Raw genomic sequence first — 115,343 nt, forward strand, 5'->3', positions numbered from 1 at the left:
TAAGTGTATTGTGTCCATTTTAGAGAAAGTTAAAAGTTATTTATATCCTAGATTTGGCCAACAAAATCCCTCAAATCTAAAAAACATATGTTATTTAATTTAACGAGGATTTTTCATTTCCTCAGGTGTCACTGGTATAGCATCTTCAGGTACTTTTGTAGCTAGGTATACATAAAATGCTATCTCAACCATATAAAAACACAAACCAATTACAATTAAATATTTAATTTTTAATTTATATTTAAAAAATATGATTAGAACCAAGTAAGAGCACAAAAGCGCTAGAATTAATTCAAATAGTAATTGGATCATAGCTTACACTCCGTTTTAATCATTGGATTATTAATTAATCTTTGGTAGTTTTGTCGCACTCTCTGCGCCCAATCTTGACAATTATTTTTAGAATTACCTAATCCAGCCGTGCCAAACAAACTATAAGTACCTGTTTCAGTTTGATCTGCGGCTTTCCTCATTACACAATCATTATAATGCTGACGATTCGGAGTTCTTATATATGTTTTTAATAGCCTTGGAGGATCCGACTGAATCCTCGAACTTGCCATGTAACCTATATTTGATGGAAATTTTCCGTCTTCAAAAAATAATTGTTCGTGCGCATAAGCAATATTCAGCTTTTCGTCCCATTTAAAAGGCAAAGTACTACGTGCAGCACTACTTCCATCAAGTGGTCTATATTCAAAATATGCTAAACCTGAAAAATCAACATTAGAGATTGGATTATTTTCTACATAAGCATAAGTATTTAACCCACCAGCTAACCCAATCGGATCACTCTGCGTATAACGACCTATACTCGCATCATAATAACGATTCCAATTATACCAAAGTGCACTTTCAGCATCATAGTATTGACCTGGAAAACCTAAGTTAAAGTCTCCAATACTACTTTGCACTACAGCACTATCATAACTACTCGTTTGAGCTTTCCAAACGACTGCTTGATTTGCACTAGTAATCGCTTCAGGACGGCCTAAGTGGTCATTATGAATGTAATACAGTTGATTATTAGCCACTAAACCAATTGGCTGATCACCCAACCAAATATAGATTTTAGCTAAGCTACCATTTTGTGATGCAGATAAAGGACTTTCAGCGAGTATTCGACCATCATAAGCATATACATAATTGATTGTTCCTCCACTGCCTGATTTACGGCTACGAAGTTTAAAAACATCATAATCATAAGTTGTTGTTGCACTTCCTGTTTTGACAGTCTTTAGAAGGTTAAATGCATCATATGTATAATCGACGTTACCACCATAACCAGTTTTTTTCGTTAGGTTACCTAAGGCGTCATAAGTAAAACTTTTCGCTTCAGCACCAGTCGTACTATTTAATCGGCTTCCTTGACCAGGTACATAATTAGTCACAGCATTAGTGTTACCTGTACGACTCGTACGATTGTAGTTAGTATCATGCTGCCAGCTTTCTTTATACTGAATTGAAGAGGCAAGATTTAATCGTCCAAGGGCATCATAAGTAAAACTTGTTGTTTTATTGCTATCTAGACCATTATTAATTTGAGTTATCCAATTGTTAGCATTATAACTATGGCTTAAATTTTGTATTCCAGAAGCGAGTATACCTGTTAGTCGGTAATCTTGATCGTAACTGATTTGTCTTGATAAGCCATTACCATAGGTCCAATTTTTGACTCCACCATAAGGTTCATAAGTTATATTGCTAATAATCGTTTGAGTAGATGCATCTGTTTTAAATTTAACTGCACTAACTCTATTGAGTCCGTCATATTCATAGATGACTTTATTGTTATCATTTTCTCGACTCTCACCAATCATGTTACCTAAGGCATCATAACTCCAATAAGTAGAATAAGTTACACCATTAATATTTTTAACTTGTACTGAGATTTGACCATCTTTTGTGTATCCGTAACCTGTGCTAGTGATTCCATCTGCTGTTCCACATAAACGACCAACACCATTAGTACAATTATCATAAACCCAAGTTTGAACTTGATTCCCTGATTGTGCTTTGATTCTACGATTTAAAGCATCATAACTATATGTCGTTACGACATTATTCGCACGAGTTAAACTAGTTAAATTACCATTTATATCATATTGATATTTCGTAAATCCTGTATCTAGACTGTTCGTCGACAATAGTTGACCAAGACCATCATATGTATATGTTGTTGTATTCCCTTTGGTGTCTTTAACACTTGTTAATTGTCCAACACTATCATAACTATAGATAACACTCGAACCATCAATAAGATTTTCATTCGTGATATTTCCTTGTGAATCATAAGTATATGTTGTTATTTTTCCTAAAGAGTCTGTTTCCTTAATGGCATTCCCATTAGCATCATATTCATAGCGTTGATTTTGACCATTATTTCCTAAATCGGCTGTTGCCCATCCGAGTTGATTATGCTGATTATTCTTAGAGTAGCGAACAGAACTACCATCTTTAAACGTAGTACTGAGCAACTCACCCAAATTTGAGTAGGTAAATTCTTGGCTACTTAATACCTGACTACCAATACCATGAGTAATCCTAGCAATAGTACCATTATCATTATAATAAATGGATTCACGCATTCCGTTAGATTCAGTTTGAACTAAGCCAAAGGCCCCATATTTATAAATTTTTGTACGAATTTGACTAATTCCTAGCGTTTCTTTCTTAGCCGTTATCCGACCTAGCGCATCATATTCAAAGTCAGTTATAAATCCATTTGGATCTATAACTCTACTCATTAAACCTAATTGATTATAGTCACTGAATTGTGTTGTTTGACCTAGGGGAGTTGTAATACTCAACAAATTACCAATAGTATCCCATTGACGTACTGTAACGCCCCCATTTACATTTTCAGTCATACTTTTAAGCATACCGTTATTATGGAATGTATATGTATAGCTTGTGATTGAGCAAGTTGTAGTTCCTGTTTTACTACATTGTTTAATACTTTTAATCCGACTTTTAGCAATATCAGTGGCAGTATAGTAATCATAAGTAATTTCACTGATTGGTTTATCTATGCTATTTCCAAACATTGTTGTTTTTATCAGACGATTAGGATTATTTGCCCAATCATATTTTGTGATTCGTGCCTGACTACGATCACCACCTTTAATACCAGTGGTTTCCTGAGTAATACGACCATAATTATCACGTTCGTACTCTATTGTTACTCCATTCCAATCTGTTTCCGAAGAAACTTGGTTTTTGGCATTATAAGTCGTTTGCATATTACTATTAGGACAATTATTAATACCACTTCGCTCAATTTTAATTAACTTGTCTTTTTTATTATCCTTATAAATATACTTAAACATTGCACCCAGAGGGTTTGTCACTAAAGTATAGTCATTGCCATATTCTAATTTATCATTTTCTGTACCATCAGCACGACCGCTTTGAATCGCCTTATCGCCATTGAAATAATAAGTATTATAACGTTTTCCGTTTATTGAAATACCACTAATAATCTGTTCTCCAGCACCATTTTCTGCATAGTGGTAAGTTTTTGTACCTAATCCTGCTGGATAGGTTACGCCTGTTAACCGGTTTTTATTATCATAGCTATAAAAGTATTCACTACCTGCTGGATCAATCACTTTAGTAATTTGATTACCAGACCAAATGAGCTGAATTGTTTTGCCATTCGTGTGGGTGATCTTAGTAACTTTTTCACCAGAATATGTAAGTGTCCAACCTATACCCTGCGTATTCATTTTACTGATTAATGAACCAGAATGTCCCTTGTCTCCTTTATAATGATAGACTTCAACTTCGCCATTAGACCATCTTACAGTCCACAATTGTTTTTTTGTATCTATTCGCGCACTTGAAAAATAATCTATACTTCTATTGGTACCATCAGGTAAGCTAACATAAGGAATATCAGCAGGAATGAATTTATAATCAAAACTATGCAGCCACTTTCCACCCCATGGGGTAAAATCTGCATTACGCGGCATACTAGAGTCATAATAACGAGTAAAAGTTAATGGCATATCACCATTACCTAAAAAATCTAATTCTTGTTGTACTTTTTTACCGCTTGAAATAATAACTGGGTTTTCAGTTGAACAATCCTGTGTATCAGATCCACCATTAGGCTTAACTCCCTGCCTTGATGATAAACCAGAAACTCCAGCAGAAGGGTATTGCATTGGAACATAAAAGCTGCCTTGAGTAACGACACTTACTTGTGATTTTCTCGCTTGTACAACTATTGTTGGTAATGAGGTGACAGGTTTTAGTAATACCATACAAGTATTTTTTATTCTAAGCCAATCTGTACAATCTGTATTTCCGCTTGAAGTACCTGTTGACATATCCCATTCACCCCAACACTTTCTATCAGCCTCTTCACACTCTGCATGACTAACGGCATAAGATTGCAAAGGGAGAGCAAGTCCAACATAAGCAATTAAAACGACACCAAAATTTTTGAAGTTTATCTTCATAAGTATTATGTATTAATAAAGTAATAAGTTACATAATTATACATGCAAATAAAAATCATTATCAATTGAAATTAATTCTTAAAATCATCTTTAAAATAGACTTGCTAAAAAAAATTGCATATCTTCACTTGAATTACATAGTTTCCTAAGTAGACTCAAATCAAGAATCACCTGTTTTAATTACTCCCACCTTGGAATGCCATCAAACGTAGTAATCTTTACAAAACCTAAAGCCTTTCACTACTAGCAATGCAGAGACAACACACCCTCTACGATGATCAGTCTTGTATTGCGCCTTGCCAAAACTCCGCATCTTAGGAACCCCTCCTCTCAGATACTGATTCTCCTTTTCAGGAATGACCAAATACATAGCTGCATTGATGGCATTTTAAACTTGTTGAGGATTGGATCGATGAATCATACCAATACCCAATTTACCCTTCTGTAGAAATTTCGCCTTGTATTCAGGCGAGTTAGAGGTAAAGTAGTAGCCTTGGTTAGCCGTGATCTCACTCCAACACTGCCCTACCTGTATAGCCATACCAAAGTCTTTTGGGTGTTTATGCCCATCATAATAAAGCAGAAGTACAACTTTTCCCTCTGCTTTAAAGTCTTTACCCATCTACAAATATTGAATCAAACTATCACATAAAAAGTAAAAAAATGCTGATCAGATCTGAGCTAGTACAATTAAATATAAGGCATTTTTTTAATTTACAGCCCTCACACTTCCCTGTAATCCTTTTTGTATATCCTGTATAAATCCATTTTTCTGATTAGATTTAGGGCGAACTTTGGTTTTCGAATCAGGCTGTAATGTCATAGCTTCAGAATTTTCATCTGTATAAAACTCTTCCACCAAGTCCAAGCCCTCTTCAGAATTTACCTCAAACCTTGCATTACCATAACCTTGTCTAGCCGTCTGATCTAAAGCATGCTGATTAAAACCACTCTGCTTACTTTGCTGATTTATATCCTTTGCCACTTGAATGGCTTGTTGAAGGTTGACTCCATCACGTAGCGTTAAATCCATGTAATACACAGGTGTACGATAGCTTTGTGTAGTAGACTTGCCTCGAAGTGTAAGTTGTAGTGGCAAACACGAAAGTAAGCCATTGGAGGCTGCATGGTAATAACAAAGCCTCGCAGCCAAGGTGCGAATACTATTAAAGCCGGTGGTTCTAAAAATAAACGTACCGAGTTCATCCGATTCATCAAGGTTCACATGTAATCTCCCAAAAGGCTTACATTTCCCTCCTTGTGCCAATGGGCATAAATCTGGTGATGGGCATGGGTGTTGTTCAATGCCTTGGCTGGTTTGTCTTTGACAGAATTCACCATTTCCAACACAAACAGGTCGTCCTGTTTGCCGATCAAATAAAGTATATTCAGCTCTAAGGTTAAGTTCGGGATCATTAAAAATCATTCGTACTGGAATGGTTCGAAGTTTTTGATTAGGTGCTTTCGCTCGAAGCTGCTCATCAAGTGGATGTTTAATCCAGCCATCTTTGCCTTGGATTTGACTGGTAATGGTAAATTGATCATCCTTTTCAGGTAGTCGTTTACCATTCTTTTCGACGACTTTACCAATACTGATGCGTCCAAGTATCGGTGGGGTAATGGCTAGACCTTTAATCATGGTGGTTTGCTCTTTTGTTTAAATAAGTTTCTGGATTTCGTTAAAATGAAATAGGCATAAAAAAAATCCCATGCGCTCAGGCATAGGATTTTTAGTAAGTCTGGTTTAATGTTAAGTGGTTGGATATTTTGCTTAGGCTAATCGGTATAAATATTGAAACGCCGTGAGCCTTGTTTGCTTTGTGGAAATTGATTGAGATACTCAGGATGCTTTTTCAGTAAAGCCTTACTGTCTAAGCTGATCGAGTCCTTGGACTTTTTCCAAGTAACAGAACCTATTTTAAAGGTTGCACGTTCAGCCTGTTGCATTTTGGCTTGCAGTTGATGTTTGAGTAGATCAAATTGCTCCTGATGTTTTTCAATTTGATGGCGTGCTTGAATCAATTGTTCAAATTGTTGATTGGCCTGTTCATCTTGGGTTAAATCTGTGGTTGTCAGTGGTACATGCTCAGGGTAAAGCAGTTGTAAGGCTTTGGCTGCTGATTCGCTGGCATCTGCATCAGGTGGGGTATCTTTTTCCACGCACTCCCAAAACTGTCTTTCGGCATGGATGATGTGCTGAATCACCGATTCAGAACGAATCACTTTAAAGATTCGAGTTTCATGTCCACAAATCAGTACACAGATATGCGCTGCTTTCTTACCTGTGACTGCCAATTGATGTTGCACTTGGCATAAGACATATAGAGGTACGCCATCTCGCCATAGCTTGGCACCGTGTTCCCCTGCGGTTTTACATTCAAGTATCTGTACATCTGCATCACCCACCACCGAGTAGTCTAAGTTGGCTAACATAAAGTGTTTATCAGGTTCAGGGTGTTGTAATACCGCATTGACTCGACGTACTTTATAGTTGGTATGCATGCTGTAGTATTCAGCGACCAAAGGTTCTAGACGTTTGCCCCAATAGAGCGGTGCATGCCCTTCACTTTCATCCTCAATATTTTGTTGAATACGACCTGTTTTAATCATCCACAGTTCGAGCATCGACATATAAGGATTCAGTCCACAAGCTGCGGCACAATCACTACTGCCAATGCCTTGTTTACGCACTTCGAGCCATTCGGCTTGTGACATGGTTTTGGTTTCAGCTAGGCGTTTGGGTTGCTTTTTTTGTCTTAAAGGTAATGAATAAGCTTTTGATCCTATTACCGAACCTATGGGGGGTTGGGATAAATTTGCGCTATGTTGTCTCAAGATGTATTCCTCTAACTTCTAGTTTGAAAGACATAAAAAAATCCCATGCTTTTTGGCATGGGATTAGAATTGAAATCAGTATGTTTAAACGGCATTTAGTCGATACGATAACTCAGCTTAATTTCGTCAAACGTTGCAAGACGGATAAAGTCAGTATGGTAGATATGCCCATATCCATCTAAGACCAGATATTGAGGGTGTGGTATTTCATCCACTGTCCTCATCTGCACATCCTGAATGGGGTAAATTAAAACCACTAAATCCCCAATCTTAAATTTGTACTCAAGACTGTCATCTGTCATCAAATTCTCTGCGTGATGGCGATATTGTCTAAATAAAATCTCGATATCTGTTTTAAGTAATCATCCTTAAGGCTTGTTCCAGTCCACGTTGTTTTAAGCCTGCACCTGCACCAAACCATGCTGAATCAAGTCGATGATCTTGGCTCATGGCTCGACGTTCATGGTCAGCGAATTCTGTGATACTGCATAACAGACCATAGGCAGTATCTTTAGCTGAGGATAGTTCTGCCCCTCGTCCATGCCCATTAAACATGGTCATGACTTTAGACATGGCTCGTCCATTCGGTTCTGTTTTATTGGCGTCTGCGCTATTGGCAACTTGCCTGTAATATTGAATAAAACGGTCATCTTGTTCAGCGATACTCAGACTAGTGTTATTAAACACGGCATCGAAATAGGCAGCAGCTTCTTGCTGGGTGACTTTACGTTGACTCAACTGTTTCATTTGATACATGTGTTCATCCCATGCCCGTACAGAAATACCCAATTGTTGTTTGATCTTGTCTGCATCAAACTTGGTGCTGTGAGGGACTTTGACCACACCTCGATTTGCATCTTGACCTTTTAGTGCAATGGCTAAGGTGTTATTACACACCACACGGATGGAAGTAAATTGTGCTGTCGTGGCGAGCGTGCCATCACAAGCCGTGGCTAACAGAATATAGCCATTGCTGACATCTTTGCCTTTGAGTGCAGTACTTTGTCCTGTTCTCGCCAATGCCCAGAATTTCTTACCACCTTTGAGTATCCCTGCGGTTTCCAGTTCAAAGCCTGATTGCTCTGTGAGGTCACGATAGAATTCTAAAATTTGTTTAGGCTGGACTTCTTGATAACGCTGACTGACCACTGATAAAGGTGCATGGGTATCTGAGCGATATAGAACCCGTTGCTCATCATGAGGAAGGATAAGATTTTGTCCTTTATGATTTTCAGCCATATAACTGACATTGGAGCTTTCAATCTGCCAATCCATACCAGCTTGTTTAGCCCAGACTTCAATCGATTGATTTGGGCTGAGTTGATTACCCAGACCATGCCAAGGGGTTTGACCCACATAAGCCATTTGTTCAAGTTGATGTGCCATAAGAATTTTCCTTCTTATTGAGTGAATAATGAATTGAATCAATTCAGTGTGAATATTTCAGAGTGAGATTGTTGTTGGCTGTTAGATTCATTCAGTGTGTTGAATTTCGAAGTGTTCCTGACATTGTTCACACTGGTAATGTAGGGTGATCAAATTGTCTTGCTGTTGGATGTAAAGTAAAAACATCCCTCCAGCGGCTAAACCAATAAAACCACCAACAAAGGGATTAATCCCCAGCCGTTTAGAGATTTGCATACCTACCGTTGCCAGTGACATTGGTGAGCACGATGAGAACGTGAACTTAGTTTTGGATTGTGATTGTTGACTTTGCCTGAGTAATTGCACATGCGGTGAATGGCAATAGGGGCATTGCTGCATGGTGTTTTTTCCTGGATTCATGAAGAAATAGATATAAAAAAACCACGAGCATCAGCGCGTGGTTTTTAAGGTTGATTTGATTTAGATTTAAACGTGTATAGCTTATCGATTGACTTTAGGTACAGCCAAACCAGATGGACTTCTACATGGTCGGATACTCTGGATATATTGCCCATCCCCAGTATCTTTAAAGAATCCATGTTGAGATTGGATTTCTAAACATTGCCCTTTTTTATAGGGCTTGATCTGTTTGGTAACGGCTGCTGAAAGTGCATAACGATTAAGGATCACTTCCCCCTTGGTGGTTGGAAAAATCACTGCTTCCTCACCAAATCCCAGATTTTTTTTTAAGGTGATCTGTTCTGTCTTTGCCATCACTGTTGTTGAAATCAATAAACTAAATAAAGTACAGCTGATAATTTTCAGATTTTTCATGGTGATATTCCTGTTTTAATAGGGTATAAAAATGATTGAAATTTAATTTCTAAAAAACTAAATTGTTTAAAAACAAGGTTTATAGCCTTCGCTTAACACTTGATTGTTGCTTTGGTTCCAACTCACCACATACCAGGTACATTGATAGCGATCTGAGTCCCATGCAGCACGATAAGTAATGCTGTTGCCCTGCTGACTCCAACCTTCAACACGCTTAGCCAGCTGATCTGGGCTAGATCGTCCCCAAACATCCATGAGATGTGATGCTAACATCTGATCAATACTTGGAACGGTTGCCTTGAGATCAGGTGGTGCAGTTTTGATCGGCTTTAAACCATACTTTGCAGCATTTGAACTTAATGTTTTTCCTTCATGGTATTCAGAATCGATTTGCATGCTTAAATGCTCTGTTGCTGAGTTTTGTGAGGATTTCGCCTCTTCAACCACTGCTAAAGCACCAGCAATGTCATCTTCACTTGGGCCTAAATGCTCTGTTTGTGTTGTATCTTCAGGTAAAGCTTTATCAACTGATTCAGATGAAGCTCGGGTCACATCAGCAGTTTGAGTTTTTTGGGCTTTGGTTTGTTCTACAGCCAACTGTGCTAACTGTAGCTCTGCTTTACGTTGTAGATGCTGGTTCAATAGATAAGCACCGATGATTACTAAAACCAAAACTACGCCGATGATTTTCCAGTAGGGTTTTGGTGCAGGGATTTGATTTGTATTTGTCATTGTTATGCTTCTTGGTGAGTTTTAAGAAAATAGCCATTCTAAAAAAGTAAAAGGCCAGACGAAGGCTCTGCCCAAAAGGTAGGCTTTGGAATAACCAGCAGGTAAAGTCCATATCAATTTGAACCAGTAGCCCAACATAATCAGCAGATAAGTGATCAATAGATTTCTCATCTTTAGCCCCTCCTAGTTCAATTCAGACATGCAGGCTAAACCTGCTTCTTGTACTTGATCTTCCCAATCTTCAGGAAATTGCATCGGGTTCTTGATCTGCTTAAGTCGATCTTCTCCGTAGTGTTTCTCTACATTGTTATAGCTACATGAACAGAAACTACGATTGCCACCAAAGTTACGGCAACCATCCTTAAATTCTGATTCAAATGTACTACTACAGGCAGTCAGCAAAACACTGGCTGACAATGAAAAAATGAGTTTTAATTTCATTCTATCCTCTCATACATACTTATGTTTTTAATGCCCACACTTAGAGCGTTATGGCTTCACTGAGGTAATGTGTATTTGAAATTTCTTTATTTGAGATTGGATTTAAATCAATCATTTTTTTAATAATGCACAGATGTGACTTATTCTGGGCAGTACCCAAGTCCATGATTTATATTGATCGTCATCAAGTTTTTAGAAAAATCAGCGAAAGAGAGCTATGTGCTGTAATCAAGCACAGGCATAGATCGAGAAGATAAAAAGAAATTTATAATAGAATTAGTACGCATGGCGCACTCCTGTATGAAAAAGAAGTTCTGCCACAATCACTGCTAAATAATGGTGGCAGGACGAAAAGGGGTTAGCAGACTGGACATACAGACCCAGCACACCCGAAGGTGTCCCCTTCTCGCCCTACCGCAACGTGAGGGGGACGAGTGGGTTTCACACAAATTTCCCCCTCAGAAGGAGCAAATCTGATGTGCTGTATGAAAAACGGTCTGCTAAAACCGACTGGCAATGTAGGCCAGCAAGCAAAGGATAATCAGCCCTGTAAAGGGTGTCAATACGTTTACATATAGATAGGTTATTCTACATGCCACAATACAAGTGAAGATCAACAGTAAACAGTTTTAAATACGCCTAGTTTTAGAATCTTGAAATGAGTGAATGCAATTTATTAATATAGGCTCAATTTATTAAAAAATTTAGGAAGCAACCTGTGATAGAGCAATTTGATTTTATTTCAATAAAAAAGAAAGCCAATGTTCATTTTAATGGCGCATCGATCAGCCATGCTATTGTTTTAAAAGATGGAACTAAAAAAACTTTAGGCGTTATTCTTCCATCCGAGGATCCCCTAACTTTTAAGACTCATCTAGGTGAACGTATTGAAATTCATCTCTGGAGAATGTAGTGTGCAAATTGGTCATGCTCCTGCCCTAAGAATCTATAAGTCTGGTGAATAGTTTCAAATCCCAGTCCAGAGTCAATTCAAGATTAAAACCAGATTAGAGGCTAAACCGCGAAATGATGCTCTTGCTGGTATTTGTGCAGCAAATGCACACGTTAGTTCTAAAGGTAATCTAAATGACGGTGCTAAAATTGTTAGCACTTTAGATAAATCAAACGTTCCAGTATACTTAAACTGTTCTTCAGACAAAATTTCGAAAGTTGATGGTGCGCTCGGTGAATTCTGGTTACAACTACTGCCGCTAAAGTAATAGAATCAATATTTACATTACTTTTTGTGATGTTTTATTTGCAATTGCGATGCCACTAGTCAGAGCATTTAGAACAAATATTGAAGATTTCAAGATAGATGGTGCGATTGTATTCATATGCATGTCCTAGAAATTGATCTGCTTTCTGCAAACTCAATGCCATAATTATTATTCAACACTAATCAAATACTTATATTATTTTAGTCTAACAATAGTTACTCTGATTTTAACAAATTTTCACCCAAATGCTCTTATAGCAACTTAAAAAACTGTTAAAGAACTCTATGACATTGGTATTCTGCTATAAGAGAATCTACATACAGATTTGCTGTAAGTTAAAGTCAGCGATGAACTTGAAATGATGATCATAGCTTCGCTTATTTAATTACAAGCTAATGGCTTACCTCAAAGCCTATATGACTTTCATCAACACCGCTTTATTGGAATGTATTTACCTAATCTTAAGAGGATTCAATCTTTGGATTTAAAAACTTGTGAAAACTTCAAACAATAATCTCTTTTTTTTATAGTATTTAGTCATTCAAGGCAACAAGTAAAAACTAGTCTAAATGAATTAAATATTACGTTGCCACATAAAATTATAATAGTTATAGAAATACATTTTTATTTATAATATCCATCAAATATTTCTAAAATGAAATATTTTTACAAAATATATATTTGTAAACTCTGTATGTTTTTTGTCTATACAACATAAATAATCTCCTCAAAGGCAATAATTAAAGTAATAATAAATTAATTAAATTATTCAAAGGTAAAAGAATGAATGATTATTTAGCATTAAAAAAAGCGTGGATTATTTCACCCAAAGCACTCATCCAAAATATACACCATGAGAAAAATGATCTAACACATCCAAACTACAGTTTATTTTTGGATATTGATGGCACACTGGCTGATTTCACTTCAGATCCAAGCCAAACAACTTTGAATCAAAGAAATTTTAATATTATTCAAAAACTTGTCAACAATTCTATAATTATCAGTATTGTTACGGGTAGGTCTTTAGATCAAGCAAAAACCTTTTTTCCAAATTTAGCCTTAAATATTGCAGGAACCCATGGTCTGGAAATGCAATTAAAAAATATCGATACGCATATTTCTATGCCCCATACTCATTATAATCCAGAAGATTTAAATCAAATTAAACATGAGATTAATCAACTTTGCTTATCTCAACCCCATATTCGAATAGAACATAAACCTTATTCTATTGCGCTACATTATAGAGAACACCCTCAATATAAAAACCAAGCGTTGCATTTTTTAGAACAAGTGCAAGCGAAAAATTTAAATTTTAAAATTATTCAGGGTAAGTACGTATTTGAATTAATTCCTATACAGGCCAATAAAGGAAATGCAATTCAAAGAATAATCCAACAATATAAACTAGAAAATAGTATTGCATTATTTATTGGCGACGATTTTACTGATGAAGCAGGTTTTGAAGTCATTAATCAGGTTGGTGGTATCAGTATCAAGGTTGGTGCAGGCGATACCCAAGCTAGATTTAGATTAGAAAATACAATGGCTGTGACCGATTTTCTCGAATTATTTGCTCAACATATCCAACAAGAAAAGATTAAATCTTCGGTAAAACTCTTGGAGAATACTCATGTCTAGATTAATTGTTTTATCAAATCGTGTCAGCTTACCCGATCCCTCGAATAACTCAGCAGGTGGTCTAGCAGTGGCTGTGCAAGATGCACTACATGATATTGGTGGAATATGGCTGGGGTGGAATGGGCAACAAATTGACAATCATAAGTCAGTAAAGTTTGAACATATACAGCAAGATAATATTGAATTTATTACCTGCCCACTACAGCAGAGTCAATACCAACAATATTACTGTGGCTTTGCCAATAACACCTTATGGCCTGCCATGCATGAGCGTACCGATTTAATTGAGTTTAAATCCGAAGAATATGCTGCATATCAGCAAGTTAACCAATTTTTTGCCGAAAAGCTGTATGATATAGCTCAACCTGATGATTTGATCTGGGTACATGACTATCATTTTTTCAGCATAGCGCATTATTGCCGAAAACTCGGGATGCGTAACCGTATCGGTTTTTTCTTACATATCCCATTTGCCAGTGCTTCAATATGGGAAAAACTACCTGAGGCTCGCACCTTACTTAAAGATTTAACTCAATATGATGTATTAGGCTTACAGACCCAATTAGACCAACAAAAATGTATGCAGCTTTGCCAGAATAGTTTGAAATTTAGTCGTGTACAAGATGATCTTTTGATTCAACCTGATCAACAAACCCGCATCAAATGCTACCCTATTGGTATTAATCCTGAAGTGATACAGCAGGTAGCACAGCGTCAAAATCAAACCATGAAATCGATATTCGATTTTGAAGAGAATCCTTTGTATAAAACTATTATCGGTGTTGACCGTATTGATTACTCAAAAGGTTTGCTTGAGCGTTTTGGTGCTTTTGAATGTTTTTTACAACAACATCCTGAGTATCATCAGCATATTGTGGATTTACAGGTTGCTGGTCCATCACGCATGGACATCACAACATATCAAGATTTTTATCTATCTTTTATGGACAAAATTAAGCAAATCAATCAAGACTATTCTACCGCTGACTGGACGCCCATTAACTGTACTCAGGATGTGGTAGAGCACGATGAATTAATGCAGATCTATCAATATGCTGACATTTGCTGGGTTAGTTCGTTAAAAGATGGGATGAATTTAGTTGCCAAAGAATATATTGCAGCGCAGGATCCTGATAACCCTGGGGTATTGATTCTTTCTAAATATGCCGGTGCAGCAGAGCAAATGACCGAAGCAGTGCTAGTCGATCCAAATAATGAAAAGCAGATGGTTAAATCCCTCGAAACTGCTTTATTTATGTCGAAAGAAGAACGTATTGAACGTTATCAACAACTGATGCTTGGCATCGAGCAGTTTGATATCAATGACTGGCGCAATGCATTTTTACAAGACTTACAGCAACCTATAGATGAACCAATCTATAGGCACAAGACTGGTATGCCAGCAAGAGCTTCAACGTTTAAGCTCTAATTTACTGCTCTTCATTTTAACGTGCTGCTGTTTAACCTGCTCAGTAATGGCTACGGCTAGTTGCTGTAACCCTATCTGATGTTATTTCATTTGTATCTGAGTATATTTGTTGATTATGCCAATCATTGCCAAGAGCAGTGCGATTAAAATAAATACCAAGCCTAACCCAATCACTTCACTTAAAAAACCTACCAACGCAGGACCGAGTAAAGCACCACTATAAGCAATCGTTGAAACTAAAGATAATGCTGCCGCTTTGGGAATAAAGTTCTGCTCTCCTACCCGAGAAAACATCACAGGTACAATGTTGGAGCTTCCTAAACCTAAACAGCAATATCCGAACAACACCACTGACCAGTGAGGTGCAAATACGATAACCATTAAACCCAGTGCAGCCAAAACAGTACCATATAATACCACCTGCTTGGCACCAAACCATCGTAGCAAAGCATTGCCTGAAAACCGCCCTACTGTCATAGCGATTGCAAAAAAAGTATAGGCAAAACCAGCATAAGTAGGATCTAAGTGGTATTGGTTTACCAGATATATCCCACTCCAGTCCATTGCTGCACCTTCAGATAAAAAGCTGATAAAACATACCAAACCGATCAGAAGCAAAGTTGGATGCATCAATTCTTTTAACTTTAATTTTTCTGGCTTATTTTCTACTGATGTCTCTTCCTCTATATTCTCTATTCGAGTCAAACATTGCGGTATAGCAAAAAATGCAATGCTTAACAATATACAGCTGATACTCAGCGCCGCAAGTAATGGTGTAACGCCTACTGCCAATAAGATACTGACCAATGCTACACCAGTTAAGCCCCCTAAACTACACATGCCGTGAAAACTAGACATTCTATTGCTTAGGCTATTTTTCTCAACAATGACTGCTTGCATATTAATGGCAACGCCCAAGCTTCCTACCATTGTGCCAAACACAAACAATAAAATGGCCATGGATAAAGCAGTATTGCATATACTCAGGAAAGGCAAAATACACAGCATAGCCAATAGCGTAAAACCGATAATCGACTTACAACCCAGCTTTTGGATTAGAGCACCCGTAGCAGGCATAGACAAGAATGAGCCGATACCTGCGCAAAGCAGAAGTAAACCAAAATCTGCATGATTCAGATACAAGCGTTGCTGGGCAAATGGAATTAAAGGCGCCCATGCTGCGGTCGCAAAACCCAAGCTAAAAAAACCAAGCTGAGTTGCTAAAATTTGACTATGGATGGGGTTCGTTCGGTCCCATACAACAGCTTTAAAAATGAACATTTATATGCCACTCACAAAAAATTTAGGCATTTCCTTACAAAACCACAATCCATAGAAAAACCCCTGTCTTTTGCCATGTAGAACTGACAAATGAACAAGGGGTATTTGGCGAAATTATACTCAGATTTTAAATACTGTCATCGTTTATTATTAAGTTTTCTCTAGAAATTTGTAACACAGAAAGCGTTGTTACTATTTTACTTTATCTCACTAATATATATATAATTTTCACTTTAAATTTTAATTTGTAGTATCGCAATCTATAAACACTGCATTGAATTCTTCTGCTCACATTATCAAAGCATAAACTATTTAAATCTTAGATTGAGTGGAACACTCGAAGTTTTCCATTTTTATGAAGACAGTTAAGAAAGATTGATTGATCAATGATATTTAAAGCTCAGCATTTTCTAAGCGACTGAGAAAATAAGACAAACCTTCTGGCGCACGTGCATCTAATCGGCTACTAGTACTCACCCTTACTCGATTTGTCCAAGTAATTTGATAACCGTATTGAATAAATTTATGTACCAATCCAATATCTTCATGGCAGCTGATCGCTTCAAAACCACCCACGTGTAGATAGACTTGCGCACTAAAGCTTAAATTGGCACCATGAATATGCTGATGGTTCATACGATCTTTGTAATGGGTCAAATATTTTTTCTGAGTATTGGGCGACAAATGGCTAAAATCATCGAGTTGCACTACCCCACAAATCACATCAGTCGGTTGATGCTGTATTTGTGCGTATAACCAATCTAAATCTACACAACTATCAGCATCTGTACATGCAATCCAAGTTGCGCCTTGAGCAATTAAATGCCGAATTCCTAAATCACGTGCTTGCCCTACACACTGATAGCTACATGTAATCCAACGTATCTGATTGTTTTGTACAATATCCAAAGATTGATCATTACACTGGTCTAAGACAACCAAAACTTCAACTTGATGATGCTTAATTTGCTCAATTGCTTTCTGAACAGCTTGCAAACATGCCGATAAGTACTGTTCTTCATTATGGGCTGGAATAACGATACCTATTTTCAAATACTTCCCTCCTGTTGTGCTAGTGAAGAAGCTCCGACTGTCCAAAGATCGACAATGAAATCAGGGTCACTCAGCGTTAAATAGTGGTGAAAAGGCAATTGCTTCCTCAAACTGGTATGAACCCTTTGCGCATCAAGCTCAAAGCCTGCTATTTCATGTCGCCAATGGCAACACAAAATTTCTCCATGCGGCGTTAAACTATGCGTTAAATGATGAATTAATTGATGTAATTCTGATGAGGACAAATAATATGCAACCTCACTCATGACAATGAGATCAAAACGTCCAGAAGGATAAGCGTTAGGTATTCTTCTCTGTTCTACCTTAACATGTTTATAGCCTTGCAAACGTTTGTAAGCCAATTGAATTGCATTGTTGGAAGCGTCTATCGCTAAGACTCGATCAGCACGTAGTGCCAAATGTTGGCTTAAATGACCATTGGAACAGCCTATTTCTAAAAGATTTGTGTAGTGTTGGCGCGTCAATAAGGCCAGACAAATTTGCTTTTTTCTGGCTTCGTACCAACGGTGATCATAGCCCCAAGGATCCTCACTTTTTAAATACAATTCTTCAAAAACATCAATATAGTCATTCACAGAGATAAACCTCATAAGGCATGAGCAGGCGCTCAATAATTGCTGGCGGTAAAACAGCATTCTGTCCAGTACTTTCATCGGCTTGTGTTTGAGAATCAAACTGTAAAATGGCTTGACGTTTCTGCAGAATTTGCTCATCAGTCAAGCAATAAGCATAGGCTTGCTGCCATTGGATACGCGGATCCAGAGGGTTTGCCCAATGCCAAGCCCAGATCAAAACTTGCAAACAGGGTAATTGGTGTACTTTTGCGAATGCCTGAACAGTCTTACCAACTGCTTCATGATCTGGATGACCATCATATTTATAGGTGCAAATTAAAAAATCTTCAGGCTGAATGGTCTGATCTAATCCAGACCAAAGTTGATTGATTTGTAAATGAACTTGCCCATCGGTCAAATTCAATCCGATACGTTGGGTGTGTTTAGCGATGGCTAAGGACTCTAGGGCAGCCAAACTTTCTAGTGGACGCAATTGATTTAACTGTTCGGGTGTGTATTTTTTCGATTGAGGATGACTCTGGGTACCATTTGTAACTGCCAATACAATAATGTTGCAATCTAATTGCATAAGCTGTTGCATTAAGCCAGCACAACCCAGTATCTCATCATCAGGATGCGGTGATACTATCACCACCCTTTTGGAGCGAAATTGCTCAAGATCAAGTGGCGGCAATGGCTGTTTTTCAAATGCCTGTAACCATTGACTCTTTTGAGTACCCTCCCCCTGAATCATCCGATCGTCAACGAGAGGATGTCTTAAAGTTCCCATGACATATGCTCCTGTAAACATCGTTCAGCAATTTGCACATCATCAAATGCGGCATGGCTTTGCCGAATAAACACGGGTAAATCAGCCATTAATTGAGCAAAAACACCCTCTTCACAATATGGTCTTGCCCCTAAAGCTTTTCCAGCCAAATCCATGACCGCTTGACAGCATTGCTCGGTTTGCGCACGTAAAATTCGAATCACACATTCATGATTCTCATGAGGCTGTGTGTCTATAAGTTTGGCTGTATATTGAAAAAATGCTTTTGTCACTGCCAACTGCTGAGCCAGCTCACCCATATACATAGACTTAAATGAATTTGGACTATCCTGACAACTTTGTTGTAAAAAATTCATCAAACGTGCAGCAGCTCCATACCAACAAGCCGCTATGCCTGCTGCACCATGCCAGAAACCTGGACGTTGTAAATATTGATCAGGTTGCCCGATAAGCCGAATTAAGCAGTTGTGAAAATGAATTTTCGCTGTTTGGGTCTGTTGCATACCCACTGCTTGCCACTGACTAAAATCTATAGAAATATTAGGCTGATGTAATTGAACCATGCACAACTGAGATTGACCTTGTTGATTTTTATAACTCATTAATGCTCGTTGTACAAAGCCTGCCCCAGAACACCATAACTTAGTCCCAGTACATTGGTTATTTGCCACCTGTAGAGGTGCTGGACCGCCTTCAGCAGCCCATACAGCCCATATCTCTGAAGAACGTATGTTTGTCGAATCGCCTAATTCGTGCAAGATACTAAGTGCATCACAATGTGATTCAAATAGTTTTGCCAGACTTAGATCAATTCCCGCAATTTCAGCAAAACACTGCCAACGTTCATAGGTTTGCCCTTGTGCGGGAAAGGGTAAATTCTCAGCTAAAAGGGTTAATTGGCGAAATACAGATACACGTTGCTGATTTTTATATTCGAAAGTCGCCGAATCAAAATCTGCTAATACCCGTTTCATGGACTTATTTATTTGGACTTGAAGATTCATTTTAATTTAGTTTTTCATAAGCTTTAAAATTTAATCTATCGTTTAAAATTAATATATTAAATTTAAGTTTTGTAATAAAAATATAAAACTGCCAATCAACTCACACTAAATAGATAAAATATCATTTAATTTTGTGTGGTTGTTATTGAATGACATGTGTTAAGTTATTTTAAAAGGATATTCTGTAACTATTATTATAAATTTAAGAATTAATAAAAATACACGGTAATATAAACCCTCTAAATCGTTTTATTTTTAATAAAGAAGAGGCTGAAATGACTACTTTCAATATTCAAGATATTAAAAAGCACGCGAATGTTATTGCATCTTGTGGCACACAAGTCGGTACAGTTGATCATCTCGAAGGCGATAGTCAGGTGAAATTAACTCGTGATGATGATCCGAATGGTCAACATCATTTAATTCCAACATCTTGGATCAGTGATGTAAACGGTGATCAAGTTATCCTGAATAAAAACTCAGAAGAAGTCCGTAATCAGTGGAAAGCTGTATAAATATAAAAGAAAATCATAACCATACTTTATATGATTATGATTTTTCTCCATGAATTCTTTTTAATAAAAATATTAAAATTATACTTTTCAAAATTTATAGTATTTATATTTAGAGTTATAATTTATCTTAATTAGAATCCAATTCATTAATCCACATATGGTTTAACAACTTTTCAAAAAATATCGTTACATAATAAAATTATATTCACTAATTTTTCAATGGGCTAGTATAATTTTTTGACCCAGCTGCTGATACTCATACTTGTCAACAACCAGAAAATGCTATGCCATGTACTGAATTTAATGATTTACCCCCATGAGTGACCTTGCAATCGATGCAATTACCATCAGTGTTGAAAGCATTTGTGCTGCTTGGGTTCGACCATATAGATCACAAATCATGGCACGTCCAAGCATAGGGTCAGTACATGCACCAAAATCCTGAAAAATACGCCGAAACACAATTTGCTCTATAGATTGTGACAACGCACAACCGATTGAACTTATCACCAAAGGTGATCATGCCGATAATTAAAGGAACCTTCCGCCCAATGCGATCACTCATTGGCCCCTCGATCAACTTTGCCAATGCAAACCAGCCAAAAATCCTGTGACTGTTAGCTCAACATTTCCATTTAACTCATGTACCCTTTGAGGCATAGCAGGTAAATAAATATCGGTGGAGAGTGATCTTGACGCTATCAATGCACCCAAAATACCCATAAAAAGCCAGCTTGAAGTGTTCAATAAGGCATCAGGATTTTCATATTGTATGGGAGACAGGCATTTTAGAGACTCGATTGATCATGTTTAAAGGGTAACTTAGTTTGTTGCATGGCTTCGCAAGAGCTGTTGAATAACAAGATTATTTACCGACAAGTCTTGCAACCATTGTGCGATTTCATTTTGGTTTGGTTGGCCAGTTCACCCTCCATCACAAATCTAATTCCACCCCATTCAATACCGCCTCGTAGCTCAATACTTTACATGATTTGGCATCCACGACAGTACTAGTTGAATTGGGTAAGACTTTGTCATATACCATAGCTTAAATTGTTATTGAAAGGCACAATCTTTTACCGTTTAAATCTACTTGGTACCTGCTCAGGGAATTTGTAATATCTTTTTTTAGAACTGCATTTTTTATATAGATACTGAAATGAGGGGCATCATCCCCCTCATGATATATTTGATATTTTGATAATTAAGTAACTCTTTGAGCGATCTTCGACTGAATCCACTCTTGGATCTCTTGAGCGATCCACCCAACTCGATTGGTAGATAAACATATTTGCTTTGGAAAACTTGAATCATAATACCTAGACTTTGGATCTAACAACGAATATATTGTAGCTCGACTGAGCCCTGTAATTTGAATCAATTGTTTAATGTTTAAAATTTGGTTGATTGGGAAATTTGGGGGAGTTATCGCATTCATTAGATTAATTCCTATTCGATATGAAGGCGTGCTTTCTGCACATAGCATGTGCAACCCAATAAAAAATAATGATGCAATTAAAAGAGATACACATCCCTACTCCCATCAAATGGGAGTAGGGAAACTATTTACTCTAAGATGATATTACTTGAAGAATGCCCCTTTCTTACCATGAAAGGTCTTAAAACCAAATGGATAAACACATAGCTTCTCCATTTGCTTACTCGTGCTTGTCACCGATGTTGGCAAGTGATCAAGATTTTCAAGTGGATCATTTGGCTCTACCCAGTTAAAAATCTCATCATTATTCACATCATTAATGATGAATTCACTTGTTCCATGATTTTCTAGCTTGAATTTATTTAAGAGTATTCCCATACGGCTTGTCTCCTCAGACCATAGCTGAGCAATCCATAGCTCATAGTTTATATGTTCAGAATCAAAAGTCTTATGAATCGTCATATAGAAACGGATCATATACCTGTTGAGCTTAGTATTTCGAACAACATCATAGAAAGTGAACATAACCTGACTGTTATACCAAAGCTGTTGCTTAAGCCTTTTCTCGAATGAATGATATGCTTTTGTAAGTTCACCAATGTCGAAAACTAGCTCTGAACCCTCCAGATAACTCAGGTAGAACTTATGATCTATTGCCCCTACACTCAACTCACTTGTCGCACAATAAGCTTCTCGAATAGAATCAATACGCTTCTTATATCGCTCATTCTGTTGGTTCATATGTTCATGAAAGCCCGTAGTTTCAAAGAGATCGCTTAGCTTTCTCAGAATATTTTGGATTAACCATTGTTCATCCTGAGGTTTTGATGGTTGAAAAAAGACATCTGAAAGCTTTGCTTGTACCAGAATATATAAATAAGCTTTATGAAAACAATTTAACCAAAAACTAAATTCATAATCCCTTAAACGTAATTGAAGCAAGAAGTTCCAGTCATTGATGTAAGCCAAGAATATACTTTGCCATGCATGCTGTATCTGCTTTAAATGATCATCATACTTAACTCCTTCAGCAGGTTTGCTAAAGTGGACTTCTCTATAAAACGCATATATGTCATTTTCTAGACGAGGAGCTGTGGTGAAATCTGGTGATTGAAACGTCATTTGAAACGTCCTATAAAAGAAATAAGTTCATAGGACGTACAGTCTGATATTTTTTTACATTTCCTGTATCAACAGATCTTCAAACCAAGCAATATCATTCTGCCTCCCCATAATGACTTGCACAGGGTCTACCGAAGGGAGCACAAATTTTGTCTGATATTCACGTCCATGAGGTTTATAAATCCCCTTAAAAAAGCTTCTACGATTAACTGGTTTTACCAATAGCATTTGTCCATGCTTTTCAGGTTCAACAAGATATTTAGCCACTTTTAAAACATTCATGACCTGCAATGGATGCTCTCGCTTAATCATCCCGACGCCCAGAATTCCTTTAGCCAGATACCTCTCTTTAATTTCCGAAGTATTTGAATGTCTACCATATCCGGCATTATTGGTAATAGACTCCCACTTCTTCGTCACTCTATTTGCGAGATCGCCATCCTGATCTCGCTTAGAACCGTTATACATCAACAGAAGATGTCCATGATAGCCTTTTGTTACACCTTGCTCTAGAGCAAGCCCATATCCCAATAGATGCTTAAAACAGCCATTTTTATCTTTCATAAATCTGATGAGAGAAACAATATGTGCATAGAAATCATTAATGCTAATAGCTGGCATAGAGATTTTCAAATATCCTAGATCAACGCGAACAAGTAAGACCTGATAATGGTCATAGATAATGGTTTTTACTTGTTCTAGGAATGCTTTCTGATTGTCTCTCTCTTGATCTCGAAACTGTCGTATCTCCCCAAGAATTGCAGAACGATACTTCAAAATAGTGTGACTTATCTCCTTAATCTGGACTAAAGAAAGCTGATCCAGATAATCCATTAAAATACTTGCATCTCGTGCATCATCTATCAATTCAACTACATTCTGAAATGCTTGAATCGAGGCACTGTACTGAACCCCATTTTGATCAAATGCTTTAAAGGCTGGAATCAACTGCTCCAGGTAAGTAACAAGTTCTCGATCACTAAGATCAAAGTTTAAACTGAGCTCGATAAAGTGATTTATTGCAGATAAGACTGCTGCTTGATGCGATAAATCAAATGACAACATGAAGAATTTCCTTAGATATGAATATGACATATCTAAGGTGTAATCAGTAATTTATGATTGATTGAGAGTAGTACTATCTTATGGACAGAGATATGACATTCTCAGTTGCTTAGGTCTACTGAGAAATAGAGTGAAGATAAATCTGATACTAGGTATTGATATGATATTATTTACTCATACTACATACCTAATAATCACTAACTTACTAATTGTACTAATATAATTCTAATAAGTACTAATCTAATAATAATATTTACCGACTTCGCCTGAAGACAAAAATTAAAGGCCTGTCATATCTTGCAAGTTGTTACCTTCTCGTAATACTGAAAGATTGATATCAATCAGATTTGCGATAGTTAAGGGGGAAATCCATTTTCTATTTATTTAACCACACCGCTACTATACTGAAATTTGTCATTAGCGATAGAACTTAAAATACCATACTGCTCTAGCTCCTCATCCGAAGGTGTAATTTGTTCAGAGATTATGGATATGAATTCAGCTTCATCAATTTGCAAAGATGATTCAACCTGCACTTTAACTGCTCCATAAAAAAACCGGTCTTCTTTCAATTCAATATCAGGAACGAAGATACAACTGTATCGGGTCTGCTCCATACTTCGAGGTAAAATTCTAAATGGGGGTTTCATCGTGAGGACTCTATATTTCTTATTATCAATCCTTTCTTGCTCCTCAAATCCTCTGGAAAGCTTGAAATAAAGATAGATCTGATTAAAAGCGATTAAGTCCAACATTGACATCAATACCCTATAAAAGGAAGCTTGTCTGCTCTCTTTCATCTGATGCTCTACTAAGTACTTAGCATAACGATCTACGTTAAGTGTCTCATCGAATTTAGTATCAGTAATTTCTTTAAAATAATATTTTTTAGTCGCAAATAATGCCATCAGCCCTTGATGTTGGAGCCTTACTAAAGCCCCTTGCAACAACTGCTTATAAACTGAACCATCATTACCATAGAGCTCACTACAATGCTGCTCAAGATAGCACTGTAGTAAGCCATCTCCCTGATTATAGCTGTAAACCATTTCTTTAAGTTCTTGAACACCTAACTGATCAAATCTAATCAATTTGAGATAGTCTGCATCATGCTCACTTAACTGTTTAACTGCCCTAAAAATAAGGTCATATTCTGCTTTTTGGTATTGAATAAAGGAATCCCGACTTTCAGGTAGAGATTCAAATAAATAACTGATCGGGTCGCACAAGAAGTCTGCGTTTTCTATGTCTAAATTTTCTATTTTTATTTTTTCAGATATATGATGTTTAATATGAGCCAATCGTTTCACTTCAAACTGGTGCTTTTCTGGATATTCGATGATATAAAATCGACCATAAGTAGCCGACTCGCCCCAAAGAGAATGTGATAGGTTCAAGCAATAAATTGGATCTTCAAATGAGATAAATGCATTACGAATACTCCCTTCAGCTCGACTTCTTATAAATCTTGAATCGATTAACTTATACAAATTCTTATACATCGGTTGTTTTTTTAGACCTGTCATTTTATATATTGCGATATTCCCACAGCCCATCACAATGCCAAATTGATTGCTATGTGTTAATAGCGTCAATAGCAATAATGCTGAACTAAAATCAAGGTCACTTTCTTGGTCAGTACTGATCGAAATGGTTTGAATAACTTCCAGCATCTTTTCAATCATGGGATATAAAGCTAACCGTTGCTTTAATCTGTCAATTTTCTTTTTAAGATATTCAGCTGACTTAAGTTCATTAGATTGTAAATTGCCGAAGTAATTATCACTGAGTCTGATATGCCGTACTCTTGCACGCTTGCCCTGTTCTGGATAACTCACAGTGATTAAGTTTTCCTTTTGAAGCTCTTCTAATACCCTTCTTAGCTTTTTATGTTGCACCCCTATTGTGTCAGCTAATTCGAGTAGAGGTAATGAACAGGTCTGTGTTCCAAATGCAAGAATAAAACGCAATAAGACCCAATGCTCATAGGGAGTTAAATCACTATTTTTAATCTGATGTGATCTCAAAAGATGTAACGTATATAGAACTAAGTCAGTTTTGTTCACTGCACTTCCAACCCAAGTATACTCTTAAAAAATATTAACATATTTTAATGATAGGCATGATTGAATACTTATAAATATAATTTTCATTAATTAACGTTTATTTAATATTTATTTAATGTTAATTTATTTTTTTATTAATATAATGAGTAAAAAATGGCCAATAAAGTTATGAATCTTCAGACATGGTTGAATAAAGAAAAGAGTTTAAAAAAACAATTTTTAAATAAAAAAATAGAATTACTTGAAGACATTGCTCCCTATTTCATAGAGAAGGAACAGATATACTATATTTCAGATTCTCCCGCATTTAACCCAGATCCAGAACTACGTGCTGTAATAGAAGACTTCAAAAGTTTATCGATAGTAAATGTAACAATTTCTAAAAGTACATTCGAGAAACTCAAAAAAGACTTCCGCACGTTTAAATTTAATTTAAAAAATAAAAATGAAAATAGAGTTAAAAAGCAGCTTTTTATAGATCAAAAAACGATGACTAGATTCGAACAAGTTATTCAGAATAATAAGTTGGGTACTGTACAAAATGGGCTTAACTTCCTAATGGATGGTTTAAGCTTAAAAATGAGAGAAGCAAAAGAAATTAACCGACAAAGTGCAATAACGATACAGTTTCAAAGTGAACAAATCAATTTTCTTAAACAACTAAATAATCAAAACAAAGAACGAAATAAGATTCTAATCATTCAACACAATAAAAAATTAGAAAATTTCAGTAACTCATTATCTGACTATGTTGCTAAAGACTTCAAAAAGCAATTGAATCAAATTCTAGAAAACATATTGGATCAAAAAGCGTATACAGCTGTAATTGAAAGTGGTGCTATCTCATCCCTTTTAGGCAAATTATCTGGAGAAATTAAAACAAAAATAGACAAAGCAACTTCAATGATAGAAGTTCAGGATCAGGTTAATTAAATTAATTCAAAAAACAGAGAATTAAACTGGAGTCTAAATCTATCCAATCCATTCTAATTCTGCTCTATTCAATCCAGAGTTTTATGTGGGTTACTATGTGGGACAAAAACTTAGGTAAGAAAAAAGCCCTTGTTAATACAAGGGCTTTTTTTAATATTTGGCGGAAGCGGTGACAGTCACATTAAAAATATAATCAATTGATATTAATAAACAAAATATTATATATTTAATTTTTTTACTGCTATTTTTACTTCATTATAATTTCTTTGTATCTATCTATTTCAAAACAAAGACTTGTTTACCTTAGCTGATTAGAGTTCGATACTATTTCTATATCGTATCAATTTTCAAACTCGTAATAATTCCCCTATTACGTGAAGTTTACCTTGAAAAATTTTTGGGACTGTCCAAGTCAAACCATATAAGCTAATGAGGCTTTAAGCGAAGCTCTGTTAATATATGCAAAGAAAGCCGGAATAGAGATTTGATCATCAAAAAGCATTGAATCACTGTATCGGAATTGGTTTGATTTCGTCCATGCTTTCCTTGCGAATAAGCATACTATGAAGTCTTAGTATCAAACCAAATTGAAATATTTCCACGATTTATTAAAGCACGATTATATGAAGAGCAATTAGTTGTACGAAAGAGTTTTGGCGCAGGCTTCTTTATTCGGAAATTATATTGCTAAAGAAGACTTTAAGAATAAGTTTGTTCAATAAAGCTGGTTTAAGTCTGTAATAGTAAAAATTACAGGCCTAGGATAAAGCAATTGTTAAGTTTTGGCTGTGGATACAGATGCATTCGCGTCAGATTAATCCCTTTTTCATACACTCTAAGAAATGTCATTCTTCATAAATTATATACTGTATTAACAATTCAGAATGAGTTACTTTAAAAGTATATAAATGTATTCTGCTGGACCAATGTCATTTGTTATATACTCACTAATGAATACTTATAGTAAAGTTCTAAAGATAGCTTCTAACGTTATAGGCTTAATTTTGTATGAATAATAAATTCTTTAAAACAATATTAATTGTTACTTTATGCTTTACACAATTCACTCTTGCAGAGATTCCTAAAGAATTACTTTATCAGTTGCCTAAAAATATTGATTCAACACAACTCGCAACAATTCAAGGTTTTCAAAAAACGAACACCCCTTTAAGGTTTGTGAATGCACGTATTTATATTAATCAAATCAATGGAAAAGCCACATTAGACTGGTCAAAAGATTGGAATAAAATCTATTCGATTTTACCTACGCAAACAACGATTCGTTTCACTTCTGATGCTCAACATTTATTTTCATCAGGTGTGCTAAGCTTTAATGCTCAATCAGGACAAAAATATCAAATTAAAACAAATCAAGCTGATAAAAATAGTCATAAAGAAGGTATCCAGTTTTGGGTTGAGAATTTAACAACGGGTGAAGTCATAACAGATAAACAATTTACTCACACATCAGTAAATCAACCTCAACAAATTTATGTTCCAGTTATCATTAACAAATAAAAGAGTTTTATATGCGCTTATCTTTAAAAATATTTCTGCTCTCATTCCCTATACTCTTTACTGGTTGTATAAGCACACCTAAAAATACAACGCCGATAGAATACTATACTCAACCAACTACCTCAGAACAGACAGCAACAATAATCGGTGATATGTTTGAGCATAAATATACTGCAGACACAATCGCTTATATTTTTGCTATAGATCAAAAAAAAGTGGAGAACGGGCGTGAAAACCTTAGTAATCCACTTACGATATTTGCAGGCCAACATGACATACAGATTTGGTGTGGACGAGGTGGCTTTAAGTATACCAATTTAATCAAAGCGAATTTTGAAGCAAACAAAGCATATCAAATTGGCTATGAAATGAATCCAAATAAACAAGAGGGTTGTGTATTTTGGATAACTGATTTAACAACAAAAAAATCTATTACTGAATTAATCACAGGTATTAAAGCAGGTGAGTATGCTAATCCAAAAAAACTTAGACCATTAAAAAACTTTATTGAACCTCGTCCAATAGTCAGACAAGGCTATACTGTCCCAATCCGTGTAATTAATAAAATGGGTCATAATTAAAAATTTCTATTGGTTTCCCTTAAATAGGTACTAAGCATTCAACCTACAATCAGTCAGTTTTTCTGCCTAGTACCAAAAAGCACATCTGCTATGAGATCTAATTGTTACGAGTAAACAAATTTCCATCAACCGCTTAACACCACGAGAAAAATCTACTTGTTACATGTTCCCTTTTCTGCCAGTTTCAATTTCTGGATAGCTTTCTGACCTTGGGCATTTTCTACCAATTTCAAACCTGCTCCAGCAACTACAAGACCTGGTCTTAGATATTGTTTAATAAAGTAATTCTCCCCACTCTTTGCTTGAAGCTTAAGGTCATTAGGTGAAAATTCGGATTCTGTAGAAATTATATATTCCTGATCACCATTAACTTCTTCATGGAAGAAAACATTTGGCGCCGTTTCACCAATACAGTTACCATTGATTTTGACATCTTTTTTAAGTGCACCACCAAATCCACCAGTACGGTAAATATATAATCCAGATTTTCCTTGTTCTGGCTGCTTAAATTGTTTAGCAGATGCCGTTAGTTCCTGATTTGCAACGGGTACTGATGCACAACCTGTAAAAAGAAGAGCTGTTGTAATTGCAGTAAATAACGTTTTGTTCATTTTCCGTTCCTTTAAAATTTAATTACAGTTCTGATGAGCATAAAATCAATCTAAAATTTTTCAAACTTAATAAATATCAATAAATTCAAAATCTGTTAACTGATTTAAACTAAAGGCAATAATCTTCCAGTCGTTAATTCATCAAATAAAGTTGGATATTCATCACCACGAACAGTACCTCCTGTAGAATATGAACCTAAACTTTTTCTATATCGAATTAAATACTCAAACAATGTTCCAAATTTTCTTACAGTTTTATTGTTTTGATCCCATTCATAAACAATATCGTTATGATCCTTTGTATACATAAAGAAAATGTTTGTATGCTCATTTTCTCCACATATCTCAAAATACTGCTTTTCAACTAAATCTGATACACCACAATTTTCTAAAAACTTAACTGTTGGATCTGTTTCATTCATTAGTTCTTTTTGCCTAGCAATACCCATTATTAAATGATAATCATATATATAAAAATTATCACCAAATAAAAGCCCGCCTGAACATTTCCCCATTGTCATAAGAAGTTCTTTAAATTGCCCATGTACAGAAATGTTATGCAGCTTTTCAATTTTATTTATTTCTTCTTCCATATACCCTTTAATTCGATCTAAGTGTTCAATAAAGTGGTTTTTTTCTGCTCTTATAGAGGCAAGTCTTGCAACTAAGTCATTCATAATATTTACCTTATGGATTTTGACGGGTAGGGCCATGATTTACTAACATCGAAAAGTTAGGATTTTTCTCAATAAACATATTGACTGTACTCCCACAACCTTGACAAGCACCTACGGATTGTTGAGATGTATTCTGAATATTAAGGACAATACTTGTAGGTCGTTTTGAATTATGTTCCATTAAATATGCCATAATTTTTTTCTCAGCATGATTCCCATTAAATTGATCTCCATTAGGCATATTTGGCAGTACATTTGGATTGTCTTTTCGAATCACTTGATAAACAATATTATTAATGGTCACTTGATCTGGTGCATTACCATGCCAATTATCCCCATTAATAGCTATATAGTTTTTTGTTCCATTACTATCTACAACCTGTGCTGTGGCAATTGATAACCTATCTGGCTTTCCAGATGTGTTTAAATATGGAATACTCCCATTTTGAGCGGCTTCGATTTTATTTTTAGCTAAAATGCTTCTAATTCCATCTAATTGTGTTAATGATCCACCTTTTAAATCCTGTACAGCCAAACGTTGGAGTGCTGCTTTACTTGCTTGTATGCCAAATACAGAAAGGAATTTAGAAGCAACTTTTCCTACGCCCATTCCAATAAAGTTTTGTTCAGTATAATCTGGAACTGCTATTCCTGTTCCGTGCGTTTGAATGTAACTTGTTGTACTTTTCGAAAATTCTTTTAATTCATCTGGAACAGTCACTCTAATACGATTAGATGTAATTAAATCAGGATCAATATAGTAATTTGCCCCTGTCAATTTGGTTGGATCATTAAACTGCTCATTTGTTGATATAAATACTTTTAATGGCTTATTTGTCGAAAAGTCGATAACCTCAGTTTGACCATTTTTTAAAACAATATTTGCATTTTTATATTGCTTAACAATATTTTGTGCTATTTCTAAGTCTTTAAGCTGTTCTTTTAAACTTTGTTTTCCGAAATATTGATTTTTTTCACTGGCAAGCATCCAGCCTTTTCTTGTTTCACTTTCAAAACTCTGCCCTCTTGAATCTACTTCAGAAAAGGACTTGCTTTTGCTATTTTATCTTGTAAAGCAGTCAGTTTATTGATTCCACGTGCAGTCATAACGTATAAACCCAAAAAAAGTGCAGTAAGAGATTATCTTACTGCACTTTTTACTACTTTATAACCGCTCATTGACGTAATGTGTCATAGCTTGCTATATCGCTTTTTCCAACTTTAATCTTATAAGTCAAACACTTATATAGCATTAAACAGTGTCAAAAACTTCAATGTGGCGGAAGCGGTATTCTATAACATATATCCGTGGTGCTGGAATGCTTTCAGACATGTCTCTGACTACTTTAATGTAGCAAAAATGATATTTTTCTATCCAACTTCACATCTCGTTCACAACTATTTATCTAGAGTATTAATTAAGATTCAAACTGGATAATAAACGTGAAAAAACCCAAAAAAATCTTTGCCTCTATGTTAGCACTGATGTGTTTATCAGGATGCAAAAGCATTCCTAGTTATTCCTCAGATTATAGTGCCGCCAGAAATAATATTACGGGTATGACATTGACAGAAACCCAAGCATTAGAGATTGGCACTCGGTTCACCTCTACTTTCAATAATTTAGGTACACCGGAATTCGTAAATAAAGCCAGTTCGCTGTATGCAGAGCAACTTTTTATCAATGACACACTTTCCCAGTTCTCATCACGACAAAATTTAGTAGAGCATTTCAAAGGTATGAATAAGCGTGTTAGCAATGTAAAAGTAAAATTATTGAACACTACCCATCACCAAGATTCTGCATATATACATTGGTATATGGCTTATGAGTTTAAAATTTTTGGTGTGCAAAGAAAAATGGGGTCATATGGCATTAGTGAAATTAAGGTAAATAAAGATAACCAAATTATTTTTCAACAAGACTTTTGGGATCCTGCAAATGGTCTATATCGTCAATTACCTTATGTAGGGGGGGCTTATTCATGGTTATTAGCATTCAAAAAATCATCTTAACTCTTGTGTATATGACTGGTTTATCCGTCAGCACTTCAACAACCCATGCTGCATCTATACAACAATGTGCAACAGCAGCCCTTTTAATCGGGAAAAAATCAGTCGGTCAAGTAAGCTACTTTGCAGAGTCTTGTAAAAAAGCGTGGGATATGCAAAGTATTCAAATGAATTTTACTTATACTCAAGATATTCCAGAATGGGCATTTAAACGTGCAGCCACACATTTTTTAAAGAAAAATATTTCTGATTTTAAAGAGACATCTCCCCTGAACCAAATTACACAGCTTTATAAACCAGTTAAAAATGGCGATTTATACACTTTAAGCTACGTCCATTCATCCCACACATTAACGCTTTTACTGAATCAGAAAACACTAGGTCATCTCCAAAATGATCATGCCAATCAATATTTTAAAATTTGGTTAGGTTCACAGCCTTTTAATGCTAAATTGAAACAACAGCTCTTAAATTAACTAGATAAAGTTATTGTAATGACAAAGCATTTTATCCTTATGGTCGAAGACCATTACGAATTAGCATCTACCCTCTGTGAGTTTTTAGAAGCACATGGTTTTGTAATAGATCATGCCCGTAATTTAGACACAGCTCGAAATTTATTAAAACACAATCCTTATCACATTTTGTTATTGGATATTAATTTACCTGATGGCTCAGGTTACGATCTCTGTCAATGGTTAAGGAAAGAACAAGGCTTAGACATCCCCGTACTAATGCTCACAGCACGTGATACCTTAGATGACAAAATGAAAGGTTTTACTTCAGGTACTGATGATTATTTGGTCAAACCATTCGACTTTAACGAATTGGTTATGCGAGTTCGGGCTTTGATTAAAAGATCAATGGGTGAGGTTTCTAATAGCCAATTACAAATTCACGACCTAATTTTAGATAGTGCACGACAGACTATTAACCGTGCTGGTCAAAATATTGAACTTCCACCAATTCAATTTAAGCTCTTGAAGTTATTGATGAGAAATTCACCTAAAGTCATTACTAAACAAGAAATTGTAATAGAATTATGGGGTGATACAGAGCCTGAAAGTGATGCACTGCGCAGCCATATTTATAATTTACGTAAAATGGTCGATAAGCCTTTTGATCAGAAATTGATTCATACAGTGTCAGGTGTTGGCTTAAAAATTTCGCTTGAACTCGACTCACTTAGTTAAGATAAACCACCACTACCAATCCCGTGGAAGGCATTAAAGCAATATCATTGTGAATAGTTAAATAATATTGACGATCAAACAACTCCACACGCCAACCCAATTGCCTAGACAATTTCTGTACTAATTGTAGTCCAATACCATGCCCTTTGGTTTGTAACTTTAATTGAGGGCAAGATAACTCGTGTACTTTAACGTCATTGGGTAAATTGATGCCTATACCATTATCGGCAATCATGACCTTATTTTTTTGCACAATAATATCAATTTCTGAACCTTGAGAATAATTTAAGGCATTACGTAAAATATTACCAAAAACCATTTTTGTCATAGATGGATACAGTAGTCGTGTCTGTTCATTCGGATCCTGTTGAAGATTAATCTGTATTCCTTTGACCTGACCCACACTTTCTAAATCAACTTGTAATTCATGTAATATATTGAAGATTGATCTATATTCTGGAGTGAGCGTATTTGTGGTATTACGCGCAATTGCCAATAAGGTATCAACCAGTAACTGCATATCTTCAATGGTATTACCCAGACGAATAAAGGCTTTGTTATCACCATAACGGGCTTGGCAAAGCTGAACATTACCTTTTAGAACTGTTAACGGTGTCCGTAGTTCATGACTGACATCACTGCTAAACTCACGTTCACGATTAATAAATTCATTCAAAACCTGATGATATTTCTCTAATGCTTGTTTTAAATATTCTGCTTCCATATTTGCATCAGTACTGATGTCTTTAAAAGGTGATGCTTCTTTGTTCTGATGTTCCCAATCGATGTTTTCTAAAGCATTGGCAAGTCGAGTGATCGGAGAAAAATAACGACGCGCACGCCGATTCCACCACCACAACACACTATAAAGTACAAACAAACTCAGCATTAACGGTGCTAAACCAAACAACCATATCAGTTTATTGACATTACTTTCACCAAAAACCAAAAGAACATGCTGTCCATTACGCTCACCATAGACGGTCATACGTTCTTTACCATCCACAAAATGACGACCAACTCCTGGTTTTAAATGCATGTTTTGAAAGCTAGTAGGGGTCACATTATTCCAGCGATATCCATATAAATTTTTGGTGTCAGGCAAATCTGCATTTGGATTATGCTCTACACGCATCCAATAATGCTCCATTTCCTGTTCAAGCGCAGTTTTCAATAATGTGCCTTTAATCACCCATGCACTACATGCAATACCAATCACAATCGACAAAGCGATCAATCCGATTTGCAACCAGTAATAACGATTAAAGACTTCACCCAAGGGATGAGCACGGTTGCCCTTAAAAAGCCTCAGCATAAATATATCCCTTGTATGACCCACTGAACAACAGATTCAATTTAGATTATACGGCTTTCTTACGAAACAAAAAGTGACCAATGACCCATTCTTGGCCTTGTTCAAAACCAAACAGTTCAGCACAAGCCATAAAGAAGATTCGCCAACGTTGCCACCAAGCAGCTGCATCTTTGCCATAGGTCTTTTCAAATAATGGTTTTAAACGTTGTTGGTTCCGATCCATATTTTTAAGCCAAGCATTGGCCGTTCTTTCATACTGCCTACCTGACCACTGCCAATGCTGTTCTAACTGCAAGTGATCTTGAAAATGTAAGAAAGTTGACGCAGACGGCATCAATCCACCACTAAAAAAGTATTTCGACATCCAATCATATTCATTTTTAATTTCAAATGGATAATGCAAAAAACGATGGCAAAAAATATGACACCACAATAATCCATCAGGTTTGAGCCAAGTATTTATTTTTTCAAATAACTTTTGATAATTACGCACATGCTCAAACATTTCCACCGACACCACGCGATCAAATGAGCCACCTTCAAGTTCTAGCACATTGACATCGCAGGTGATGACCGTCAAATGATTGAACTGTCGTTGTTTGGCTTGTTGTTGAATATAGGCACGTTGCGTTGAAGAGTTCGATACAACAGTTATCTTTGCATTTGGATAATGCTCTGCCATCCATAAACTTAAAGATCCCCAACCACAACCAACTTCTAAAATGTGTTGACCATCTTTTAATTGTGCCCGTTCACAATAACGTGCTAAGGCTAACTCTTCAGCTTCGTCCAAACTCGTTTGAGCATCGCTAAATAAACTCGCACTATATTTTAAGCGTTTACCCAGTACTGCCTGAAAAAACTCAGTGGGAAGCTCATAATGCTGTTGGTTGGCTTTATCAGTTTCAATCGCAATTTCACTGCGCTTTAGCATGTGCAAGACATCCATATAACGCTTGCTGCCCTGTTCAGGATCATAACGACCTTCTTGAATTAAGCGCTTTTTACTTAAGCTCCGTATCGCTGCACGTATCGCCTGATCTGGAACCAATCCACTTTCGACCAGTTTTAAAGACTGCTGAATAATAAAATCCATGTTGTGATCTACTCTTTAGGTTGCCACGGAATAAACATTGACGTTCGTTGTTGATAATCTCGGTAATTTTGACCACGATGACGTAATGCTTGTTGTTCGCTAAACGGAATACCTGTGATGTAATATAAAAATGCCCACATCAGTAATGGATAAATCCATAACAGATAAAGCCCTGCGGCCAAACCTAAAATGGGATAAGCAAACCAATGTAACCATTCAAAAAAATAATTCGGATGCCGTGAATACTTCCATAAACCTTGATCCATGGTTTGACCGCGATGATCTGGGTTCTGTTTAAAATGATACAGCTGTTGATCAGCAGTGCTTTCACCAATGAAAGCCAGTAGCATAATGATTATCGCAAAGATCAGCGCCCAATTCGTCCATTCATTCCACTGTATTGCGGGGGAACTCAGTAAGGACAGCATCGGGTAGGAAAACAAAAGCGCCAGTCCTGCTTGAAACATAAAAAAGCACAAAAAGCCTAAATGTTTAAATTGTCCCATTGCACGACGCATATTGGCATAACGACGGTCTTCTTCTATTTCATGCAAGTAACGGCGTAATAAATGCCAAGTCAGACGTAAGAACCAAATGCTACTAGCAAGCCCAATAAAGATACGTACAGCTAAGGGTGCTGTATTCAGCAAAAATGCTGCAATGATGACATTCAGCGTAATACAGAAACTCCATGCAACATCGACTAAACCTGCACGACTGTTATAGGTCACGATGAGCCAGCATATCAGCATAATCACGACATCAAGTAACAACAACTTGAGTAACATTTTGCTCACTCCTTGGCATATGGATGCTTAAAAGTTAATAAACGTTGGCTTCAAACAACATATGCACATCACTAATCACTCCTTCTTTAAAACCACCCTCGCAATAGCACAAATAAAAATCCCACATCCGAATAAATTTTTCATCAAATCCAAGCGCTAGAACCTGTTCACGGGCAGCTAAAAAGTTTTTCCGCCAAAGATGTAGCGTTTGTGCATAACTTTGCCCAATATCTTCTAAATGTTTTAAACGCAATTTTTGTTCAGATGCAGTTTGAGTTAATACGCTGATGCACGGAATAAAGCTGCCAGGGAAAATATAACGTTTAATATAATCCACAGTTTTTAAGGCTTTTTTATAACGCGCATCTTCAATGGTAATCGCTTGAATCAGTCCTAGCCCTTGCGGCTTCAACAAATTGCGACATTGTTTAAAATAGGTTGATAAATATTGCTCACCTACAGCTTCAATCATTTCAATGGAAACAAGTTTGTCGAATTTACCTTCCAGTAAGCGATAATCTTTTAATTGCACCTCTACCCGATGCGCTAAACCTGCTGCTTGAATCCGGGCTACTGCTTCATCATATTGCGCTTGTGAAATAGTAATCGTGGTCACTTTACAACCATAGTTTTGTGCGGCATAAAGGGCAAAACCGCCCCAACCACTACCAATTTCCACTAAATGATCCATCGGCTTTAGTTGTAATTTTTGACAAATCAATTCTTTTTTATACTCAGAAGCCTGTTCCAAAGTCATTTCAGCATCTTTAAACACAGCACTGGAATACATCATTGATGGATCTAGAAATAATTTAAAGAAATCATTGCTCAGGTCATAATGATCTGCAATATTTTTACGGCTGCCGTCAATTGAATTCCTGCGTTTTTTATACCAAGCTTTTAAAAAAAATTGACTCGCCTGAGCAATAATATTTTGATTTAGCGTATCCAAAAGATCACGATTACGTGCCAAAATTTGAATCATCTCAACCAAATGATCAGTACTCCAATAACCTCGAATATAGCCTTCGGCGGCACCTAAAACGCCATGCTTAAAAATCAAGTCCACCAGTTTTTTATCATGGACATGAACAACCGCAATTAACTCCATATTGTCACCGACAAAACCATTCCACACCCCTTGAAATATAATTTGACCATGACGGAGCTTTAATAAACTTTGTAAAACCAAAGGCAGTGAGTCTTGTTCAGTGGAAATAAGTGCTTTCATGGCATTGTTTTTCCTTTGTCTTTTTTAGGATGTCGATAAAATGGTACTTTTTTCCTCCATAAGCGAAAAGCATTCAGATAAATTCCTGCCATCATTTTGAAAGGTTCAAAGACACTGTAAATAGCATATCGATGTTGCTGTGAAGAAACTGTGATGGGTACTAATAAAAATCGCATAGTCGCATCAAATTGCAGTACATCCTGTTGAAAAAGCTGCATATGAATGACATTTAGCTGGCTAGAAAAACTAAAATTCCACAGGTAATTCATGTCCATTGGCATAAAAGGAGAGACATGAAATGATTTTTTAAACTTGAATTGATAGCTGCTAAACTGCGAATGTTGTACTACTTTGTTACGGCAATCATGCACATATACTTTACGTTCATCCCAAGGTGTATTGGTTATTTCACTTAGAATAAACATGGGCTGTTCATTGGCATCAAAAATAAAATAAAATACCACTGAGTTAAAACGAAAACCTAAAGTCCGTGGTAGCGCTAAAACTCGAATCTGCGTATCTAAAGCCACTAAACTATTGGTTTGTTTTAATAATATTTTTTGAATTTTTTGCCGAATTGAGCCGAGTTCTTCGGTTAAAAAATCATTTGGATCAAGTTTAAGCAGATTCCATCGGTTAGATGACCATAAAAAAGATTGCTGGGTAATCGATAGGATTTGATCTGGATCAAACCATAAATAATTCAGCTGAGCTTCAAATTTATGTGACTTTGGCAAATAGCGTCGATGCCGTATCTGGACAGAAGCTACAGCGAGTTTATTCATCAACATCGCCTACTCCTAAATCACATCAGCCATATGTTTTTCTAATTGCTCTACTACTTGAGCAGCACTGCGTACACCATCCTCATGGAAACCCCAGCCCCAATAAGCACCGCAAAATGATGTTCGATTTTGGCCATTAATATCTGACCAGCGTTGTTGCGCTTCTATGGCTTGGGCATTAAATACAGGATGGCGATAATCACGTTCGACTAAAATTTGCTTTGGATCAATTAGAAAGTTAGGATTCAACGTGGCAAATATTTGTGTTTGACAGGATAAGTTTTGCAGTTTGTTCATCCAATAACTAAACGCATAATGAGCCATAGACTTCGAACTTCCTGTATCAAAATTTGATTGATCTGCAGTAACATGCACATGCCAGCTCGCCCATTGAGATTTACACTTTGGCATAATAGTCAGATCACGATGAACCACCATTTTGTTCTCTTGATAAGAAAAATTAGACAACACCTCTTGCTCATGTGCGGTAGGATCATTTAATAACGTTAGACTGTCATCAGCATGACTAGCAAAAACCACCCAGTCAAATTGCTGTGTATCACATTCTGTTTGCACAATCACTTGATCAGCTAAACGAGACACACCGATTACAGCCAGTTTTTTAAACTCAATATTTACTGACTGCTGCTGGATGGCTTGAACATAACGTGCAGAACCGCCTTTGACGGTTTGCCATTGTGGACGATCTTTAAGCTGTAACATGCGATGATGTTGAAAAAAGCTCACAACGAATTTATAAGGAATTTGTCCCACTTGATCAATTGGACATGACCACAATGCCCCGCACATTGGATATAAATGCTCTTGGCGAAAAGCCTCGGAATAACCGTTTTGATTTAAATAGGCTTCAATACTCAATGCCGTATCATGCTCTTCGACAATGACATCTTTATTTGCGGCATAAAATTTAAAAAGATCAGAGAGCATGGCTCTAAAATTAGAATTTAAAAAGTTTTGTGGCCTACTCAGCAAAGAAATTTTTTTCGACGGATTATATTGTAACCCAGTGACCAGATTGTTGACTGAAAAACTCATATCACTGTTTTGTACTTTTACCCCTAACTCGGTGATCATTTGGCTAAACAATGGATAATTATAATTATTGAATACGATAAAACCGCTATCGATAGCAAGTTTTTGCTCATCAATCATCAAGTCGTGAGTATCAGTATGTCCTCCAAAATAATTATTTTTCTCAAATACAGTTACCTGATGATGTTTTGAAAGTTTCCATGCGGCATACAATCCGGAAACACCTGAACCAATAATCGCAATTTTCATAAAGATTCCCCAGTTTAACTTTTCTTGGTCTTTGTTTTAATAAATATGTTTACTTTACTTGCTGATTGAGCAATTTTACTGACCTCATACACTCGTGCAGGAATTGGCTTTAATTCCCAGACCAAACCGACCCAAGACATAATTTTTAAAACATAGTAGGTGATATCAATTTGCCACCAATAAAAACCTTGGCGTGCGCTCCCCGCATAAAAATGGTGGTTGTTATGCCATCCCTCGCCCAAAGTAATAATGGATAAAAATAAGTTGTTCCGACTTTGATCTTCTGTTTCAAAATCTCGACTTCCATATAAATGCGCCAGAGAGTTAATACATAACGTCGCGTGAATTAATAAAACGGTTGAAACGACGAATCCCCAAACCAACAGCTGTAAACCTGATGTTGCAAGTGATGGATATACAACCGCGAGCCATTCACCTAAAACATAAATTGCTAATGCAGTCAGAAGTACAATGATCAAACTAAAACGATCCAACCAAACTAGTTCAGGATATTTGAGCCAATCTTTAATCACCTCTTTACGTGTGGCAAAATTATAATCATTTAAAAACCACCCCACATGACTGTACCAAAAGCCATGTGTAGACGAGTGTGGATCTTGTGCTGTATCCGTAAATCGATGATGATAACGGTGATGCGCCGCCCACCACAAAGGTCCACGCTGGGCACTCATTGTTCCTATCAATACAAAAATAAATTGAACAGCTCGAGAAGTTTTAAAAGTCTTATGGGATAAATAGCGATGGAAAAATGCAGTAATTGAAAACATCCGAATCAGATAAAACATCAGCATAAAAGCGAGGGCAAACCAGGATATCCCTACATAAAAAACCGCCAGACATGCAAGATGCAGAAGGATAAAAGGAATAATACGCACCCATTGAATTTTTTTACTATCAGGTGAAATGGTCTGTGCCTGAACCGGTTTGGACCAACTGTCTATCCACTGCATAACACGATTCAACATAGACTGATCCTAATTTTCTAATCATCAGATTTTGTATGAAAGAGTTTAATCAATTCGAAATGAAATTTATGTGAAGTAAATAATTTTTTAATGGTACTGACAAGTTAATGGAGCTAGCATCGTCAATTTTTAGACCTTTTATATTCACTTTAATAAGATACCCTATAAGGCTGCGAACAAAGCATCAGGAACAAAAAACAATCAACTTGATATGATAAAATTATTAACTTAGCTGTAGATTCAAAGAATAAAACAAATTTTTAAACTGATGCTGATCATAAAAAAATAAATCAAATTTATGACACTATTCAATAACTAAAACTCGAAGTAACGGCTTGTTTACCTTATTCACAGCACCTTGAGCGCAAGCAACTTTATATTAAAAGAGTCTCGCTACCTACTTACCATCATCAATATTTTTAAATGCTTTAGAGAGCTGACTTAGTGTTTTAACTTGTTTTCCATAGCGGCGGCATGAACGGCAAAGCAATAAATGAATTTGTAAATTGCTCTGCTCTCGAAATTGAAGTGTTCGATCTAATCTTTCAGATAATAACTGGGTGGCTTGGCGACAGGTTAACATGAGCAATCATCCTTCAATAACCATTTATTTTCTAAACATTCACGCAATCTTGTTCGACTTCTATACATGAGCACATTTAAATTAGTCACAGTCAGTCCTAGCTTTTCACAAATTTCATCTGAACTTAGTTCAATCATTTCTCTAAGCATGAAAACTTGTGCATATTTGGCTGGTAAATGATTCAAACAGGCATCAAAAATAATCCAAAAATCTTGTTGCTCCAATATTTCTTCTGGACTGGGCCATACTTGAGGTGCTTCATATTTATTCCAATGCCCAGAAACATCAAATAATGCATCTATACTTTGTTCACTGTCCTCATCATTAAACAATTCACTCATCGTCATTAAACGAGATTTTTGCCGAATTAAATCAAAAATCTTGTTTTTTAAAATCGCAAAAACCCACGTTTTAAAAGCTGCCCGGCCAGTAAAAGAATCAATATGTTGAAATGCGCTCATTAATGCTTCTTGAACAGCATCTTCAGCCTGCTGTAATGATGACAGTTGTAGAATTGCAAACTTCAGCATTTGTTGTCGTAATTCTATTACAAAGTTTGGATTTTGTAGTTGTTGTAATATTTCTTGATTCGCATTTTCAGGCTCTACGCTCATCCATTTTCCTCATCATTTGTATAGGGTAGATCTAACAATTTCAATCGAATTAATAGTACTTTTAACTCATCGATCTGGGTTTGTATCTGAACGCTAGAAAAATCAGGAAACGTCGCTTTTATTAAACTTCTAATATCTTGTTCAACTAACTCTTGTTGATTGAGTTGTTCAATCACCACAGCGAATAAAACAGATAAGCTTTCTACGCAGATATTATCTTGATCATTTCGCCAAACCAATATAACACTAGGCATAGGCTCAACTTCAGCAATGATCGTGCTTGATGACCATTGATAGACTGGATATTGATAAACGAGCACCCATACTTGAGTATTTAACTGCCATTCACTCTGCCGAGTAAGGCGTTTTTTTTCAATTTGAACTGTATCTAAATAAAGTTCAAGCCATTCAAACTGTAATAGCTCAGCTAACCAGGGGTATTCATGTAAGCTGGGATGCTGACAATCTGTCAGATACTCTCTAAATTGTAGGGAAATATCATTATAAAACGGTGATTCACATTGCGCTTGTTGGAAAAACTCAGTTAATAACTTTTGCCACTGTATCGCAGGCAATATTGCACGAGTAATGGGATAGACCAAGTCAATAAAAGAACAAACATTATTAAAAAGTAAATCTCGATAAATCTGCATTCGTTCCGCAGGAAGAGCTTTTGGTAACTCAGATTGAGGAAAGCGAATCCAATTACAAAACTGCTGCTGTGTAGCTTGGAAAGATATTTGCTCTGTTTTCATCACCGCCCTCCTGCTGCTGAATTGTTTTAATTCTCGTCATTTCATCTTGTAACTCTTGCCATGATGGAATATTAAAATCACGCTCAAGTAATGTTGGTTTTACACCACACACTTGATAAGTATATTGTAATAATTGCCAGACAGAATCGCATACTTCAGCACCATGCGTATCAATCAATAGATTTTGTTCAACTTGTTCATGCCCAGCAATATGTATATAACGAATCCGCTCTTTTGGCATTGCTCGAATAAAGGCATACCCATCACTGCCGTGGTTTATACTGTTTACATAGACGTTATTCACATCGAGTAATAACTCGCAGTCTGCCTGCTGAAGCACTTCAGATACAAAATCGGCCTCACTCATTTCAGCATTTGGCATCAAATAGGTTGAGACATTTTCGATCACCAGCCTTTTACCTAAAATATCTTGGACACGTAAAATACGTTCGGCTACATATTTAACTGCCGCCTCAGTCATTGGAATTGGCATCAAGTCGTATAAGTAGCCATGATCATGGGTATAACTTAAATGCTCGGAATAAATCGGGATATGATAATCTTCTAAAAACCCTTTAATTTTTTGAATAAACTCTAAATTGAGTGGATGTGGCCCACCAATGGATAAAGACAGGCCATGACAGATTAAAGGTGCTTTTTCCACACACCGAGCTAATAACTTTGCATGCCGACCACCAAAACCTATCCAATTTTCAGGCGCGATTTCAATAAAGTCTGGCACTTTTTTAGCACTTAGAAACTCATCAATAAAATCCCTTCTTAGCCCAAGCCCTACACCAGCCAAATTAACCATGGTGATACTCCAACTTTGGAAATGATGCCGTCTATGTGATTCACAGCGACATCATTCTTTAACTGATTGACTATTTACTACCACACTTGCCATCAGCAACTTTTTTATCAGCACCACATTTCGCATCCGTTGCTTTCTTCGTTGCACCACATTTACCATCTGCTGCTTTTTTATCAGCACCACATTTTGCTTCAGCCGCTTTTTGTGATTTCGTCATTTTGTTCGATCCACACTTGGCTTCACCACATTTTGCATCACTGGCTTTGTTCGCATGGGTTTCTGTCGCATGCGTTGTTGGGGCTGCTGATACTTGAGTTACACCAGCTACAGATAAAGCTAGCAGTGCTGCAACTGATGTGATTGAGTTGAGTTTGTTCATTGTTCTATTCCTTTAAGATAATTTACCGTGTTGTACTCAGGTACATATAGTTAGACGACTTAAACTGCCATTTATTACAGTCCAAATTAAAAATTGTGTAAGAAACACAGTTATCACCCGACTAATTACTATTCAATCGCAGTCGGTGTGAAATTATCGTGAACAATTTTATTTATGCTTTATCAAAAAAATACCAAATATTTTGTAGTCTCATAAAACATGGTGATGGTATCGCAGCACTTACACTGAGACTTTATTTAGTCCCTATATTCTGGATGGCAGGTACAAACAAACTTGCGCATTTTCAACAAACAGTGGAATGGTTTGGTAATACAGATTGGGGCTTAGGTTTACCATTCTCGATGCTGTTAGCGACCCTTGCTACTTCAGTTGAAATTATAGGAGCAATTCTATTAGCCCTTGGTTTCTTGACCCGCTTTATTAGCATTCCACTCATTATCACCATGCTTGTTGCCATCGTTACAGTACATTTACCAAATGGATGGCAAGCAATTGCTGATCCCAATGCTCCATTTGCTAGTGCTCAAGTCCTCGCTTCAACTGAAAAGTTAGAAAAGGCGCGTCAAATCTTAGAGACGCATGGAAATTATGATTGGTTAACCTCAAGTGGATCATTTGTCATATTAAATAATGGTATTGAATTTGCTGTAACTTATTTAGTCATGCTATTAGCATTAATTGTGCTGGGCGGTGGGCGCTATCTAAGTTTAGATTATTGTGTGAAACGTCTATTTTTAAAAGAAAAAGTTTAAAAATAATTATAGCTAAATAATTAAGGTATCGAATGCTGCCTTAATTTAATTCATTCTAATTCTGCTCTATTCAATTCAAAATTTTATGTGTATTAGAATGTGAAATAAAAGCACTATCAATAAAAAACACTTGTAAAAACAAAGGTTATTTTAACATTTTTAGGAAGCGGTTCGCGTATTATACCTCTATCAAATCGTCTAAACTAATTGAATTTATAATTTGCTAGATTAAAACAATCAATATAAATCACACACCTAAAGACTCCAAATAATCAGCCCATTTTTGTAACCATATTGCACATTCATTTTCATATGTATGTAAATTATATGTCCCCTCTATTCCTTTTTTAGAATGCCCTAATATAGCTTCAGCAATATCTGTCGGACATCCTAGTCTAGACAAGTTAGTTCTCAAAGTCCTTCTTAAATCATGAGGGTTCCAATCTTCCATATCTTCAGGCCATAACTGGTGTGGCTGCAAATTATGATTTGAAGCTCTTTCTGATCCCCTCAACACCCACTTTTTTTCAGTTAAAGTTTTTTGAGCTATAGGCTTCCCAGTTCTAAATGATGGAAATAAATAAAGGCTATTCAAACGTGGAAAAGTTTTTAAGTACTCTACACATTGTTGAGATAGTTGGACAAAACGCTCACTACCATTTTTTGTGCCTTTTAAATGCCAAGTCCCTTTGTCTAAATTAATATCCTTCCACTCCGCTGAACATATCTCACCTGTACGTGCGCCTGTCCAAAGAGCTATATGTAATATAATTTTATGATGTTTTGAAAATCCTGATACAGGTAACCAAACAAGTACCTGTTTAAGTTCGAAATCTGATAATACCCTTGTCCGTTTACTAGAAGTAAGTTTTATTCTCGTTTGCTTTAAACTAGATTTGGCTAGCAAAGCGGGATTAGCAAAACTCTCTGAAAAATAATCTAAACCGATTGCATAATCATAGGCAATAATTAACTCTGACAACACACGCCCTGCTTGTACCTGAGCTCCACGATCAATAATTCTTTTTATAAAATCGACAATATCCTTTCTCATTACACTGTCAGCTTGTCTATGACCTAGAACCGCAACTACATCAGCATATAAGGTACGCCTTGCTTCAATTTGTCCTTTTAAATTACGTACACCTGGTATATTTTTCTTCATCCCTGAGCGTGGATCAGTTACTACCTTGTCTTCAATGACTTCAGTTAAATAAAGATCAACCACGTCTTTTACTGTTAATGCTTTATTAGCCTCGGATTGCTTTTCTTTTTTTCTTTTTAACACATTTTTTTCTGCTTTTTTCTCTGTTGCTGGACATATACCTTGTGACCTTAATAACTTCAAACGCTGAAGTTCAATGCGAGCCTCAGCAAGTGACATATCGGGATAACTCCCCAATGTAATTTTTTTTAAAGAATTATCTATCGGGCTTCTATAACGATAAACAAAGCTTTTCAAACCAGTCTTACCACAAACTACTCTTAAACCTGAATATTCACCAATATCGATCTTTACAGCATCTCCTTTCTTCATTTTATCAATTGCTCGTGCAGATAGTGCCACCTTTCTTTTGTTGTTTATTTCTTCGCTCATATGAGTATTCCTTTTTGTTAATTGGCTTCAATTTGTTAAAATGCCGAAAGTGAGAAATCTAATTGATTTCTCACACACTGTTGACTCAATTTTGACATAAAAAAAGGTACACTAAAAGGTACACTTTTTTCTTAGATTAGGTTGGATTTGAACAGAAGTTGTTAGAATTGGTTGGACAGCCAAACTTTCAAAAATAATTTATTTATTATTTAAATTTAAGGATTTAACATACATGAATAGCAAAGAAACATTGGCTGACTTATCTTCTCACACCCCAATGATGCAGCAATATCTAAAAGTAAAAATGCAGCATCCACACTCTTTAATGTTCTATCGCATGGGCGATTTTTACGAACTGTTTTTTGACGATGCTAAAAAAGCCGCAAAACTTTTGGGTATTACCCTCACTCATCGTGGTAAAGCCAATGGTGAACCTATTCCAATGGCGGGTGTTCCATACCATGCTGCAGAAGGTTATTTGGCGCGTTTGGTTAAAAAAGGCGAAGCGGTTGTCATCTGTGAGCAAATTGGTGAAGTCACAGGTAAGGGACCTGTTGAACGCGGTGTAGTGCGAATTATTACCCCTGGAACATTGACCGATGATGCCCTGCTAACCGCAACACAAGCATCGAATCTTGTTGCGATCTGCTTTCAACAAAACCAAATTGGTATGGCACTGCTGGATTTAAGTGCGGGTATTTTTAAAGTTCAACAACAAGAGTTTAAATCTGAAAGCTTGGCGATTGAATTAGCTCGCTTAATGCCAAGCGAAATATTGGTCGATGAGGACATTGTCGACCCGAATATTATTGAAGATATTAAACGACAAATTGAATGTCCAATTACCAAACGACCTAATGTCGATTTTAATTTAAATAACGCACAAAAAACCTTATGTGACCAATTCGCAGTTTCCACACTTTCTGGTTTTGGTATTGACCATCTACCCTTGGCTAAAGCTGCTGCTGCTGCACTGATTCACTATGCCAAAGAAACTCAAAAAACTGCGTTACCACATATTCGTTCAATTAAATTAGAACAAAGCTCAGATTTTATTGCACTTGATCCTGTTACACGCCGTAATTTAGAAATTATTGATCCATTATTTGAGCATGGTACTTCGCTATTTAGCTTAATCAATGATTGCCAAACTGCAATGGGCGGACGATTGCTGGCACGTACCTTGATGCAGCCCATTCGTGATACTCAAATCTTAGATGCACGTTTAGATGCAACGGATACTTTACTCAAAGGCTACCATGAAAGTCCTGTTCGCTTAGTCTTAAAAGAAATTGGCGATATTGAACGGGTTTTAAGCCGTGTTGCACTTGGCAGTGCACGTCCTCGTGATTTGGTGCAGCTTCGTCAAGCATGTGCACAAATCCCATTCTTAAGACATGCAATCCAACCGATTCTTGAGACTCAGCAATCTAAATTGATTGTGCAATTGAATGAAGAATTGGGCGATTTTAATGGATTACACCAACGTTTACTGTCCGCCATTGTTGAACATCCTCCTGTACTATTGCGTGATGGCAATGTAATTGCAGAAGGTTTTGATGATGAGCTTGATGAACTGCGTAAAATCCGTGACCATGCAGGCCAATTCCTGATTGATTTAGAAATCAAAGAGCGAGAAAACACGGGCATCAATACCCTGAAGATTGGTTATAACCGTGTCAGTGGTTACTATATCGAACTCACCCGTGCTCAAGCTGAACAAGCGCCTGATCATTACATCCGTCGTCAAACACTGAAAAATGCCGAGCGTTATATCACCCCAGAATTAAAATCTTTTGAAGATAAAGTACTTTCCAGTGAATCACGTGCACTTGCGCGAGAAAAACTACTCTTTGAAATGTTACTGGAAGAATTAAGAGCGGATATTGCCAATTTACAAATGATGAGTGCATCGATTGCCCATATCGATTTATTGGCAAACTTTGCCCATCAAGCCCGTTTGAATAATTGGAATCGACCTGAATACAGCCCAGAAATCGGGATCAAAATTACCGCAGGTCGCCACCCTGTAGTTGAATCACTCAGTAAAACGCCATTTACCCCCAACGATACCCTACTCGATTTCAATCATCGTATGGCGATCATTACAGGGCCAAACATGGGCGGAAAATCGACCTTTATGCGTCAAACTGCACTGATTAGTTTGCTGGCGTATTGCGGCAGTTTCGTCCCAGCTAAAACAGCGAAGTTAGGACCAATTGACCGTATATTTACTCGAATAGGCTCTGCTGATGACTTATCTACGGGTAAATCTACCTTTATGGTGGAAATGACCGAAACATCTCAAATTTTGCACCATGCAACCAATCAGTCTTTGGTGCTTATGGATGAAGTTGGTCGTGGTACAAGTACTTATGATGGACTATCTCTAGCTTGGGCATGTGTGCTTGATCTAACCAAACGAATCAAATGTCTATGCCTCTTTGCCACACACTATTTTGAATTAACTGAGCTTTCAAAAGAAGTGGCAATTGATAACTACCATGTGACGGCCAAAGAGTTAAATGGTAATTTGATTCTATTGCATAAAGTGCAACAAGGTCCTGCCAGTCAAAGTCATGGTTTACAAGTTGCAAAACTTGCTGGGATCCCTGCGGGGGTGATTAAAGAAGCGCAAAAGCGTTTAAAAATTTTAGAGAAACAACAACAGCAACAATTGCAATCCGTTGTGCAAAATGACTTATTTGCCGAAGTTGAAACCGTTGAACCTGAAAAGTTTGAACACATCATTGAAATTGAAAAAGTCATTGAAGTTGAAAAATCATCACCTGTACTCGATGCTTTAGCAAATATTGATGTCGATGATTTAACGCCTCGCCAAGCGCTAGATCACCTCTATGCATTAAAAGCAGCACTAAATGCATAAGCAGTAATAGCTATCCAGTCTAAGTAAGTTTGAAATTCTCTACTTAGGCTGGAAATAACTTGAATCTATTGATCTTTAAATAGCAATCTAGACGATAATTTAAAGCACTCCATAATAGGTGATTGAGTACTAAGTTTTAGGAGAATAATATCAATATTTCACTTAGGCCCCTGCAACTTTCCGATATAGATCTCATTTGGCAACATATTGATCGACGTGAATTAATCACCCAAATGTATCTACAACAAAAGCAAAAATTACATTTGGTTGATTGTTTTTATGATGTGCAAAGCTGGGATGAATATCATTTAGAAAATGATCCCCCGCTGTTAAAGCAGCATCTTATTCAAGGTGGACTATGTGTGGGCGCATTTAATCAATTGAATAGATTAATTGGTGTGCAACTGGTATCTAATCAAGTCATCACTGATTATCCAGAGGCGAAGCTATTACAATATTTTTATGTCGATGCAAATCATCAAGGCCTTGGTCTTGGTACACAGCTCATGCACTCAGCGATAAAATCAGCTGAGCAACTTGGTGCACAACAACTGTATATTTCAGCAACACCAACCCAGCGTACTGTCGACTTTTATCTTAAACAAGGCGCGCTGGTCTTAGAAAAACCTGATCAGCAGTTATGGGAATTAGAACCCGAAGATATTCATCTTATCTATACTTTGTGATGATCTGACTCATACTGAAAATACAGGTCTAAAGAATTCTAAATAGTTCTGAATATAGCAATTGGCTAAAAAAACAGCATAACAAGGTAATAACCCCATTTCGCTTCTGTGATTTAGTCTCATATTTATGTTCTTTTTTGAATATGTTTAGCATTTTTTCACCTATGGCAACATCAAAATTACAGCGCATATTTTAAAAAATGCATAATTCATCACAAGTTAGAAGAATTTTCTATAAAAAAAATTGATTTAGCAGGTTCTTCTATATTAAATATCAATAAAAGCAATTGTTAGTTTGCGGCGTTTTCCCTAAAATACAGCATTATTAATTAGAACCATATTTTTAGGTAGCTGACGCCATGACCTTTGTTGTCACTGAAAATTGTATTAAGTGTAAATATCAAGACTGCGTAGAAGTATGTCCAGTAGACTGTTTTTATGAAGGTCCAAATTTCCTAGTCATTAGTCCAGACGAATGTATTGACTGTGCGCTATGTGAACCTGAGTGTCCTGCAAATGCAATTTTCTCTGAAGATGAACTCCCTGAAGGTCAAGAAGTATTTATTGAATTAAATGCTGAACTTGCTCAAAAATGGCCAAATATTACTCAAATCGGTGATCAACCTGAAGATCGTGAAGAGTGGAATGGTAAAGCCGATAAATTACAATACTTAGAAAAATAAGTATTGTATAAAAAAGATCAGCTTAGGCTGATCTTTTTGCATTTTAATATGTAAATTGTACATTTATTTGCAATTTATCCATAATACACGCGCCAAACTAGACTAAAATAGCCCGTTACTTGCTTTAGCTAATATTGAGAATGAAATTTATTTTGAAAGGTTTACTTGCTGTCGGTGTTACTACAATGATTCTGGCTGGATGTACATCTTCCCCTCAAAAGAATCCAACAATTAGCACGTCGCATGGTCAGCGTATTTACATCCCCGAAGAAAAAATTACGATTGAGCGCCCCATTCCTCCTAAAACGATGCCTTCATCTTATCGCCAATGGTTGATCTATGGAGACAATCAGTCACGTGCACGTGATTATGAACGTTTTCTTGAACAAAATAATGCTGGAAATATTATTCCTAGTTTTGAGTTATTTAAAACTGCACGGGATTGGGACAAGTGTGGTAAGTCTGAATATATGATTCCAAGCCGTGAGCTTTGGAGTAATCAATTACCAACATTAAAAGTATTTAAATACTTGGTTGCCTCTAAAGTTCTGACTGATTTTACTGTAACCTCGGTATATCGAGACTTACCTTTAAACCAATGTGCGGGTGGTGCTGGATCTTCACGTCACTTATTCAATTCAGCCATTGATTTCCGTATTGGGCCAGAAAATCCACAACCTCAAGATTATGCCTATATCGAACATACCAAATTCAAATTATGCCAGTTCTGGTCGCAGTATGGTCAAAGCTTAAACATGGGCTTAGGACTGTATGCTTCAGGGCAAATCCATATTGATACTCAAGGATATCGTACTTGGGGACCTGATCTCACCCGTAATAGCTCAATGTGTAATTTTTAATACCCCATATTCAATTTAAAAGAGATCGATAATATCTCTTTTTTATGACCAAGTATTTGATCATATTTTAGACCAAAACACCCTTAAATAAAAAACGCCCGATGAAATTCATCGGGCGTTTTTTGAAATAAAATCAATCTATTTCAAACGTCAATCAACTGGATATCAATCTAGTCAATTGCAGGCGTATAGGTACCATCAGCAATTGCATCTTTAATACGATCCGCTTCTTCTAACACCAAGGCAAGAAGATTCTTCACGTTTTCTAAAGTTGCAACTGGACTTAAAGTGGTCATTTTCAAAGATTGAACCTGTCCAACTTTAGTTACACCAATATTGGCTTCACCACGCGCAAATAATTCATCTGCAACGTTTTGATTCAAAGTATCAAGTAATTCAACTGGATAATTGTCAGGTATTACACGGAATAATACCGATGCAAATTGTGGATCAACCAGCATTTTTAAACCAGCAGTAGCATTGATGTAATCTGCTACTTCACGAGTTAGCTTAACGCCATGGTCAATCATTGAGCCATAAAGCTCTTCACCTAGGTTTTCAATCGTCATCCACAATTTCAACGCATCAAAACGGCGTGTAGTTTGTAGAGATTTAGACACTAGGTTCGGTACACCATGTTCTTCATCATAAGCAGAATTTAAATATTCAGCTTCATAATGCATGAAACGATAGTTCGCTTCATCTTTCAACAAGAACGCACCACATGAAATACTTTGGAAATAATGCTTATGGAAGTCCAATGTAATCGAATCAGACAATTCAATACCATCAAGCATTGAACGGTAGTCATTCGATAAAATCAGTGCACCACCCCATGCTGCGTCGATATGCATCCACGCGCCATATTTATTGGTGATTTCACGCACTTTCTTCAATGGATCAATCGCACCTGCATCGGTTGTCCCAGCAGTCGCAACAACACAAGCAACGATTTTACCTTCAGCCTGTAAATGCGCCATGGTTTTTTCGAGCGCATCAACATCCATCTGTGCATTTTCATTGACTGGAACAGTCACCACAGATTGGAAGCCCATGCCCATCATTGCCATGTTCTTTTGCACAGAAAAATGTGCATTTTCAGAACAGATCACTTTGACATTACGCATGGCATCACTTGGAACGCCATCACGTTGCACAGACCAAGGCAGACCATTTTCGTCTTTCCAGTTCTTGGCAATACACCAGTCACGCGCTAACAATACGCCCATTAAATTAGATTGAGTACCGCCAGAGGTGAACACACCAGCCTGACCTGCACCATAACCTACTTTTTGACGCAGCCAGTCGATCAATTGAACTTCCATCAAAGAACCTGCTGGGCTTTGATCCCATGAGTCCATTGATTGGTTGGTCGCATTAATCAAAACTTCAGCAATTTGACTTGTCACCATGGTTGGGCAATGCAAATGTGCTAAAGAGTGCGGATGATGTACTTTCAAACTTTTGTTCAGGAAAAGCTCAACCATACGCTCAAGCGATTGGTGTAAACCTAGACCTTGTTTAGACGGTGCAAAAGAAATCGCTTCACGAAGTTCTTTAATGCTCCCACCTGTATACATTTTGTCATTTTGCAACCATGCTGCGACCGCTTTAGTCGCCTCACCCATTGCTGACTCATAGTCAGCAATAGATTGAGCATCATTGCAGAGTAACGCTTTACGATGTTCTGCAAAATCTACCATGAATTAAGCGCCTCGAACTGCAATAAGAGCCTCTGCAACCGCTTTCTTAAAGCGCGCAATAGCTTCTTCACATTCTTCTTGAGTAATGATCAACGGGCAAAGTAAACGAATCACTGTACCGCTACGGCCGCCTTTTTCTAACAATAATTTATTGTTAAAACATGCCGTTTGAATTGCAGCAGCCAATTGTGAATCCGCAGGAAGAGAACCCATATGATCCGCTTGCTTACGCTCATCCACAATTTCGATACCGATCATTAAACCGCGACCACGAACATTACCAATACATGGGAATTCTTGCGCTAAATTTTTCAATTCAGCTTGTAAGAAATCACCACGTTGTTGCGCATTTTGTGCAAGGTTTTGCTCTTTAATGGTATTGATCGTTGCAAGACCAGTACCCATTGCAAGTTGGTTACCACGGAAAGTACCTGTGTGACCTGCAGGTTGCCAAGCATCAAACTTACGTTTAATACCCAAAACAGCCAATGGTAAGCTACCACCTACTGCTTTTGACATCACCACAACATCAGGTTCAATACCAGCATGTTCAAAAGCAAACATTTTGCCTGAACGTGCAAAGCCCGCTTGAACTTCGTCCAAAATCAACACAATGTTATGACGCTCAGTCACTTCACGGATTTTTTGCAACCATTTCGCCGGTGCTGTAACCACACCGCCTTCACCTTGAATTGCTTCAAGAATCACAGCTGCTGGTTTAGTTACACCGCTTTCGACATCTTCAATGAAGTTTTCGAAATAATAAGTTAAGGCATCAACACCTGCTTCACCGCCAACACCCAACGGGCAACGGTATTCATGCGGGTATGGCATAAATTGTACGCCTGGCATTAAGCCATTTACCGCATTTTTAGCAGATAAGTTACCTGTCATCGCTAACGCGCCATGAGTCATCCCATGGTAACCGCCAGAGAAACTGATAACTGTATTTCGACCTGTATAGGTTTTCGCCAATTTAATCGCTGCTTCTGTACCATCTGCACCAGATGGGCCACAGAACTGTAAGCAATACTCTTCTTGCCCACCCGGAAGTTGTGCAAGCAGTGCTTCAGTGAAAGCATCTTTTAAAGGCGTTGTTAAATCTAAAGTATGTAAAGGGAGACCACTCGCTAAAGTGTCTTGAATACTTTTAATCACCGCAGGATGGTTATGGCCTAATGCCAATGTTCCTGCCCCAGCTAAACAATCGAGGTACTTTGTACCTTCAACATCGGTAACCCAACAACCATGTGCTTCCGCTATCGCTAACGGTAATTTACGTGGATAACTACGAACATTCGATTCCATCTGACTTTGGCGAGTCAAGTAGTATTCGTTTGTGGAAGTGGCAGCAGGATTTACAGAAGTAACGCTCATATCGAATTACCATCTCTGATATGGGTTGAAAGAAATAAGTCGGGTGACTTGTGGTCCTTTGACTCGGTGCTTTATAGAAATCTAGTTAGAGTGCTTTTAATCTTCATAACTAGGAGCGCGATAATACAGTTTTTTACAAGAAAATAAATATCTTTTATGTACTTATCCACACTCCATTTATCGAAAAAAACATTTAGCTAAATCTAATTCGTTATTATCATCATACTATGTGACAAAGCAAAGAAAAGCCGATAATTAAAATCACTTTATAAATCTTAACCATTCTGATCATTTCTTATCACAATCAAACTCGATAAGCTTTTAATTTTTAAAACATTTTACTCAAAATAAAATTGCAATTCATATGCAAATTATTACAAATGCACCACAAAATCTGCCATAGTTTTCCGCAAACCAGATTTATGATTAAAAACAGATTCAATTTATACAATATATCTTTCGGTCATAAAATTTAGTCAAACAATTTTAAGGATTCATTATGCGTTATTTAGCTTTAACTACTTTACTCTTGGGAACCACACTGAGCACAATGACGATGGCAGCAGAAAATGACCCGTTAAACTACAATATTGTCAACGTTCAAGCAGATGCGACACGTCAAGTGTCTAATGATGAAATGCATGCTGTACTTTTTATTGAGAAAAACAACAAGCAACCTGCTGAGTTATCTTCTCAAATCACCCAGTTAATGAATCAAGCTATTAGCATTTCGAAAAAGTATCCACAAGTTAAAGTCGAAACAGGTTCACAAACCACTTATCCTGTTTATGACAATGACAACCAAAAATTGAAAGAATGGCGTGGTCGTGCAGAAATTCAAATCGAAAGTAAAGATTTTAAAGCGGCAAGCCAGTTAATCAACGAGTTGCAAACCAGCTTCCAAACACAATCGATTAATTTCACAGTGTCTGATGAACAACGTAAAAAAGTTGAAAATGAATTGATGGTTGAGGCTTCGAAGAACTTCCAACAACGCGCGCAAATTTTAACGCAAGCATGGAATAAATCGTCTTATAACTTGGTCAATATCAACATCAATACCAGTAACTCTTATCCGCAACCTGTTTATGCAGCACGCGCATCTATGGCTAAGTTCGAAGCTGCCGATGCCGTTGGTGGTCAAAATATGGCAGCGGGAGAGTCAAAAATCACAGTCAATGCCAATGGTTCAATCCAGTTTAAGTAAGTTTTTGATTATTATATAAACCGTGCTTATGCACGGTTTTTTGCTATTGCACTATATAAATTTGCGATTGCAATATAAAAAAGTGAATATTTGATTAAAAAATCTATTAATTTGAATTAAACAATAGTTTTAAATGATAATCATCCTGATTTAAAAATATGCTTGAAGAGATTAAGATACGCACAATTTCAAATGCCTATCTCTTTATGAAAATTTCAAGCCATAGAACACCTGACTTCGCCCTGTTTAAACCCTCACATCTCAGCCTTGCAATTGCTGTTTCACTTAGCTTTATATCCAATGCTGCCTTTGCCGAAGACGATCAAGAAACTTCAACGCAAACACTTAAAACAATCACCGTACAAGCTGAAGGAAACTGGCTTGAAGCAGCCAATGCTGAAAAAGTTCACAAGCATGCAGGTGCACGTACCATTATCAATCGTAAAAAAATGGACGAATCTGCGGTGACCTCTATCCGTGATGCGCTAAAACAAGTGCCAGGGGTTCAGGTTCAGGACAGCAATGGCACAGGGGGGAGTGATGTTTCACTCAATCTAGGTGTACGTGGCTTAACCTCTCGCCTCTCACCGCGCTCCACTGTCTTGATGGATGGTGTTCCATTATCCTTCGCGCCTTATGGTCAACCACAATTGTCTATGGCACCTGTTTCTATGGGCAATATTGAATCTGTAGACGTTGTTCGTGGCGCAGGTTCAGTCCGCTTTGGGCCTCAAAACGTGGGGGGGATTATCAACTTTAATACCCGTGCAATCCCTGAAAAACTATCAGGCTCTGTTGGTTTAACCACAGAATTCGCCACAGGTACCGACCAACTCAAGTACAGCCCAAACCTCTTTATCGGCGGTACTATGGATAATGGTTTAGGTCTTGCGCTACTTTATTCAGGAACCAAAGGAAATGGCTATCGCGAAGCTAATAACGACATAGATATCGATGACGTCATGTTAAAGTCGTCATATCAGTTTACAGATGCAGATTCGATTGCACTTAATTTGCATCATTATGAAGGTCGTGGCGAAATGCCAGAAGGCTTAACGACTGCGGATTATGCCAAAAACCCATACCAGTCGAACCAATACCGTAACTATTTTGCAGGCCGTCGTTCAGATGTTTCTGTTAAATATAGCCATAAAGATGAACGCAATAACTTTGAAATCCTTGGTTATTATGTCGATTCATTCCGTACCAGTGATCTAGAGTCAGCTGTAGAAGGTACTGCAAATAGTCGAATTAGTAACTCTCCACGTGATTATAAATATTTTGGCATTGAACCACGTTATTCACGTGCCTACACTTTAGGCAGTATGAATAATGAAGTCACAGTTGGTTATCGCTATTTACAAGAAGACAGTTCAGAGTTTTCGGGCCGTACAGCGCCATATAATACTGTAACAGGGACGCCAGGTGAGCGTCTTGCCAACACCACTAGTGAAGGTGGAACCAAAGCGCATGCCGTGTATATTGATAACCGTTTTGGTCTAGGTGCACTAACCATCACTCCAGGTGTACGTTTTGAGTCAATTAAAACCCATAATGATTATACCGCTTATCAAAATGGTAAATTCATCAATACAGTACATCCAAAAATAAATTCTGATGAATTTTTACCAAGCCTTGCTGTGCAATATAATTTCAATGAACAATGGAATATCTTTGCCAATGCAGCGGTTTCTTTTGGTCCTCAACAATATAACCAATTGGCTAAAGTTGAAGGAAATAAAGCGATAACCACTTTAGATGGTTTACATCCTGAAAAATCCAACAACTACGAAATTGGGACTAAATATCTCGGCAATGGCTTAAATGCTGAATTTACAGTGTTCTATTTAGACTTTGATAAAGAATTATTACTTGAACGCCCTGACAATATTGGTACAGGCATTTGGACCAATCTAGGTGCAACCAGTCATAAAGGTGTAGAGCTTGGCCTAAGTTATGACTTTGGTAATATCTACAACTCTCTGCAAGGCTTAAAAGTCTATAGTAACTATACATTTACCAAAGCAGTGTCTGAGGCAGGTAAATTTGCTGGTAAGGACTTACCTTATTATTCAAGACATGTTGGAAATTTAGGGCTTGGTTATAGCTTTGACAAATGGTCTGTCAATGCAGATATGTTTGCTCAATCTAAACAACATGCGCCGGGTTCAGGCAATGTTTACCAAACCGTTGAAACTGCAGATGGTCGTACTGGTGATATCCCAGGTTACTCAACTTTTGCGGTACGTACTGGTTATGATTTTGGACAAGATTTTTACGGCTTGAAAGTTGCTGGTGGGATTAAAAACCTATTTGATCAAGAATATTTTACTCGTTCATCTGACTCTACTGGTGGTAAATACGTAGGGCAACCGCGTACTTTCTATCTACAAACTTCTGTTGATTTCTAATTTTTTGAAAAATTTGTAGATTTACAAAGCATTTAAAACTAAAGCGCTAATCTCATGGATTGAGATTAGCGCTTTTTAATTACTTTTATTTGAATATATTCTATGATTATTCTCTTAAAATAACAGTTAGAACAATCTGTAATGGAATACGAGACAATACTTCTGAGTTTAGGCTTCTTCGCTTTTTGTGCGGGTTTAATTGATGCTGCGGTGGGTGGAGGTGGATTAGTTCTACTCCCAGCACTAATGCATGCCTTTCCCAATCAAAGTCTCGCCACAGTTTTTGGAACCAATAAAATCATTGCCATGGCAGGCACTGTATCTTCTGCATTTGCTTACTTTAAGAAAGTTACGATCAATTGGAAACTTATACTACCCACAATGTTGGCAGCATTTATATTTTCTTTTTTAGGTGCAATGTCAGTTTCGTTGATTCCGAAAGAACTGATGCGTTATATCGTATTCTTTCTGCTGATCTTGATTGCAATCTACACCTTTGCCAAAAAAGACTTAGGTAAAATCCATACTGTGCTACAGACGGGTAAGAAAGAAATTGCGTTAGGTTTATTTTTTGGCGCCTTAATTGGATTTTATGATGGAATTTTTGGCCCAGGGACAGGCAGTTTTTTACTCTTTCTGTTTGTGAAAGTATTTGCTTTTGATTTTTTAAATGCGTCTGCATCTGCCAAATTGGTCAATGTCGCCACCAATATTTCTGCCATGTTTTTCTTCATCCCTTCTGGGCATATTTTATGGATGGCTGGCATCATTTTAGCAGTTTGCAATATTTTAGGCTCACTTGCGGGTACAGCTTTAGCATTTAAATATGGAAGTGGTTTTATTCGTATTTTCTTTTTAATTTTACTGGTGTTTTTAATTGGCCGAATGGGCTATGACTTATTTATCAGTTAGTCATTCATACTAAATATACAAATTGAAAGAAGCCCGCCAAAATGCAGGCTTCTAAACTAAGATTATAAAAAAACTTCCTATGGAAGTTTTTCCAAAAATTTAAATCTTTTCAGCTTTATCTAAAAAGTATTGTGTGGCTTCAGTTAAATCCATATCTAATTCATTGGCAATAATGGCTAACCACCAAACACATTCACCTAGCTTATGCTGCAACTCTTGCTGAGCATCGCCTTTGTGTAACCACTTCCCCGTCTGCGCCATCACTAATCTCCCAACCAATCCAGCATCAGATAAAAATGCCAACGCATCCTCTTGCACTGTCCATTCAGCATGATGATTTATTCGCTCTAGCTCATGATAACGTTCTCTGATTTTTACTGAACGTGCTACAACCTCATCAACCGTTATTTTATGATCCATCATTTTGCTCGTTTAAAAATTAGAGCTTACTTGATTTTGTAAAATTGATTTGATTAGAAATGTAATGCGTTCAAAATTGAGTGTGTAACAATAATCGCTATTGATACACTTTTTATGAGTGAAGCGTTCAAACATAATTTTATAAAATGATTTGTCTAAAAAAAGCTAAGTAAAATCAGGACGCGCCCAGCGTTCACTCATATGCCAATTGACCAGATCAATAGCTGCATCACTTTCTAAAAATTCATTTTCATCTTCTAAAGCATCTTCATTCAGTTGATATAAGTCATTGTCTAAATCATCTGAAAATTGTTGAAGTAAATCGGTAATCGAGTTGGCGACTAGAATACCAACATCATATTCATGATCAATAAAGATTACTTGGCCAATTTGACCAACGGCGGTGGGTGCTAAATCCACATACAAACCTGTGCGCCCACCATCGTGCGCAAACTGAACCCAATCTCGATGATGGGCATTGGTTGGATTGATTTGTGGGTCAGCATGTTGAAGAACAAACAACTCATCAACGAGATCCGCAAGATCGGCACGTTTATTTTCAATATTGGTGAGCGATAAAAATTCCATACCATAAAATAAACTGCCTAAATTTTCCTCTTCATTCATTCCATTATGCCAACAGTACAACTGTTTAAAATCATCAGGTAAATGTTTAGAAAGCCTTTGTTCAAATTGTTCTATATCTGAAATACTTGCCGCGGGATTGAGTGATTGATTTGCGATCTTTGCTGCATGTTGCACTAACCAATTTTGTATATTTTCTAATTGTTTTTGAATCATGTTCTTCTCATTAACCCTAGTAACAGTCAAATAAACTTTACTGAAAAACCCAATCATTGACAATAAAAAAGCCACTTAAAAGTGGCTTTAGCTTTAGCAAATCAACTACTTTTTAAATGGAAATGCATATTTCACAATACGTCCAAGGACTTGACCATACTGCTTAAACAAACTTGCATTGTTGTAGTTTAAACCATACTTTTTACATACCGCTTCAACTTTAGGTGCCATTTTACGATAGCGACGAGCAGGTACTTCAGGGAATAAATGATGCTCGATTTGATGGCTCAAATGACCTGTCAAAATATGAAATGCTTCTGAACCAGTTAAATTCGAAGAACCGCGAATCTGGCGCATATACCAATGTCCACGACTTTCATCCTGTAAAACAGTTTTAGGGAACACTTCGACATCTTTGGTAAAGTGACCACAGAAAATGATACTAAATGTCCAAATATTACGGATACCATTGGCAACTAAATTACCTGTAAATACAGGTAAAGCTGCGGGGCCTGCAATCACGGGAAAGAAAAGATAATCTTTAAAAAACTGTTTACCAATTTTCTTTTGAGTTGGCTTCCACTCTTCTTTAAATTGCGCCCACGTTTTACGTTTATAAACCAATTTACCAATTTCAAGGTTTTGAATCGCAACGCCCCATTGGAACAATAGACAGAACGGAATTGCATATAAAGGCTGCAATAAAAAACCCGCTTTCCAACGTTGTTCTGGGAATAAACGCAATAAACCATAGCCGATATCATCATCCATCCCTTTGATATTGGTATAGGTATGATGCTTATAATTATGGGTCTGGCGCCAGTTGTCAGAGGTTCCAACAATGTCCCATTCGTAAGTTGTACCTTTAAAGCGTGGATCATTCATCCAGTCATATTGTCCGTGCATGACATTATGACCGAGCTCCATGTTTTCCATGATCTTTGCAAAGCTCAGTAAACCTGTACCAAGTAACCATGCTGGTGGGAACCAACCCGCAAATAAGCATGCTCGGCCTAAAATACTGCTATAACGAATAGCGGCATATACTTTTTTGATATATTTGGCATCTTTTTCGCCAATATCATCTAAGACTTCTTGCTTAATCGCATCCAGCTCGCGCGCTAAAGCATCCAGCTCAGTCTGGGTCAGTTCACGGTTTTTGGTGTTTTTAAAATATTGAATTTTAACTGGCATATTCATGATAAAACTCGCTTAAAGATCAATAACTAAATCAGTTTTGGCAGTATTCACACAAATTCTCAGTAAATTATTCGGTTCAAAATTTTCTTGACCATTGACTAAGTTTTTTGTGGCACCCTGTGCTTTATTACACGCGCATTTATTGCAAATCCCCATTCTGCAACCATGTTCTGGTTTGATATTTTGTTGTTCTAAGCCAACTAAAATGGCTTGACCTTTAGGGATTGCAACCACTTTATTGGATTTGGTTAATGTGACATTGATAAAACCGGTGTCATCAGAAATCACTGGGCTTAGGCTAAATGCTTCGCTTTTAAGTACCTTGGCCTGTTCAAACAATTGTTCAGCTGTTGCCACAAAACCTGAAGGACCACATACATACACCGTACTTTGCTCAAGATTTTTAATGATATGTAAATATTCATTATTTAAACGTGCGTCTGCGGGTACTTCTTGGGTATAGAACACATCAAATTTAAAATCGAGATACTGTTGGGCTAATTGCTCAAACTGTTGTTTAAAGGCAACGTCTGCATTTTTTTTAACCCAATACATCAAATGTACTGGCTGACGATCAAGTTGCTGGTTGGCTGCCAAGGCCTGAATCAAGCTATACATCGGTGTAATACCGCTGCCCGCTGCGACCAGAATCAATGGACTGACTACTTGAGGCAATAACATATCACCATAAGGTCGACCAAATTCAATCACTTCACCCACTTGGGCATGTTCAAATAACCAGTTACTCACAATGCCTTTTTCTACTTTTTTTGCTGTGAGTAATACATGTTGCGTATCTAATTGAGTCAGACTATAGGTACGTTCATAACGACGGCCATTAATTTCGACAGTGATCGGATGATGCTGCCCAGCCAACCCCATTTTAAACAAACGGTTAATTTTGATGGTTAAACTGATCGTCTCTGCGGCGGATTGTTCTTTTTCAACTATTTTCCCCAAAGCTTGTTGAACTGACCACAATGGATTAATTTTCTGTAGCCAAAAATTAGTCGTATGAGTACCTAACACCATATCAAATATAGCGTTTACGGGAGATTTTTGCTTTTCAATAGCGTGCATACTAGGCTCACCATCTGAGTGATTTTTAATTATTATACACATGTATATATATTTGTATATACGCGTGTATTGTATCTAGACATTTCATTTATGTAATGACAAAGGCTATAATGAAAAAAATATTTTAACTATTTGATACTTTATGAATCCAACGTCCGTATTACCTCAGAACCCAGCTACCCTTCAAGATCAAATTCATGAGCTTGAAAAAGTTTCTGTACGTACTGTTGGACGCAAAGCGACAATTACCAAAGAAGAATTATTCCAAGCCGCGTTAAATTTGATTGGACCGCAAAAAAGTATTTCCTCTTTAAGTTTAAGAGAAGTTGCTCGTGAAGCTGGGATTGCGCCAAATAGTTTTTATCGTCACTTTAAAGATATTGATGAGTTGGCGATTGAACTGATTGATCGTTCAGGTGTGGTGCTCCGTCAAATTTTGCATGAAGCTCGAATCAAGGCAATTAGACAAAGCAGTATTATTCGTAGTTCAGTTGAAGTATTTATTGAACAACTAGATGCCGATGAAGGTAACCTCAGTTTACTACTGCGTGAAGGTTATACAGGATCAAAGCAATATAAACTTGCTGTAGACAAACAACTTAATTATTTCCAACAAGAACTCCAAGAAGATTTGATTCGAATAGAACGCATCAATCACAGTAAATTAACCCATCCTGATTTAGTCGCCAAAGCCATTACTCAGCTGGTATTTAATATGGGTGCCAAGGTGATTGATTTGCCGATTGCTGAACGTAAAGAAGTCGCTGAACAAACCATGGTGATGATTCGCATGTTACTCGAAGGTTCGCGTCATTTAGACGAAGCGCAAATTAAATAATACCAATTCTTTCATAGTCTATTAAATACAAGTATCAAGACCCTATGATCAGTCACAATCAACAAAATATTCGTGTAGGCATACTTGGTGTGACTGGCCGCATGGGACAAATGCTAGTTCAGGCCTGTCTCAATGCGGGACTAAACATTACTGTTGCTACAGCAAGAGTTGCAAGTGCAGCGATTGGTCATGAACTAGGGCAATATCTCAATCTAGCACCATTAAATGTGCTTATTTCAGATCGTTTGGAAGGCGTCATTCAGCATTGTGATGTGGTGATTGATTTCACTACAGCAGAAGCATTATCGCAACATTTAAAAATTTGTCAGCACGCTAAAAAGCCGATGATTATTGGTATCACTGGTTTATCTGAGCAATTAAATCAGCACATTGCTCAAGCCGCACAAGATATTGCTATCGTGCATTCAGGCAATTATTCCATTGGCGTCAATCTTAGTGTTGATCTGGTTCGAGTTGCTGCCCAATTATTAGGTACAGAATTTGAAGCTGAAATCATCGAAGCGCACCATCGACAAAAAATAGATGCGCCATCAGGTACTGCATTGATGTATGCAGAAGCAATTGCTCAAGTCAGAACGCAATTGCTCAGTGATTTAGCGGTCTATCAACGCCATGCTCAGGTTACTGAGCGAGAACCCCAACAGATCGGTTTACAAGCTATACGTGGTGGTGACATTGTTGGTGAACATAACACGATATTTTATGGTCATGGGGAACAGGTCGAAATCAAACATATTGCAAGCAATCGGATGAACTTTGCGACAGGTGCAATTCGTGCCGCAATGTGGTGTATGTCTCAACCCGCTGGCTTATATAATATGCATGACGTGATTCATTTGAATCACTCACTTTAATAGCACTCTATGTACTGCTCAATGTACGCAGCATTATTTTTTTTTGCTCAATCCCACGATAGTGATCTTTTATCTTTCTATAACGTTTTTTAAAGACTTTTCACCCTGTATTCAGGCCAAATATTTTCACATTGAATTAAGCTTTGTATTTAAAAATAGCTATCTCGCCGCGAGTTAGAGTGATATAAATCTAACTTGGTATTTTTATATTCCCCTATACATCAATTGTATAATTGAGCTCTATTCACATGAAACTGTTAAATGATCGTCAAAGTATTATTGCAAGTTACGTACTCATGCTGATCTTTTTGTCTTTACTGATTCCCTTGCATCTTTTAGCGTCATTTTTTGCAGGTTTTGTTGTTTTTGAAATCATCAATAGTTTAGGTAGCATTACAGAAAGATATATTGATGGTCAAAGAGCTCGCCTGACCATTAGCATTATTCTAGCCATCTTTATTATTTCTTTGATTGTGCTCAGCATCACAGGGTTAATCAGCTTTGTTCAACATGATTTGCAAGGTGCGGGAATCAATGCCATCAGTGACCAAGTCGATAAAACCTTACAAAAGCTACAACTTGAAGTGGCACAATATATTCCCGGATTTATTCCTTATTCACTCACTGAATTAAAAGATCAAACCTTTGATTTAATCAAAGATAATTTATCAACCTTAAAAAGTACCGGAACAGGCTTTTTACATAATTTAGCCACCATGCTGATTGGTATGATTGTAGGGATCCTTGTCTCATTAAACCAACTGCGTCCACAGCCAGATCAGCCAGAATTTAAGCGTGCCATGATCACACGTATTGAGAATCTTTCGTCATCTTTTAAAAATGTGGTGTTTGCTCAGTTTAAAATTTCGTTAATCAATACTTTTTTATTTTTGATTTTCTCTCACCTGATCCTTCCTGTATTTGATATACATTTACCTTTTGCCAACACCTTAGTGATCCTGACTTTTATTTTTGGCTTAATTCCAATTGTCGGAAACTTACTCTCCAATACCATTATTGTTATGGCAGGTTTAACCATTTCAGTATCTACCGCAGGTATCGCACTACTTTATCTGATTTTTATCCATAAGCTGGAATACTTTATTAATGCCAAAATTATTGGCACAAAAATCCATGCAGCGTCATGGGAAGTGTTATTGGCAATGTTAGTCTTTGAGTCATTCTTTGGCTTAGCGGGTCTAATTGTTGCACCCATCTTCTATGCCTATATCAAGTTAGAACTTAAACAAGCCGAAATGATTTAAAGCTGAAATGATTTAAAGCATAGTTCATTTGAGTCATCAAGAAACCCTTCTTTTAAAGGTGTGAAGTATTACACTGTAAAAGAAGAAAATTAAAAAAGCCTGAGTTGATCAACATTACAATTCAGGCTTTTTTGCTAATAATACGAATACTGTTAAAAACTTTTATTCCCAGACCACTTCTCGTTTCTGTTGTGCCCAAGCATCTAAAAATGGCTCATAGCGACTTTCAATTTTATTACGTTTAATTTTCATTGTTGGGGTAAGTAAATCATTTTCCATGGTCCATGCTTCATTGACTACGACAAAGAAGCTGATTTTTGCATGGGGCTCAAGTTCTTCATTGATCTTCACTCTTAATGCTTTCAAGGTGTTTTCAATTTCATCTCGCTTAGGGTTCTGCTTCAGACTGTTACGAATATCTTCAGCCAACATAATAAAGGCAATTGGTTGTGGTTGGCTTGAACCACCAATACATACAGATTCAATTAAGGCCTGATTTCCGATTTTTTGCTCAGTCGGAACTGGCATGATGTATTTGCCTTTGCTTGTTTTAAAAATATCTTTAATTCGACCCGTAATTTTTAAACGCCCTTCTGCATCGATCTCGCCCAAATCCCCAGTACGTAAAAATCCATCTTCGGTCATATCTTCTGCGGTTTTTTCTGGATTTTTATAATAGCCCAACATTGTTCCTGGGCTTTTTACCAAAATTTCACCATTTTCATCAATTTTACACTCCACTTTAGGTTGGGCATGCCCCACATAACCACTGGCAAACTGCCCCACACGTGTCACATGCGAATAACCACAATTTTCAGTCATACCATAGACTTCAAGTAACTCTAAACCTAAATTTCGGTACCATAAAATAATATCTGTAGGTAACGGTGCCGCAGCAGTAAATGCATAACGGACATGATTTAGCCCGAGTTTAGTGAGTAATTTCTTTTTAACCAACTTACCCAACACCGGTATTTTAAATAAAACCTTTTGTATATGGAGCGGTATTTTTTCATTAACCCCCAAATAGAACTTGGTCCATAAGCGTGGCACTGAAAAGAATAATGTAGGTTTGGCACGATTCAAATCTTCGACAAAGGTTTCAATTGAATTTGCAAAATACACGGTAAAACCGCACACCATCAATGAAGATTGAATAAAAATACGCTCAGCAACATGTGCAAGTGGTAAATAAGATAAGGCCCGATCAGATGTTGTCACTTGATAAGTCAATCTGAGTTCACGAGCGCCGGATAAAAGCGTCGCAAAACTTTGCATAACCCCTTTAGGTACACCAGTACTACCAGACGTATAAACGATGGTCGCTAAATCATTTTTATTGGGTAATACCAGGTTTTCTAGTGGCGCAACAGATTGCACAATATCATTCCATTGCGGTGCATCGAATTCAGGTGATAATGCCAAACGCACGCAAGCTAAATCTTGTGGAATGATTGTTTTTACCTCATTCCAGCTATCCGCTTTACCATCCAATTTTCCAATAAATAAGAGTTTGGCTTCACTGTGGTTGAGTACATAAGCCGCACCTTCCGCATTGAGTGTTGGGTAGAGCGGGACTGATATATGACCTGACATCCAGATCGCTAAATCTGCCATAAGCCAATGCGCACTATTTTTACCATAAATTGCGATCGCACTCTTTTCAGGCAAGTTTAAAGACTGTAAATAACTCGCCATACTGCGAACTTGTTGTGCAACTTCCGACCATGTGTAATGCACCACATTGCCATTGGCCAATGGTTGTACAAACACATCTTTTTGCGGTAATTGCTTTTCCCAATGAAGTAGATAGTGCACATGGGTATCATGAAACTCAACAAAATCCTTGTTTTCCATATCATTTCTTCCATTATTTTAAGTTTTTATCTTGGCTATAGACGGTTGCTTTCGAACTTGTCTATTTGGATACACAATACTGAATGATCAAATTACATGGGTGGGTAAACTTTATCTCTAAGGAACAAATCGAGATCAAAGTACACTATTTTAATAGCATAAAAACGGTTGCGATGTATACAACAAACTCCCTGTAAATCCTTCATTGATTATTGTTGTAAAGTAGATCTCATCCAATGATACATGGCGTTTCTATCGTGTGGTGACATTGATGCATGGTCTATAGCCCCTCATACAAGATATGACCATATAAATGGTGCAATAATAGGAATTAATTTTTATAAATGGGTATAACTTTTACATTTAAAATCAAATAAATAAAAACAACCCAATAATTGATTATTTAAATATGCATAACGTATACATCAAAAAAGCTCCCGAAGGAGCTTTTAGAATCTAGATAAAATTGCACTAAATTAAGGTTTAACCACGACCAATACCTGAATCGCCTCTGGCGTTACAGAAACACCTTCCAATAGGCTTAAACCTTCTTTCTGGAATTTCTGTAAACGTTCAATTTCATCTGCACGAATACTTGGATTAAATTGCTTTAAGTAACTTAAACGATCAATTTCATATTGCCATTTGCTACCATAAATTTCTTTAGCTTGCTCTTTTAACTGCGGTAAAACACCTTTAGCAATATCTAAAGCTTGTGCATAGCGTTCTTCAATCACTTCACGACGTGCTTTCACCACTTGACGACAGCTATTGCTATCTAAATGATGCAAATACGGCTTAATAATTTCCGGATCAAGCTTGGCAGTAATATCCTGACCCGTTTCAGTCAATAACACTCGAATCAATTGTGTCGGCAAACTTGAAGGTAAATTTAATGCCTTAGGTGCAACCACATCCACTTTAAACCAAACTTCCAACAAAATCGTGCCTTGTTTAAGTGCATTGGTTTTTAGAATCGCAACATTGGTACTACCAAAAGATTGAGTACGGATAATTTCCATCACACTTTCAGTAAACGGATGTTCAAGTGTTAAATATTGCGCGTCTTCACGGATCTGTGCTTGATCACGATAGAAGGTTGCAGTCATGCCCTCTTCGTCGATATCCAAGCCTTGCACTTGCATTTGATCGGTGGGTTTAATAATCACCGTTCCATTGCTTTGCTCATCAAAGTCAATGTTAGTCGATGCCATAAACCGCTTCATAAACATTGGCAACAAAGTATTGTCATCATAGTCTTCAAGCGCAGTAACAATTTCTTGTGCCACGATCGGACGACATGAATTGTATTCCAATAAACGGTCACGACCATCTTGCAATTCAACTTCAAGTGCTTGACGCTGCACATTGACCGCTTCAAGAAGCTCTTCAAAGGCTTGGCCTTTATCATCCAATAAGCAATCTTTTAAATCGACAATAAAGTTTTCTTGTAAGGTTTGTGCTGTAGGCGAAATATTACTGAAAATATTTAGCGCTTCATTGTACCAACGGAACATACGCTCTTGCGCTGTACCGACAAGATAAGGCACATGAATCTGAATACGATTTTCCTGACCAATACGGTCTAAACGACCAATACGCTGTTCAAGTACATCTGGATTTGCTGGCAAATCAAACAACACAAGATCAGAAGCAAACTGGAAATTACGCCCTTCTGAACCAATTTCAGAACACAGTAAAATCTGTGCACCATAAGAGTCTTCAGCAAAATAAGCCGCTGCTTGGTCACGTTCCAATAAGCTCATGCCTTCATGGAACATTGCGGTGCGGATACCCGCGTGGATGCGTAAAGCATTTTCAAGTGCTTCAACAACTGGACCACTACGTGCAATCAGCAGTACTTTTTTATGTTTTAAATCAGAACGTAATCGTTCCATCAACCACATGACACGTGGGTCTGTTTCCATCCATGCGCCATCAAGTTGCAGCTCTTCTGGCCACATTTGTTCGCGTAATTTTCCATCTTTAGACCAGTTTTCTGGTGCTGGCAATGGTGCTGGTTGGCAATCACGTCCAGGGAAACCTTGAATTGCTTCACGGGTATTACGGAACAAGATACGACCAGTGCCATGACGGTCTAAAAGTTCATGAATTGCACGGAAACGATGTTCAGGCTGATCTTCAATCGGATGACCTAATAATTTTTCAACCGCTGCCAAATGTTCTGCTTCAAGTGGCAAATCTGACATCAACACTTCAGCAATTTTAGCAGTGTGATGATATTGCTCTTCTTCATCAAGGAAACGATCAAGCGAACTAAAACGTTGCGGATCAAGTAAACGTAAACGGGCAAAATGACTTTCTACGCCTAACTGTTCAGGCGTTGCCGTTAAAAGCAGCACACCTTCAGTTTTTTCAGCAAGCTCTTCAACCAGATCATAACGGTCATTACCGCCTTCCTCTTCACTCCACATCAAATGATGCGCTTCATCGACCACTAACAGATCAAAACCAGCGTCTATGGCTTGCTCACGTAAATCATCATGGTCAATCATTAAATCTACTGAAGCAATGATACATTGTTCAGTCAGGAATGGATTGAGTTCAGGATCATGCTCTTTGATTGAAGCTGTACGAGTCAGATCAAACAATGAGAAATTCAAATTGAAACGACGACGCATTTCAATCATCCATTGATATTGTAATGAATCTGGCACAAGAATCAGAATTCGCTCAGAACGACCCGTTTTGAGTTGTTGATGGATGATGAGTCCCGCTTCGATTGTTTTACCTAAACCGACTTCATCTGCAAGTAATACACGAGGGGCAAATCGTTTACCCACTTCATGGGCAATATACAACTGGTGTGGAATCAAACCTACACGCGCGCCAACCAAACCACGTAATGGTGACGTTTGCATATTGGCTTGCATTTGCATCGCTTCAATACGTAAGTCATACCATTCTTTATAGTCAATTTGGCTTGCCAATAAACGTTCTAAAGGCTTTGACAATTGAATTTGTGCGCCAATACGCGTTTCGTTTAACGCTTTCTTCTCTTGTTCACCACTATCCAATGTACGAATAACATTGTAACGAATCACACCACTGCGATCGTCTAAAGACTCGACAATCCACTTGATGCCTTCTTGGTCTTGGACTTCATCATTGATATTAAAAACAATACGAGATAATGGGGCATTATTACGTGCATAGACACGAGTTTCGTCACTTTTTGGAAAAAGAATACTGATTGAACGTTCATCGACGTCAATCAATACACCTAAACCTAACTCAGTTTCTGTGTCCGATAACCAACGTTGACCTATAGCAAATTGTTGCAATTTTTCCACCTTTATCTCATGTTAGGGCTAAAACACGGTTGCTCAAATCAGGAGAATATTTGAACAAAGTTTATACCCATTACGCAATACTTTTTGACATAAAGCTCATTAAATTTTGAGCGACTTAATTTCAACTTAAAAATCTAAACTAAAATGGAACTGGACAATCAAATTGTACAAGCTCCTCTGTTTTAGGATGATGAAAACTCAGTTGTTGTGCATGTAGACAAAGTCGCGGCATAAGCTGCTGTTGTTCTACAGTTGCATATAAAGTATCACCAATAATAGGATGTCCTAAATATTGCATATGCACGCGTAACTGATGTGACCGTCCTGTAATTGGGGTTAACTCAACACGGGTTACAGCCTGTCCTTGAATTTGAAAATGTTGGATTGCTTTCCAATGTGTTAATGCAGGCTTGTTATGTTCTGGATCAGCAATATGTAAGGGTGGATGTTCTGGATCATAAATCACAGGAACATCAACTGTGCCTTCACCATGTAAAGTTCCAGCAACAACAGCTTGATAGGTTTTAGAGGTTTGACGTTCTTGAAACTGTCTAGAAATACTTTTTTGTCCCCATTTACTCAGTCCAAATACCAAAATCCCAGAGGTATCACGATCTAAACGATGAATGAGTAAAGTCTTAGGCTCGATTTTTAATAATCTGTTGATAACACAATCTTGTAAATCTGCTGTTTTTCCTGGAACTGTGAGTATACCTGCTGGCTTATGGATCACCATAAAATCATCATCACGATGGATCAGGTGTTCGGTTAGAAAATTACTCAAAGTTCAGTTCCAATGATCACGCAAACAAGCAGGCAATTCTAAGAATCTTGGAATGAAATTACAATCAAAATTATCTGATTTATTCGATTATTCTAAAGAAAGAATAATAAATCGTACAATTGCTTTAAATTCATTGGTAATTTACAAAGCAATCAAAAACTTTAGATACATTTTGCCAATCAATTGTGGAGAAATTGGATTAATTCATTGAAAAAATAAATTATTGTCTATTTTTTGGTAGGCTAAAAACTTAACACCCTATTTTTTTAATGGTATAAACAATACCTTAAGATTAAATGAGCAAAATATGAATAAATTAAATTATAAATCTACATTGTCCATTTGTATTATTTCCGTATTTGCCATGACCGGCTGTGCAACTTCAACCCTTTTAAAGAAAGACAACGGTGTCCGTACCCGTAATGTTCAAACTGTATTGGTCAATGATACGGTTTTAGCATTTGGCAAACCATCACAAGCAATTTCTGCACTACCTTCTGACAGCATTGTCATTGCAGGACAAAAAAATAGTTATGTCATCACCAGTGGTGGTGCCCGATTTGTCAAAGTGATCACAGGACTTGATCCAAAATTTATTCAAATTGATAAAGCGCTGACTTTCAATTCAGAAAAAAATGATGGGCATTTTTCAGGAACCCTACCACTCAAATATGTCAAACTTTCTGAAGATGTCACTAAACAAGATCGTGTATTCTTTATTGAAAATGGTGCAGAAGAATGTACCACCTCAAGTGATCAACGTCTAAAAGCGCAACGTTTCTGTTTTAACATTGCCTTATCTGGTCTGGTTTACCCTTCTGCTTCTAATATTTCATCACTAAAAGCACTGAGTAAACCCTATCAAGTCAGTATCTATACCACTCAAGAGGTAAAAGATTACTCAAATGCTGGCAGTAAAACTGCAGATAAACTGGTGTTATTCCCTTTTGCTGTCACTTTTGATGTAGTGACTTTACCATTCCAAGCGCTTCATAAGATTTTTGATTGATTGAAAATAATTCAGGATATTGCATACAATATCCTGAAACTTAGCAAATATAAAAATACGATTCCCAATAGCATGATTCCACTTTCTTTTAACTATCTTTGGATTTTCTTTGTCGCTGGCTTTGGGAGCATTATTTTTAGTCTATTTACGATTGGATTAATATTTAGCTCGAAATTCAGAAATACCCTTAGGCATGGCAATATTTTTATTCAGTCTTTATTTGTCTGTAGTGTACTCTGCGTTTTTTTGAGCTTGGCACTTTATTTCCTTGTTCTATATACAAAAAATGAGATTGAAAAAGAGCATCACTCCATACATAAAACATTAAGTTCGCCTGAGAAAATTTTAGGCATTCAAATGCCACAAGGGACTGAACTTGAATTATTTGAACCTGATCAATTGACCTCATTGAGACAAGCCAAATTTCCCCAACCCGTATTATTTGGAAAGCTGCAAATTAACAGCATGAAAATTCCTCGTGGTATTGATTTGGAACTTTTTGATGATCGTTCCACCACCTTAATGGGGACAGGCGAGGATACGATCGAAGGTTGGAATTGTCAGCTGATGAGCTATATTCAAGTCTATTTAGATGATGCTGGCAACATCATTGGTTTAGAACACTGTAATCTTGCTCAAGATATGCAGCTAGCAAATATTACGCTTGTGGCACAGGCAGATATTGAACGTTCTAAATATCAAAAATATCCAGACAACTTTGTTTCTACAGATTACTGGCGGATTCACAATCCTCTCACCCAATACAAAGCTGTTTCCCTACAATGGGCAAACGTCTATTTGGATCAAAATAAACAACTCATCGGGATTGAAAATGGCACACTGACAGAAAAATTAACCTTAGGTGATATCCAATATCCAACAAATACTGAATTCAATTTATTGGTTCATCCTTTAACACAAAATGAAACATGGTTATTTACCCCGCCCAATGATCAAAATGCGGTTACTCACAATGGCAAAGTCTACACACATGATCAAACGATTGTTCAGCGCCCTAATGGCAAAATTGAACAAATCCTCAATAGTAATGATCCTAGAATTTTAGCCCGAAGAATGAATCACTAATGCTTAAATATTAATATTCCAAACAGCATAGGCACTTTTCATGGTCTTTTACTTTTTATTTCTAATATTTATTTACAATTATTCATTTCAATTTTCAAATCCTTGACCACATGCTTGGCATATAACAATTTACTGCCATTTAAAGATAAATAGAAGTCTGCTAGCCTAATCAACAAGGTCAAGAACTGGCTTTTAAAATAGATCAGCACTCATAAAATTAAACGCAAAGTACCAAAAATTAGATATTTTTTTTAACTTTTAAGCCGTTTGATAAAAAAACAAACAAATTCACAAAGATTCTGTTGTAAAAAGCAACAAAATCTTTATAATCCAACTAAACAGACAAGTCTGTATAATTTGCTGAAAAAAACGAATGACATGTGCATTCAGAGGGTATAAGAATAAATATAAGAAGATGCTTCAAGCATCTCTTTACCTGATGATTTATTGTTATGACAATAAATCATCAGGTATATAAAAAACTTATCAGCAAAGCGCGATTCACTTCAAGTGATCGCGCTTTTTTATTTTCAAGTTTTAAGGAAAAATTAAATAGATCAACAAGCGCAAATATTGATTACGCTTGCAATCTGCGATTATTCAACAAACTTAAAGGTTAAACTGAACTCGGTTGAGCTAAAGCCAATTCTATCTGAATCAGGGTTTCTACCCGTCTCCAATAATCATCTAAACACACTTGCTGAGGATCTATTTGCGCCTGAATCGTCATTCCGTCAAGAAGACTCGACAAGAAAGAAGCAAGTTGAATATCTTGTTTAACACCTAAATGACGCAACGCATTACTCAAATGCCCTTTTAACCACTCTTTATAGTCAGTTGCAGGTTGGAGTGATGACGGATAAACTTTTGAAATTTCTTCTACGGCTTTTTGGAACATACAACCATTAAAATCTTCACTATGAAACCATGCGTTGTACCATGTGAAGATGGCTTTAATATGAGATAAATAATCTTGTGGATCACATTTAGCGATTGCAGCATCTAATGATTCTTGCAAATTGAGATTTCTCGTGACCAAACATTCTTCAATCAATTTGGCTTTAGATGGAAAATATTTATAAAAAGTCATTTTTGCAACGCCAGACTCACTAATAATTCGGTCTATACCGATAGAATTATAACTATATGTATTAAAGAGATTCAACGCTGTATTAATGATGTCCTCTTTTTTTGACATTTGTTTTTACCTGATGTACAAAAATTTAAGATTAAAATTAAAGCATTAGCTTATAAGAACAGCACATAAATACGAATTACTTCAAGTGTATGCTAAGAATTATATCTTAAATTCATATGAATACTGAGTTTTTATAAAAAAACATCAAGGCTACAAAGGCAAGTATATGAAATATAAAATATTAAACCTGCATAAATACTAGCAAAACAAATTGTTTTTTACTATTATAAAAACGGCAAAATTAAAATTTTAATGCAGCATATGAGCATATTATCTTTCACGCAATCTGAACATACTCGTTTCGAGTTGCTGCATTTCATTCAAAATTCCTTGCAACCTGAATTATGGCAGCAAAATACTCAAGCTATCGCAAATTTAAAGCGACAAACACACTGTCATGTTTTATTTAAGCACCCAATATTAGTCCAGTTGAATCAAAGCCAGCTGACGCTTGAACAACTTAAATTTATTCATATTAATTATTTTACGGCGATTGTTAAAAATTTTACAGATGCACTTAGCATGGTAATTTATCAAGCCGTTAGCCTCGAAAAAAACCATAATATTCATCCAGAAAATAGGATTGCAGCTAAAATATATGCACGCTATTTACTGTCGCTAAACTTAATTGATGAACTGGGTTTCAATACACACCAACTCGAAAAAAGCGCTGCATCCAAATCACATCTGGTTTATTTTTTAAAATTGATGCAGCAGTTGGAATTAGATCCATTGGATCAGCAACAGACTGAAATAGAAGCTTTTGCATTAGCCCAATTTATTCACCAACATATCAATTCTTATACAGAATTATTGCTCATTTTGGCTTGTACAGAGCTGCAAGTCATAAAGTTTAGTGAAGCACTCCGTAACAACATGTCGATTTACAACAGTAAATTTATTGAAGGTTATTATGCTTGTCATGGGCTGGCTGATCAAAATGACGCGACCCTTGCCAATGATGACAACCATCAAGATGACATTTGGACCCTACTGATACAATGTTATGATCAAAACGACCAACAGTATTTGGACCAAGTCCAGTCTGAGTATTTAGCACTCTGGAATAATTTCTGGAGCAAAATGTCAACGCGTATAACTGAAATTTAAACGCTTACTTCATGATGTTTTTTTGATCCCATTGCTGAGATCAAAAATACTTTATTGTGGAGTAGTTGAGGGTCATTGTAAGACGTGTTGAGTCGGCATATTTTGTTTACGTTCTTGTAGTGCTTTCTTCATCACCTGATAACCGCCAGTTAAGCCTAAAGTCGCCATAATCACGGCCACAATAATATCTGGCAACATGCTTCCTGTACCAAAAACCCCAATAGCTGCAAAGATTACGGCGACATTTCCAATCGCATCATTACGACTACACAGCCAAACAGACTGCATATTGGAGTCGCCATCTCTAAAAGCATAAAGCACAAGGGCTGAAATCACATTGGCGATTAAAGCCAGTATACCAATCGCTCCCATGGTAATCGCTTCTGGCGGAATCCCTTTCGTATAGGCATAGATCGTTTTACCGATCACGACAAAACCAAAAATTGCCATGATTGCCCCTTTAAACAAGGCAACAGTCGCTCGCCAATACAGCGTTGCGCCTAATACCGCTAAAGAAACGGCATAATTGATGGAATCACCAAAGAAATCCAGAGAATCGGCCCAAAGTGCAGAAGAATGTGCATATGCCCCACCAATCAATTCAACAAAGAACATGGCAAGGTTAATAAACAGTGCAATCCACAAAGCCGTTCTAAACTTGCTATTCGGTTTCTGTGGTGCAGGTTCATGACTACATGTACACGCCATGACACTTCTCCTTGATTCAATATAAATGGGCTTCTCTGCTTATTTTTTTTCAGTCAAGTTGGTGCTTTACAGAAAATCAGCACATGCTTCAATAATGATGAAAAATTCAGCTATACTGCTATTTAAAACTATGGAGTTAGTCCAAGGTCAAGTTGATTCAGGAAAATAAACCATGCATCAATACTTAATTAGTGATCTCGCTAAAAAAACTCAGCTGTCGACGGATACTGTGCGGTTTTATGAGAAAAAAAATCTGATCAGATCCAGTTATCGTGCAGATAATAATTATAAATATTATGATGATGAAACATTAAAGCGGCTTATTTTTATTAAACGTTGCCGCGCATTAGATATGACCTTACATGAAATTACTCAACTTTTAGAGCATCTACAACATCCTGAACAAGGCTGTAAAATCATTGACCAATTGATTGAAGAACATATTCGACATGTAGAAACTCGAATATATGAATTACAACATTTTAAATCACAACTGCATGAATTACGTCAATCCTGCTCCTCGAACACCACCATTGATCATTGTCAGATTGTCAAAAAACTTGAAGGATCGGAATAACTTATAGTCAAACCATCTATTTATTCATACAAGTCATTGGTCACAAATGAAGCGTATATTTTTGCATGAACTTTAAACAACCATTAGTTATCAACTCGTTTTTTGTCCTTTTAAATCATACAAGGTGTAGCTATCGCATGGCGACATGGATGTCGCCATTGAGCGGGGGTATATGAGCAAAAATAAAGCACTGCTTTGTTTGCAGCGCAAGAGCCCTGTTAAACGTAAGATTTTTGTCCCTTTTTATCTCTAAAAAGGGAGGCAATCGCCTACGCAAAGGTATTTAAACTTTGAATATAAGGTGCGTCATTGCAAGCTTTACAAGCTAAAAAATCACCCAATGCAATTGATTTAACTAAAAATATTTATTAATAAAAATTATATTCTTGTACCTAAGTTTTTTGACAGATTGACTATACATTGTGTTGAATAGGTCTTTCGGCTATTCCCTCTGCTGATTGAGCCCATGCGCTGATTTAAAAATAGTTTTGCGCAGCCATAGCGAAACACTGACCAACGCAATCAATACAGGGACTTCAACCAAAGGACCAATAATCGTGGTAAATGCGACAGGTGAAGCCAATCCAAATGTTGCAATCGCGACAGCAAGTGCCAATTCAAAATTATTTCCTGCCGCGGTAAAAGAAATCGCCGTAGTTTTAGGATAATCATTGCCCATCCACTTGCTCATAAAAAAGCTCAGGAAAAACATCACCACAAAATACAGAGTTAATGGGATGGCAATTCGCAATACATCGAATGGTAGTCTAATTACATCCGCCCCTTTTAAACTAAACATCGCCACAATGGTAAATAACAATGCCAGTAAACTCAGCGGACTGACTTTAGCGATAAACATTTGTTGATACCAGTCTAATCCTTTGCGTTTAACCAGAATGATCCGACTTAGAAAGCCCAATAAAAATGGGATACCTAAATAGATTAAAACCGCATGTGTAATCGTCCAAAAGCTAACATCAATAACTTTTCCTGCCACACCAAAATACGGTGGTAGAACTGTTAAAAACAACCAAGCATAAGTACTAAAAAAGACAATTTGGAAAATACTATTAAAAGCAACCAAAGCTGCGACATATTGATTGTCACCACCTGCTAAGTTATTCCATACCAATACCATCGCAATACAACGTGTTAAACCAATAAGAATTAAACCCGTCATATATTCAGGATAAGCATGTAAAAACACGATCGCTAAAGCAAACATCAGGCACGGCGCGATTAACCAGTTTTGTAGCAAAGACAAAGTTAACGTTCGTTTGTCTTTGAAGACTACAGCTAAGGTCGCATAATCCACTTTGGCAAGTGGCGGATACATCATCAAAATTAAACCTATCGCAATGGGTATATTGACTGACTCAAGGCTTAAACGATTTAAAGCCACTGCTACCTGTGGGAAATATACGCTGATGCAGATCCCCAATCCCATCGCAATAAAGATCCATAAAGTTAAATTGCGATCTAGAAAAGAAAGCCGCGAAGTTGGCTGATTTGAGTTCATAACAGCTTACTCACAACAGCTGTTGATTTGGATCAAGTCTGAACCACCCATAACTGAATTCGCAGTTTGCGCTGCAATTATGTTTAATACTGCATTGGCCCATTCTGGTAATTCAGGATTTAAACGGTAATACACCCATTGGCCTTTGCGTTGATCAAGTAAAATGGACAAATTCCTCAACAAGGCCAAGTGTCTAGAAATCTTTGGCTGGCTTAAATTTAAGGCTTCGGTGATTTCACAAACACAAACGTTACCTTGTGCCAACACAATTTTTAAAATATCCAAACGAGTTGGGTCAGATAAGCACTTAAAGAAATCGGGTTGATCCATCGCAATTACTCAATTTTATGGTTTAGCATATTCACTATTGCGAATATACGCATATCCATATATAAATGCAATATTGCTTTTTAACAGAGAGTCGATCGATGTCATCTCAAATTAAGATTTATCATAATCCTGCCTGTGGGACTTCACGCAATACCCTTGCACTCATTCGAAATGCAGGTATCGAACCTGAAGTGATCGAGTATTTACAGTACCCACCAAGCAAGGCACAACTCATCGAGTTGATTCAGCAATCTACTTTGTCGGTACGAGATGCAATACGTAAAAATGTTGATGTTTATAAAACCTTAAAACTAGATCAAACAGAATGGACTGACGATCAATTGCTTAATTTCATGTTGCAATACCCGATTTTAATCAACCGCCCTTTTGTGGTGACTGAATTGGGTGTACGTTTATGTCGGCCCTCTGAATTGGTTTTAGATCTCTTATCTGCGCCACAACGTGCTGCTTTTAGTAAAGAAGATGGTGAAATTATTATCGATCAGCAATTAAAAAGGCTTAAATAATTTTTTAGGGTTTTTCAAAAAACCCGATTAATTAAACATAAGATATTGAATATTAAATATTTTAACAAAAATCAGCTCAATTAATCCTGAGTGTTTTACTAGGTTGAATCTTATTTTCAAACCCTTACAATAAAACCATATTTTTAGTATGCCTTTTAAATTTATATGAGCATCTCACACATTACTGAACTCCTATCACCAGCTGGATCATTGAAGAATATGCGTTATGCATTTGCTTACGGTGCCGATGCGGTATATGCAGGTCAACCTCGCTATAGCTTGCGAGTTCGTAATAATGAGTTTGATCATGATCATTTAAAAATAGGGATTGCAGAAGCGCATGCCTTAGGCAAAAAATTTTATGTGGTGGTAAATATTCAACCGCATAATGCTAAATTAAAAAATTTTATTCGTGATCTTGAACCTGTGGTCGCCATGCAACCTGATGCACTGATCATGTCAGATCCTGGCTTGATCATGCTGGTTCGAGAAAACTTCCCACAAATATCCATCCATCTGTCTGTACAGGCAAATGCGGTCAATTGGGCAACCGTAAAATTTTGGAAAAATATGGGACTCACCCGTGTCATTTTGTCACGTGAGTTATCTATCGAGGAAATTGAAGAAATTAAACAGAATGTACCCGATATGGAAATCGAAGTTTTCGTACACGGTGCACTCTGTATGGCTTATTCCGGTCGTTGCTTACTTTCAGGCTATATGAATAAACGTGATGCTAATCAAGGCGCTTGCACCAATGCATGTCGCTGGGAATACAATATTCACGAAGCAACAGAAGATGCATCTGGGGATGTCATTCCAGTCCAACAACTGGAGACAGCATCAGACTGTTGCAACAATAAAGATGCCGACGAGCAACACGCCATACAACAACATCAATTTGGCGAACCGGTTTTATTACAACGTCATAAAGAAGACATGTTTGCTGCTGAAGAAGACCAACATGGCACTTACTTTATGAACTCTAAAGACTTACGTGCAGTTCAGCACGTAGACCGTTTAACCAAGATGGGCATTCATTCCTTAAAAATCGAAGGACGCACCAAATCTTACTTTTATTGCGCCAGAACAGCACAAATTTATCGCAAAGCGATTGATGATGCGCTACAAGGAAAACCGTTTGATCGGGCGTTAATGTCACAACTCGAAGGTTTAGCCAATCGAGGTTATACCGAAGGTTTCTTACGCCGTCATGTCCATGCTGAATATCAAAACTATGCATCGGGATCCTCTCAGTTTGACCATCAGCAATTTGTTGGTGAAGTGCTTGAACGCAACGATGATTACATCAAGATTGAGGTGAAAAATCGTTTTGTTGTGGGTGACTCTATGGAACTCATGACCACATCTGGCAACATCACATTTATTCTTCATGAAATTTTAGATAAAAACAGACAACCGATCATAGATGCAAAAGGCTCAGGATATATTGTAGAAATTCCAATTCCTGCCGATATTGATATGCAATATGCCTTATTAATTAGAAACTTACCAAATTCGACTGCTGATATTTCAGCATCATCATTGGCTTACCAAGCAGTTTAGGATATCGAAATGGCTTTAATGATTACAGACCAGTGCATCAATTGTGATATGTGTGTACCAGAATGCCCCAATCAGGCAATTTTTGAAGGCGAAAAGTTCTATGAAATTGATACACAGCGTTGTACTGAATGTGTCGGATTTTATGAACATCAAACCTGTGTGGATGTCTGTCCAATTGAATGTATTGTTCAAAATCCACAACATATAGAAAGCAAAGCACAATTATTAAATCGCTTTCATTATCTAAGTTTGTTTGGCTAAGACAAAATGCCACACCAATTCTAATCTTGGAACGTATTTTGCTTAGTTAACGCATAGGTTCAGATAATAATAACAATAAAGAAAATGGAGCTGAGCTGTATGGCAACACAGCTCATGAAAAGGGGAAAACAACAACATTAGGGAAAAGCCAAGGTGTATTTGGGGAACACTTTGGCTTTTTTCTTATTTAAAAATTTCTGTTTGATTTAATCTTTAATTTCAAGATAGGCAATATAAGCAAAAAGCTAAGCGATGATAAAAATCACAGATCTTCATTCATGGGCAAAATTTTGCGAAAACTTCTCCTTACACCACTGTTTGACTTCATTCACAATAAAATCAGCATCTGGCAAAGTTAAAAAATAGTAATTCCATGCCGTTTCAACACATGGGGATACAATTTTCAGCCGCCCTTGTTGTAAATCATTGGCAATCGAAATGCGGCTTAATAATGCAATACCCTGTCCAGACAATACAGCCTGAATTGCATGACTTTCTTGCGTATAAAATACCTGCGCTTGCCCTGCTTGAATATGTAAGCCTTGTTTTTCAAACCATTTCTGCCAATTGACTCGATTTGGACAGTATTCGTCTCCCCAGGTAAAGTGAATCAATGGCACAGTCGTCCAGTTCATAGTTGCAATATCCAAAGAGGGATGCCCGACAGCTACATATTCATCAACTGCAAATAATTCTGCATCAACATCTTGATAGCCCCCTGAACCATACCGAATCGCTAAATCATAGAGACCAGACGTCATATTGATGAGGTCATAACTCGCATGTACCCGAAACATAATATTGGGAAAACGACTTTGTAACTCTGGCAAATAGGGAATAATCCACTCACTTGCAAAGGATGGTGTTGTCGTAATGGTAAATAATCTTTGTTTATTTTGCTCAAGTTGAAACAAAGCAGTTTGAATCTGTCCAAAACCTGACTGTACATGCTTAAGCAAATACTCTCCTTCTGGCGTTAGGCTAATCGAGCGTGTACGTCGTTCGAATAACTGTATATTCAATTGCTGTTCCAGCTTCTTGATACGATGGCTTAAGGCGGTAGGTGTTAAAAACAATTGGTCTGCTGCTTTTTTAAAACTGAGTTGTTCAGCGACATGCTGAAAAGCCAACAATTGCTCCAAGGAATTATGCAAAACCACCGAAGATCACCGTGCAAAATATAAATGAATTAGATTCAGTTATAACATGTATTTTTATCGTTTGTTGTTTTTTTCATATTCTATAAAAATCAATTTGAACAAACAACAAATTGAGTAATGATCATGGCAAATATACTAAAAATAGATACTAGTTTAAGAACAGGTATTTCAGGTACGCACCCACATGGTTCTTTAAGCCGACGCTTAACCGAATTATTTATTGATCAATGGAATGAAATTGATTCATCTGTGCAAGTTAAACATCGTGATTTAGGTCGAAATCCACCCCCTTATATTGATGAAGAGTGGATCATTTCTGAATTTGGTTATGCAGAATCTGAAGAAAAGGCACAACAACGCCTACAACTGAGCAATGAGTTTATCGAAGAATTACATTGGGCAGATATTATTGTGCTTGGCGTACCGATGTATAACTTTGGCACACCTGCTCATCTAAAAGCCTATATTGATCACATCGTGAGAATGAATAAAACCTACTCATTTGATCTTAGTAAAGAGCAACCGTACTCAGGGCTTTTGGATCATCAAAAAACCATGATTATCCTTTCTGCCCGTGGTGGGCATGACTTCGATTCAGCTGATGCGCCATTTCCCAATCATGCTGAACCCGCAATAAAAACAGCATTCAATTTTATAGGTATCGAAAAATTTCATAAAATCGCAATTGAGTATCAGGAATTTGGTGGCGAGTTGTTAGCGCAATCGATCCAAGCCGCAGAACAAAAAACCATTGCGCTTGTTCAAGATTTGCAACATTAACAAAGCTTATTTTCGCAAACTCTCTTCAATAGTATTCAATCTCCAACACAAAAAAAGGAATTGAGCTGTTAGCAACTCAATTCCTATCAAGGGTAAAACATGAGATAAATGTTAAGGCAAGCCAAAGTGCTCATTACGGCACTTTGGCTTGCTTTTCAACGTGTAATCATTGAAAGATTATTGACCTGAACGAATTATGTAATCGAATGCAGATAAAGACGCTTTTGCCCCCTCACCAGCGGCAATGATGATTTGTTTGTAAGGCACTGTTGTACAGTCGCCCGCAGCAAATACACCTTTTACATTGGTTTCATTACGATCATTTACCACAATTTCATTACGGTTTGAAAGCTCTACAGCAGTTGCTTTTAAGAAATCTGTGTTTGGTAATAAACCAATTTGTACAAAGATTCCCGCAAGTTCAATGGTATGCAGTTCGTCTGTTGCACGGTCTTTATACTTCAACCCTGTCACAATCGAGCCATCACCAATCACTTCTGTAGAGAGTGCATTCAAAATCACCGTGGTATTTGGCAAACTATTCAATTTATCTTGAAGCACTTGGTCAGCACGAAGTTGAGTATCAAACTCGATCAATGTGACATGTTCAACAATACCTGCAAGATCAATTGCGGCCTCTACACCTGAGTTACCCCCACCAATCACGGCAACCTTCTTGCCTTTAAATAATGGACCATCACAGTGTGGGCAATATGCAACACCACGTGTTTTGTACTCTTTCTCACCTGGTACATTCATCTCTCTCCAACGTGCACCTGTAGATAAGATGACCGTTTTTGATTCAAGTTTTGCACCATTTTCCAGTTCAACTTCAACTAAACCATTAGTTGTTTGATCCGCACCAACAATGTTTTTCACTTTTTGTAAGTTCATAATGTCCACACCGTACTCACGTACATGCGCTTCCATATCTGAACCAAACTTAGGACCTTGTGTTTTTTGTACTGAGATAAAGTTTTCAATATCCATGGTGTCCATGACCTGACCACCAAAGCGCTCAGAAACAATACCTGTGCGAATCCCTTTACGTGCAGCATATACCGCAGATGTTGCACCAGCAGGTCCACCACCAATCACCAATACATCAAACGCTTCTTTAGCATTCAGCTTTTCAGCATCTTTAGCCGCAGCACCGCTGTCCAATTTCGCAACGATTTCTTCCAAAGTCATACGACCTTGACCAATATGTTCGCCATTTTGGAAAACCATAGGTACAGCCAAGATTTTGCGTTCTTCAACCTCATCTTGGAAGAATGCACCGTCGATCATGGTCGCTGTAGTGCCAGGATTATTAATTGCAATCAAGTTAAGTGCTTGAACAACATCTGGGCAGTTATGACAGCTTAAAGAAACGAATACATCAAAATTCGCAGTCAGGTTTAAACCTTTGACTTGAGCCAAGATTTCATCAGAAACTTTTGGCGCATAACCTGATACTTGTAATAAAGCTAAAATTAGCGAGGTAAACTCATGCCCCATCGGTAAACCAGCAAAGAATACACGAGGTTGTTCACCTACTTTTGCAATACCAAAGCTCGGTTTACGATCATTCTGACCATCGAAACGTGCAGTCACTTGATCTGACAGCGCAGCAATTTCAGTCACCAACTCTTTAATTTTGTCTGACTTATCAGAACCATTTAAAGAAGCAACAATTTCAATTGGGCTCTCAAGACGCTCTAACAATGTTTTTAATTGAGCAGAAGTATTTGTATCTAACATGCTAACAATCTCCAAGGGAGTAAATTTCTTTCGTTGAATGTATATTACGTCTATTTAAAAAATAGATAAAACAGTTTGTTTTTATTAAATCAATCGGTTTTTTAGTTTAACAAAAATCAGCCACGTTCTCATCAGCATATCCCCCTATTCTCAAATTTAAATTCTTTAATGCTGGTATATATATGGGCATTGGCTAGAAAATCAATAGACATCCCCCGACTTCCTCGAAACTTAAAATTAGATTAATTTTCAACAAAAATAATATTTCTTCGACCATCTCTCTACAAAAAATCATGCGCAGCCAAGCCACAAAGTTTTAAGCTAAATTTATGTTGTGGTTTCTCCAATTAAGTACAACAAGGTGTACTTATTCACAATTCCTGTATAAATAAGTGAAGAGGTAAAACAATGAAAATAGAGTTCGTATTCGATATCGTCTATCCAATGAGTTATGTGGCGTTTGAAAAACTCAAACAACATTGGAATCAACCCATGGCGAAAAAAATCGAATTATTACCTGTGCAAGTTTTACCAGAAATTCCAGAACAAGGCTTAGATGTTTATCAATACCTGACTGAAAGATATGGAACCAAAGAAGCCAATCGCAAACTTGATATGGCAAAATTTGCGGCTTATAGTCAAGATTTAACCGTAGATATTGAGCATATGAAGCGTATGCCCAATAGCCGTTTAGCCCATCAAGCGATATTGGCTTTAGACAATATCTTTGACCAATTCGCATTAACGCAGGCTTTATTCCACGCCATATTCGCCCATGGTAAAGACATTGCCAACCCAGAAGTACTGAAACAAATCATCGAAGGTATGGGCTTGGATGGCACGAAAGTTCTACGTTCTATTCAACATAAGGAAATCGCAGATAAACAAACTGAGATCACCCACTATGTACAAGGTTTCGGTAAACACCCAACGCCTTACTATATTGTGGATGGTGAAATTTGGGATAAAACCTTTGATACCTTAGAACTGAAAGACCTGATTACCAACCGAGCGAAAGATGTCGCTTAGGACAACGAGATTTAATTTTACAGCAATAAAAAAGCACTTTTGCTCATCACAAAAGTGCTTTTTATCAGTATTTCTACAAAGTATAAGCTTTAAAGTGTTGCACTAACCGATACGATGACCAATTCGATGTAAACGTTTCGCAATTCGGCTTGCCACCCCATAAATCATCAAGCTAAAAAATAAACTGAGTGCTGAAATTCCCCATAAAACCTTTTCAACAATGTTCGACCAAAAGCTTGCACGACCCACTTGCGCTTCAACACCTTGCGCAATCGGGGAAAGCGCTCGATTAAATACCTGATGTTGAATTGTCCATAATTGCTCAGGTTTAAAGCCGTATTCTAAAAAGCGCGAATCAGATTGCTCCGCTTTAATCAATTTTTCTGCGTAAACCGTCGCCACAACCTTATCAACTGGTTTATGCATCAACGCGGTTTGTGCCAATAAATAGCTTTGTACTGTTTCCGGCGCATCCGATCTTTGCAGATATTGATAAATAGCGCTTTGCTGAATGTTTTGATCATACTTTATAAATGATTTTAACTCCTTGTCTTCATCATCTTTCAGATCATATTGCACATAAGTCAAACCAGACCAGAGTATAATCAAGGATAAAAGCCATGCTACAAATTTAAGGATAAAAGATTGAAAGCGCACTTTAAAAAAGCGAATTTTTTTTAATACACCCACAATAATAAATGCGCCAATAAAAGACACTATTAATTTTAAGATCAACCAACCCAACCATGACAATGCATTCATCAGATAGTCTGGTTGATGGATATATTCTCTTAACTGCTGATCTAGAATATATGGCAAGTGCAATTGATGAACCTGTTGTGCCACACCAAATAAGTTAAAAACCAATTCCTGTTGAAAAAAAACAGAAACTAAACTTGCGATACCCACAGAGGATAAAACCACAGCCGAAACCATCAAATTCCGTTTTCGACGCTGAAGTATTTTTAATCCATGTTCGATCTGTTGAATATCTACAGGATATTGAGTTTTTTCAGTCAACCTTTACACCTTTAGATGAGATTGTGCCAAGATTTAAGCTTTGGCTTAGGATTGATGTGTACTGGTATCTAATACCAACTGTTGCAAATTCGATTGAAGCGCTTTAATCCGAGTCGAAGCCTCTTCACGTTTTTGCATGCCCTCTTTCTGAATTTGAATGACATCATTTACAGTTTTAATCAGGGTATTTTGAACATGTTCAAGTGTTTCAATATCAATCACTGAACGTTGATTGGCTTTGGCAGTATCCACAGAATTTTGATGAAGTAAATCTGCATTGCGTTTTAATAGCTCATTGGTTGCATCATCAATCGTGTTGGCAAGTTGTACGCTATTTCGTTGCTCATTTAGTGAAATCGCCAAGCTGATCTGGTTTTTCCATGCAGGTAAAGTAATATTTTTAATGGCATAAAATTTATCAACCAACATCATATTATTGGATTGAATAATACGAATCATCGGTAAGGTTTGCATTGCAGATTGTTGCAAGACTTGTAAATCACTGACCCGCTTTTCTAAATTGTTGGCTAAATGGTTGAGGTCATAAACACGCTGATTGATTTTAGGATCTTGCTCTTGCTGAGATAAAGTCGCAATTTCTTGCTGCACTTCAACTTGCTTGATTCGGCCTGCAGCAATATAAATACCCAGTTGTCGATATTCCTCTTGCACTCCATTAAACATACGATCTAATGTGTCCACCCGTGCTTTTAAACCTGTTTGCGATGTTTCAATTTCCTTGACCAATGAATCTATTTGCTCTTTAGTGGTATTAAAATGTTGATCGAAACTTTGCTTAGCACCTTTAAACTTACTGAGTATGCTTCCAATAAATCCTGAGTTTTTTGATTGATTCAAAATGCTGGATGTATTCAATTGCTGAGCAACTTGCACAACTTCATTTAATTTTTGTCCAGTCACATCTAAGTCTTTATTTTTGACTAAGTTGAGTAATTCATCTGTATATGAAGATGTTTTGGTCGCAATATTTTTACCATATTCAGCTACGGATGCATGATTAATATTGGCTAGGTCTTTATGCGCATTAACAACCTCATTAAAATCTTCGGTGTTTAAACCTATTTCTTTCAAATTCAATTGTTCAAACTTTTGTAATTCCAACGGCGTATTGGATTTTTCAGTTAATGCTTGATGATTCGAATCACTCATACTTCTATCCTATTTATTTTCTAATGATTTCTTTAATGATTGAATTAATTTATCACGACTTTTATCCAATTCTTCAGTCGTTGTAAAAGAATTCTGCGCACTACTCTGTTTGACATGATATTGCCATGCAGGAATCAGGACATGCTGAGCTTCATTAAAGCGATCAAGTAAGCTCAACGAAAGCTGTTGTGTTAACTGCATTTGTGCTAACGCAATATCATTACTGGCTTGTAGCGTTTGTAGCGTATTGACTTTCTTAGACAGCCGATCTGCAAAATTATCCAAGGGATGACGATGTTGTACAAAAGCAGGATATTCATGTAAAAATTCCTGCGCTGCACGAATATATTTCGCCATTTGCTCTCTTAAGCCATTGGCTTGTTGGAATCTTGCTTCCGACTTTTGAATTTCGATTTGTAATCTTTGACTCAAATGTTTGGCTTCATCAATTAAACTTTCTAAATCATTTAAATATTTGACTTGTCCAACACTAAATTCCAAATCCAAACCTAACCATTTTTGTATCGCATTGAATTTACGTTGATTTAGCTTTTTCTTGGATGCAGATAATTGCTGAATAATATGTGCAATAATTTGACTCAGCTTTTGCGTCAAACTTGGATCGATGGCTTTTAACAGTACCGATTGTGCTTGAATCAACTGATCAGCATACAAATTCAGTCGTGTTTGATTATCGAGTAGTGGAACCAAATCATTTCTTTTAATCGAAAGTAATTCATCAGAACTACATGGGATCTGTTCAAGCGGTGTAAGTACAGTAAATTGCTTCATATCAGTTCAAAATGAATAACTTTTCAATGATTTAAGGGAAATCAATCAACAAACCCTTTCTATTTAAAACTTATAATACAAATTAGGAAGAAAGCCCATACAAATAGCAAAAAACATACAGATAGCAAAAAGCCAGTTTTTAGAAACTGGCTTTTTGCTATAACACAATGTGTTAAAAATGATTATTTTAAATGTATTGATTTGACTGTTATTGCTTTGGTTGTCTACTCATACAACGATAAGCTGTTAACCCGAACAATCCAAGAATACTCAACCACCCCAATGAACCACCACCACTTGTACGTGTACTTCCTGGCGCTGTACCTGAGTTTTCTAATTTCACAGTTGCAGCATTAGAAATAACACCATCCGCATCATACACATAGTAGGTAAATTTATAGCTAAATGGATCAAGTGTATTTCTAAGTTGAATATGGACTTTACCACCATAGCAGGTATATTTACTATCGCTACCAGGACAAGGGCCGCTACGATCAGCAGTAATCACGACAGGATCGATATTTGTTCCAATACGAATAGGTAATTCAACCCCATCTGTATTGACATAAAATTTTGGTTTATTCGGCTTCGCTGTTAATGCAGCCGCATTACCATCACCATCATCATTGGCATATTGCAGTAAATCTACGTCAATTGCTTTGGTTGAGCTATATTCAATTTTAAAACTACTATCCTCTACAATAGGTGCAATATTAGTAAAGCTTCCAATCACATAGGCTGAAGAGCTAATGTTTGGATCTGTCTTTAACTTAAGTTGATAACTACAGAATTCATTATCACCCGATGGTGTAACACTGTCATCTATACGCCATAACATAATTCTCTTTAAGTTTGGATTCCACTCACATTTAAAGTTTGGATCTTCCTTACCTGCAAAGACTTTATTGCCATCCAACAAACCCACACCAAGTGGTTTTACAATCACGTCATAATTGTCCACACTTAAATGTTTTACCACCCGAACATCTTTACCAGTAGCATCTTTAGTTATAATTTCTGCAGGCAGATTGGCTACAAAAGGATCGACAAAAATCGTGCGATACTTTTGATCTGATTTGGTGTATTTGATTAAATTACTATACAACTCTGACTGAAATTTATAAAAGGGAATATAATCTTGCTTGGTTGCTGGGTCAGCAATCAACTTATTGTAATTATCCAAGATGTTTTGATAAGAGCTAAGTGCAGCAACGACCGAGGTATTGGTTGAACTTAAGTTATTTGCGGTTAAACGTAACACTTCTGTAGAGCCAATATCACATGAATTTGCTACATCGTTTTGACCATTTGAGTTTTCTGCAATCACGCGTGTGACACCACGCTGATCAACGCCACTACAACCTGTATAACCAATATCGACAAGATCTTTGTCTGTACCTAAATTTTTAGGAAAATACATTGGCATAAAGCCTGTAGATTCACTTGGTGCTTCTAATTCATTTAAAATAGTTGAAAATTCAATATTAGCCAGATCCAGTGAATGGTCCTTGCCCTCTTTAGTCACAGCCTCTGCAACTTCGCACTGATCATCACCAGTAGCCAATTTTAAAGCATTATAAACAAGTACAACACCTGAACCTTCCACCTTACTCACATCACCATTTGCATAACGGCAAGATTTCCCAGTATTGTAAGCCAAGATATTATTACTCAATGCTTTTATACCATTGAATCCATACAGCAGGGTTGCCCAAGCATCATTCTTTACAATGGTATTGCTGACCAATGACAAAGAAGAATTATCACTAAAATTAACCTTTCCTTGTGGCGTCAATTGGCTAAATTGGATGATGCTACCTTGACTGGCACTTGCAGTATTTTTGGTCATGGTATTTGCAGTAAATGTTACTGCTGGTTGCCCACAAAAGCTAAACATACTTAAGCTATTTGCAGCACCATTATTCATGAAAGTCGTACCACTCACTGCAATATTTCGTGTTGTAAAAACCAAGTTATCCGCACACGTCATTCCAAGTACACTGCCTTGGTCCGCAGTATTCCCATCAAATAGACCATAACTTACAGTCAGGGAGCTCGATACATCGTTTAAATAAATCGCACCACCAATTTTCGCTTTGGAATTCAGAATAGATACGTTATTTAAAGTTGTCGCACCACCAGCATAAATCGCACCACCCACACTGTTATTGGTCTCATTTAAACTTGATCCATCTTTTAGAATCAAATCATTCAGCGTTAAACTCGGCTTATTTTCATAAATGGTATTGAAAATACGCGAGTTTCCTTGACCTGAAATTGTGGTTTTTAATGGGGTTGCCGCAGGGAAATTATTGGTCAATACATCTGGGCGACTATAGTCACCAGGTTCTTTACCAACAATGGAAACATCTGAGTTAGGTCTTAACTCTTTAGTCAACTTATATTCACCTGCTTCTAACTGAATCACATTGGGTACTGTTGAATAAACCTGTCCTGCACTACAGCCACCATAAGCTTTATGTGTGGCGGCAGCGCGTAATGCTTCTCTTAACGAACACTTATCAAGATTTGTCCCATCTTCATCGTCAAAGGTGGTCACATAAATCGTTTTATCATCTGCCGCCATCAATGACATGGTCGACAATACAACAAGTGTCAGAAATCCTTTTTTATAGTTTTTCATGTGCAATCCTTTACTTATATTTGATCCGTCGATAGCCTGCTAAACCGATCAATCCAATGATTGAAAGAAATCCTAAACTTCCGCCAGAAGTCTTTACTTTATAGTCCTTAAAGTCATCAGGTTTTCTTTGTACAATTCTCGCAGGGATCGTAATATAAGGATTATCTGATTTATTAAAACTTGTAGTTGAAGTCACTACATTGATTTTAAATTCATCTGAACCTTGCCAACGACTATTTGGTGTGTAGACAATATCACCAGCCTGATTTATCGTCATGGTGCCTTTAGATGGGGTATTGGTTTGAATAACTTTTAAGCAACCAATTTGCCAAGGCTTACCATTGTCATCCAATTCACGATTAAAAATTTGTTTACACTTTTCAGCACTGACAAGTTCGCCATCTTGTAATTGATCTGAAATTGAAAATTTAGCTGTTTCTCCATATAAAATATCTTGACCCACCGTCGAAATATCTGAGGTGTTAATCACCAACTCAATAGCACCACGATCACATAATTCTGAATTAACATCTCGATTTTTCCCGCGCTGATCAACAGATGAACAAAGTGTTATCTTATCTTGAGGTTCTGGGCCATGGTTAATAAGTAGAGAATCTTCAGCTGAATTATAACTTGGTAAAATTCGTGGTAAGAAATAACCTAAAGCTACCGTAGGCGCCTCAGCAAATGGGCATAAAATCCCATTGGTACTATAGTCACACTTGCCTTCTGTGGTACTTCCAGCAATCAGTTGTGCATTACCTAAGGCTGTAGATTTAAAACCAGTACATCCTGAAGAATAGAGATTATTACTGATCTGTTCTGCTTCACCACCAGACACAATCGTACAATCTTGTGTACCATTTTTGGCAATAATACTATTTGCAACAAAACCTTTCTTTTGAGGGGCGTCTACAATAAGGCCCATACTATTGAGGATCATGGTGATATTATTGAGCTGCATAGCATCGTAGACTTTAACCACATAGCCTTTATTGTTAAAAATCGTACTATTTTCAATCCCATAGGGCGCAGTAGAACCAAAGGCTTTTAGTGCATCTTCAGAAAATTGATTTTGTGTTTCAAAGTTTGAACTTGTAGCATCAGTAACTTCATTATCTCGAATCAATGATTGTGTGATAACAAATGCAGGTAATTCAGTATAAATTACACCACCTTTTTCTGCTTTATTGCCTTTGATTAAGGTCTTGTTAATAGCAACGATACTTAATGCGGTATTCGCAGCATAAATGCCTGCATTATAGATTGCACCACCTTCTTCAGCATGACCATCTAAAAGCTGGCTATTACTTATCCCCAATGCTTCTTTGTTATAGATCAGACCGCCTTGCTGAGCACATAGCTCTTGACCACAACCTTTTAAGGTAATTTCATCAAATGAAACCTTCAGCATTGCAGGTGGTGTCTCTGCTTTCTCATCTATATCTTTTTCGATCTGAAATAAACGTTCTTTTCCAACCATTTTAATAATGGCATTGTTTTTACCTACAAGCGTTTGTGTATTATTTACGTTACTTTCATAGGTCGAACCAAATGCGACATCCTTTAATATTCGGATTTGCTTATTCAGTGAATACTCTTTATTGCCTTGTAATATAATTTTTGCAGTCACCTCTTTGCCGCCACCACAACCATTATAGCCAGCTTCAGGCATTCCCTGATTGACGTATTCAACTGCTTCTCTTAATGAACACTGATTATCAGCTTTTACAATATCGTCTGTGGTAGTCACAGTAATATTTGCACTAAATGCCTGACCAGTAATACATAATAATCCTAAGCCTATGCCCCGTTTGAGCATTATAGTCTCCTTGATTTCTTTTAATTATTTCTTATTAGCCAGCATTACGCTTTGCTATCAGTCCTTTTTGCGTACTTTGTCACACACGATAAAAATTCTCAAGAATTTTCATCGGCCGATCTATTGACTTCACTTCTTGTGTTACGCGCACTCAACAATAGTAAAAATCAACTATTGTCGATATTCATCAATCAATGCATAGAGCTGTCTTAAAGTTGCATGAGATAATTTAGTCTTCTCACCCTTTAATAACTTTTCTAGCTGTTCAACAGACTGAAGTAGTGTACTCGTTTGATGTGGCCCATGTAATAGCAAATATTCCGTTATTTGTGGGTCAAAATGTACACCCCGACGTTCCAACACAGAATGCAATAAAGCATGTCGATCTGCATAGGACTGTCCACTCGGTACTTTTACACTGACTGCCTGAGTAAGGCGAGATTGTAGGTCTGGTAATTCTAGCTTTAATTCTATCGGCGCAAATCTTGATGAAAACACCAACTGTCCGCCATCTTCGTTATTGTTATTAATCAGATGAAATACCGCTTTTTGCCAATGCGGTACACCACTAATGGCCTCGATATCATCCAAGGCAACCAAATCATAGCTTTCTAATGAGGTAATTGCCTCTATGGGCGCATCAAGTAATTCTAAGAGCGATACTTTAATCGCAGATTTGCCAATCTCTAAATAAGAATCGCAAATCGCCGTGAGTAAATGACTTTTTCCAGTTCCAGCACCACCATAGATGTAGAAACGATTCATCAGCCCTGCATGAAGCTGACGCACAGCATCAATTACAGGTCCCCAACCTGGCCCAGAAAAATCACTAATTCTGGCATCCAGTTGTGGTTCTATATCCAACTGTAATTGACGCATATATTCAAATCATTCCTAAAGTGGATTTTGATCATTTTTAATCGATTGATCAGTATCTTGCGTGTTTTTAACTTCAATATCAAGATCAACTTTGTCGCTTTCGACTGAAATTGTTTCAGTAGTGCCATTATTTTGTATGGTCACTAAAGTATCCTCTGCTTTAAAGAACTGACTTTCTTGATATAAATCTTTGAGATGCTTGAGTAAAACCACAATAACAGCGGCAACTGGCAGTGCGATCAACATCCCCACAAAGCCCCCCAACTGAGCCCCAGCAAGTACTGCAAATACCACAGCTACAGGAGATAAACCAATTTTATCACCCAATAAGAACGGTTGAAGAATATATCCTTCGATGAGCTGCCCTACACCAAATACGGCCAGAACCATTAATAAATGTTTTGGATCTAGACCAAACTGGAAAAAACAGGCAATCACTGCCGCAATAATTCCGACACCAAAGCCAAGATATGGAATGATACTGCACAGCCCCGCAATCATACCGATAATTAATCCAACCTCTAGCCCCACCAATTGCAAGCCCACGGCATAGACGATTCCCAATAAAATCATTACAAGGAACTGTCCTTTAACAAAAGCCCCCAAAACGCTATGACATTCTCCAACAATTTTAAGTACATTGCTTTCATATTGACGAGGAATAAAACTTTTTAAGTGTTCCAACATCCGATTCCAATCAAGCAGGAAATAGAATGCAATAATTGGAATTAAAACAATTGTTCCGCCGATCGAAATAAAACTCAGTCCAGATTGGGCAATTTTTAAAGCCATCGCTTGGATACTGTCCGCACTATAGTTGGTCTGAACATACTCCATTACTACTTTAGAAATTTGGTCTGTATCCAATTCCATATGTTCAACATTGAAATTGTTGGATAACCACGGTAGGAAAGTAGAATTCACCCAATGGATTCCCGCAGGAATACTGTCACGGGCATAAATTAATTGTTTCCAAACCAAGGGCACGACAAACCATATTGCCCAAGTCAGTAACACACCTATTCCAATAAATACCACTGAGATAGAGAGCCACCTTGGTAAAAATTTAGACAGCTTATCCACCACTGGACTAAATAAATAGGCAACCAGAAAAGCCGCAACAAAAGGAATCACTACAGGTTTTAATAAATATAAAATCCATAAAACTAAAGCAATTCCAGCAAGGATAAAAATTCGTTTTAAAGTCCGATCGTGCATCGAATCACGCCTTTTTCAAATTTATTCGTTATGGAGGGGAAAATATTTTCATAAAGATAGCATTTTAGTGCAGAAATAACATAAGAGTTTCGTATATTCGGGTATAATCCCCGCGCGAATGCGGAGACTTCAATTATGAGCAACTCAACTTCTACCCCAAACACTGGTTTAAGCTATAAAGACGCTGGTGTCGATATTGAAGCGGGCGACGCACTTGTCGATCGAATCAAATCTGTCGCTAAACGTACAACACGCCCTGAAGTAATGGGTGGTTTAGGCGGCTTCGGCGCACTTTGCAGAATCCCTAAAGGTTATGAAGAACCTGTTCTTGTATCTGGTACAGATGGTGTCGGTACAAAATTACGTTTAGCATTGAACTTAAATCGTCATGACACGATTGGTCAAGACTTGGTTGCAATGTGTGTAAACGATCTTCTTGTATGTGGTGCTGAACCTCTATTTTTCCTCGATTATTACGCAACTGGACATTTAAATGTTGATGTTGCTGCAAATGTTGTGACGGGTATTGGTAAAGGTTGTGAGCTTGCAGGCTGCGCATTGGTCGGTGGTGAAACTGCTGAAATGCCAGGAATGTATGAAGGTGAAGACTATGACCTCGCAGGTTTCTCTGTGGGTGTGGTTGAAGCAAGTAAAATCATTGATGGTACGAAAGTAAAAGCAGGTGATGTTCTTATCGGCTTAGCCTCTTCTGGCGCGCACTCAAATGGTTATTCTTTACTTCGTAAAATCTTAGACGTAAAAAATGTCGATTTAACTCAAATTGTAGATGGTCGTCCGCTTGCAGATGTTGCAATGGAACCAACACGTATTTATGTAAAACCAGTACTTGAACTGTGCAAACAAGTTGATGTCCATGCAATGGCACACATCACAGGCGGCGGTTTACCTGGTAATTTACCTCGCGTCCTTCCAAATGGTGCTCAAGCCGTAATTAATGAATCCTCTTGGCAATGGCCTGAATTGTTCAAACTTTTACAACGTGAAGGTGCTGTAGAACAATTTGAAATGTACCGCACATTTAACTGTGGTGTGGGTATGGTCATCGCAGTTGATGCTGCTGATGCTGACAAAACTATTGAAGTTTTGACTGCTCAAGGCGAAAAAGCATGGACAATTGGTCATATTCAAGAAAATGCGGCTTCTATTGAAGGTGCAGATGAAAAAATTCGTGTGATTTTTGCATAAGTCTCTCACATGATTAAAATTGCTGTACTTGTCTCAGGCAGTGGAAGTAACCTTCAAGCCTTGATTGATGCCAATCTTTCAGGGCAAATCGTGGGGGTCATTTCCAATAAACCTGAAGCATTTGCCTTAGAACGCGCTACAAAAGCAGGCATTGCAACCACGGTGATTGAGCATAAACACTATCCTGATCGTGAAACTTTTGATGCTGTCATGCATCAACAATTACAGGATTGGGATGTTGATTTAGTCATTCTCGCTGGTTTTATGCGTATTCTCAGTGCCAAATTTGTCCAAGCATGGGAAGGGAAAATGGTCAACATCCACCCTTCACTATTGCCCCATTACAAAGGCATGTATACACATCAACGTGTTTTAAATACAGGTGATATTTTACATGGTTGTACTGTGCATTATGTCACTGCTGAGTTAGACGCTGGACAAGCGTTGACTCAGGGTGTTTTAACAGTCGATCTACATGATAATGTGCAATCCCTTGCAGCACGTGTACATGTACTTGAGCATTTAATTTATCCTCAAGCAGTTGAATGGATCTGTAATGGCACCATTCAACACTTGGAAAATGGTCAGGTTTTATTTAAGGGACAAGCACTTAAACAGCCAATTCAATTTTGCCAGCTTTAAGTATTGCTTGATTTCAAATACTGTCGAAAAAAATGCATCCTCGGATGCATTTTTTATGGCTAAACGAAATTTTATAATCTGCTATCTAAACAAAAAGTTGAACGATAATTTAACGCGGTTCAGAAACCTCTATATCTTCAATTTCAAACGCTGTATTGATTTGACAATAAATCCACAAGTCAGGATAGTCCATTTGCGCAATAAAAATTAAACTCGTTACGCCTTCGATAAAAAAGCAAATTTTGTATAAACATAACTGCGCCTTTAAGACTTGTTGACTCTGATGCCTAATCTCGGCTTCCATATCAATATAAGCAGCGTCGGTAAGTTCTTTAGCAATCTGAGATTGAAGTTCACTTAATTTCTGCTGGGTCAGTTTTCCTATCACATTTCCAGCGGATTGAAGCAACATCGCAAAATCATCAAATTTAGGCTTTTCAACTTCTAAATCAAATTCAACATCAATGATCTGTGTTGGTCCGAATTGGTAGGATCCCAATAGAACATCACTACTTATTCTCAAATCATTAAATATTTGCATAAAAATTACCTAAAATCATCGATTCTGTTGAATTAGCTTTTTAATTAATTCAACTGTTTCAACTGGATGTTCCAACGGAAACATATGCCCTCCAGCCGTCAGGGTAAAAGGAATATTAAATTTCTTTTTGGCTATTTGTGGAAATTTACGTTTTAAAAAAGGACTCTCTGAACCAATCACCAAATCTACAGGAACTTTTGGCTGTGGATGCGGTAACCACCAATAAGAAGGACCTGTTCTAAAAATTGCAACTTCAACATCCTTAGGAATAGTTAAAGTTACGCCACCACGAACATGGTCTTCTGTTAGCGCATAATCGATATAAGCCTGAAAACAATCTGCATCAAAATGCTGATAAAACCCCTTTGGACGTAACAACTCTGCGGCTTGCTGACGTGATTCCCAATGATCTCGACGGCGTATGCTGAGATGCGCTGGTGTCATTGCATCGATCTTTTGAGGATAAAATTTCTTTGCAAGATTAAAAACAAAGGAGGCGGTCCCCATAATCAAAGGAGGATCCAATAAAATTGCTTGTTCAAATAAATCTGGGCGCTTAAATGAGGCCAAAAAGGTTGAAACAGCGCCTAATGAATGGCCTAAACCAATCACTTTACGTCCATTAGACTGTTGCACAATACTATCAATCACTTGATCTGCAAAATTCGACCAATTGTTATCAATAGGATAACGTTGATCTGTACCCAATAAAGAAACATAAATCACATCATATTGATCTTTCAGTAAATCGAACAGTTTGGTATAGACTTGAGATGGCACACCATTGGCATGGGCAAAATGAATAACAGGTTTCATGTGAGATAGGCTAACCATGTCTTGCTTTACACTCTAAATATGATGAATTGAAAATACTGTAGCTGATAAATAGGATTCAGTTAAACATTTTAAGTGAACTCCGTGCTCTTGTTTTGCACTTAGCGATGCCACTCAAATGAATTAAACAGGTTTAAAGCAGTTATAAAGGCTTAAGGTAACAAGAAAATAGAGCTTTAAGATTTTGTTTGGCTTAATTTTTCTTTTTTTCATACACTTTGTTTTTACTTCATACAGGTTGGATCAGTAAACAGCAATGCTACTGCTATATTACTGTTTACTGATCGATAAAACCTAGACTATTGCATTTTCACATCTTGGTTCACACCAAGTTTTTGGCTCACAGCTTCACCTAAGCCATTCCCCATTTCTGAACCTAAACGGCCTAGAACGGAGTCAAATGGGCTACGCTCAACTGTATAATTGACTGTCTTTTTCACTTTTAATTCGCGTTTCAATGTTTCAATATTTCCTGCTTTATCTGCGATACCCAATTTAATAGCTTGGTCACCTGTCCAGAATAAGCCAGAGAAAATCGCTGGATCTTTCGATTTTAGCTTTTCACCACGACCTTGTTTCACAGCGTCGATAAAGTGATCATGGACATTGTCCAATAAAGCTTGAATATGCGCACGTTGTTCTGGATTAATCGGCTTGGTCATACTGAGTATGTCCTTATTGCTTCCCGAAGTCATGGTGCGGTCTTCAACACCTAATTTTTGGGCTAAACCATTTACACCATAATTCGGCATAATCACACCGATTGACCCCACCAAACTCGATGGATTCACCCAAATTTCGTCTGCTGCTGATGCAATATAGTAAGCACCTGAAGCGCCCATATCACCAATCACAGCATAGACTTTTTTCTCTGGATTTTGTTTTTTAAGGTACTGAATCTCTTGCCAAATATCATCAGACTGAACTGGTGATCCACCCGGTGAGTTCACATTCAATACAACAGCTTTAGCAGACTTTGCTTCAAAGGCTTTCTTTAATGATTTAATCGTATCAGTACTATTTACGCCTTGACTACTTGAATCAATCGTACCAACAATATTGACGACGCCCAAATGATTCTCTGAGGTTATTGTTCCATCATCTGAACCAGATAATGAACAACTCTTACCCAGTGCAACTAAGACAAATAGAATATAAAGAAAAGTGAGTATTTTAAAAAAGATCCCCCAACGACGAGTACGACGTTGCTCTTCAACTGAAGCAAGCACAGCTTTCTCTAAGATCTTCCATTCCTGTCCTGTAGGCTGTTGACCCGCAGAGGAATTCAAATTTGTATTGTCATTTTGAGGTTTCGGCGGCCAATCTGACATTTATACCATCCAAATTAATTATTCATGCTTCATTATATACACGGAATCCGTATAATCTATTTAATCATTACGATTTAACTTATAATAATTAGCTAAATCTCACCATTACTTAACTTCTGCATTAATTTTAGATCCAGATGACTGATAAACATAAGACTACAACTTCGCGACTCCTCAATTTTTTCAGTCGACTGCCGATCCCAATCGCGCGCTTTATCGCGCGTATTTTGGCAGGACTGGTCAATTTATTACATATCACAAAAACATCTGAAACCATTCGTCTAAATATTGAAATTTGCTTTCCAGATCTTGATAAACCTAAACGCGAGAAAATTACAGAACAGGCTATTCGTAACGAACTCCAATCTTATATGGAGTTCTTTACGGTTTGGGGTAGTTCCAATCAAAAAAATATCGATCGTATTCATCATGTTGAAGGTGAAAACTATTTTCATGAGGCCATTGCTGCAAAAAAAGGCCTCGTACTAATCGTGCCTCATTTTGGTACTTGGGAAATTATGAATGCATGGTTTGCCCAATATACCCAAATGACCATTATGTATGAACCGATTAAGGATGAGAGTGCGGATCGTTTTGTACGTGCAGCGCGAAGTCGTGAAAATGCCAGCTTAGTTCCAACAGATGAATCTGGTGTACGACAAATATTTAGGGCGTTAAAACAAGGTGGTACAACCGTGATTTTGCCTGACCATTCACCTCACCAAGGTGGAGAACTGATTAAATATTTTGGAATTCCGCTCTCCTCAAGTAATTTAAGTGCCAAACTGATCCAAAAGACCAAATCCAAAGCACTTTTCTTATATGCAATCCGAAACGACAATCAGGGTTTTGATATGGTGGTTCAGCCGATTGATGAAAAGATCTATCAGGTGGATGCCAATCAAGGTACGCATATGATTTACACTGCACTGGAAAAATTAATCTGCCAATACCCAGAACATTATCACTGGAGTTATAAACGCTTTAAAGCTCATCCAAAACTTAAACAGATTTATAATGTTTCCAATAAAGAAGCCATGGAAATGGTCAATTCAGTCCGCAATGATGCGATCACGGAAAGTGAGCCACTTTAAAGTTTGGCGATAACCAGTCACCTCTATCTGCCCTTGCGGATTTAGTTTAAATTGAATAGAACCTTGTTCTATCGTGGTTTTGACTGGAATGTTCAACACGTCTAACCGTTTCAATACAATCGGATGTGGATGGCCATAACGGTTGGCATATCCAGCCGATACAATCACAAGTTTAGGTTGTAACTGCTCTAAAAAGGCATAAGAAGAACTATTTTTACTGCCATGATGACCTAGTACTAAGACATCGACCTTTAAATCGGGATATTGTGTTAACAAATTAAATTCTGTTTCCCAACCAGCATCCCCCATCAATAAAAAGTTTTGATATGACTTTGACCGAGGGACTTGGATATAGATCACACAAGACAGTTCATTTCGATCATAGGCAGCTTTACTTAGGCTATTTTTAGTAGGCGCTAAGACGGAAATTCGAACATCTTCATATTGCCAATATTGTCCTTGATGGCAATAGTCAAAATCATGCAGGTTAAAACGTGCATCTGTTTCATTTGAATAGACTTTGTTTATTTTGATCACTTTCTCTATTTCTGCAAATGCACCACTATGGTCTTGATCTAAATGCGTCAAAACTACCTGATCCAATTGAGCAATCCCTTGTCGCATCAGATATGGAATGATGACATTTTTACCGATACTAAATCTTGCTTCATCAAATGAACCGCCTGTATCAATCAGCATTTTATGTTGGGGGAGGTTTAAAAAAATGGCCTGCCCTTGCCCGACATCTATGATATCCAGTTGAAAGATTGCAGAACTCTTATGCGAGATCACTAAGGGGATTAAACAAAGTATTGCCCAAAATTTTGGCAGTACACCTTTGGGCAAAAATAAAATAAAAGCAGCCAAAGCGATGCAAACAATTTCTAGCGAATTAAATGCCCACCAATTCAGTTTAAAATTGAGCAGCTGATTTAATCTTTCCAGTAGGTACAGCAATATAGACAATAAAAGATCAGAAATTTTAAAGAGCCATAATCCTAAAGGTTCAAACAGCATACTTATACATGCGGCCAAAACTTCAATGGGAACAATCAGTGCACCGATCATTGGAATTGCAAGCAAATTGCTCAAGGGTGTAATCCACGAAAATTGTTGAAAAATCCACAGCACCACTGGCAGTAATGCAATAAATATTTTCCATTGGGAATCAATCAATACCCGTATAAATAGCTTGGCCTTGGTCTTCCATGTCTCTACAGTTGGGAGAGCATGTTGTTGAACTGTTTGATAGACGCGAATCAAAATAAAACAGGAACCAAAGGACAGCCAAAAAGCAGAAGATAAAATACTAAAAGGATCAAGCAGCAATAAAATACTGGCCGTCAATAATAAATGTTTAAGTGGTTGGATTTTTTGCTTGAATAAAATAATAACGCTTAGAATTGAGACTGTTAGCATGGTTCTTAATGCAGGAATTTCAAAACCAACAAAAGCACTATAAAACACCACACAGGCTAAAAATGGATAAACCAATAAATAAGGTTGTGGAATATTCAAAAAAATCTGTGGATAAACTTTTTTAATGATTGAATTAAATAGAAAGCAAAACAATGTTGCAAAAATTAATACGTGCGGCCCAGAGATTGCAAGTAAATGGGAAATACCCATGGTCTTAAACAGGTCTTGAGTTTCATTTGCCAAGAGACTTTCATCCCCTGTCAATAATGCGAGGACTAAACCCTTATTTTTTAATGAAGAATCAGCAATTAAATCGCGAAACTTTAAACGTAAGTTCTCGATACTAAGTTGAATTCTATATCGCACGCTATTTTGTTGCTCAACAAAGCTGCTATAGCCCAATTGCTTCACTTGATTTTCATCGATATGTTCAACCGACTGGGGCTTGAATACAGCCAGAATATTTTCTTGTAGAAACCATTTTTCTTTATCAAACACCCCAGCTACAGCATAACCATGAATCGGTTTGATGTGCCCTGTGACCCGATAATATTGTCCCAGCTGGATCAGCTCAGACTGTGAGCCATCCAGATACATCAACATTTGTCTGACTTTGTTGGGTTCGAGTAGCAATACTTTTTGTTGGATACGCTGTTGAGCTTTTGGCAATTGAGTATTGGGGGATGTGTCTGTTTGCTTAATGCTATTTATGTTAGAAATATAAATAATTTTTTCAATTTGATGAGGTGGTGTATCACGTAAATTTAATCTTTTTTCGAGTGCGGAATCTGCATAATAAAAACCAAGGAGACCACTTGATATCCCCACTACACTAAGAGAAACCAACTTAAATACAACAGAATTGATCAAGCTATCGTTTAAGCATCGACATACACATAGCACAAGACTTAATACTAAGCTGATCCAGATCAAGAGATTTAAATAAGCGGGTGAATAATATCCCATAAACGAGATACCCAATATCCATCCGATTAAAGCAATGTACATATACATAGTTTTCTATTTATTGTTTTCAGTGTTTATTTATTGATTAAGCCCAATCGGATTGGGCTTAAGTTTAAAAATTATACATCAATTCAGCATGATATCATCAAAATAAATGCTGACTTAACCATCGATCCAGATACCATCTTGCATATGTAGGATTCTATCTGCTGATTTTGCCAGTTGCTCATCATGTGTCACAATCAACATAGCCATATTAAATTCCTCACGCAAATCACGCAGTAATTCAAAAATAGATTTTGCTGTTTTGCGATCTAAATTCCCTGTCGGCTCATCGGCTAACATCAACTTCGGTTGTGTGACCAAGGCACGTGCTAAAGCCACACGTTGACGTTCACCCCCCGATAGCTCACCAGGTTGATGCGTTAAACGATGTGATAATCCAACCCGTTCAAGCAAATATTCAGCACGTTCTTTAACCTTTTTATATTCGGCATCTTTTCTTAACATCAACGGCATCGCGACATTTTCAAGCGCAGTAAATTCAGGCAATAAATGATGAAACTGATAAACGAAACCTAAATGTTCATTGCGTAAAAATCCTCGTTCAGCTTCACCTAAGTTATCAAAACGTTTGCCATTTAAATTGACAAGACCTTGAGTAGGACGATCGAGTCCACCCAGAATATGCAAGAGTGTACTTTTACCTGAACCACTTGAACCCACGATAGAGACAAACTCACCTTGCGCGACTTGCAAAGATAAACCTGTAATCACGTCTACATGTGACTTGCCATCCGTAAACGACTTATAGATATTTTGTGCCTCTAAAACCACTGGACTTTGTGTAGCACTATTCATAACGAAGCGCCTCCGCAGGTTGAATTTTAGCCGCTCGCAATGCAGGATAAATGGTTGCAATAAAACTTAAACCCAAGGACAAGCTGACAATCACCACTACATCTTGCCATCTTAAATAAGAAGGTAAGTAGTTGATAAAATAAGCATCGAATAAATGTAATCCAAATGCAGTATTCAACCAGCCAATAAAATTACTGATTCCTAATGCAGAGATAATTCCCAAAATTGCACCAGCAACCGTTCCAACCACACCAATCACAGTCCCTTGCACCATAAAAATGCGGGTAATTGTTGCTGGTGATGCACCTAATGTTCTTAGAATCGCGATGTCTGATTTTTTATCCGTCACAACCATGACCAATGAAGACACAATATTAAATGCAGCAACAAGCACGATGAGGAATAACAATAGACTGACCATTGCCTTTTCCATTTGGATTGCACTGAATAAATTACCATGCGTATAGGTCCAATCTGAGGCATAGAAACCGCTCGGTAACTCACGAACAATTTCATTGGCAACCTGTGGCGCTTGGAAAATATCATCCAGTTTCATACGCACACCTTGCGCACCGTCAGGTAGACGTAATAGTGTAGATGCATCATTAAGTGCGATGTAACCTAAACTCGAATCAACTTCTGCACCTATACTAAAAATACCAACAATTTTAAAACGTTTAAAACGTGGTACAACGCCTGCAGGCGAAGGGGTTGCTTCAGGTAAAACCAAGGTAACATTGTCATTTAGACCAAGGCCTAACGCATCAGTCATTTGTTTGCCTAGAACAATGCCATATTCACCTTTTTTTAGTTGATCTATGCTACCTTCCACCATATGATTTTGGATAATTGAAACCTTCTTTTCATACTGAGGTTCAATACCGGTCACCATGATCCCAGCGACTTGTCCTTGTGCGGTAAGCATACCTTGTAGTTGTGTAAATGGAGCAACACCAGTTACATGCTTATGTTGTTCAATTTTATTTGCAAGCACAGGCCAGTCTGTTAGAATTTGTGTTGAAGAAACAGTGGCTTGAGGTATCATACCTAAAACACGGTTCTTTAACTCTCGGTCAAAACCATTCATAACAGATAAAACTGTAATCAGTACAGCAACCCCTAAGGTTAGACCGATCATGGAAACCAAAGCGATAAAAGAAATAAAGTGATTACTACGCCGTGCGCGAGTGTATCTCAACCCTATATACAGCGAGATTGGTTTAAACATACCATTCTAGTCCGAGGTGTTTTATGGAAGCGTTACAGCATCAAAATGAAGCAAATGAACGTCGTGTCATGTCACGAATCGATGCTGCGTTAAGGATCAACTATCAAATCATTTCTGAAGAAGTTGCGCTGAACGATCCATATGATGCTAATTTTGTATTACCGCGCTATTTTCTACTACTTGCAGAATTAGATCAATTTGATCATGCACTTCACTACGAATTAGAACAATTAAATGAAAAAGATCAACAAATTGCTCGAATCTTATCCTTATTCAACCAAAAGTTAAACCTTATTACTGGTTCTCTTTACGATTCTATTGTACAAACCATGTTACCAACGCCACAAAAAGTCAATTTTTCTGAAAGTGGCTTCAGTTTTACCAGTCAACAATACCTGAAACAAGGTAGCTTTATTCATGTCACTCTGAGTCATCCTGAAAATTTCTTCCATATTGCAGCAACGGCACAAATTGCGTACTCGGAACCTGCTGAAAATGAGCAATATCGTGTAGGTGCTTACTTCATTACCTTGCATCCACAAGATAAAGTCAAACTGGCTGAATGTATTCAACAAAACATCACCCTACAGAATAATTGATATTGCGCATATGGACTCTACTTTATTCGCTTTTGCCTTGATTGCCTTTGGTATGGCACTCACCCCTGGCCCAAATATGATTTATCTGATCTCAAGGTCCTTGTGTCAGGGTAAAACTGCGGGGATGGTTTCATTGGGCGGCACGGCACTCGGTTTTGTATTTTATATGCTGTGTGCTGCTTTTGGGATCACCGCTTTATTAATGACGATTCCAGTTGCATACGATGTTTTAAAAATTGCTGGTGCGCTCTACTTGATTTATCTTGGCTGGAAAGCAATTCGCTCTCCTCACTCGCCTTTTGAGATTGCCAGTCAACAGTCTTATTCTAATTCAAAACTATTTTTGATGGGCTTTTTGACCAATCTACTCAATCCTAAAATTGCGATGATGTACTTAGCTTTGCTGCCACAATTTATCAAACCACACCAAGGCGATGTTCTAGTGCAAACGCTGAGTTTAGGTTTTGTGCAAATTGTGATTAGTCTACTCGTCAACATGCTGTTGATTTTTACTGCCAGTTCATTTACCCAATTTTTAAATCGTCACGCACTTTGGTTAAAAGTACAAAAATGGTTTATGGGTACGGTGTTTTTTGGCTTAGCAACACAAATCATGCTGAGCTCCAAAAGATAAAACCAAGCAACCCAATATAAATTTAAAATTTTTCAATAAGATGTAGCCGAACCAGCTATATAGTAATACGCATCAACGTATATCCAATGATATCCATCTTAGCTACACCCATAAAAAAACGACTCAAAGTGGAGTATTTACTTTGAGTCAAATAGGGTCTGTTGACAATTCGTCTATGTTTGCGACTACGTGTGTTTTTTAGGCGATACTAGGCGCGAGATACGAAATTTAGTCATTCTAAATGATGAGAAACATCGTTTCGCAAGGTAACGACGTAGCGGCAAAAAACACGCTAGTCCCCCGCTGCGCCTTGCACTGCAAACAAAGCAGTGCTTTGTTCTTGCTCAGGGTTGTGGCTAAAATTATCTCAGACTACGTTATGAAACTCGAAAATAGTCTCGCTATTCTCTTCGTTTCATGCCTTGCCTGCTTAATTTTAACCTACAACGCAAGCCATTTATGAAATGTCTACAGACCCTGTACTAATTTAAAAAGTTTCTTTTTGATAAGCAATTATTCTGCCAACTTATGAATTCGCTTGGCATAACTTGAATGGGCAGAATGATCAAGCTTAGTTAAAATACCATCATCCCCCAAGATACGACGTGCACCTGTTTGCGCCCATTGTGGTAATAAAGCATAAGCACTATGTACTGTTTGCAAGTAATCAGGTACCGCAATAAATAACCGTGGCTTAATTAAAGCACTCACAACTGCATCGGCAACCTGTTGTGGTGTCACAGCTGGAATCGTTTTTGCCGCATTTTCAGTCCCAACGGTAAGCTCTGTTAGCACTTTACTGGGTAAAATTGCCGTGAACTGAATAGCAGAATCACGAAACTCACCTGCAACTGCTTCGGTGAGACCAATCACAGCAAATTTAGTCCCTGAATAAACCGCAGAACCTGGTAAAGCAAAGCGCCCTGCAAGTGATGCGATATTAACAATATGGCCTTGTTTATATTTAAGCAATTCAGGAAGTGCCAATTGCATACCAATGATAACACCACGAAAGTTAATATCAATTTGTGCATCTGCTAAAGCGGGATCTTCATCCAGAAAAGCCCCCATCGGCATAATCCCAGCATTATTCACTAAAGCATAAAGACTGCCATAATGTTGAATGGTGTTTTGAATAAATTGGGCAAATGATTCACGATCACGCACATCCACTTTAAAAGCTTTTGCACCAATACGTTGTGCTTCTTTTTCAGCAAGTGCTAAATCGAGATCACCGATACTGACTTTTGCGCCTTGTGCAATTAAAGCTTCCGCGGTAGCTAAACCAATACCACGTGCGGCACCAGTAATCGCAATCACTTTGTCTTTTAATTTTTGTTTTTTAAACATTGCGTTATCCTTTATTTAAAATCTTGGTAAATTTCATATCCATCCTCTTTATTTAGGTTTGAATATGATGAAAGTTAAAATCTCTTTCTCATACAACATCTTCTTGCTTTAAGCTTGTGCTTGGTTCAGGTTGATGATCAATCAGATACTCAGCTAAATTAAAATGTTTCATCTTTTCTCGGAGTTTATAGGTTGACCATGGCCAAACTGTACTGTTACGTCCATTGCGATCAATAAAATAGCTTTGACATCCACCCTTATTCCATACTGTGGTTTGCAAAGCTGCTTGGACTTTTTCATTAAAAATTTTGGTGATTTTGGGATTTGGTTCAATGGTCTTTATGCCCAATTGAATTGCCTGTTTCAAAGCATCGATAATGTAATCAAGCTGAGCTTCAATGATAATAAATGCTGAGGAACTCACAGCGACATTAGGACCAAACATCAAAAAACCATTTGGACAATTTTCTACCATTGTCCCCATATAGCCCTCAGGACTCCCCTGCCAAACATCAGACATACGCTGTCCAAAACGGTTATAGACACGATTGGCAATGGGTGGTTCTGCAATCTCAAAGCCTGTACCCAGAATAATCACGTCAGCTTCACAATGTTCACCATTACTAGCAATTAAAGTATTCCCTTTAATTTCAGATAAACCGCTGGCAATCACCTCAACATTTTTTTGTACTAAAGCGGGATACCAATTGTTGGATTGCAAAATACGTTTACAACCAATAATAAAATTGGGGGTTAATTTTTCTCGTAGGTGCGGATTTTTAATATGGTAATTTAAATGCCATTTGGCTAATTTTTGGAATTGCTTCATTGCTGCAGGACTTTGAATTCCACCGTTTATCGTTTCAAAAATTCCATAGACTGAGCCTCGCATCAGCTGTTGGGTCAGCGGTAACAGCTTAAACATGGCACGAACAGGTGCAAGTAATGGCATGTCTGACTTTGGCAAAATCCATTGTGCAGTACGTTGAAAGATCGTCAGTTGTTTAACTTGAGGTTGAATCTGCGGTACAAACTGGATAGCAGAAGCACCTGTACCAATCACCGCAACTCGTTGAGCTGTTAAGTCCAAATCATGCCGCCATTGTGAAGAATGGAAAATTTCTCCTTTAAAGCTTTCAATACCTTTAACATCAGGCAATACAGGTTCATGCATAGGACCACAAGCAAGAATTGCAAATTGAGAGCGCAACTTGCCCTGTTCGGTTTGGATAATCCAGCAATTTTCCACATCGGACCACTGTGCTTGTAAAGCTTCACGATTCAAATGCACATGTGGCATGACCTTGTACTTATCGACCACATCAAATAAATATTGTTTAATTTCTTTTTGCTGTGCAAAGACCCGTGACCATGCTGGATTTTGTTCAAAAGAGTATGAATAGAGTGCCGATGGTACATCACAGGCACAACCCGGATAGGTATTTTCACGCCAGACCCCGCCCATTTCAGCAGCCTTTTCCAGCAATATAAAATCTTCAATCCCCGCTTGTTTTAATTTGATTGCAGCACCAAGACCAGCAAAACCACCACCCACGATAATCACTTTATAAAAGTTTTTATCTTTGGTACTTTTTTTCATTTGTTCCATGTTGAAAATCGCTTAGAATATAAACAATAGGAATACAATGTCAAAAACGGAATGACTTGTCAATTTCCATTGTTTAACAATTTTGAATATTTATTTGGTATTCTTTGCCTATGAATGAACCAACTTTAACTCGTGCAGAACGTCAACGTATCCAATTACAAGCTGATATTTTAGAAGCTGCGTTTTTAGAATTTTCTGAGCGTGGATACCATCAAACAGCGATTTCAGATATAGCCAAACGCTTAGGCATTGGTCATGGTACTTTTTATCGCCATTTTGAAAATAAACGTGATATCTTGCAGCATGTTATTTCCGATACCATGCAAAAAATCATGGCATTACTTACTGGTGAAAATGCACCTCAAGCAGTGAATAATATTGAAGAATACCGTGAACAATGTCAGCGAATTTCTGAACGCTTCCGTCTTTTTGCACAAGAGAATCCCCTAACTCTAAAATTATTATTACTTGAAGCAACCTCAATAGATGCTGAAATGACCAGATTTATTCAAAACTTGATGCAAATGGCGGGTATTTTTACTGCCAACTATTTAAAGCATGGGGTAGATTCTGGCTTTTTTCGTGAGAATTTAGATTGTGAAAATACGGGGCATAATATCATTGGGATGATTACCAATGGGGCTTTACGCTTTTTAGCCAACCCTGAAGATCTTAAAGGTTTAAAAAACTACGGCGATTCGATTATTGAATTAATCATTGGCGGAGTTGCTAAGCCATCAGCCTGATTTATAGCAATCAACAGGATATAAATTAAACTGTTTTCTTTATCTCATTCAATCCTACGGGTTATGGTTATGTTGTGAAGATGAATGTCTCCCTTGGATGAAGATATAGCCTCAACAGAGTTTTTTACTTTTCATCCTAAGATTGAAATAGTACTTAAATTTACTCAAAAACTGCCCATAACCAAAATTATGGGCAGTTTTTAATGAGATAAAATATTAGGCTTCTTTCATAAGTCCTTTTTAAAACCATAAATCAATATAAAATCCCCCTCATCCTAGCCTTCTCCCAGAGGGAGAAGGAACTTTCAATACCAATATGATTCACTCCACATGATCATTTTTTGATTTATGAAATATCTTTATTGAAGATAAGTTTGCATTTTTAAATGCTATTTTTTATAACGAATACAATTACGTCCATCTTTCTTTGCCAGATATAAATATTCATCAGCAGCTTTAAACACCTTATGGATGTCGGTAGAAATTTCAGGCCAATGTGCTATTCCTATCGACACAGTAATCGCAGGTATTTCTCCGATTGGCGTTACTTCTAATGCTTGCCTAATCCGTTCTGCAATATTAATAGTTAAATTTTGGCTATCAATAGGACTTAAAATTACAAATTCTTCCCCACCAATCCGACAACAAACATCAATACTTCTGACACAATCTTTAATATTTTGTGCAGTCTTGGTCAGGACCAAGTCGCCTTTTTCATGTCCATATTGATCATTAATTTTTTTAAAATAATCGATATCCACAGCAATAATTGCAAATGGTGCGTTATTTTTCATTAAGCGCTCAATATGTAACTCCATCCCTCTACGGTTATAAAATCCTGTTAACGGATCTGTATTTACATAATGATTGAGTGTAGATATTTTTTTCTTAAAATTTGAAGAGCTCTGTAACAGTGAGCGTTTAAAATTTCTCACCTCATAATATAAGGCATCTACATTTTTAATTTGAGTTGCGGTCTCTGGATTATTGAGATGGCTCGCCATGGTTGCTAAGCGGTTTAATGGTGCTGAGATATAATATGATATCTTCCAAATAATCAAAAAGATTAAAATATAAAAACCAAGCATATAAGCAATAATTTTATAAATCAGATATGGAACTTTTTCTAAAAGCTTATGGGTTGGTTGTTGTGAAACAATGATCCAGTTGGTATGACTTACTCTGGCAAAACCCGCTAAATTATCCACACCTTTACTATTGATCAGTCTTATTTTTCCAATCATATGAGTGGACATATAGTTAAGGCCGGTATTGTCTGTTGCAAGAGTACCGATTCGACTCGCATCGGGATGAAAAATAATTTTTCTATTGCTATCCAATACATACATATAACTGTCTTTATAGTTAAAGCTCAGTGTTAATAATTCGTTAATGATATTTTTTTCTTTTAAATAAATTGCCCCACCAATAAAGCCCAGATACTTTTTGTTTTTATCAAAAATAGGCTGTGAAATAAAAACAATTAAATTGTTTTTGATTGAGTAATATGGGCTTGTGATCACCGTGTTTTGCGTTTCAATGGATTGTTTAAACCCAAGTGTTGTATTCACCACATTTTTATTAATGGCAATTTTTGACGGTGAATAATTCAGTACATGCCCGTATTTATCTGAAATAATCACACTATCAAAGTAATTCGATTGAAATTTAAGTCGGTCTACTTCTGACTGTTTAAATTGCTCATCATTAAATGAATCCCCCAGCAAAGTGGCACTATAATTTAACTGCTTTAACACAGTCTGAATTTGAGAATCCGTTTTTTGAGCAATCTTAGTGGCATATTCCATATTTACTGAAAGAGAAGTATCTAATAGTTCTTTTTTTTGAATAGAATAATTCACGAAAAGTGAAGCAATAAATAGAATGGCGATGCTGAATATTGCTAAAAAAAGAATAAGTTTTCTCAGATTTAACTTTAAACAAAATATGAGTTTTTTCAGTTTCATGAGGTCATTTGCAAAACAGCATTTGATTGAATTTTATTCTTTTTTACTTAGTATTACTACAATATTTTTATCATTGTTTAATTTATTTTCATGATTTTTAAATAGTTTCCCTTCACATAATTTTTAAGAAAATTTCTTGAAGATAATCATCTGGCTTTGGTCAATGGTGTTTTAGCGACTTTAAATCAGTATATAAACCATGCGAAAGTGTGCAAATGACGAATATATTGTCCGATAAAAATAAACTGAATATGCTATAAATTAAACCAAAAAAATACCAGTATTATTTTATTTCCCCATGGCTATATGCCTTTACTATAGGCACTACAGATATCATGAGGCTAACTAAAAATTGCTTGAAGTTGCACATCATTTTAGAGTATTTCGGAAGTCATATTTTCTATTGAGTGAAATGCTTAAAATGATTTAAATCACACCATTATCTTTATTTTAACTGTTCCACCTTAGGAAAATTTAGGGAAAAATAAATAGAAAATGCACATGAATAAGAATTATTTTACTGAATTGATGTATGCGCCTTTGAACAGACTATTTTGATCATGTTGTCTTCTAAAAATGATACTCTCGCCAACCGTATCTGACAGTTATCCATTTTATCGTATATCTGTCAGATTAAAGCTATATTTGGCTTTTAAGGATCACAAACCATCTTTGCTCTGTTTACATCCGATCACCATAATACTCGTAATAATATCACCTGGACCCGTCAGTGCTGTGATATTACAAAGGTATTGAGCATGCTCTTGTACGGCATTTTGATAGTACCCTGTTGGACGATATTGATTTTCATAAATAGCGCCAACAACCCCTAGTCCGCCGGTTTGGCCCACTACACGCTGACCTGCATATTCAGTTCCCGTTTGTACAAATTGCTGTACGACACGTTGTGAAACTATCGAATTTTCCCACATTGCAGAGCCGCCTAATTTACTCGCGGGGACGCGATAAGTTGGTGAGCCAAAGATTCCGATTGCTTTATTTACATGTTGCCCAACCAATTTATCAGCAGCCTGTTGTACAGGATTAGGTGTTGAAACACAGCCTGTGAGTAACAAGCCGAATGTAAATACAGCCCAAATAGCTGCAGCTCTATGTTTACCCCCTCTATTCTGGTGTTGTCGGCTATTCCTTGTACTAGTTGTCAATTGTTGTTTACTGATCATAAGAAAGTTTCCTTTTGCTTACGTTTGTGATTTATCTACTCTAAAACCAATAAAATTTTTTATAAAATACTTCGATGCTTTAGGCATCATGAGCAATCACAAATTATGGATCAAGATAATATTCAGCCCGCACATTGCCTTGTTCCAACTCATAAGCGCGTTCAGCCACACGTTCAAGCGACTGTCGGTCACAATCCAATGCGGTCAAGTTTTTACCCGAAGGTTTAACTGCATTTCCATCATCAAATGCAGCTTGATCACATTGATCATCTTTAAAATTTTGCAAAGATCGCCACTCTGCTTGAGCATCAGTTAATCTGCTTTGTTGATATGCTGAGAGCTTAGGTGCTAGTTTTTTTACCGCCTGATTTAATCTTTCATTCTGACCTAAATGCTCTGCACTGATACACAGTTGCTTGTTCCCTGTGGTTTTTGCTGTATTTATACAGCTTTGGTAGGTTTTTGAGTATTGCAATGTCGGTGCAGCTGATAACAAAGTCGCAAAGCTACATAAGCTACCAATGCTCAAAATATAGATGTACTTTGAGTATATTTTATTCATATTCTTAACTACTTTCTAAAAAGGTTTATTGCAAAAGTGTCTATAATTTATTCACATACTAGCTATACTTTATAGTTTAATTCATGTGAAATTAAAACCATAAAAAGGCAAATACTTTACAAAATTTAAGACATTTTGTTCAGGCTATATTTAGGTTTATCCATACAATTCGACCTTGCTAAAATTAAGGCTATGAATTTTTATTACATTGCATGTTGAACGAGAACAAAGTTTTTCTTTGCTTAAAGCACAAGTAGTAGCTTAAGGTTAGAATGTGTTTCTATAGTCAACCTGTTAGAAAAACTCAGACGTATAAATATAATTTCTATTAATTAATTTTTTAATTAAATCAATTGTATGGAAAAATAAATTATTTGATTGTAAGAAGGCTTACAATGCCACACCTTACTTTCAAAGTTTAAATACCCTTGCGTAGGCGATGCCTCACTTTTCTTAGGAATGCCAAACCTTGCGCTGCAAACAAAGCTGTGCTTTTTTTTGCTCATGTTGGGCAGGGGTAGAATATCCATCTAGGATTCAAAATTACAAAAAAATGAATTGATAACCAACAGTTTCTAAAAGTTCACACAAAAACATAATCCTCTTTTATCAACAAAGGTTTGATAGAAATAATTTGTATGAACAATGAGGTGGTTTGACTACTCTATCTAATTAACAGCACAAATCTATATACAAAATAAGGCAGTACAAAGTTGATGCTAAGATGAACTCAGATTTTTGAAATGCTATTACTGTGCAATACAAGACGCTATATAAGATAACTATTATTCAATAGATTCTGTAAAATTCACTATTTAAATAGACCGTTAAAATACATTTTAA

103 protein-coding genes and 3 pseudogenes are annotated in these 115,343 nt (G+C 37.1%); 36 read left to right on the forward strand and 70 right to left on the reverse strand.

Annotation, left to right across the window (positions count from 1 at the left end; translation table 11 throughout):
• Positions 1-308: 308 nt before the first annotated feature.
• The 10 genes and pseudogenes from AC07WY_RS05100 to AC07WY_RS05145 form a co-directional block, all read right to left on the reverse strand.
• Positions 309-4,466: an RHS repeat-associated core domain-containing protein gene (locus tag AC07WY_RS05100; protein ID WP_494735852.1), complete on the reverse strand. Its 4,158-nt coding sequence runs from the start codon at positions 4,464-4,466 to the stop codon at positions 309-311.
• A 202-nt stretch (positions 4,467-4,668) separates the two neighbouring features.
• Positions 4,669-5,052, reverse strand: a pseudogene (locus AC07WY_RS05105) (YagK/YfjJ domain-containing protein); the annotation flags it as partial.
• Between the two features lie 123 nt (positions 5,053-5,175).
• Complete coding sequence (locus AC07WY_RS05110) at positions 5,176-6,105, reverse strand: recombination directionality factor (protein ID WP_494735853.1); 930 nt, start codon at positions 6,103-6,105, stop codon at positions 5,176-5,178.
• A 137-nt stretch (positions 6,106-6,242) separates the two neighbouring features.
• A complete protein-coding gene (locus AC07WY_RS05115) occupies positions 6,243-7,265 on the reverse strand; it encodes a YqaJ viral recombinase family nuclease (RefSeq protein ID WP_494735929.1) in 1,023 nt (340 codons plus the stop codon).
• Positions 7,266-7,396: 131 nt separating this feature from the next.
• A complete protein-coding gene (locus AC07WY_RS05120; protein WP_494735854.1) occupies positions 7,397-7,603 on the reverse strand; it encodes a hypothetical protein in 207 nt (68 codons plus the stop codon).
• A gap of 52 nt (positions 7,604-7,655) precedes the next feature.
• Complete coding sequence (locus AC07WY_RS05125) at positions 7,656-8,687, reverse strand: DUF932 domain-containing protein (RefSeq protein WP_494735855.1); 1,032 nt, start codon at positions 8,685-8,687, stop codon at positions 7,656-7,658.
• An 87-nt stretch (positions 8,688-8,774) separates the two neighbouring features.
• Positions 8,775-9,065: a hypothetical protein gene (locus AC07WY_RS05130; protein ID WP_315078737.1), complete on the reverse strand. Its 291-nt coding sequence runs from the start codon at positions 9,063-9,065 to the stop codon at positions 8,775-8,777.
• 102 nt (positions 9,066-9,167) lie between these two features.
• Positions 9,168-9,500 (reverse strand): hypothetical protein, encoded by a 333-nt coding sequence (locus tag AC07WY_RS05135; RefSeq protein ID WP_494735856.1) that lies wholly within the window; start codon positions 9,498-9,500, stop codon positions 9,168-9,170.
• Between the two features lie 66 nt (positions 9,501-9,566).
• Positions 9,567-10,232: a hypothetical protein gene (locus AC07WY_RS05140; protein ID WP_494735857.1), complete on the reverse strand. Its 666-nt coding sequence runs from the start codon at positions 10,230-10,232 to the stop codon at positions 9,567-9,569.
• Positions 10,233-10,415: 183 nt separating this feature from the next.
• A complete protein-coding gene (locus AC07WY_RS05145) occupies positions 10,416-10,673 on the reverse strand; it encodes a hypothetical protein (protein ID WP_494735858.1) in 258 nt (85 codons plus the stop codon).
• Positions 10,674-11,391: 718 nt separating this feature from the next.
• On the opposite strand from AC07WY_RS05145, the pseudogene AC07WY_RS05150 reads away from it, so the two are divergent.
• The 3 genes and pseudogenes from AC07WY_RS05150 to AC07WY_RS05160 form a co-directional block, all read left to right on the forward strand.
• Positions 11,392-11,635: pseudogene (locus tag AC07WY_RS05150) on the forward strand (pyrimidine/purine nucleoside phosphorylase); the annotation flags it as partial.
• A 1,041-nt stretch (positions 11,636-12,676) separates the two neighbouring features.
• Positions 12,677-13,537 carry a trehalose-phosphatase gene (gene otsB / locus AC07WY_RS05155; protein ID WP_327857430.1) on the forward strand — a complete coding sequence of 287 codons (861 nt, stop codon included), beginning with the start codon at positions 12,677-12,679 and terminating at the stop codon, positions 13,535-13,537.
• A complete protein-coding gene (locus AC07WY_RS05160) occupies positions 13,530-14,966 on the forward strand; it encodes an alpha,alpha-trehalose-phosphate synthase (UDP-forming) (protein ID WP_423855240.1) in 1,437 nt (478 codons plus the stop codon). Before otsB ends, AC07WY_RS05160 begins: the two co-directional genes overlap by 8 nt.
• An 81-nt stretch (positions 14,967-15,047) precedes the next feature.
• On the opposite strand, the gene AC07WY_RS05165 is transcribed toward AC07WY_RS05160, so the two are convergent.
• From AC07WY_RS05165 to AC07WY_RS05185, 5 genes are all read right to left on the reverse strand, one after another.
• Positions 15,048-16,247: an MFS transporter gene (locus tag AC07WY_RS05165; protein ID WP_327857432.1), complete on the reverse strand. Its 1,200-nt coding sequence runs from the start codon at positions 16,245-16,247 to the stop codon at positions 15,048-15,050.
• A gap of 393 nt (positions 16,248-16,640) precedes the next feature.
• Positions 16,641-17,300, reverse strand: a complete 660-nt coding sequence (locus tag AC07WY_RS05170) for a glycosyltransferase family 2 protein (protein WP_494735859.1) — start codon at positions 17,298-17,300, stop codon at positions 16,641-16,643.
• Positions 17,297-17,896 carry a class I SAM-dependent methyltransferase gene (locus AC07WY_RS05175; RefSeq protein ID WP_494735860.1) on the reverse strand — a complete coding sequence of 200 codons (600 nt, stop codon included), beginning with the start codon at positions 17,894-17,896 and terminating at the stop codon, positions 17,297-17,299. Before AC07WY_RS05175 ends, AC07WY_RS05170 begins: the two co-directional genes overlap by 4 nt.
• Entirely contained in the window at positions 17,889-18,665 is a 777-nt protein-coding gene (locus tag AC07WY_RS05180) for a PIG-L deacetylase family protein (RefSeq protein WP_494735861.1), read from the reverse strand. Before AC07WY_RS05180 ends, AC07WY_RS05175 begins: the two co-directional genes overlap by 8 nt.
• Positions 18,653-19,669 (reverse strand): acyl-CoA dehydrogenase, encoded by a 1,017-nt coding sequence (locus AC07WY_RS05185; protein ID WP_327857436.1) that lies wholly within the window; start codon positions 19,667-19,669, stop codon positions 18,653-18,655. Before AC07WY_RS05185 ends, AC07WY_RS05180 begins: the two co-directional genes overlap by 13 nt.
• A gap of 275 nt (positions 19,670-19,944) precedes the next feature.
• On the opposite strand from AC07WY_RS05185, the gene AC07WY_RS05190 reads away from it, so the two are divergent.
• Positions 19,945-20,184, forward strand: coding sequence for a DUF2171 domain-containing protein (locus tag AC07WY_RS05190; protein WP_327857437.1), 240 nt, complete (start codon positions 19,945-19,947; stop codon positions 20,182-20,184).
• A gap of 300 nt (positions 20,185-20,484) precedes the next feature.
• On the opposite strand, the gene AC07WY_RS05195 is transcribed toward AC07WY_RS05190, so the two are convergent.
• The 5 genes from AC07WY_RS05195 to AC07WY_RS05215 all read right to left on the reverse strand — a co-directional run bounded on the left by AC07WY_RS05195 (position 20,485) and on the right by AC07WY_RS05215 (position 25,875).
• Entirely contained in the window at positions 20,485-20,646 is a 162-nt protein-coding gene (locus tag AC07WY_RS05195; RefSeq protein WP_327857438.1) for a hypothetical protein, read from the reverse strand.
• A 742-nt stretch (positions 20,647-21,388) separates the two neighbouring features.
• Complete coding sequence (locus AC07WY_RS05200) at positions 21,389-21,622, reverse strand: helix-turn-helix transcriptional regulator (protein ID WP_494735862.1); 234 nt, start codon at positions 21,620-21,622, stop codon at positions 21,389-21,391.
• Positions 21,623-21,766: 144 nt separating this feature from the next.
• On the reverse strand, positions 21,767-22,744 hold the full coding sequence (locus tag AC07WY_RS05205; protein ID WP_494735863.1) for a hypothetical protein: 978 nt from the start codon (positions 22,742-22,744) through the stop codon (positions 21,767-21,769).
• 54 nt (positions 22,745-22,798) lie between these two features.
• A complete protein-coding gene (locus AC07WY_RS05210) occupies positions 22,799-23,809 on the reverse strand; it encodes a YagK/YfjJ domain-containing protein (RefSeq protein WP_327857441.1) in 1,011 nt (336 codons plus the stop codon).
• Positions 23,810-24,189: 380 nt separating this feature from the next.
• On the reverse strand, positions 24,190-25,875 hold the full coding sequence (locus tag AC07WY_RS05215) for a hypothetical protein (protein ID WP_494735864.1): 1,686 nt from the start codon (positions 25,873-25,875) through the stop codon (positions 24,190-24,192).
• 153 nt (positions 25,876-26,028) lie between these two features.
• Here AC07WY_RS05215 and AC07WY_RS05220 point away from each other — a divergent pair, with 153 nt between their 5' ends.
• Positions 26,029-26,808: a hypothetical protein gene (locus tag AC07WY_RS05220; protein ID WP_494735865.1), complete on the forward strand. Its 780-nt coding sequence runs from the start codon at positions 26,029-26,031 to the stop codon at positions 26,806-26,808.
• Between the two features lie 398 nt (positions 26,809-27,206).
• Here the strand turns inward: AC07WY_RS05220 and AC07WY_RS05225 are convergent.
• Positions 27,207-27,480 (reverse strand): annotated as a pseudogene (locus tag AC07WY_RS05225) (transposase); the annotation flags it as partial.
• Between the two features lie 336 nt (positions 27,481-27,816).
• Here AC07WY_RS05225 and AC07WY_RS05230 point away from each other — a divergent pair.
• Positions 27,817-28,326 (forward strand): hypothetical protein, encoded by a 510-nt coding sequence (locus AC07WY_RS05230; protein WP_494735866.1) that lies wholly within the window; start codon positions 27,817-27,819, stop codon positions 28,324-28,326.
• An 11-nt stretch (positions 28,327-28,337) separates the two neighbouring features.
• Entirely contained in the window at positions 28,338-28,907 is a 570-nt protein-coding gene (locus AC07WY_RS05235; protein ID WP_494735867.1) for a hypothetical protein, read from the forward strand.
• 152 nt (positions 28,908-29,059) lie between these two features.
• Here the strand turns inward: AC07WY_RS05235 and AC07WY_RS05240 are convergent, their stop codons facing one another.
• The 3 genes from AC07WY_RS05240 to AC07WY_RS05250 all read right to left on the reverse strand — a co-directional run bounded on the left by AC07WY_RS05240 (position 29,060) and on the right by AC07WY_RS05250 (position 31,183).
• Positions 29,060-29,518 carry a DUF2846 domain-containing protein gene (locus AC07WY_RS05240; protein ID WP_494735868.1) on the reverse strand — a complete coding sequence of 153 codons (459 nt, stop codon included), beginning with the start codon at positions 29,516-29,518 and terminating at the stop codon, positions 29,060-29,062.
• Between the two features lie 104 nt (positions 29,519-29,622).
• Positions 29,623-30,195 (reverse strand): SMI1/KNR4 family protein, encoded by a 573-nt coding sequence (locus AC07WY_RS05245; RefSeq protein ID WP_494735869.1) that lies wholly within the window; start codon positions 30,193-30,195, stop codon positions 29,623-29,625.
• A 10-nt stretch (positions 30,196-30,205) separates the two neighbouring features.
• The gene (locus AC07WY_RS05250) at positions 30,206-31,183 is read right to left on the reverse strand and encodes a hypothetical protein (protein WP_494735870.1); all 978 of its coding nucleotides are present in this window, start codon (positions 31,181-31,183) and stop codon (positions 30,206-30,208) included.
• A 485-nt stretch (positions 31,184-31,668) separates the two neighbouring features.
• On the opposite strand from AC07WY_RS05250, the gene AC07WY_RS05255 reads away from it, so the two are divergent.
• Genes AC07WY_RS05255 through AC07WY_RS05265 form a run of 3 tightly spaced genes read left to right on the forward strand, consistent with a single transcriptional unit; the run spans position 31,669 to position 33,401 of the window.
• Entirely contained in the window at positions 31,669-32,211 is a 543-nt protein-coding gene (locus AC07WY_RS05255; protein ID WP_494735930.1) for a DUF2358 domain-containing protein, read from the forward strand.
• Entirely contained in the window at positions 32,181-32,684 is a 504-nt protein-coding gene (locus AC07WY_RS05260) for a chalcone isomerase family protein (RefSeq protein WP_494735871.1), read from the forward strand. The genes AC07WY_RS05255 and AC07WY_RS05260 overlap by 31 nt, the downstream gene beginning before the upstream one ends.
• A gap of 18 nt (positions 32,685-32,702) precedes the next feature.
• Complete coding sequence (locus tag AC07WY_RS05265) at positions 32,703-33,401, forward strand: response regulator transcription factor (RefSeq protein WP_494735872.1); 699 nt, start codon at positions 32,703-32,705, stop codon at positions 33,399-33,401.
• On the opposite strand, the gene AC07WY_RS05270 is transcribed toward AC07WY_RS05265, so the two are convergent.
• The 12 genes from AC07WY_RS05270 to AC07WY_RS05325 form a co-directional block, all read right to left on the reverse strand.
• Complete coding sequence (locus tag AC07WY_RS05270; RefSeq protein WP_494735873.1) at positions 33,394-34,716, reverse strand: sensor histidine kinase; 1,323 nt, start codon at positions 34,714-34,716, stop codon at positions 33,394-33,396. The genes AC07WY_RS05265 and AC07WY_RS05270 overlap by 8 nt on opposite strands.
• Before the next feature lie 46 nt (positions 34,717-34,762).
• Positions 34,763-35,812, reverse strand: coding sequence for an SAM-dependent methyltransferase (locus AC07WY_RS05275; RefSeq protein ID WP_494735874.1), 1,050 nt, complete (start codon positions 35,810-35,812; stop codon positions 34,763-34,765).
• An 8-nt stretch (positions 35,813-35,820) separates the two neighbouring features.
• Positions 35,821-36,600: a DUF1295 domain-containing protein gene (locus AC07WY_RS05280; protein WP_494735875.1), complete on the reverse strand. Its 780-nt coding sequence runs from the start codon at positions 36,598-36,600 to the stop codon at positions 35,821-35,823.
• Positions 36,601-36,634: 34 nt separating this feature from the next.
• Positions 36,635-37,831: a class I SAM-dependent methyltransferase gene (locus AC07WY_RS05285; protein WP_494735876.1), complete on the reverse strand. Its 1,197-nt coding sequence runs from the start codon at positions 37,829-37,831 to the stop codon at positions 36,635-36,637.
• On the reverse strand, positions 37,828-38,622 hold the full coding sequence (locus AC07WY_RS05290; protein WP_494735877.1) for a DUF1365 domain-containing protein: 795 nt from the start codon (positions 38,620-38,622) through the stop codon (positions 37,828-37,830). Before AC07WY_RS05290 ends, AC07WY_RS05285 begins: the two co-directional genes overlap by 4 nt.
• 9 nt (positions 38,623-38,631) lie before the next feature.
• On the reverse strand, positions 38,632-39,918 hold the full coding sequence (locus AC07WY_RS05295) for an NAD(P)/FAD-dependent oxidoreductase (RefSeq protein ID WP_494735878.1): 1,287 nt from the start codon (positions 39,916-39,918) through the stop codon (positions 38,632-38,634).
• A 14-nt stretch (positions 39,919-39,932) separates the two neighbouring features.
• A complete protein-coding gene (locus AC07WY_RS05300; RefSeq protein ID WP_494735879.1) occupies positions 39,933-40,904 on the reverse strand; it encodes an acyl-CoA desaturase in 972 nt (323 codons plus the stop codon).
• Between the two features lie 397 nt (positions 40,905-41,301).
• Positions 41,302-41,487 carry a zf-HC2 domain-containing protein gene (locus AC07WY_RS05305; protein ID WP_494735880.1) on the reverse strand — a complete coding sequence of 62 codons (186 nt, stop codon included), beginning with the start codon at positions 41,485-41,487 and terminating at the stop codon, positions 41,302-41,304.
• A complete protein-coding gene (locus AC07WY_RS05310) occupies positions 41,481-42,101 on the reverse strand; it encodes an RNA polymerase factor sigma-70 (protein WP_494735881.1) in 621 nt (206 codons plus the stop codon). The genes AC07WY_RS05305 and AC07WY_RS05310 overlap by 7 nt, the downstream gene beginning before the upstream one ends.
• On the reverse strand, positions 42,098-42,856 hold the full coding sequence (locus tag AC07WY_RS05315) for an HvfC family RiPP maturation protein (RefSeq protein WP_494735882.1): 759 nt from the start codon (positions 42,854-42,856) through the stop codon (positions 42,098-42,100). Before AC07WY_RS05315 ends, AC07WY_RS05310 begins: the two co-directional genes overlap by 4 nt.
• Entirely contained in the window at positions 42,807-43,670 is an 864-nt protein-coding gene (locus tag AC07WY_RS05320) for an HvfB family MNIO-type RiPP peptide maturase (protein WP_494735883.1), read from the reverse strand. Before AC07WY_RS05320 ends, AC07WY_RS05315 begins: the two co-directional genes overlap by 50 nt.
• A 70-nt stretch (positions 43,671-43,740) precedes the next feature.
• On the reverse strand, positions 43,741-44,049 hold the full coding sequence (locus tag AC07WY_RS05325) for an HvfA family oxazolone/thioamide-modified RiPP metallophore (protein WP_494735884.1): 309 nt from the start codon (positions 44,047-44,049) through the stop codon (positions 43,741-43,743).
• Positions 44,050-44,207: 158 nt separating this feature from the next.
• Here AC07WY_RS05325 and AC07WY_RS05330 point away from each other — a divergent pair, with 158 nt between their 5' ends.
• A complete protein-coding gene (locus AC07WY_RS05330) occupies positions 44,208-44,822 on the forward strand; it encodes an HvfX family Cu-binding RiPP maturation protein (RefSeq protein WP_494735885.1) in 615 nt (204 codons plus the stop codon).
• 247 nt (positions 44,823-45,069) lie between these two features.
• Here AC07WY_RS05330 and AC07WY_RS05335 read toward each other — a convergent pair whose 3' ends face one another.
• Positions 45,070-46,419, reverse strand: coding sequence for a tyrosine-type recombinase/integrase (locus AC07WY_RS05335; protein ID WP_494735886.1), 1,350 nt, complete (start codon positions 46,417-46,419; stop codon positions 45,070-45,072).
• 232 nt (positions 46,420-46,651) lie between these two features.
• Here AC07WY_RS05335 and mutS point away from each other — a divergent pair, with 232 nt between their 5' ends.
• The 4 genes from mutS to AC07WY_RS05355 all read left to right on the forward strand — a co-directional run bounded on the left by mutS (position 46,652) and on the right by AC07WY_RS05355 (position 51,535).
• Positions 46,652-49,306 (forward strand): DNA mismatch repair protein MutS, encoded by a 2,655-nt coding sequence (gene mutS / locus AC07WY_RS05340; protein WP_494735887.1) that lies wholly within the window; start codon positions 46,652-46,654, stop codon positions 49,304-49,306.
• 155 nt (positions 49,307-49,461) lie between these two features.
• Complete coding sequence (locus tag AC07WY_RS05345) at positions 49,462-49,992, forward strand: GNAT family N-acetyltransferase (RefSeq protein ID WP_494735931.1); 531 nt, start codon at positions 49,462-49,464, stop codon at positions 49,990-49,992.
• Positions 49,993-50,351: 359 nt separating this feature from the next.
• Positions 50,352-50,675, forward strand: coding sequence for a ferredoxin FdxA (gene fdxA, locus AC07WY_RS05350; protein ID WP_004721686.1), 324 nt, complete (start codon positions 50,352-50,354; stop codon positions 50,673-50,675).
• A gap of 140 nt (positions 50,676-50,815) precedes the next feature.
• Positions 50,816-51,535: a D-Ala-D-Ala carboxypeptidase family metallohydrolase gene (locus AC07WY_RS05355; protein WP_004721687.1), complete on the forward strand. Its 720-nt coding sequence runs from the start codon at positions 50,816-50,818 to the stop codon at positions 51,533-51,535.
• A gap of 170 nt (positions 51,536-51,705) precedes the next feature.
• Here AC07WY_RS05355 and AC07WY_RS05360 read toward each other — a convergent pair whose 3' ends face one another.
• A complete protein-coding gene (locus AC07WY_RS05360) occupies positions 51,706-53,238 on the reverse strand; it encodes a pyridoxal phosphate-dependent decarboxylase family protein (RefSeq protein ID WP_494735888.1) in 1,533 nt (510 codons plus the stop codon).
• A gap of 3 nt (positions 53,239-53,241) precedes the next feature.
• Positions 53,242-54,615 (reverse strand): diaminobutyrate--2-oxoglutarate transaminase, encoded by a 1,374-nt coding sequence (locus AC07WY_RS05365; protein WP_494735889.1) that lies wholly within the window; start codon positions 54,613-54,615, stop codon positions 53,242-53,244.
• Positions 54,616-55,114: 499 nt separating this feature from the next.
• Between AC07WY_RS05365 and AC07WY_RS05370 the strand changes: the two genes are divergently transcribed.
• The 3 genes from AC07WY_RS05370 (at position 55,115) to AC07WY_RS05380 (ending at position 59,145) form a co-directional block, all read left to right on the forward strand.
• Positions 55,115-55,822 (forward strand): SIMPL domain-containing protein, encoded by a 708-nt coding sequence (locus AC07WY_RS05370; RefSeq protein WP_004721692.1) that lies wholly within the window; start codon positions 55,115-55,117, stop codon positions 55,820-55,822.
• 206 nt (positions 55,823-56,028) lie between these two features.
• Complete coding sequence (locus AC07WY_RS05375; protein ID WP_494735890.1) at positions 56,029-58,233, forward strand: TonB-dependent receptor family protein; 2,205 nt, start codon at positions 56,029-56,031, stop codon at positions 58,231-58,233.
• A gap of 141 nt (positions 58,234-58,374) precedes the next feature.
• The gene (locus tag AC07WY_RS05380; protein ID WP_262085591.1) at positions 58,375-59,145 is read left to right on the forward strand and encodes a sulfite exporter TauE/SafE family protein; all 771 of its coding nucleotides are present in this window, start codon (positions 58,375-58,377) and stop codon (positions 59,143-59,145) included.
• Between the two features lie 99 nt (positions 59,146-59,244).
• On the opposite strand, the gene AC07WY_RS05385 is transcribed toward AC07WY_RS05380, so the two are convergent.
• The 4 genes from AC07WY_RS05385 to AC07WY_RS05400 form a co-directional block, all read right to left on the reverse strand.
• Entirely contained in the window at positions 59,245-59,565 is a 321-nt protein-coding gene (locus AC07WY_RS05385) for a nucleoside triphosphate pyrophosphohydrolase family protein (protein WP_004721698.1), read from the reverse strand.
• Positions 59,566-59,730: 165 nt separating this feature from the next.
• Positions 59,731-60,366, reverse strand: a complete 636-nt coding sequence (locus AC07WY_RS05390; protein WP_004820316.1) for an SMI1/KNR4 family protein — start codon at positions 60,364-60,366, stop codon at positions 59,731-59,733.
• Positions 60,367-60,471: 105 nt separating this feature from the next.
• Complete coding sequence (locus AC07WY_RS05395) at positions 60,472-61,566, reverse strand: fatty acid desaturase family protein (protein WP_494735891.1); 1,095 nt, start codon at positions 61,564-61,566, stop codon at positions 60,472-60,474.
• Between the two features lie 12 nt (positions 61,567-61,578).
• On the reverse strand, positions 61,579-62,646 hold the full coding sequence (locus AC07WY_RS05400; protein ID WP_494735892.1) for a ferredoxin reductase: 1,068 nt from the start codon (positions 62,644-62,646) through the stop codon (positions 61,579-61,581).
• 142 nt (positions 62,647-62,788) lie between these two features.
• Between AC07WY_RS05400 and fabR the strand changes: the two genes are divergently transcribed.
• The 3 genes from fabR (at position 62,789) to AC07WY_RS05415 (ending at position 65,624) form a co-directional block, all read left to right on the forward strand.
• Positions 62,789-63,484 (forward strand): HTH-type transcriptional repressor FabR, encoded by a 696-nt coding sequence (gene fabR / locus AC07WY_RS05405; RefSeq protein ID WP_004721706.1) that lies wholly within the window; start codon positions 62,789-62,791, stop codon positions 63,482-63,484.
• A 44-nt stretch (positions 63,485-63,528) separates the two neighbouring features.
• Positions 63,529-64,359, forward strand: coding sequence for a 4-hydroxy-tetrahydrodipicolinate reductase (dapB, locus tag AC07WY_RS05410; protein WP_494735893.1), 831 nt, complete (start codon positions 63,529-63,531; stop codon positions 64,357-64,359).
• 248 nt (positions 64,360-64,607) lie between these two features.
• Complete coding sequence (locus AC07WY_RS05415) at positions 64,608-65,624, forward strand: AI-2E family transporter (RefSeq protein WP_105714264.1); 1,017 nt, start codon at positions 64,608-64,610, stop codon at positions 65,622-65,624.
• Between the two features lie 162 nt (positions 65,625-65,786).
• On the opposite strand, the gene AC07WY_RS05420 is transcribed toward AC07WY_RS05415, so the two are convergent.
• The 3 genes from AC07WY_RS05420 to AC07WY_RS05430 all read right to left on the reverse strand — a co-directional run bounded on the left by AC07WY_RS05420 (position 65,787) and on the right by AC07WY_RS05430 (position 71,579).
• On the reverse strand, positions 65,787-67,481 hold the full coding sequence (locus AC07WY_RS05420) for an AMP-binding protein (protein WP_494735894.1): 1,695 nt from the start codon (positions 67,479-67,481) through the stop codon (positions 65,787-65,789).
• A gap of 476 nt (positions 67,482-67,957) precedes the next feature.
• Positions 67,958-70,795 carry an RNA polymerase-associated protein RapA gene (gene rapA / locus AC07WY_RS05425; RefSeq protein WP_262085585.1) on the reverse strand — a complete coding sequence of 946 codons (2,838 nt, stop codon included), beginning with the start codon at positions 70,793-70,795 and terminating at the stop codon, positions 67,958-67,960.
• 139 nt (positions 70,796-70,934) lie between these two features.
• On the reverse strand, positions 70,935-71,579 hold the full coding sequence (locus AC07WY_RS05430) for an RluA family pseudouridine synthase (RefSeq protein ID WP_004820305.1): 645 nt from the start codon (positions 71,577-71,579) through the stop codon (positions 70,935-70,937).
• Between the two features lie 307 nt (positions 71,580-71,886).
• On the opposite strand from AC07WY_RS05430, the gene AC07WY_RS05435 reads away from it, so the two are divergent.
• Positions 71,887-72,588: a YidX family protein gene (locus AC07WY_RS05435; protein WP_494735895.1), complete on the forward strand. Its 702-nt coding sequence runs from the start codon at positions 71,887-71,889 to the stop codon at positions 72,586-72,588.
• A gap of 357 nt (positions 72,589-72,945) precedes the next feature.
• Positions 72,946-73,674, forward strand: coding sequence for a hypothetical protein (locus AC07WY_RS05440; RefSeq protein WP_494735896.1), 729 nt, complete (start codon positions 72,946-72,948; stop codon positions 73,672-73,674).
• Between the two features lie 616 nt (positions 73,675-74,290).
• Here the strand turns inward: AC07WY_RS05440 and AC07WY_RS05445 are convergent.
• Entirely contained in the window at positions 74,291-74,872 is a 582-nt protein-coding gene (locus tag AC07WY_RS05445) for a TetR/AcrR family transcriptional regulator (protein ID WP_262085582.1), read from the reverse strand.
• A gap of 261 nt (positions 74,873-75,133) precedes the next feature.
• On the opposite strand from AC07WY_RS05445, the gene AC07WY_RS05450 reads away from it, so the two are divergent.
• Complete coding sequence (locus AC07WY_RS05450) at positions 75,134-75,982, forward strand: hypothetical protein (protein WP_262085581.1); 849 nt, start codon at positions 75,134-75,136, stop codon at positions 75,980-75,982.
• A gap of 72 nt (positions 75,983-76,054) precedes the next feature.
• Here AC07WY_RS05450 and AC07WY_RS05455 read toward each other — a convergent pair whose 3' ends face one another.
• Positions 76,055-76,690: a cation efflux transmembrane domain-containing protein gene (locus tag AC07WY_RS05455; protein WP_096733672.1), complete on the reverse strand. Its 636-nt coding sequence runs from the start codon at positions 76,688-76,690 to the stop codon at positions 76,055-76,057.
• A gap of 172 nt (positions 76,691-76,862) precedes the next feature.
• Here AC07WY_RS05455 and AC07WY_RS05460 point away from each other — a divergent pair, with 172 nt between their 5' ends.
• Positions 76,863-77,267: a Cd(II)/Pb(II)-responsive transcriptional regulator gene (locus AC07WY_RS05460; protein ID WP_494735897.1), complete on the forward strand. Its 405-nt coding sequence runs from the start codon at positions 76,863-76,865 to the stop codon at positions 77,265-77,267.
• Positions 77,268-77,709: 442 nt separating this feature from the next.
• Here AC07WY_RS05460 and arsB read toward each other — a convergent pair whose 3' ends face one another.
• Both arsB and AC07WY_RS05470 read right to left on the reverse strand, forming a co-directional pair.
• On the reverse strand, positions 77,710-78,786 hold the full coding sequence (gene arsB, locus AC07WY_RS05465) for an ACR3 family arsenite efflux transporter (RefSeq protein WP_494735898.1): 1,077 nt from the start codon (positions 78,784-78,786) through the stop codon (positions 77,710-77,712).
• Between the two features lie 6 nt (positions 78,787-78,792).
• The gene (locus AC07WY_RS05470) at positions 78,793-79,116 is read right to left on the reverse strand and encodes an ArsR/SmtB family transcription factor (RefSeq protein ID WP_151801968.1); all 324 of its coding nucleotides are present in this window, start codon (positions 79,114-79,116) and stop codon (positions 78,793-78,795) included.
• A 98-nt stretch (positions 79,117-79,214) separates the two neighbouring features.
• Between AC07WY_RS05470 and arsC the strand changes: the two genes are divergently transcribed.
• The 3 genes from arsC to AC07WY_RS05485 all read left to right on the forward strand — a co-directional run bounded on the left by arsC (position 79,215) and on the right by AC07WY_RS05485 (position 81,470).
• A complete protein-coding gene (arsC, locus tag AC07WY_RS05475; protein ID WP_262085577.1) occupies positions 79,215-79,643 on the forward strand; it encodes an arsenate reductase (glutaredoxin) in 429 nt (142 codons plus the stop codon).
• A 165-nt stretch (positions 79,644-79,808) separates the two neighbouring features.
• Positions 79,809-81,209 (forward strand): prephenate-dependent tRNA uridine(34) hydroxylase TrhP, encoded by a 1,401-nt coding sequence (trhP, locus tag AC07WY_RS05480; RefSeq protein WP_262085576.1) that lies wholly within the window; start codon positions 79,809-79,811, stop codon positions 81,207-81,209.
• 9 nt (positions 81,210-81,218) lie between these two features.
• The gene (locus AC07WY_RS05485; protein ID WP_004721738.1) at positions 81,219-81,470 is read left to right on the forward strand and encodes a YfhL family 4Fe-4S dicluster ferredoxin; all 252 of its coding nucleotides are present in this window, start codon (positions 81,219-81,221) and stop codon (positions 81,468-81,470) included.
• 272 nt (positions 81,471-81,742) lie between these two features.
• On the opposite strand, the gene AC07WY_RS05490 is transcribed toward AC07WY_RS05485, so the two are convergent.
• Positions 81,743-82,600, reverse strand: a complete 858-nt coding sequence (locus AC07WY_RS05490; RefSeq protein ID WP_081407376.1) for a LysR substrate-binding domain-containing protein — start codon at positions 82,598-82,600, stop codon at positions 81,743-81,745.
• Positions 82,601-82,753: 153 nt separating this feature from the next.
• Here AC07WY_RS05490 and AC07WY_RS05495 point away from each other — a divergent pair, with 153 nt between their 5' ends.
• A complete protein-coding gene (locus tag AC07WY_RS05495; protein ID WP_494735899.1) occupies positions 82,754-83,410 on the forward strand; it encodes an FMN-dependent NADH-azoreductase in 657 nt (218 codons plus the stop codon).
• Between the two features lie 177 nt (positions 83,411-83,587).
• Here the strand turns inward: AC07WY_RS05495 and ahpF are convergent, their stop codons facing one another.
• On the reverse strand, positions 83,588-85,153 hold the full coding sequence (gene ahpF, locus AC07WY_RS05500) for an alkyl hydroperoxide reductase subunit F (protein WP_434277798.1): 1,566 nt from the start codon (positions 85,151-85,153) through the stop codon (positions 83,588-83,590).
• 408 nt (positions 85,154-85,561) lie between these two features.
• On the opposite strand from ahpF, the gene AC07WY_RS05505 reads away from it, so the two are divergent.
• Entirely contained in the window at positions 85,562-86,182 is a 621-nt protein-coding gene (locus AC07WY_RS05505) for a DsbA family oxidoreductase (RefSeq protein ID WP_004721747.1), read from the forward strand.
• Between the two features lie 102 nt (positions 86,183-86,284).
• Here the strand turns inward: AC07WY_RS05505 and AC07WY_RS05510 are convergent, their stop codons facing one another.
• The 7 genes from AC07WY_RS05510 to cxpE form a co-directional block, all read right to left on the reverse strand.
• The gene (locus AC07WY_RS05510; protein ID WP_262085573.1) at positions 86,285-87,202 is read right to left on the reverse strand and encodes a hypothetical protein; all 918 of its coding nucleotides are present in this window, start codon (positions 87,200-87,202) and stop codon (positions 86,285-86,287) included.
• A gap of 45 nt (positions 87,203-87,247) precedes the next feature.
• Positions 87,248-88,372 carry a toxic anion resistance protein gene (locus tag AC07WY_RS05515; RefSeq protein WP_262085572.1) on the reverse strand — a complete coding sequence of 375 codons (1,125 nt, stop codon included), beginning with the start codon at positions 88,370-88,372 and terminating at the stop codon, positions 87,248-87,250.
• A gap of 9 nt (positions 88,373-88,381) precedes the next feature.
• Complete coding sequence (locus tag AC07WY_RS05520; protein ID WP_262085571.1) at positions 88,382-89,164, reverse strand: tellurium resistance protein; 783 nt, start codon at positions 89,162-89,164, stop codon at positions 88,382-88,384.
• 208 nt (positions 89,165-89,372) lie between these two features.
• Entirely contained in the window at positions 89,373-91,808 is a 2,436-nt protein-coding gene (locus tag AC07WY_RS05525) for a CSLREA domain-containing protein (protein WP_494735900.1), read from the reverse strand.
• Between the two features lie 10 nt (positions 91,809-91,818).
• Positions 91,819-93,630 carry a rhombotarget A gene (gene rbtA / locus AC07WY_RS05530; RefSeq protein ID WP_494735901.1) on the reverse strand — a complete coding sequence of 604 codons (1,812 nt, stop codon included), beginning with the start codon at positions 93,628-93,630 and terminating at the stop codon, positions 91,819-91,821.
• Between the two features lie 171 nt (positions 93,631-93,801).
• Positions 93,802-94,509: a DnaA regulatory inactivator Hda gene (gene hda / locus AC07WY_RS05535; RefSeq protein ID WP_004721759.1), complete on the reverse strand. Its 708-nt coding sequence runs from the start codon at positions 94,507-94,509 to the stop codon at positions 93,802-93,804.
• A gap of 15 nt (positions 94,510-94,524) precedes the next feature.
• Entirely contained in the window at positions 94,525-95,727 is a 1,203-nt protein-coding gene (gene cxpE / locus AC07WY_RS05540) for a chloramphenicol efflux transporter CxpE (protein ID WP_262085568.1), read from the reverse strand.
• A gap of 135 nt (positions 95,728-95,862) precedes the next feature.
• Between cxpE and purM the strand changes: the two genes are divergently transcribed.
• Entirely contained in the window at positions 95,863-96,933 is a 1,071-nt protein-coding gene (purM, locus tag AC07WY_RS05545) for a phosphoribosylformylglycinamidine cyclo-ligase (RefSeq protein WP_004721761.1), read from the forward strand.
• 9 nt (positions 96,934-96,942) lie between these two features.
• Entirely contained in the window at positions 96,943-97,575 is a 633-nt protein-coding gene (gene purN, locus AC07WY_RS05550; RefSeq protein ID WP_262085567.1) for a phosphoribosylglycinamide formyltransferase, read from the forward strand.
• A gap of 109 nt (positions 97,576-97,684) precedes the next feature.
• Here purN and AC07WY_RS05555 read toward each other — a convergent pair whose 3' ends face one another.
• The 3 genes from AC07WY_RS05555 to sppA all read right to left on the reverse strand — a co-directional run bounded on the left by AC07WY_RS05555 (position 97,685) and on the right by sppA (position 100,281).
• Complete coding sequence (locus AC07WY_RS05555) at positions 97,685-98,116, reverse strand: hypothetical protein (RefSeq protein WP_494735902.1); 432 nt, start codon at positions 98,114-98,116, stop codon at positions 97,685-97,687.
• 15 nt (positions 98,117-98,131) lie between these two features.
• Positions 98,132-98,932: an alpha/beta fold hydrolase gene (locus AC07WY_RS05560; protein ID WP_262085565.1), complete on the reverse strand. Its 801-nt coding sequence runs from the start codon at positions 98,930-98,932 to the stop codon at positions 98,132-98,134.
• 317 nt (positions 98,933-99,249) lie between these two features.
• Entirely contained in the window at positions 99,250-100,281 is a 1,032-nt protein-coding gene (sppA, locus tag AC07WY_RS05565) for a signal peptide peptidase SppA (protein WP_419336220.1), read from the reverse strand.
• Positions 100,282-100,418: 137 nt separating this feature from the next.
• On the opposite strand from sppA, the gene AC07WY_RS05570 reads away from it, so the two are divergent.
• Positions 100,419-101,375, forward strand: coding sequence for a lysophospholipid acyltransferase family protein (locus AC07WY_RS05570; RefSeq protein ID WP_494735903.1), 957 nt, complete (start codon positions 100,419-100,421; stop codon positions 101,373-101,375).
• Here the strand turns inward: AC07WY_RS05570 and AC07WY_RS05575 are convergent.
• The 3 genes from AC07WY_RS05575 to AC07WY_RS05585 all read right to left on the reverse strand — a co-directional run bounded on the left by AC07WY_RS05575 (position 101,334) and on the right by AC07WY_RS05585 (position 105,849).
• Entirely contained in the window at positions 101,334-103,802 is a 2,469-nt protein-coding gene (locus tag AC07WY_RS05575; RefSeq protein ID WP_494735904.1) for a DNA internalization-related competence protein ComEC/Rec2, read from the reverse strand. The genes AC07WY_RS05570 and AC07WY_RS05575 overlap by 42 nt on opposite strands.
• A gap of 120 nt (positions 103,803-103,922) precedes the next feature.
• Positions 103,923-104,621, reverse strand: a complete 699-nt coding sequence (gene lolD / locus AC07WY_RS05580; RefSeq protein WP_004721773.1) for a lipoprotein-releasing ABC transporter ATP-binding protein LolD — start codon at positions 104,619-104,621, stop codon at positions 103,923-103,925.
• On the reverse strand, positions 104,614-105,849 hold the full coding sequence (locus AC07WY_RS05585) for a lipoprotein-releasing ABC transporter permease subunit (protein ID WP_494735905.1): 1,236 nt from the start codon (positions 105,847-105,849) through the stop codon (positions 104,614-104,616). Before AC07WY_RS05585 ends, lolD begins: the two co-directional genes overlap by 8 nt.
• Positions 105,850-105,872: 23 nt before the next feature.
• Here AC07WY_RS05585 and AC07WY_RS05590 point away from each other — a divergent pair, with 23 nt between their 5' ends.
• Positions 105,873-106,448 carry a PilZ domain-containing protein gene (locus AC07WY_RS05590; RefSeq protein WP_004721776.1) on the forward strand — a complete coding sequence of 192 codons (576 nt, stop codon included), beginning with the start codon at positions 105,873-105,875 and terminating at the stop codon, positions 106,446-106,448.
• A gap of 10 nt (positions 106,449-106,458) precedes the next feature.
• A complete protein-coding gene (locus AC07WY_RS05595) occupies positions 106,459-107,082 on the forward strand; it encodes a LysE family translocator (RefSeq protein WP_262085561.1) in 624 nt (207 codons plus the stop codon).
• A gap of 513 nt (positions 107,083-107,595) precedes the next feature.
• Here AC07WY_RS05595 and AC07WY_RS05600 read toward each other — a convergent pair.
• Both AC07WY_RS05600 and AC07WY_RS05605 read right to left on the reverse strand, forming a co-directional pair.
• Positions 107,596-108,432 (reverse strand): SDR family oxidoreductase, encoded by an 837-nt coding sequence (locus AC07WY_RS05600; RefSeq protein ID WP_262085560.1) that lies wholly within the window; start codon positions 108,430-108,432, stop codon positions 107,596-107,598.
• An 88-nt stretch (positions 108,433-108,520) separates the two neighbouring features.
• Positions 108,521-110,041, reverse strand: coding sequence for a flavin-containing monooxygenase (locus tag AC07WY_RS05605; protein ID WP_494735906.1), 1,521 nt, complete (start codon positions 110,039-110,041; stop codon positions 108,521-108,523).
• A gap of 110 nt (positions 110,042-110,151) precedes the next feature.
• Here AC07WY_RS05605 and AC07WY_RS05610 point away from each other — a divergent pair, with 110 nt between their 5' ends.
• Positions 110,152-110,787 carry a TetR/AcrR family transcriptional regulator gene (locus AC07WY_RS05610; protein WP_004820248.1) on the forward strand — a complete coding sequence of 212 codons (636 nt, stop codon included), beginning with the start codon at positions 110,152-110,154 and terminating at the stop codon, positions 110,785-110,787.
• Positions 110,788-111,176: 389 nt separating this feature from the next.
• On the opposite strand, the gene AC07WY_RS05615 is transcribed toward AC07WY_RS05610, so the two are convergent.
• From AC07WY_RS05615 to AC07WY_RS05625, 3 genes are all read right to left on the reverse strand, one after another.
• A complete protein-coding gene (locus AC07WY_RS05615; protein ID WP_262085556.1) occupies positions 111,177-112,754 on the reverse strand; it encodes a sensor domain-containing diguanylate cyclase in 1,578 nt (525 codons plus the stop codon).
• Between the two features lie 659 nt (positions 112,755-113,413).
• Positions 113,414-113,938 carry a hypothetical protein gene (locus tag AC07WY_RS05620; protein WP_494735907.1) on the reverse strand — a complete coding sequence of 175 codons (525 nt, stop codon included), beginning with the start codon at positions 113,936-113,938 and terminating at the stop codon, positions 113,414-113,416.
• Between the two features lie 103 nt (positions 113,939-114,041).
• The gene (locus AC07WY_RS05625; RefSeq protein ID WP_494735908.1) at positions 114,042-114,500 is read right to left on the reverse strand and encodes a lysozyme inhibitor LprI family protein; all 459 of its coding nucleotides are present in this window, start codon (positions 114,498-114,500) and stop codon (positions 114,042-114,044) included.
• Positions 114,501-115,343: the final 843 nt, after the last annotated feature.

It is taken from the genome of Acinetobacter sp. GW821-FHT01C12 (genome assembly GCF_059422625.1).

Coding starts and splice junctions, on each gene's coding strand:
- AC07WY_RS05290 (WP_494735877.1), bottom strand. CDS start 38,622: ATGTTGATGAATAAACTCGCTGTAGCTTCTGTCCAGATACGGCATCGA.
- AC07WY_RS05200 (WP_494735862.1), bottom strand. CDS start 21,622: ATGAATGCGATAACTCCCCCAAATTTCCCAATCAACCAAATTTTAAAC.
- AC07WY_RS05600 (WP_262085560.1), bottom strand. CDS start 108,432: ATGTTTAAAAAACAAAAATTAAAAGACAAAGTGATTGCGATTACTGGT.
- AC07WY_RS05220 (WP_494735865.1), top strand. CDS start 26,029: ATGGCCAATAAAGTTATGAATCTTCAGACATGGTTGAATAAAGAAAAG.
- AC07WY_RS05415 (WP_105714264.1), top strand. CDS start 64,608: ATGAAACTGTTAAATGATCGTCAAAGTATTATTGCAAGTTACGTACTC.
- ahpF (WP_434277798.1), bottom strand. CDS start 85,153: ATGTTAGATACAAATACTTCTGCTCAATTAAAAACATTGTTAGAGCGT.
- purN (WP_262085567.1), top strand. CDS start 96,943: ATGATTAAAATTGCTGTACTTGTCTCAGGCAGTGGAAGTAACCTTCAA.
- AC07WY_RS05235 (WP_494735867.1), top strand. CDS start 28,338: ATGCGCTTATCTTTAAAAATATTTCTGCTCTCATTCCCTATACTCTTT.
- AC07WY_RS05240 (WP_494735868.1), bottom strand. CDS start 29,518: ATGAACAAAACGTTATTTACTGCAATTACAACAGCTCTTCTTTTTACA.
- AC07WY_RS05575 (WP_494735904.1), bottom strand. CDS start 103,802: ATGTACATTGCTTTAATCGGATGGATATTGGGTATCTCGTTTATGGGA.
- AC07WY_RS05395 (WP_494735891.1), bottom strand. CDS start 61,566: ATGAATATGCCAGTTAAAATTCAATATTTTAAAAACACCAAAAACCGT.
- AC07WY_RS05615 (WP_262085556.1), bottom strand. CDS start 112,754: ATGAAACTGAAAAAACTCATATTTTGTTTAAAGTTAAATCTGAGAAAA.
- AC07WY_RS05285 (WP_494735876.1), bottom strand. CDS start 37,831: ATGAAAGCACTTATTTCCACTGAACAAGACTCACTGCCTTTGGTTTTA.
- AC07WY_RS05315 (WP_494735882.1), bottom strand. CDS start 42,856: ATGAAAACAGAGCAAATATCTTTCCAAGCTACACAGCAGCAGTTTTGT.
- AC07WY_RS05485 (WP_004721738.1), top strand. CDS start 81,219: ATGGCTTTAATGATTACAGACCAGTGCATCAATTGTGATATGTGTGTA.
- AC07WY_RS05620 (WP_494735907.1), bottom strand. CDS start 113,938: ATGATCAGTAAACAACAATTGACAACTAGTACAAGGAATAGCCGACAA.
- AC07WY_RS05135 (WP_494735856.1), bottom strand. CDS start 9,500: ATGAAAAATCTGAAAATTATCAGCTGTACTTTATTTAGTTTATTGATT.
- AC07WY_RS05420 (WP_494735894.1), bottom strand. CDS start 67,481: ATGGAAAACAAGGATTTTGTTGAGTTTCATGATACCCATGTGCACTAT.
- AC07WY_RS05505 (WP_004721747.1), top strand. CDS start 85,562: ATGAAAATAGAGTTCGTATTCGATATCGTCTATCCAATGAGTTATGTG.
- lolD (WP_004721773.1), bottom strand. CDS start 104,621: ATGAATAGTGCTACACAAAGTCCAGTGGTTTTAGAGGCACAAAATATC.
- purM (WP_004721761.1), top strand. CDS start 95,863: ATGAGCAACTCAACTTCTACCCCAAACACTGGTTTAAGCTATAAAGAC.
- AC07WY_RS05625 (WP_494735908.1), bottom strand. CDS start 114,500: ATGAATAAAATATACTCAAAGTACATCTATATTTTGAGCATTGGTAGC.
- fabR (WP_004721706.1), top strand. CDS start 62,789: ATGAATCCAACGTCCGTATTACCTCAGAACCCAGCTACCCTTCAAGAT.
- fdxA (WP_004721686.1), top strand. CDS start 50,352: ATGACCTTTGTTGTCACTGAAAATTGTATTAAGTGTAAATATCAAGAC.
- AC07WY_RS05125 (WP_494735855.1), bottom strand. CDS start 8,687: ATGGCACATCAACTTGAACAAATGGCTTATGTGGGTCAAACCCCTTGG.
- AC07WY_RS05555 (WP_494735902.1), bottom strand. CDS start 98,116: ATGCAAATATTTAATGATTTGAGAATAAGTAGTGATGTTCTATTGGGA.
- AC07WY_RS05590 (WP_004721776.1), top strand. CDS start 105,873: ATGGAAGCGTTACAGCATCAAAATGAAGCAAATGAACGTCGTGTCATG.
- AC07WY_RS05335 (WP_494735886.1), bottom strand. CDS start 46,419: ATGAGCGAAGAAATAAACAACAAAAGAAAGGTGGCACTATCTGCACGA.
- AC07WY_RS05210 (WP_327857441.1), bottom strand. CDS start 23,809: ATGTTGTCATTTGATTTATCGCATCAAGCAGCAGTCTTATCTGCAATA.
- otsB (WP_327857430.1), top strand. CDS start 12,677: ATGAATGATTATTTAGCATTAAAAAAAGCGTGGATTATTTCACCCAAA.
- AC07WY_RS05275 (WP_494735874.1), bottom strand. CDS start 35,812: ATGGATTTTATTATTCAGCAGTCTTTAAAACTGGTCGAAAGTGGATTG.
- AC07WY_RS05610 (WP_004820248.1), top strand. CDS start 110,152: ATGAATGAACCAACTTTAACTCGTGCAGAACGTCAACGTATCCAATTA.
- AC07WY_RS05390 (WP_004820316.1), bottom strand. CDS start 60,366: ATGATTCAAAAACAATTAGAAAATATACAAAATTGGTTAGTGCAACAT.
- AC07WY_RS05310 (WP_494735881.1), bottom strand. CDS start 42,101: ATGAGCGTAGAGCCTGAAAATGCGAATCAAGAAATATTACAACAACTA.
- AC07WY_RS05560 (WP_262085565.1), bottom strand. CDS start 98,932: ATGAAACCTGTTATTCATTTTGCCCATGCCAATGGTGTGCCATCTCAA.
- AC07WY_RS05595 (WP_262085561.1), top strand. CDS start 106,459: ATGGACTCTACTTTATTCGCTTTTGCCTTGATTGCCTTTGGTATGGCA.
- AC07WY_RS05305 (WP_494735880.1), bottom strand. CDS start 41,487: ATGTTAACCTGTCGCCAAGCCACCCAGTTATTATCTGAAAGATTAGAT.
- AC07WY_RS05495 (WP_494735899.1), top strand. CDS start 82,754: ATGGCAAATATACTAAAAATAGATACTAGTTTAAGAACAGGTATTTCA.
- AC07WY_RS05470 (WP_151801968.1), bottom strand. CDS start 79,116: ATGGATCAACCCGATTTCTTTAAGTGCTTATCTGACCCAACTCGTTTG.
- AC07WY_RS05165 (WP_327857432.1), bottom strand. CDS start 16,247: ATGTTCATTTTTAAAGCTGTTGTATGGGACCGAACGAACCCCATCCAT.
- AC07WY_RS05365 (WP_494735889.1), bottom strand. CDS start 54,615: ATGAGCGTTACTTCTGTAAATCCTGCTGCCACTTCCACAAACGAATAC.
- AC07WY_RS05605 (WP_494735906.1), bottom strand. CDS start 110,041: ATGGAACAAATGAAAAAAAGTACCAAAGATAAAAACTTTTATAAAGTG.
- arsC (WP_262085577.1), top strand. CDS start 79,215: ATGTCATCTCAAATTAAGATTTATCATAATCCTGCCTGTGGGACTTCA.
- AC07WY_RS05520 (WP_262085571.1), bottom strand. CDS start 89,164: ATGAAGCAATTTACTGTACTTACACCGCTTGAACAGATCCCATGTAGT.
- AC07WY_RS05130 (WP_315078737.1), bottom strand. CDS start 9,065: ATGCAGCAATGCCCCTATTGCCATTCACCGCATGTGCAATTACTCAGG.
- AC07WY_RS05255 (WP_494735930.1), top strand. CDS start 31,669: ATGTTAGCACTGATGTGTTTATCAGGATGCAAAAGCATTCCTAGTTAT.
- AC07WY_RS05180 (WP_494735861.1), bottom strand. CDS start 18,665: ATGGGAACTTTAAGACATCCTCTCGTTGACGATCGGATGATTCAGGGG.
- AC07WY_RS05100 (WP_494735852.1), bottom strand. CDS start 4,466: ATGAAGATAAACTTCAAAAATTTTGGTGTCGTTTTAATTGCTTATGTT.
- AC07WY_RS05110 (WP_494735853.1), bottom strand. CDS start 6,105: ATGATTAAAGGTCTAGCCATTACCCCACCGATACTTGGACGCATCAGT.
- AC07WY_RS05460 (WP_494735897.1), top strand. CDS start 76,863: ATGCATCAATACTTAATTAGTGATCTCGCTAAAAAAACTCAGCTGTCG.
- AC07WY_RS05375 (WP_494735890.1), top strand. CDS start 56,029: ATGAAAATTTCAAGCCATAGAACACCTGACTTCGCCCTGTTTAAACCC.
- rbtA (WP_494735901.1), bottom strand. CDS start 93,630: ATGCTCAAACGGGGCATAGGCTTAGGATTATTATGTATTACTGGTCAG.
- AC07WY_RS05230 (WP_494735866.1), top strand. CDS start 27,817: ATGAATAATAAATTCTTTAAAACAATATTAATTGTTACTTTATGCTTT.
- AC07WY_RS05185 (WP_327857436.1), bottom strand. CDS start 19,669: ATGAATCTTCAAGTCCAAATAAATAAGTCCATGAAACGGGTATTAGCA.
- AC07WY_RS05360 (WP_494735888.1), bottom strand. CDS start 53,238: ATGGTAGATTTTGCAGAACATCGTAAAGCGTTACTCTGCAATGATGCT.
- AC07WY_RS05245 (WP_494735869.1), bottom strand. CDS start 30,195: ATGAATGACTTAGTTGCAAGACTTGCCTCTATAAGAGCAGAAAAAAAC.
- AC07WY_RS05440 (WP_494735896.1), top strand. CDS start 72,946: ATGCCACAAGGGACTGAACTTGAATTATTTGAACCTGATCAATTGACC.
- AC07WY_RS05455 (WP_096733672.1), bottom strand. CDS start 76,690: ATGGCGTGTACATGTAGTCATGAACCTGCACCACAGAAACCGAATAGC.
- AC07WY_RS05145 (WP_494735858.1), bottom strand. CDS start 10,673: ATGAAATTAAAACTCATTTTTTCATTGTCAGCCAGTGTTTTGCTGACT.
- AC07WY_RS05265 (WP_494735872.1), top strand. CDS start 32,703: ATGACAAAGCATTTTATCCTTATGGTCGAAGACCATTACGAATTAGCA.
- cxpE (WP_262085568.1), bottom strand. CDS start 95,727: ATGCACGATCGGACTTTAAAACGAATTTTTATCCTTGCTGGAATTGCT.
- hda (WP_004721759.1), bottom strand. CDS start 94,509: ATGCGTCAATTACAGTTGGATATAGAACCACAACTGGATGCCAGAATT.
- AC07WY_RS05570 (WP_494735903.1), top strand. CDS start 100,419: ATGACTGATAAACATAAGACTACAACTTCGCGACTCCTCAATTTTTTC.
- AC07WY_RS05140 (WP_494735857.1), bottom strand. CDS start 10,232: ATGACAAATACAAATCAAATCCCTGCACCAAAACCCTACTGGAAAATC.
- AC07WY_RS05400 (WP_494735892.1), bottom strand. CDS start 62,646: ATGCACGCTATTGAAAAGCAAAAATCTCCCGTAAACGCTATATTTGAT.
- mutS (WP_494735887.1), top strand. CDS start 46,652: ATGAATAGCAAAGAAACATTGGCTGACTTATCTTCTCACACCCCAATG.
- AC07WY_RS05300 (WP_494735879.1), bottom strand. CDS start 40,904: ATGTTGAATCGTGTTATGCAGTGGATAGACAGTTGGTCCAAACCGGTT.
- AC07WY_RS05280 (WP_494735875.1), bottom strand. CDS start 36,600: ATGTTACTCAAGTTGTTGTTACTTGATGTCGTGATTATGCTGATATGC.
- AC07WY_RS05385 (WP_004721698.1), bottom strand. CDS start 59,565: ATGGATCATAAAATAACGGTTGATGAGGTTGTAGCACGTTCAGTAAAA.
- arsB (WP_494735898.1), bottom strand. CDS start 78,786: ATGAACTCAAATCAGCCAACTTCGCGGCTTTCTTTTCTAGATCGCAAT.
- sppA (WP_419336220.1), bottom strand. CDS start 100,281: ATGTCAGATTGGCCGCCGAAACCTCAAAATGACAATACAAATTTGAAT.
- AC07WY_RS05525 (WP_494735900.1), bottom strand. CDS start 91,808: ATGAAAAACTATAAAAAAGGATTTCTGACACTTGTTGTATTGTCGACC.
- AC07WY_RS05450 (WP_262085581.1), top strand. CDS start 75,134: ATGAGCATATTATCTTTCACGCAATCTGAACATACTCGTTTCGAGTTG.
- AC07WY_RS05205 (WP_494735863.1), bottom strand. CDS start 22,744: ATGACGTTTCAATCACCAGATTTCACCACAGCTCCTCGTCTAGAAAAT.
- AC07WY_RS05250 (WP_494735870.1), bottom strand. CDS start 31,183: ATGCTTGCCAGTGAAAAAAATCAATATTTCGGAAAACAAAGTTTAAAA.
- AC07WY_RS05120 (WP_494735854.1), bottom strand. CDS start 7,603: ATGACAGATGACAGTCTTGAGTACAAATTTAAGATTGGGGATTTAGTG.
- AC07WY_RS05325 (WP_494735884.1), bottom strand. CDS start 44,049: ATGAACAAACTCAACTCAATCACATCAGTTGCAGCACTGCTAGCTTTA.
- AC07WY_RS05355 (WP_004721687.1), top strand. CDS start 50,816: ATGAAATTTATTTTGAAAGGTTTACTTGCTGTCGGTGTTACTACAATG.
- AC07WY_RS05445 (WP_262085582.1), bottom strand. CDS start 74,872: ATGTCAAAAAAAGAGGACATCATTAATACAGCGTTGAATCTCTTTAAT.
- AC07WY_RS05380 (WP_262085591.1), top strand. CDS start 58,375: ATGGAATACGAGACAATACTTCTGAGTTTAGGCTTCTTCGCTTTTTGT.
- trhP (WP_262085576.1), top strand. CDS start 79,809: ATGAGCATCTCACACATTACTGAACTCCTATCACCAGCTGGATCATTG.
- AC07WY_RS05270 (WP_494735873.1), bottom strand. CDS start 34,716: ATGCTGAGGCTTTTTAAGGGCAACCGTGCTCATCCCTTGGGTGAAGTC.
- AC07WY_RS05435 (WP_494735895.1), top strand. CDS start 71,887: ATGAATAAATTAAATTATAAATCTACATTGTCCATTTGTATTATTTCC.
- AC07WY_RS05370 (WP_004721692.1), top strand. CDS start 55,115: ATGCGTTATTTAGCTTTAACTACTTTACTCTTGGGAACCACACTGAGC.
- AC07WY_RS05190 (WP_327857437.1), top strand. CDS start 19,945: ATGACTACTTTCAATATTCAAGATATTAAAAAGCACGCGAATGTTATT.
- AC07WY_RS05585 (WP_494735905.1), bottom strand. CDS start 105,849: ATGTTTAAACCAATCTCGCTGTATATAGGGTTGAGATACACTCGCGCA.
- AC07WY_RS05515 (WP_262085572.1), bottom strand. CDS start 88,372: ATGAGTGATTCGAATCATCAAGCATTAACTGAAAAATCCAATACGCCG.
- AC07WY_RS05260 (WP_494735871.1), top strand. CDS start 32,181: ATGGTTATTAGCATTCAAAAAATCATCTTAACTCTTGTGTATATGACT.
- AC07WY_RS05295 (WP_494735878.1), bottom strand. CDS start 39,918: ATGAAAATTGCGATTATTGGTTCAGGTGTTTCCGGATTGTATGCCGCA.
- AC07WY_RS05160 (WP_423855240.1), top strand. CDS start 13,530: ATGTCTAGATTAATTGTTTTATCAAATCGTGTCAGCTTACCCGATCCC.
- AC07WY_RS05320 (WP_494735883.1), bottom strand. CDS start 43,670: ATGGTTAATTTGGCTGGTGTAGGGCTTGGGCTAAGAAGGGATTTTATT.
- dapB (WP_494735893.1), top strand. CDS start 63,529: ATGATCAGTCACAATCAACAAAATATTCGTGTAGGCATACTTGGTGTG.